We start from the raw sequence: 115,343 nt of genomic DNA, 5'->3' as shown, positions 1-115,343 counted from the left end.
GCCCTTTTAAAATATCTGCCGATTTTTTAAGTTTATCTTTTTCTATATCACTTAAAGGCATTTCTATAACACTTTTTGCTCCATTTCTATCAACTATAGTTGGAACAGCTAAATAAATATCCTCTATTCCATATTGCCCTTCAAAAAGACTAGAAACTGTTAAAATACTATTTTCATCTCTAAATATAGCTTCAACTATTCTATTAACTGCTAGCCCAATTGCAAAATAGGTAGCCTTCTTTCTACTTATTATTTCATATGCAGCATTTTTTACATCATTTTCTATTACCGTCTTTATATCTTCATCCCATTGCAAATTAGTTTGACTCGAATATTTTTCGAAGCTTTCACCTGAAATGCTAGAACTACTCCAAGTTACTACTTCACTATCTCCATGCTCACCCACGACATAACCATGAATGTTATTGTTATTTACTTGAAAGTACTTTCCTAAAACATATTTTAATCTTGATGTGTCTAAGACTGTACCTGAGCCTATTACCCTTTCCTTTGGGAAACCAGATAATTTATAAGTTATATAAGTTAAAACATCAACAGGATTTGATACAACTAATAATATAGATTCCGGGCTATATTTCACTATGTCAGGTATAAAGCCTTGAAATATCTTATGATTCTTTTCTATAAGATCTAATCTAGTTTCACCTTCTTTTTGTCCTGCTCCTGCTGTAATTATAACTATATCCGAATCCTTTGTTTCGCTAAGCCCTCCTGCGTAAATGTTTACTGGCTTAACAAAGGATGTTCCATGAACTAAATCCATTACCTCGCCTAGCGCTTTATCCATATTAATATCATATATACATATCTCAGTAGCTATACCACTATTCATTAAAGCATATGCTGTAGTTGCCCCAACAAATCCTGCACCAATTATTGATATTTTTCTTTTTCCATCTTGAAACATAACTAATCCTCCTTTGTACTTCTTTTCTTATATTTATCATAATACCACATATTTATTAATTTTCCTCCTAATTTTAACATAAACTATATTAGAAAAATAAAATAAAATTTAATATTTACTTTATACCATTATGCTATTAATATAATTAATGGACTATAAACTCTAAAATTGGAGGTGCAATATGAATATAAATATAATTGGTGTCCCTTTATTCTATGGTTGTGATAAACCTGGAGTGGAGCTTGGACCTGACACACTAAGAGAGAATGGACTTGTTAATATTTTTTCTAAGACTCATTCAGTAGATGACTTAGGAAACATTCAAATAAATGATGTGCACTCAAATGATAAATTCATAAAAAGTAAAAAAATGAAGTATCTAAGTGAAATATTAAACAGTAGTGAACTTTTAGCTAATTCTGTATGGAACACTTTAAAGGACAATAAATTTCCATTAGTTATAGGTGGGGATCATGCTTTAGCCCTCGGTAGTGTAGCTGCAGCTGGGGAATTTTACAAGGATGATTTTGCTGTGATATGGATTGACGCTCATGGTGATCTCAATACAGAAATTACATCACCTTCAGGCAACGTTCACGGAATGCCTCTAGCTGCTTCTATGGGAGTTGGATACGACAGCCTTACTTCTATATTTTCTAAAAATGTAAAAGTATCAATGGAAAATGTTTTTATAATAGGTGCTAGAGATTTAGATCAAGGTGAATTAGATTTGATAAAATTAAACAACTTAAACGTATGGACAATGAACAATATTAAAGAAAAAGGGTTGGATAATTGCCTACAAGAAGTTATAGATATTATTAACAAAAAAAATATATCAAATATCCATTTAAGTTTCGATATAGACTCGATTGACCCCTCCTTTGTGCCTGGTACTGGTACTCCTGTAAGTGATGGCTTAACAATAGAAGGCGGAAAAAAAATATTACGTAATATATTACAAACAAAAAAAGTAAAATCTATGGATTTTGTAGAGTTTAATCCTCTACTTGATAGAGATAACATTTGCTTAAATAGTTGCATATCTCTTCTAAATACTATTAGTGATTCACTATAGTTCCTAAATATTAATTTATGATATAATAAAATTATTATTACAATAATCTTTAGGAGGAAGAAAATGAAATTACTAATTTTCGATACAGAAACTACTAGTATAAAACCTGGTCACATATGCCAGTTAAGCTATATTACAATAGATGCTTCAGCTAAACCTCAAAAAACAGAAGGAAAAAACTTTTTTATAACAGTAGATGAAATGGATTCTTCTGCACAAGCGATTCATGGCTTTTCATTAGAAAAATTATACGAGCTTTCTGATGGTAAGTATTTCGAGGATTTACTTGAAGAGTTTGAAGATGATTTTAGCCAAGCTGATTTTGTTATAGGTCATAATGTTAATTTCGATATAAAGTTTTTAAAGCATGAACTTGAAGGTATGGGGATTGACTATATGCCAAAAAACACTTTCTGTACAATGAACTATTATAAAGATATATGCAAAATCTTGCGTCCTAATGGAGACTATAAAAACCCAAAACTTGAAGAAGTTATATCTTTCTTAAATATAAGCAAAGATCAAATTTCAGCTAAAGCTGATCAATTATTTCAAGGTAGTGGTGATTATCATGATGCAAGATTTGATACTGCCGCAACATATTTGCTAATCATTGAAGGTATGAAACAAGGATATATTCCACCAGGATATTTTAGTTCAAGAAAATAGATATAATAAGAGGTTATCTACTACTAGATAACCTCTTATTAATTAATTTTTAAAGTTATTACTATTTTCAATTCTTTCCTTAACCGTTGGATGATCATACGCTAACCATTTGTATAATCCATTAACATCAACAGGTGTTAAATTACTTTCCACAAATCTTAATTCTAATAAACCATTTGTTAAATTATCCCCAGTTATCCTCATTGCAAACTCGTCAGCTTCTACTTCTGCCTTTCTTGAATAGGCACTTTCAATAGGCATAATTAAGATAGATATTATATTTATTATCAAAAGTATTTTAGGGATATTTTCAATTTTCCTATAGTCCTTTCCTTTATTTTTTGTCATTAATATATGAATTGATAGTATTAATAATACTATCCCTATCAATTCAAAAATCATCGACTTTTGAATATGATTAAGCTTGTAATGTCCCATTTCATGTGCTGCTACCGATAATATTTCTTTGTCACTTAACTTATTTAATGTTGTATCCCAAAATACAATTCTTCTACTATTATGTATTCCTGTCATATAGGCATTCATACTTCCAGTTTTATGGCTTTTAGGAATAACTTTAATCTCTAAATTTTCAATTCCTGCATCTTTTGATAGCTCTAAAATTTTATCTTTTAGTCCACCACCTTCCATATCAACAAGATCATTCTCTATTTCATCAATATAAGGATAAACATAATTGCTAACCAAACTAATTGCTACAAGTATAGCTGATACCCATATATACCATCTTTTCTTATTTATAAAAATCAAATATATAATAACGGCTATAGGTAAAGTTAGCAATAAATCTTCTCCTATTCCCTTTGCAAAATCACCCAAAAAATCAAAAAAACTTTGATTGCTTAACCCTACCAACTTCGCTCTATAAAAACTACTAAATAATATTTTAGGAAAAATCAATATTTCAGATAATGCTCCATATAAAATACACAATACTCCTCCTTCTACTATCTTTTTCCTAAAATTTGCTTTCTTAATTACTTCAATTCCTCCAAAGTAATAAAATAATACCGGAATGGATAAGTTAATTAAAATTCCACTATAAAAATAAACCTGTGAAAATTCATAATTAACTTCTACCTTACTAGGTGTAGCAGGCACCTGAATCTTTCCATCCTCAACAATTTGTTCAATTTTAACCTCCTCTAGTAAATTACTTTTGTTCTTATACTCTAAAAACATAGTTATACAAAATAATATAACAAATATTAAAGCAAATCCTACCATCGTTCTTATAAGAAATTTCTTCATCACATCTCCTCCATCCACTTCTATATATATTACTATCTTAAAGAAATAATCCTTAAAAAGCTAATGTAAACATTTAATTTTATTTTTCATATTTATTGTTACTTTTCCAAATATTATGTATAATTAACTTATAACTATTTAGGAGGTCTTATTTATGAATTTCACTACTAGAAACTTTTTCTTATTTCTATTATCCTTTATAGGCTTGTCTGCTTGTTTCACATTTTTGTTTCAACGAATCTATATAAGCATACCAATAGGTCTTTTTTTATCTATATGCATGTTTTATGATCCAAAGAAATATGAAGCCGCTAAAAAAAAATTTGAGAAAAAACAAACTTCTAATGAAAATATTCATAATTAATGTTAATTAAAGCACCAATTACTAAAACTTTATAGTAACTGGTGCTTATTTTATTTAGTTATTATTTTCTTGTAACCTTCACATAGTTCTTTATCCATTGCAGGAACATCTTGTAATGGATATTTCATATTCATTCCCTCATACTTATTTACACCCAAAAGATGATATGGTAATAGTTCTACTTTCTCTACATTTGGAATATCTAATATATACTCATTAAATGCTCTTATATGCTCTTCTCCATCTGTAAATCCTGGCACTACCACATGCCTAATCCACATTTTCGTATTATTCTTCTTCATAGCTTCTAAGAATTTCAATGATTCGTCCATTTCCATTAACGTTATGTTTTTATAACCTTCCCTAGTTATATCTTTTATATCAAAAAGAACTAAGTCAGTATACTTTAAGATTTCATCATAATTTCCAAATCCATATCCGGCTGTATCAATACAAGTGTTTATACCATTTTCCTTACAAAGTTTAAGCACTTCTAAAAGAAAATCTGGCTGTCTTAGAGGATCTCCTCCTGAAAAAGTAACTCCTCCTCCACTTCTTTGAAAATAAGGTTTAAAGCTTTCAATTTTTTTTACCAGCCTTTCAGCTGTATATTCTTCCCCACCATCCATAGCCCATGTATCTGGATTATGGCAGTACTTGCACCTTAACGCACATCCTTGAAAAAACACTACCACTCTAATTCCAGGCCCATCTACAAGACCCATTGATTCTATTGAATGTATTCTTCCTATAGCCATATCTTCCTCCATTAATAACTCTAACTTTTTAATACTCTTTATTATAACATATCATAGTATATGGAAAGGTGAAAGAATAATAAAACAAAATTCTTTCACCTTTCTATAATTTTTATATTTATTTACATACTCTTATGGAATGTTCTACTTATTACTTCTAATTGTTGTTCTTTAGTTAATCTATTGAAGTTAACTGCATATCCAGAAACCCTTATAGTTAAAGTAGGATATTTTTCTGGATTTTCCATTGCATCTATTAGTGTTTCTCTATTTAGTACATTAACATTTAAATGATGTGCACCTTGTACAAAGTATCCATCTAAAATAGATACTAGATTATTAAGTCTTTGCTCATCTTCTTTTCCTAAAGCATCTGGTATTATAGAAAAAGTGTTAGAAACTCCATCTTGACACACCTCATTATACGGAATTTTAGCAACTGAATTTAAAGATGCCAATGCTCCATTTATATCTCTACCATGCATTGGATTAGCCCCTGGTGCTAATGCTTCTCCAGCTTTTCTACCATCTGGAGTTGAACCTGTTTTCTTTCCATACATAACATTTGAAGTTATAGTAAGTGCTGATAATGTATGATGTGCATCTCTATATAAAGGATGCTTTTTAAGTTCTGATGAGAACTTAGTAACTAATTCTACCCCTAAATCATCTGCTCTATCATCATCATTACCGTACTTAGGGAAATCTCCTTCAGTAGTAAAATCTATTGCTATACCTTCTTCATTTCTAATTGGTTTTACCTTAGCATATTTTATAGCTGATAATGAATCTACAGCTACAGATAAACCTGCTATACCAAAAGCCATAAGTCTTTCTACTTGTGTATCATGTAAAGCCATTTGACCTGCTTCATAAGCATATTTATCATGCATGCAGTGTATTATATTCATTGTATCTACATAAAGCTTGGCTACATATTCTAAAACTTTATTGTAATTTTCTCTAACCTTATTAAAGTCTAGAACTTCATCTGTAAGTTTTTCTATTCCTGGAACTACTTGAATACCCTTCTTTTCATCAACACCACCATTTATTGCATATAGAAGTGATTTTGCAACGTTACATCTAGCTCCAAAGAACTGCATTTGCTTACCAACCTTCATAGCAGATACACAACATGCTATAGCATAATCATCACCATATATTGGTCTCATTACATCATCATTCTCATATTGAATAGAATCAGTTTTTATTGAAATTTTAGCACAATACTTCTTAAAGTTTTCTGGTAAGTTTTGAGACCATAAAACTGTAAGATTTGGTTCTGGTGCTGTATCTAAATTTATTAAAGTATGTAAATATCTAAAAGAGTTTTTTGTAACTAATGACTTTCCATTGATGCCTACTCCTCCGATTGATTCTGTTACCCATGTTGGATCTCCTCCAAATAATTCATTATACTCAGGAGTTCTTAAATGTCTAACTAATCTTAACTTGATTATAAATTGATCGATTAATTCTTGAGCTTCTTTTTCTGTAATAATTCCTGCTGCCAAATCTCTTTCAATATAAATATCTAGGAAAGTAGAAGTTCTTCCAAGTGAAGTTGCAGCACCGTTATTTTCTTTTACTCCAGCTAAATATCCAAAATATAAAGCTTGTACAGCTTCTGCTGCTGTAGCTGCTGGCTTAGATATATCTATACCATATTTTAACGCCATAGATTTAATAGCTTTTAAGGCTCTAATTTGTTCTGAAACCTCTTCTCTCTTTCTTACCAATTCATCAAGCATATCTCCATGCATGATATCACTATCTAAATCTTTCATTTTTTCTTCTATTAAGAAATCAATTCCATAAAGAGCTATTCTTCTATAATCTCCTATTATCCTACCTCGTCCGTATGCATCTGGAAGTCCAGTTAAAAGCCCAGCGGATCTTGCTAGTCTTATTTCTTTTGTATATGCATCAAAAACACCTTCATTATGTGTTTTTCTATAATTTGAAAAATGTTTTTTTATGTCTGAATCTAATTCGTAACCATATTCCTTCAAAGAACTTTCTACCATCCTCATCCCACCAAAAGGATTCACAATTCTTTTAAGTGGTGCATCTGTTTGAAGCCCTACAATTACTTCATTTTCTCTATCTATATATCCTGGTTCATAGTTGTCTATCCCAGATACTCTATCTGTTGCTACGTCTATTATTCCTTTTTTTATTTCTTCCACTATTAAAGCATGGGCTTTGCTCCATACTTTATCAGTTTTTTCAGTAGTTCCTTCTAAGAAACTTCCATCACCTTCATATAATTTATAATTCTTCTGTATAAAATTTCTTACGTCAATTCTTTCTTGCCAAGTTCCTTCTTTAAAACCATTCCATTGAATATACATTTTTATTTCCTCCTTTTGTTGATAATTAATATCAATAATAGTATTATATATTATATCTACCATAATTTAAAGTGATTTAAATCACAATTTTTTATTTATATAAATATTATCTCTTTCGTCAAATTAAGCAAAATTTTTGTATACTACTTTTACTAAAAATAGTATAATTATAATAAATATAAATTTGTAATATAACTGGTAGGTGTTTAACGTGAGAAAAATTATAAAATTAATATTTATTCCAGCTATTTTAATCAGTGCTTTTGTAGCATATGAGGTGCTTTCATATTATGATTTCTTTAGCGATGAAGTAACAATAAGAAATAACGTATTGTCATCCTATCTTTTACCAGATGATGACTTTAAGAGCGTATATAAAGCTCAACTGAATTTTGATGATATGCCTGTATCTGAAGTTTCTAATGTTACTTTTAACATTTTAAGCGATCATAATATAAAAAATGTCCCTGTGCTTTTAAAAGCACAAAGGTATTACATTCCAGTATCATACATATCAAAAAAATTAGGTTATACTGATCTTAACACTGATCAATTGTGTTCACTACAAAATAATTCAACTAAAATCTTGATCAGTAGCAACTCATTTACAAAAAATAATATTACTGGTTCGCTCAGAGGAAATTTACTATATAAAGATAACGAACCTTATATCTCTATCTCTGATATAGAAGAAATTTTCAACTTATTTGCTGTTTTTAACTTTCAAACAAATAGCATTAGTTTGTTATCTTCTGATGTGAAAGCCCCTAAAGAAATACCGCTTCAAGACAATCAAGATATTGCATTATTTAGATTCGAAGATTTTGCTTGTGGTGATTCAAATTTGGTCGACAAAAATCAAACAAAAGTCAAAATTATGGCAAGCTATTTATATTCTCAAGGAATTAAATTTCATATAGGTTGGATTCCTAGATTTAAGGCTCCTGTTGATAATATAGATAATGATTTGCTGGAGAATAATAATATTACTAATGTAGGATTTATTAATATCCTTGATTACTTACTTAATAAAGGATGTGAAATAGGATTACACGGATATACTCATCAGCATGGAGATGAAAGAAGTGCTGTTGGTGAAGAAATGTCCAAAACTGTCAATAGTGATGAAAAATCCACTAGACAAGTTATTGAAAAGGGCATTGATACTGCAAGTGCACTAAATATACCAATAAGCTTTTATGAGAGTCCTCATTATAGAGATACTCCATTTCAACAAAAAATAATAGGCGAATATTTTAGGTACGTCTATGAACCTTATGATAATTCAAAGAAAAATATTTACAAAACTAAGAGTGGTAATCTCTTTGTTCCAACCCCTCTAGGTTTTGTAGAAAACGGAAGTTCAGCAAGTATAACTAATGGTCTTGCTTCTAATGACCCTGAAGTGTTAAAAAGTTTCTTTTATCATCCATCTATAGAAGTTGACTACATCGACTTTAATACAAATAATGATAAACTTAACTATACGCTAAAAGATGATTCTCCAATGAAAACTATAGTTAAATCCATAAAAGATAATAACTGTGCCACAATACATGTAGATGAACTAAAAAAATCTAATAAATAATAAAAATAAAAGATTCTCTCTTCTAGTGATTTTTAAATCCTAAAAGATGAGAATCTTTCTACTTAACTATGTATAAAAAAAGTGGACTCAATCGAATCCACTTTTCTTTGTTTTACTCTAAATTTGTATATCCAATTAAACTAAAATCAACTTCTTTTGCAACTTCTCGCCCCTCTCTAATTGCCCAAACAACTAAAGACTGACCCCTATGCATATCACCTGTTACAAAAATCCCCTCAACACTTGTCTTATATTTTCCAGACTCAGTTAGTACATTAGTACGTCCATCCACAGCTACATTAAAAGCTTTTGTAACATAGTTTTCACTTCCTAAAAAACCTGCAGCTATAAGAACCAAATCAACTTCTATCTCATATTCTGATCCTGGTATTTCTACCATCTTTATTCTACCTGTTTCTTTATCTTTCTTACTCTCAAGCTTAACTAACTTTACCTTACAAACTTCACCTGCTTCATTAGCTACAAACTCCTTTACTGTAGTTTGATAAACTCTAGGATCATGTCCAAATACAGCAATATTTTCTTCTTGTCCATAGTCTGTTTTACAAACTCTAGGCCATTCTGGCCAAGGGTTATTTTCCGCTCTCTGATCTGGCAATTTTGGCATCATTTCTAGTTGAGTTACTGATGCTGCTCCATGCCTAATAGATGTTCCAACACAGTCATTTCCAGTATCTCCACCACCAATTACAATAACCTTCTTACCCTTAGCTGATATAAACTTACTATCTTGCAAATTCGAATTTAAAAGACTCTTTGTGGTCGACTTTAGAAAATCCACTGCAAAATATATTCCTTTAGCTTGTCTTCCTGGAACTTTAATATCCCTTGGATTTGATGAACCACAAGCTAGTATAATGCTGTCATATTCCTTCTTTAACTTTGCAACCTTAATGTTTACACCAACATTTGCATTAGTTACAAAATTAACGCCTTCTTCTTTCATTATAGAAACTTTTCTTTCTATAACACTTTTTTCAAGTTTCATATTTGGGATTCCATACATAAGTAATCCACCAATACGATCTTCCCTTTCATATACTGTTACATCATGTCCACGCTTGTTTAACTGATCTGCAGCTGCAAGACCTGATGGTCCAGACCCCACAATTGCAATCTTCTTTCCTGTTCTAACCTTTGATTTTTTAACTTCAACAAAACCATTTTCGTAAGCATTTTCAATAATACTTAACTCATTTTCCTTAATAGAAACCGGAGAAGAGTTAATTCCTGAAGTACAAGCTGCCTCACAAGGAGCTGGACATACTCTTCCTGTAAACTCTGGGAAGTTATTTGTTTTTAATAAACGCTTATATGCTTGATCCCAATTATCACCAAATATTAAATCATTCCATTCTGGAATTAAGTTATGCAAAGGACATCCTGTAGTAGCTCCTTTTATTGTCATTCCTGATTGACAAAATGGCACTCCACAATCCATACAACGAGCTCCTTGCGCTTTTCTTTTGTCTTGTGACAGTGGTGTATGAAATTCATTAAAATTCTTTATTCTTTCCTTTGGATCTATAGCTAAACTATTTTCACGTTCAAATTCTAAAAAGCCTGTTGGTTTTCCCATGTTATTCTCTCCTATCTCTTTGTATTAGCATAAAATGCTTCAATTTGTGCTTGTTCACTGCTAAGTCCCTTTTCTTCCATTTGAACTGTTGTCATAAGCATACGCTTATAATCATATGGGATTACCTTTTTAAACTTTGGTAAGTACTCTCCAAAATTCTCTAGTATCTCTTTACCTTTTTTAGAATTAGTATGTTTTACATGTTCTTCAATAATTTCTTTTAATTCTAAAACGTCATACTTAGAAGTAACTCCTTCAGTTGAAACAAGCTCCTTATTTAGCTTCTTGTATAAATCTCTGTCTTCATCTAATACATAAGCAATTCCACCGCTCATACCAGCAGCAAAGTTTTTACCTGTTCTACCAAGTACAATAACACGTCCACCAGTCATATATTCACAACCGTGTTCCCCAACTCCTTCAACAACTGCCGTTGCTCCTGAGTTACGTACACAGAATCTCTCTCCTGCAACACCATTTATAAATACTTTACCACTAGTAGCACCATATAGTGCAACATTACCTATTATAATATTTTCATCTTCTTTGAATCTAGCTCCCTTTGGCGGATAAACCACTATCTTTCCTCCAGATAGACCTTTTCCTAAATAGTCGTTACTATCTCCAACAAGTTCAAGTGTTAATCCCTTTGGAATAAATGCTCCAAAACTTTGTCCACCACTACCATTACACTTAACTACAAAAGTATCATCTTCTAAAGTATTATGATATTTCTTTGTAATTTCCGAACCAAATATTGTTCCAAGCGTACGATCTATATTGGTCACACCTATTTCAATAATTTTCTTTTCCTTATTATCAAGTGCAGATTTCAACTTCTTAAGCAGAATTTTTTCATCCACAGTTTTCTCAAGTTCGAAATCATATACTTGTTTATTAGCATAACTAATGTTAGCATAATTTTCTCCTATATAAGGGTTATTGATTATTCTAGAAAGATCTACTGCACTAGCAGTGCCTGTCTTAACATTTCCTTTTTGTTTTAACAGATCAGTTCTTCCTATTAACTCGTCAACTTTTCTTATTCCAAGCTTAGCCATATATTCACGTAATTCCTCTGCTACAAATCGCATAAAATTCATTACATATTCTGGCTTACCTTTAAATCTCTTTCTAAGTTCTGGATTTTGGGTTGCAACCCCAACTGGACATGTATCCAAATTACAAACTCTCATCATTACACATCCTAAAGTCACAAGCGGTGCAGTTGCAAAACCAAATTCTTCTGCTCCAAGTAAAGCTGCAACAAGTACATCTCTACCGCTCATAAGTTTACCATCAGTTTCTAGAATAACTTTTGATCTTAAATCATTCATTATTAATGTTTGATGTGTTTCTGCAACTCCAAGTTCCCATGGAAGTCCTGCATTGTATATTGAATTTCTAGGTGCAGCACCTGTACCTCCATCATAACCTGAAACAAGAATAACTTGTGCACCAGCTTTAGCAACACCAGCTGCAACAGTACCTACCCCTGCTTCTGAAACAAGTTTAACTGATATTCTAGCATCCTTATTTGCATTCTTGCAATCATATATTAATTGAGCTAAATCTTCAATTGAATATATATCATGGTGTGGTGGTGGTGATATTAATCCTACTCCAGGAGTTGAATGTCTTGTTTTAGCAACCCATGGATATACTTTACCTGCTGGTAATTGACCACCTTCACCTGGTTTAGCACCTTGTGCCATCTTTATTTGAATTTCTTTAGCACTAACTAAATATCTAGATGTAACCCCAAATCTACCTGATGCAACTTGCTTTATTGCAGAACACTTATTAAGACCATCTTTTCCAACAGTAAGTCTTTCTAAATCCTCTCCTCCTTCACCAGAATTTGATTTTCCTTGAAGTTTATTCATTGCTATTGCAAGAGTTTCATGAGCTTCCTTTGATATAGATCCATAACTCATAGCACCAGTTTTAAATCTCTTAACAATAGACTCAACGCTTTCAACTTCATCAATAGAAATTCCATTCTTAGGATAATTAAATTCTAATAAGCCTCTAAGATTCCCAATATCTGTTTCACTATTAATAAGTGAAGTATATTGTTTAAACGTTTCATAATCTCCATTACGCGTTGCTGATTGTAGAAGATGAATTGTTTGAGGATTATATAAATGCTCCTCTTTTTCACTTCTTAGCTTATGACTACCTACACTGTTTAAAGTTAAATCCACATTAAGTCCAAGTGGGTCAAAAGCTGTTGAATGAAGTTCATCTACCTGTCTCTCAATATCCTTAATAGTAATTCCTTCAATTCTACTTACGGTGTTTGTAAAGTATTTATTTATAACCTCTGAGTTAATTCCTATTGCTTCAAAAATTTGCGATCCTTGATAAGATTGAATTGTAGATATCCCCATTTTAGATGCAATCTTAACTATTCCGTGAAGTATTGCATTATTATAGTCATCTACTGCTGCATAGTAATCTTTATCAAGCATTTTATTATCAATAAGTTCTTTTATACTATCTTGTGCTAAATATGGATTAATCGCACATGCACCATATCCAAGTAAAGTTGCATAATGATGTACTTCTCTTGGCTCGCCACTTTCAAGTATCATAGCTACTGAAGTTCTCTTCTTTGTCTTAACTAAATGTTGTTGAAGCGCTGAAACTGCTAAAAGTGATGGTATTGCTACGTGATTTTCATCTACTCCTCTATCTGAAAGTATTAGAATATTAGCGCCATCTCTATATGCCCTATCAGTTTCAAGGAAAAGATGCTCAATAGCACGTTCTAATGATGTATTCTTATAATAAGTAATTGGAATTACTACTACTTTAAATCCATCTACCTTCATATTTTTTATCTTCAATAAATCAGTACTTGTAAGTATTGGATTATTGACTTTTAAAACTCTACAATTAATCGCTTCTTCTTCTAGAAGATTTCCATCTTCCCCAATATATACAGATGTTGATGTAACTATTTCTTCTCTTATAGCATCTATTGGTGGATTAGTTACTTGTGCAAAAAGCTGTTTAAAGTAATTAAATAATGGTTGTTTCATTCTAGATAAAACTGGCAGCGGACTATCCACTCCCATAGCAGCAGTTGGTTCTGCTCCTGTTTTAGCCATTGGAAGAATTGCTGTTTTTAAATCTTCATATGTATATCCAAAAGCTCTCTGAAGTCTTGCTCTCTCTTCATTCGAATATTCTTCCACTCTCTTATTTGGAATATTAAGATCCTTTAATTTTATTAAATTACTATCAAGCCATTCTCCATATGGTTGTTTATGCGCATAATGTTCTTTTAATACTTCATCGTCAATAAGCTCCCCCTTAACAGTATCAACAAGTAACATTTTACCTGGTCTTAATCTTTCTTTTACAATAATTTTAGAAGAATCAATATCAAGCACTCCTACTTCTGAAGAAAGTATTAAATAATCATCATCAGTTATATAATAACGAGATGGTCTAAGTCCATTACGATCTAATATTGCTCCCATCATATCGCCATCGCTAAAAAGTATAGAAGCTGGGCCATCCCATGGTTCCATCATTGTAGCATAATATTGATAAAAATCTTTTTTAGATTGACTTATACTATTATCTTTACTCCATGGCTCTGGTATTGTAATCATTACTGCAAGTGGTAATGGCATTCCGCTCATTACTAAGAATTCAAGCGTATTATCAAGCATTGCTGAATCTGATCCTTCTTGATTTACAACTGGAATTACTTTATGCATGTCCTTTTCTAAATATCGGGACGACATATTTTCTTCTCTCGCAAGCATTTTATCTACATTACCACGGATTGTATTAATTTCTCCATTATGAACGATAAATCTATTTGGATGAGCTCTATGCCAGCTCGGATTTGTATTTGTACTAAAACGTGAATGTACTAAAGCGATTGCTGATTCATATAATGGATTTTGCAAATCTTTGAAGAACAATCGAAGTTGTCCAACTAAAAACATTCCTTTATATACGATAGTACGACTAGATAATGACACTACATATGTATTATCGTTACTTTGTTCAAATACCCTTCGAACCACATAAAGTTTACGATCAAATTCTAATCCTTGTTCTATATCATTAGGTCTCTTCACAAAACCTTGCATTATACAAGGCATGCAATCAACAGCTTTACTTCCAAGTACTCCAGCGTCTGTTGGCACCTCTCTCCATCCTAAAAATTCTAATCCCTCTTTCTCTACAATTATCTCAAACATCTTTTTTGCTTGATTTTTCTTTAATTCATCTTGTGGAAAAAAGAACATTCCTACTCCATAATCTCTCTCAAAGCCTAAATTTATATCTAAAGACTTTACAGCTTCTAGAAAGAATTCATGTGATATTTGAAGTAATATTCCTACTCCATCACCAGTCTTACCCTCAGCATCTTTACCTGCTCTATGTTCCAAATTCTCAACAATCTTTAGGGCGTTCGCTACGGTTTCATGAGTTTTTATTCCCTTGATATTAACTACAGCCCCAATACCACAATTATCATGTTCAAATCTTGAATCGTATAGCCCACAATTTGAACCTTTTCCTATAATATCATTTTCTCTTCTCATACAACCTATCCTTTCAAGTCTCTTTCATTATAATATATAACTTTTTTTTATTTTTATAAAGATTTTAGCATAATTTCTTTATTATTTTAAGTTTCGACCTATAAATCCTTTTATAAAAATAGCAGATACCATATTAATTAAAGCACGTTTATTAGCATTCACTATATTTTTTTACGAAATTATCTAAATAAACGTATTATTATTAAGTATATTATATTAATTTTCGTCAATTAATACAATATGATTAATTTTACTTTTTTGTATTTTTAATATTCATATTCTTTATACTGACTTTCTCATCTTAATTCTAACTTAATCTTATTATTCTTATTTTAATCACACATTATTTTCATGATAAAAAGCTAACTATATCATTATGCCAATGCTATAGTTAGCTTTTTTTAATTATGCTAGCAAAATTATTTCTCCCTGATTTCTAAAATTATTTACTTTGCTCCGTATATGTCATAGTAAGCATCAATTCTAGCATTTATTTCATCATCAATTATTATATTTCCATTTATCTCTTTGTTGTACAAATATTCTCTCACCTCTGCCATAGTAACAATAGCACAAGTTTTAAATCCAAATTTTTCTCTAATTTCTTCCAACGCTGATTTTTCCCCTTGCCCTCTTTCCATCCTGTCAACCGAAATTATTAACCCAGTCACATCTACATTTCCTTGTTCTTTCAAAATAGGCATTGTTTCATAAATGGAAGTTCCTGCTGTAGTTACATCTTCAACTATAAGTATTTTATCTCCATCACCTATCTTACTTCCTAGTAGTATACCTTTATCTCCATGATCCTTTACTTCTTTCCTATTAGAACAGTAATTAACATCAATACCATACATGTCAGATAATGCTATTGTAGTTGTAACACTTAGGGGAATTCCTTTATATGCAGGACCAAAAACTACATTATAATCATCTTCAAATTTTTCTTTTATTGCCTTAGCATAGAACTCTCCAAGTTTTTTCAACTGACTTCCTGTTTTATAATTTCCTGTATTTACAAAAAACGGTGTTTTTCTCCCACTCTTTGTAACAAAATCTCCAAAAGTTAAAACTCCACATTCTATCATAAATTCTATAAACTCTTCTTTATATGATTTCATTCTAAATTCCTCCTAAACAATTCCTACAATTTCGTTAATATCTTTTATTCCTTGTGACTTACAGAAATTCTCCATCTCTTTTATTATCTCTTTACCTGCTAACGGATTACTAAAGTTGATTGTACCTATTTGAACAGCATTAGCTCCAGCCATCATAAATTCTATTGCATCCAAACCAGTTGAAATCCCTCCAAGTCCTATAACTGGTATCTCAACAGCCTTCGCTACTTCATGAACCATTCTTAATGCTACTGGTTTTACTGCTGGACCAGAAAGACCTGCATATACATTATCAAAAACCGGCTTCCTTTTATATACGTCTATAGCTAATCCCTTTAGTGTATTTATCAAACTCAATGAATCTGCTCCAGCTTCTTCACATTTCAACGCCATATCAACTATATTTTCTGCATTTGGTGATAGTTTAACCATTAATGGCTTTTTGGCTATCTTTTTGATTTCCTTAACGAATTCATAAGCTACTTCTGACTTAATTCCATAGGCCATTCCTCCAGCCTTTACATTAGGGCAAGATATATTAAGTTCAATTATCTGTACATTTGTATTGTTAATCTTTTCCACCGCTTCAGCATAATCATCAAAACATCCACCACCAACATTAGCTAATATATTTGTACCTAACTCCTCCATTTTAGGAAGTTCACTTTTTATAAATCCATCTATTCCAGGATTATTAAGTCCCACTGAATTCATCATCCCTGATGGAGTTTCAAACACTCTTATTCCATCATTTCCTTCTTTTTGTTTTAAAGTTAATCCTTTTGAAGATATCCCTCCAAGTATTCCTACATCATAAAAATCATTGTATTCCGCACCAAAACCAAAGGTTCCTGAAGCTGCAATAACAGGATTCTTGAAATCAATTCCATTTATATTTACTTTTAACATTTCCATACCTCCGTTGGCTTACAATTCTACATAGCTTCCATCAAAAACCGGACCATCTTTACAAGTTCTCTTATTTCCATTTTTAGTCTTACATGTACACACTAGACAAGCACCTACTCCGCAAGCCATATGCTTTTCCATTGAAATGTAAACTTTAACTCCTTTTTCCTTGCACATATCAACAACTGCCTTCATCATTACCTCTGGTCCACAACAAAGAACTGTATCATATTTTTCCGGATTAAATATCTCTGTTACAAACCCCTTATGTCCATGCTTTCCCGTATTAGTTGCTACTTCAACTTTATCAGCGTAATTTGAGAATTCTTCTATTAAATATATGTCATCTCTAAAACCTACATATACATCTATAATTTCATCTTTATGTTTATTCCTAAGTCTTTTTGAAACTTCAACCATAGGAGCTGTTCCTATACCTCCAGCTACTATAGCCACTTTCCCTAGATTTTCATCAATATTAAACCCATTTCCTAAAGGCCCTGTTAAAGCCACTTCATTTCCCTCCACAAGTTTTGAAAATTCTTCAGTCCCTTTTCCCACAACTGCATAAAGAAATGTTATCTTATTTCCTTCCTTTTCACATATACTTATCGGTCTTGGAAGTAAAGTTTGTCCGTTTAGTTTTAACATATAAAATTGCCCAGGCTTTATATCATTTTCATCTTGGCATACCATTTTATATATATTATCAACAACTTTTTCATTTGAGATTATCTTTGATCTTCTATATGTAATACTCATAATTTCCTCCCTAAAGTTTATCTACAGCCATTCTTATTTCGTCTCTCATTCTTATTACTTCTTCTCTTGCACATTTTGCAAATTCAGTTGGTCTATTTTCTTTTTGGTAAGCTAGCAATATTCCTCTTGAAGAATTTACAACTCCACCATTGCCATTATTTAAATACATAGCTACATCTTCTGCCTTACCACCTTGTGCCCCATAACCAGGTATTAAGAAAAACATAGATTTAAACCTTTCCCTTAAAGCTTTTCCTTCTTCTACATGAGTACAGCCTATAACTCCACCTAAAGGGTGATAACCACATTTTGATATAAGTTTTTCGCCTATACTCATGAGCTTATCACCAACAATGTGATAAACTTTATCTCCTGAAGTTGTATCTAAATATTCTATATCTTCAGCTCCCTTATTAGACGTTCTAACTAAACTGAATATACCCTTTTCCCCTCCTTCTAGATAAGGCAAATAAGGTTCTATACTATCCATTCCCATATAAGGACTTAATGTAATAAAATCCGCCTCAAAATCTCCAGTAAAATGAGCTTTTGCATACATCTTTGCTGTTGCAGCTATGTCCCCTCGTTTAATATCAGCAATTATTATTGCATTTTTTTCTCTTAAATATTTTAGAGTTCTTGTATAAGCCATCATTCCTGAAATCCCCATAGCTTCATAATAAGCTATTTGAACCTTAAAGCATGCTGCTACACCTACTGTTTCATCAATTATTTGTTTATTAAACATAAAAATTGCATCTTCTTCTGACCTCTCATTTTTTATATGTTCTGGAACATAATCAATAGATGTATCTAACCCTACACAAACAACTCCTCTTTCTTCAACTCTTTTGTATAGTTTATCCATTATTGTACTCATAAAATTCCTCCTATTTCTTATATAAGACTTTCCCCTTTTTTATTGTCGCTTCAATCTCACCATAAAACTCCATACCTTCAAATGGTGTATTTTTTCCTTTAGAAGCAAATTTACTTGAATCTACCCTATACTTTTCATCTAGATTGACAAGAACTAAATCTCCATCTTTCCCAACACTTATAGTCCCTTTATTCATACCTAAAAGCTTTGCAGGATTCTTACTCATAAGCTCACTTAACTTTTCTAGGGAAATCACATTTCCTTTAACTAGGGTTGTATAAGAAATAGAAAATGCAGTTTCAAGACCTACCATTCCAGGTGAACCTTTAAGTTTTTCATCTGCTGTATGAGGTGCATGATCTGTTCCAATTGTATCTACAAAACCATTCTTTATTGCATAATGTAAGAATTCCACATCTTCCTTTTCTCTTATTGGTGGATTTACTCTATAGTCATTAATATCTCTAGTTAATGATATATGATGAGGTGTTACCTCACAAGTTACGCTAGCTCCCTTAAGTTTTGCATCTATTATATACTCCATTGAAGTTTTAGTTGATACATGTGCCATGTGAAGCCTGCCACCAGTATACTTTGCCAATTCTATATCTCTTAAAGTCATCATATCTTCTGCAAGCCTCATATCTAAATTTGAAAATTCCGGACTTTCAGCATGTGACATCACTATCCAACCATAGCTTTTAGCTTTATTTAAAGCTTCCATCATTATTCTTGAATCCTTAACGCCTTTGCCATCATCTGATATAGCTTTAATTCCTTTATCATCCTTAATTAGTTCTAGATGTTCTAAAGTCTTACCATCAAAATTTTTTGTAATAGAAACACACTGATGTATATCTATAAGACCTAATTCTCTTCCTTTACTCCTTACATATTCTAAAGTTTCTTTACTTGAAACTACGGGATTGGTATTTGCCATTAGGCAAACGCCTGTATATCCACCTCTTAAGGCTGCTTTTGATCCCGTTTCAATATCTTCCTTCCAAGTTAAACCTGGATCTCTAAAGTGAGCATGTGTATCGATAAAAGATGGCATTAATGTTAAGCCTTTAGCATCTATTCTTTCTACATTTTCTTTATTAATTTCAGAAGCTATTTCTTTTATTAATCCATTTTCTATGTATAAATCGCCCAAAAAATCTTGGCTACAATCTAATATTCTTGCATTTTTAATCAATAAATTCATCTAACCACCTCAACTAAACTTCTGATAATTTTGTTATATCATCACAATACTCGCACCTATATGTCCCTTCTTCTTTATTCATTAGAACAAATGAATGGGGAACATATTTTTCAACTCCAGTTATGCATCTTGGATTTTTACATTTTAATATATTTGTGACTTTCTCCGGTAAATTCGGCTTTACCTTGTAAACTTCACAATTTCTAACTTCATCTATAGTTATTGATGGTGACATAAGTCCAAGAACTGTATAATCTATATCATCCCAATTATCTTTTTCAATTTTTATTATGTCTTTTCTTCCTAGCTTTTTACTCTCAGCATTCATTATCAATGCAACTCTATCTTTTGATTTATCCAAGTTTAAATAATTAAATATTTTTATTCCCATACCTGCAATAATATGATCTATTACAAGCCCATTTTTAATACTTGTTATCTCTAACATCTACACCACCCCCAAAAGCTTACACATTAACGCCATTCTTACATACATTGCATATTCTGCTTGTTTAAAATAGGCAGCTCTATTATCATCATCTACTTCAACTGCTATTTCATTCACTCTTGGAAGAGGATGCATTACAATCATATTTTCTCGTGCATATTTCATTTTCTCTGCATCTAATATATAACTATCTTTTAACCTTAAATATTCCTCTTCATTAAAGAATCTTTCTCTTTGAATCCTTGTCATATAAAGAATATCAACTTTCTCCATTACATCCTCAAGTCTCTCTACCTCCATAAACTCTATATGATTCTTTTCAATAAATTCTTGTTTAATATAATTTGGAACCTTCAATTCCTTAGGCGATACTAATACAAACTTAGTTCCTTCATATCTAGACATAGCTTTTATTAGTGAATGAACAGTTCTACCGTATTTTAAATCTCCACAAATTCCTACAGTATGCCCTCTCAAGCCTTTCTTTAAACATTCTATTGTAAGTAAATCTGCTAGTGTCTGAGTTGGATGTTGATGACCTCCGTCACCTGCATTTATTATTGGAACACCGGAATAAAGACTTGCTACCTTCGCTGATCCTTCTTTAGGATGCCTCATTGCAATTATATCTGTATATATAGATACCATTTTTATAGTATCTGCAAGGGTTTCACCTTTTGATGCCGAACTGGAATTTGGTTCCGAAAAACCTAAGATTTTGCCACCTAGTCTCATCATCGCTGCTTCAAAGCTAAATTTTGTTCTTGTACTAGGTTCATAGAAAAGAGTACCTAAAATTTTCCCATCACATATCTTTGAAAACTTTTTAGGATCGTTAATAATTTGATGTGCTAATTCGAAGATTTCATCTAGTTCTTCTACTGAAAAATCCATTGGGTCTATTAAATGTTTATTCATCATTAATGTTCTCACTCCTTCTTAACTTCTCCGAGCTAAAATTAAAGGTTATATATTTGAATATATGTTAATGTTTTTATTACCTTGCATTAACTGTATATTTAAATCAACATATTACATAAAAAAGCCTTCCTTTAATTTAAAGGAAGGCGTAATAATCCTAGTTCATAATGGTTTAAATAACTTTCCTTACTGACCTCTCTGGATCAAATTAAAGGTTTTTCTTTCGTTAAGAATACCACCTAATGAATCTATTGTCAATGTTATCATATAATAAATTTATTTAAAGCAATGAAAAGATAGAGTTAATATTATTACCACTAACTTCAAATAATAAATTTACTTAAACTTTAATTCAAAAATCCTCCAGTGTTACTTCCATGCAACATCGAAATAGTATCATTTATAGATTCAATTACATCCTTATAGCTTAAATATATTCTTGTTTTTATAGAATTATTTTCAAGATTATATTTTTCAATTTTACCATATAAATATTTTTTACCTTTTAACAAATTACTTAAAATATAATTATCGCTTCTTGAAATGTAACCAATAACGAACCCACTTTCTCCTGCGACTTTAATCGCTCTATTATCATAAGAATTATTTTCTTCTATTTGCAAATAAAATATCTTACTATTTTCAAGCTCATCCTCTAATGATCTTCTATATCTATATTGACATCCTACTACATCTGTTGTTAATAAATAAACATCACTAATATGTTCATTTATAGATTTATTGTTTATATCTATATATTCCTTTTTCCCTTCTTCACAACTAAACAACAATGTTTTCATCTTAAACTTTACCTCTTCATTTGGTTCACTATTATAAGCTACTTTTATTTCTTCTAACTGCTGTTCATTAAGTTCATCCTTATACCTAGAAAGATAGTTTATAGCTTCAGCTCTAATCTTGTTAATCTCTCCACTTAAGGCTTTTAATGCAATTTCCTTACCATATGGATAGATATCTTTTAATGATTTAATTAGCAAAGAAAATATAATAGATATTATATTTTCTTTGCTTAGTTCCTTATCATCTATATCTTGTGCCCCTCTACAAATTTTATCTATACAAAAATGATTTGTGAAATAATTTAAAAGTTTTAATTTATCTTCCCTTCTGCCCTCTTCAATTAGATAGCAGTATATATTAAAATCTTTATGATCTCTTTCTAAATATAGAAATAAATCTTTATACTCTAATTGATAATCATAAAAATCTGCCAAAGCAATAACATCTTCACTTAATCCTTCTTTATCTTTAATCCCCTTCTTAAACACATCAATCCATTTCTCATCTTCCAATAAGTTATTTAATTCTTTTTCCAACTCTTCTATATCACACTCTAGAGTTTCATCTTGAGCTATTCCTTCTCTTATTAAGAAAATTGAATTTAGATTTTCAAAATTATCGCCAATACTATTTACTAAGGAAAGATAATTTCCAATTAGATTATATTTAGATTTAATTATAGAAAATTCATTTTTCCTTAAATAGCTGCATATTAAATATGACAAATTATCTAACCTTTTCTTATCAATATTTTCTAAATATCTTTCTAAATTAATAGTAGTAAAAATATAATTAATTAAAAGTTCTTCATATATCTCGTCTTTATATCCTTCTTCAATCATATACGAAACTATTTTAGGACTAAAATATTCTATATTAGTTATAGCAAATACTTTAATAGTTCCTTTAGATTTCTTTGAAAGTTCAACTAAATAATTATTATATCCCTTAAGGTTTCTAATAGTATTCATTAAATAAAAAATATATTCCCCACTTCTAGAAAAAACATCAAAAAGCTCCGGTAATTTTTCTTCCGATAGATATCTACTAGATAAGATTAATCCTAATTTTACATGCCAAGGAGTCTCTGATTTATATATTAAATTTTCTGTAAACTCTCTTACCCATACTTCATTCAATACATTTTCCATAATTAAAATATTGATCTTATTTATAAGTGGATTCATATAATAAATTAATAGAATATCCTCTAAGTGAAACTTAGGGTATAAAATATTTTTATCGTATATATCTTTTATTTCTTCAATGAGATAATCCGCTAGATCTAATTGTTCATTAACTGGCATACTTTCAGAAATGTAAATATACTCTAGCTCTTTTTTACCTAAATCATATTTATATTCCTTTAATGTTCTTAATTCTTCGAAGATACTACCCATATTTTCACCATCCTTTAGCTAAATATTTTACCTTTAACAAATTTAAATCATTATACAAAATTTATATGATTTTGTAAATAAATCCTAACAATCATATACCTCTACAAAAAGAGGAAGAATTGCATCATTCATTGAATTTCTCCCTCTTCTCAAAAATATTATTTTCTCTTTTGCTTTCTCGTTGCATTATTGTCTTCTTTATAAATTTCATCACATTCTTTGTTAATTGTTTCTTCCGCTTTATTCATTTCATTATTTCCAAAATCAATCATCTTAGGTTCTATCCATGAATCCTCCATATATATACCTCCAAATTGATTTGCATAAGCTTTTTTACTAAGTTGATTTTTAGTAAAGCGATTAACTATACAATAACTTATAATATATCTATTCATATTATCCTAAATGTATTCTAAGTTCTTTACAAAAACAAAAGGTTACTTTAAAAATAAATTTTTTAAAGTAACCTTCTAAGCTCTACAGAAGATAAATTATATATCCTACTAAATTTCTGTACATAACTCTTATCTTCTTTTTCTACTAATAATCGTACCTATTAACGAAGCAAATCCTAATCCAAAAACTCCCAACGCCCCTACATCTCCTGTTTTTGCACTACTAACTTTTTCTAAACCATTATTAGTTTCAGTTGATATAACTTCGCCTGCTGTCTTTTGTATTATAGATTTCCTATCCCCTTTAGTATTTTCTTTTTTAGGATCAGTATTATCTCCAAAGATATTATCAACCAAAACCATATAACTACCTAAATCTATATTATTATTACTATCTCTTCCTATAGTTTTAGGCATTTCTGTGCTCTTAAATGCTGATGCTTCAATTCTTTTACCATCTATATTCTCAGTATCTGTGCCATTATAAAAGTAATTATTTTCTCCTCTTACCATATCAGGAACTGAATCTGCTTTACCAGCTATAGTTCTATAAGAAATATTATTTTTCAATTGGTAATTAAGAATAGCTCCTGTATAATAATCCAAGCTATAGTTAACATCATTATCTACCGATATACAATTTTCCACTATAATTGCAGGATTACTATTTCCAGTTATCCCTGCAGCACAGTTTCCGAAGGATATTGAATTTTTAAGAGCATGTTTAACTGGTATACCTTCACCACCAAGCTTAAATCCATTACCATCTCCTTTTGTAAGAGTTCCATCAGTTAGCTTTCCATTTTGATAAGCTACACAATTCTCAATTAAAACAGGATCAATTGATCCAACTTCAAGTTTTGAAAACAAATCCCATCCATCATCACAATTATTATGAGATATACAACCTCGGAATACATTTCCAGATCCGACACTGATTTTTGCTGCAAATCCATCTGCATTATTCATTGCTCCATCCATATTATCATACGATTCGCAATTTAGAATTAGATTATTTTTAGGCCACTTATTTTTTGAATCGTCTAGTGATCCACTAATTTGCAGACCTGTATCTCCATTTTTATAAGTTTTAACATCTTCTACTATGTTATTATTACCTGATACTGTTATTCCATGTTGTTTATCTGCTGTATTACATAAATCAATACCATATACATGCCAGTAACTTCCTCCTATTGTTAATCCATCACATGTTTTGTTAAAATCAAAAGTAGCTCTTTTACCATCATAGGTAGTTAATGTTTTCATTTTTTCTGCAGTACCACTATTATCTTTATTTATTTTCAATGGTGATTTTAAACTATAAGTTCCACCTTTAACTTTGATAGTTTGTCCATCATTTGTATATTTTAATGCCGTGCTAATATCTATTGGGTTATCAATTGAACCACTTCCATTTGCTGTACCTTCTTGAGAAACGTATACATCTCCATTTTCTACTCCATAACTCTTATATAATACATTATGAGTAATTGTTCTAGGAGTTACATCTGCATTGATTGATGTTTTAGCAGGTATATAAGTTATCTCAAATTGATTTGTTCTAAGATTAAGCTTTGTATCTATATTTAATTCTTCATTCTTTTGAACTTTACTATCATAAATTAAGTTACCATCCTGTTTAACACTTATATTTCCTTCTACTGTATTATTTAGAGACAACTTATATTTAGAAGATCCTGTATCCTTTGATGATAATACATTTACAGCAGGAACTACTACTTGTTCAGGTTCTGGCAATCCTTTTGGATCAGTTGCTACATCTGAAGTTGTAAAATTAATGTTGGAGACAGTAATTGATGCTATACGAGCAGTAAAAAACCCAACATATATTTTATTATCTATTACTTCTAATTGTTTTGGTCTATAATATGTTATTTCTTCACCATCATCAATACTTGCAATATATCCAGTATTTGTTTTTTTGAGTTTTAACTTATATGTTGATGTACCATCATTAGCCGGTCTTCCACTGAACACGTGTGGATTTTCCATCGTAATTTTTCCGCTAAGATCTTTTGTTACTCCATTTCTAAATACAGACATCATCTTAGCTTGGTACCCTCCAACAAGTGCCATATTTGATGGGCTAACTGAAGCATCATTTTCCACACCTAATATATCTCTTGCCATAATTCCAAATCCACATTGATTATCTGGCTTTATCTTTTCAAAGAAATTAACCTTTACATCAGCTGATATTTCAAAGTTTTTAGATGCATCTACTTCAGTGTAATAATAGGAAATACCATCATTAGATCCAGCAATCTTTCCTCCAGGATGTGTACCATCTTTTCTACCCGAAGTTAATGTTACAGTCTTATTCTTATCATCAACTTGAACAGTGTTATTTTCTTCAGATGTTGTTGCCCCAAACCTTGTAAAATTCCATTTAACTTGTTCTGATTGATTTGTTGCATTAGTTGAAAAGTTACTGTTAATTGAATTTAATTCATTTACTCTGCTATTCACATCCCAACCAGCAAATACTTTTTCCTTTGTAAACTCACTAGCCTCTACATCTGATAGCACTTTTCTAATTGCATTTGATTTAGCACCTTCACCTGTACTTCCATACTCACACATAAAGTTATCTTTTGGTAACTGTCCGTTCATTTGTGACCAGCCTTCTTCAGATATATGCTTTCCCATTTCGCAATTTTTATATACAACACTTGATTTTACTTGAGTCTTTACACTACTTGGATGCCATGGTCTTCCTAAATATACACTTCCTGCATCATCTATGTTACTTGTTAATTTTGAATTTAAAAACAAGAATCCATACGAAGTATCCACCAAAGTGCTTGGAGCCGCTACATATCCTTTAGGAGTAACACCTTCTCTTTCTACAGAATTTATTTCACAATTCTCAAATACTGCAGTAGCTGCACCAAAGATAAAGTCAACATCTCCTTGAATAAAACAATTATAAAAATATTGTTTATTTTTATTTGCATATAATGTATCTTGATTTCCTATAAGATTACAATTTACAATAACGCTTTGATCAGCTTCATTTTTTAGTGCAACAGCTTGCTTCTTTTCCATGTCTGCATGAGCTATTTCGTCAAAAGAATTTTCTATTGTTAAATTTACAGCTGAAAAACCTGTTGCTAATGGCCCTACTGTAACACTAGCTGAACCTGTTGTTCCATAAGTTGTTATCCCATCTCCCCCATGTTCAGTTAACTTAGTAGTACCAGCTGCTGCATCATAAGTTAAAATTGTCTTATCTTTACTTTCACCTTTTAATATTACATTTGGTTGTGTAACATTAATTTTTTCTTTATATGTACCATTCTTTATATAAATAATAACTTCACTTGTATTATCTTCTGGCACTGAATTTATAGCAGCTTGTACCGTACTAAACATCTTTATTTTATTTACTTCTTGTCCATTAACTCCGGTATATTTTCCATCAACAATCACATTAATTTTTTTACTTTTTATAACGTTTTCAGAAACTGCATTATTTATCACTTCACCCTTTGCTGTAGTTGGACTTACTAATCCTTGGGAAACAATGATGGTTGCACAAATTAAAATTGATAAAAATTTTTTTCTCATCTACATCTTCTCCTTAAAAATAGTTTCATATTTTAGCATATTGTTACATGTTGTATACCAATACGTATTTTCCTCTTTTTTCCATTTTATATTTTTTATATTACTTCCAAATTGGTATATTAAACGATTTTAGCTATATTTTACTATAAATTTTACAGAATATCAAACAAAAAATATATTTTTTGTTTTTTTAGCTAAATCTTTTCTCTTTTTTTCACGGATAAATATTCAATAATATATATCTATCCACATGATGTATACTAGAAATCTCTTTGAAAACATATTATTAATCATGCATATGAAGAACTATCAATAAACATTACATATAAAAAAGGCTTTTAACTTGTATATATTATAAATCACTTAAATATTTTACATATCATTTCAAGCTAAAAAACTATTATTGAAAATAAAAAAATAACCCCTAGATTCCTAGAGGTTATGCCACTTTGAGTCAATGCCAGTTATTCATGATATTATCCCACATCATTTTTCCGCATTTTGCTAAAGTCACTGTTCCATATACACTGTTTGGTATACAACTTGATAAAACTGTAAATACGAATGTGCCTTTCTGCACTTGTATTAATGCTGTATCATTTTCTACACCTTTTTTATCTCCAGTTTTACTTGAAATCTCAAACTTTAAATCGTCTGGAATATAAAGTGCCAACTTGTTCTTTATTTGTTGTCTTCTCAATATATCAACAAGCATTGTACTATTTTCTTTATTTAGGAAGGTACCCTTATATAAGTGTCTCCATACAGTTGAAAGATCATATGCAGTTGTTATATTTTCTATATTATTTTTTCTATTTCTTTCATCATTTGTCTTTCTATTTAGAGATGTATTCCTCAATCCCATTTTATTTATATCTGTATTTATTACATCAATTCCCACTATATCAATTATTTTGTTTGCAGCAGTATTATCGCTTTGTATAAGCATAGCAACTAAAAGTTCAAATACTGTATATTCTCTTTCATCAAATTCATGAATTATTCCTGTCCCAAAAACCTTATCTTCTCTTTTTATTTGAATTCTATCCATAAATCCTACTTTTTTATCTTCTACAGCTTTTATTAACGAAACAGCAATAGGAAGTTTCATACACCCCGCTGCAACCATTTGTACGTTTTCATTATAACCATAAACAAAACCGCCTGATAGATCCTCAAAAAAGAATCCATAACTCCCTATTCTTGACTCTAAATATCTCTTTATCTCTTTCATAATACCCTCCTATGAATCAACCCTCTTTTGAAACTTTAAATAAATTTATATCACCAAAGCACTAACTCAAACGAATTAGTGCCCATTGCTATCTAGTCTCCAAAGGATGTGCCTATCTTTTTGGCTATCATAACTAATTCCCCTTTAGGACTTACTTGTTTAGTTTTTTGACCAATTACATTTTCTAAACTATCTGAAGATATTTTATCACCTTTAAGACAGACCATTTGCCCAAACTTTCCTTCATTAATCAATTCTACCGCTGCCACGCCATATCTAGTAGATAATATTCTATCAAAAGTAGATGTTGTTCCTCCTCTTTGAATATGCCCAAGAACTGTACATCTTACTTCATGATCTTTTATTAACCGCTCTAAATCATCAGCAAGCTTATTTCCTATGCCTCCTAATCTAATTGGGTCTGGACTATCCTTAACTATTTTCGATACTACAACATCTCCATCTTTCGATTTAGCTCCTTCTGCCACAACTATAATTGTAAACAATTTACCTTCACTTTTTCTTTGTTCAATTTTCTCAACAATTTTATTAATATCATAAGGTATTTCAGGAAGTAAAATTACATCCGCAGATCCAGCAATACCTGATTCTAGGGCAATCCATCCCGCATTTCTTCCCATTACTTCGCAAATCATAATTCTATGGTGAGATTCAGCTGTAGTATGAAGTCTATCCAAAGCTTCGGTAGCCACATCAATTGCTGTATTAAATCCAAAAGTTACATCAGTTGATGCTAAATCATTATCTATAGTTTTTGGCACTCCTATAACTTTAACGCCTTTCCTTGAAAAATCTCTAGCAGATGTTAATGTTCCATCTCCACCAATAACAACTAATACATCCACTCCTTCTTTTTTTAAATTTTCAACAGCTACATCAGATACATCTTTCCTAACCATTTTCCCATTTTCAAGTATCTGATAATCAAATAGGTTATCCTTATTTGAGCTATAAAGAATTGTTCCACCCTTGCTAAGTATACCAGATACAGTTTCAAGTGTTAGAGGAATAAAATCATTATTATACAACCCTCTATACCCAAACTTATATCCAATCACTTCATATCCACAATTTAATATTGCAGTTCTTGTAACAGCTCTAATAACCGCATTAAGCCCAGGACAATCTCCGCCCCCTGTTAACAAAGCTATCTTTTTAATTTTCTCAGCCATTTTAAATCCCCCTCTACCCATAAACTAACACTCGTCAATTGTCTTTATTTTCTGACAATTTTCTTAAAAAAAATATAAAGATATCGTCTACATTTAGCATGACAAATATACCTCTTATAAGCATTATGATACCACAATTATTTCCAACTTAAAAGTACTTTGTATATATTTTATCAATATGTACAAATACCTAAGATAAATTTTGTTTATCTTAGGTATTCTAAATTATAATGTAATCACTTTTGTAAACACTAATATTGCTAATAATATCCCTGCAGCTACTCTATATACTGCAAATACTCTCATTGGTCTCTTCTGTAAAAAAGCTACAAATCTATCCATAACCACTAAAGATACTAAAAATGCAACTACAAATCCTACAACCAAAGCTACCCAAGTTGTTGTATTCATAACGGAATAATCAAATTCAAATAGATCTTTTCCTGATGAACCTATCATAGCTGGAATAGCTAAGAAGAATGAAAATTCAGCTGCTATCGGAGTTGATATACCAGCTATCCACCCTCCCATAATAGTAGATGCACTTCTAGACATACCTGGCCACATAGAAAGTACTTGGAACAAACCTACTTTGACAGATTGAATTGGTGTTATATTATCAATATTTTTTGTAGCATGTTTTCTTTTTCTAAACATATTTTCAATTATTATAAGTAATATACCACCAACTATAAAACCAATTATAACTGCTTCTGGTCTAAACAAGCTCTTAATTTTACTATAAAATAGAACGCCTACAATTCCTGCTGGAATAGATCCTATAATTACATTTATCCCAAATCTAAAACCTGTTTTTCCTTCCCTCCCACCAGTAAATATAAATTTAAAAAACTCTATAACACTGTCCTTAATCTTTTTCCAATATAAAACTACTACTGCTAATATTGCTCCTAATTGAATTACTACTTCAAACATTTTTACAAAATCACCAGTAAAATTAATTGCTGCCCCAACTAAAATCATATGACCAGTAGAAGAAACTGGTATAAATTCCGTCAAACCTTCGACTATAGCTATTATTATCGCTTTAAATATAAAAACAAAATCTAATCCCACTCATATCACTCTCTTTCTTAAAATTACCGTTTAATTATACTTACTAAATAGTTTATTGTCTATTTTATTCATTTATTTTTAATATTATCTTGAATAATTATTAAGAAATAAAGAAAAAACAAATTAATTTATAATTAGCTTGTATTAACTAAAGATATCCACTCAGAACATTATTTTTTTACTCCGAGCGGATCTCATTACAACATTTACTTTATTACTCTACCTAAAATTTCTTTTTTCTCTTTATCAAAATCTGGCACATAGCTCTTTAACAAGGTAAATTTTCCTTCAAGTACATACTTCCCCAAATATGCTGGAATTAGTATACTATCCCCAAATTTAATTTCTAATTCATACTCCAACGATTTTATTTTTCCTTCTCCATCAACACAAGTAAACAAATAAAATCTATCTTTATCACTATACTCTACCACTTTTGTTTTCACAACATACTTTTGTATTGTAAAAAACTCACTTAAACACAAAATAATTTTATCATATCCATCTTCATTATATGTTATTCCCTTTACATCTTCTGATTTTAAATTAAAATCAATCACATCAAGAGCCCTATCTATATGAATTTCTCTACCACGATTATAATCATAAACCCTATATGTTGTATCACTACTTTGTTGTATTTCAGCAACAGTTACACCTTCACATATTGCATGCACAAGTCCACTTTTTACATAATAGAACTCACCTTTTTTAACAGGAATCACATTTAAATACTTATCTAACTCACCTTTTTCAAGTGCCTCTCTAAAGTTCTCTTTGTTACACTCCTTTGTTCCCATAACTAAGCTCGCACCTTCTTTTGCATCAATGATATACCAAGCTTCAGTTTTACCTAAATCTTTTTCAACCTTTTCTGCATACTCGTCATCTGGATGAACTTGAACTGATAATTTATCCTTTGCATTGATAATTTTTATTAATAAAGGAAACTTTTCCTTATCAATCTTTCTCCCGATTATTTTTTCCCCATTACTTTCAATAAGTTCTTTAAAACTAGTTCCTTTGAATTCTCCATTTGCAACTATTCCAATACCATTTTTATGACAAGCTATATCCCAGCTTTCACCTATATTGCCATCTGGAACATCAGTTCTAAATTTCTCCAATTCCCTTCCGCCCCATATTCTTTCATAATATAAACTTTCAAATTTTATTGGATACATTCTATTACCTCCTATTACTTAATTTCACAGAACAACAGATATTTAAATAAATTATAAAGCCATCTTTATAATATTTAAATTTATAAAACTCATCTATATTCCTATTTTTTTCTAGTATACTTCACAAAAAAAACTATTTCAATTATCATTTTCCCTTTTAATATACTCTAGCTTCATTAACCTAGATATTAATTTATGAATATTAACTTCTAATTTGAATCATATCTATATAAAAATATTATTTTTTACAATTACTCTTTGTATTATTAATTCTTTTTTGTATATTCTCATAATATCCGGAAGATGTTCTACTTACAACCTAAAGCCCTATACATTGTCATAATTAAAAATCTATCAAAAATACATTGATGACAAAATGTGGTTTGTGCTATACTTAATGTCAAAGTTTAAAATTATGACATAATAATTTATATAGCATTTAAGGTGGTGATTAAGATTAATATAAAATCAATTTTAGGTGTTTTAGCAGGTAAATTGACTATCTTTTTAACAAAGCATTTACTTAAAGGAGGAAGTACTTTTCCTGGTACAGTAGCCTTAAAATTTGACAAACAAATCTTAAATAAAATAGCAAAGGGCTACAAGGTAATTTTAGTTACTGGAACTAATGGTAAAACTACTACTACCAGTATGATATCTAATATTTTTAAAGCAAAAGGGTATAGAGTGATTACAAACAATACTGGTGCAAATCTTTTTAGAGGTGTTGTTTCTTGCTTTATTGATAACTACAGATTTTTTAAAAGTAATGAAGGAAGTTATGCAATTATTGAAGTAGATGAGGCTAATGTAAAATTTGTTACAAAATACATAGAGCCTGAAATTATTACCATAACAAATTTATTTAGAGATCAATTAGATAGATATGGTGAAGTTTACACAACTCTTAATAAGATTTTAGAAGGAATTATAAAAGTACCTAATACCAAGTTAGTATTAAATGGAGATGATTCTCTATTTGGGAAACTTGATGTTCCAAATAAAACTATATATTACGGCTTTAACAAAACTTTGAATGATGAAACTGCAATTGATATAAACGCAGATGCAAAGTTCTGTAAGTTTTGTAAATCTCCTTATCAATATAACTTTATAACATATAATCACTTAGGAGACTTCTATTGTCCAAATTGTCATTATAAGAGAGCCAAGCTCAAGTACGCTATTGAGGATATATTAAATTTGGCTCCTGATCATTCAACTGTAATGATTAATGAAACAAAAGTTACAATAAGCCAGTCAGGCCTATATAATATTTATAATGGCTTATGTGCCTATGCTATTGGAAAAGAAATGAATATAGATAATAATTGCATTGCTAACTCTCTTGGGAAACAAGATTCAAGCTTTGGTAGACAAGAGGAAATTCTTATAGAAGGAAAAAAAGCTAAGATTATCTTAGTTAAAAATCCTGCTGGTTATAATCAAGCTTTAGATACTCTTTGTTTAAATACAGAGAATTTTTCAACACTATTTATGTTGAATGATAATTACGCTGATGGCACTGATGTATCTTGGATCTGGGATGTAGATTTTGAAAAATTATCAAACCTCCCTATTAAAGATATATTCATTTCAGGTACTCGATTATACGATATGGCAGTAAGATTAAAAACTGCCGGCCTAAATTCTGATTCTTTTATAGTAGAATCAGGTTACGAAGAATTAACTGAAAAAGTAAAAAATTCTTCTACAGATAGAATTTACATCCTAGCTACTTATACAGCTATGATTAATTATAGAAAATATCTACACTCAAAAGGCTATATCAAAAAGCTTTGGTAGAGATTAGGAGGTAATTATGGAATTAAATATCTGTCATCTTTACCCAGATTTATTAAATGTTTATGGCGATGTAGGTAATATTTTAATTTTAAAAAATAGAGCTGAAAGCCGTGGAATAAAAGTGAATGTTATTAATATTTCTTTAAAAGATGATTTTAAAAGTGATGAGATGGATATAGTTTTCTTTGGTGGTGGTCAGGACTATGAACAATCAATTGTTTCCGAAGACTTAAAAAACAATAAGCAAGAAGAACTATCTAAATACATTGAATCCGAAAAAGTTTTTCTAGCAATTTGTGGCGGATATCAACTTCTTGGCAAATATTATAGAGCTCCAAACGGAGAAAAACTAAAAGGTCTTGGTATATTGGATATATATACCGAGGGTGGAGACACAAGGTTTATCGGTAATACAGTAATCTATAACGAAGATACAAAGGAAACATATGTTGGTTTCGAAAATCATTCAGGCAGAACATATATTAACAATTTAAAGCCTCTTGGTAAATGTATTTATGGTTATGGAAATAATGGCGAAGATGGCAATGAAGGATGCATATATAAGAATACATTTTGTACATACTTTCACGGATCTCTTTTATCTAAAAATCCTGAACTTGCAGACAGAATGATAAGACTTGCTTTAGAAAAAAAATATGAAAATGTAACCTTAGATCCATTAGATGATACTTTTGCATTAAAAGCAAAAGAAAGTATAATTGACAGCTACAAATCAGAAAATTGGAACAAACAGAATTAATCCATTGTATAAAGTGGCAAGTTTGCTAAAAGTAGCCTATATCTTATTCAAATTAAATTTTTAAGATATAGGCTATTATTTTTATTCCTTTCTTATCACTTTCAAGTACAGATTAGGAGAATTATATAAAAAAATAAGGTAAATCATCTTTAACACGACTTACCTTACTTTCATAACGCTGTAACTAATTAACGTTTTTTATCTACACCTTAACTCCAGCCATCTCATCTGAAATAGGGATTAATTTATCTCTTAAAAAACCTCTTTCTTTTATAGCATAAAAATAAAAATCATCTCCGACTTTGCATCGAATATTTTCATTTTTCACTATGTTATATTTTTTACCGTTATAATCTACACCTACATAATATTTATTAGTTTCATCCTTTATCATACATCTAAATGCATCGCTCACTTTTAATTTCATCCCCCACCACAGTATTACTATATCATTATATCATAAAATAGATTATTTTTTGACTATTTTTTTATTCTTTACTATTTTTATTTTTATATTCTTAAATTATCTTGTATTATTTTTACAAACTTCTTTATCAAAAACAAACTTATATATATAATTTCAATTTTATGGTACTTTTTTCATTGCAATTATTACAAAATTATTATATATACTTCTTTAGCTAATTTATATGCGGTTTTTTATTGTTATTAATTTTCATAAATGCTATACTTATAAATGTTTTTAAGTATATTTTTGGGATGGGGAGATAAATCATGACTAAAAGAAAATTATTCAAAACTATTACATTAGCTCTTTCCATAGCTTTATTAACGCCTTTTGCTAATAAAGTTCAAGCTAAGGAAGATGGAAGTAGCATAAATATTGTATCACAAGCAGCTATAGTTATGGATTATGATACAGGAGAAATAATTTACGAAAAAAATGCAAACGAAAAAAAATTCTTAGCAAGCACGACCAAATTAATGACTTCATTACTTTTTGCTGAGCATAATAAAAAAACAGACACTATTACTTACACTGAATCAGCTAAAATCCAACCGCCATATACCCTTGATTCTGAAAAGATGAAACCTTATGGAAAGTCTTTTAAAGTTGGAGATACACTATCTGCTGACATAGTTATGAAAGGTCTTTTACTATTCTCAGGAAACGATGCCGCTTATATGATTTCTGATGCAGTTGGTGGAAGTAAAGAAGGCTTTGCCAAAATGATGAACGATAGAGCTAAACAATTAGGATTAGATAACACACACTTTGAAAATCCTAATGGACTTCCTGAAAAATCTTCTGATGGAAAAGAACACGATGTTAACTATTCAACTGCATATGAACTAGCTCTATTAACAAAAGCAGCTTATGAAAATGATTGGGTAAAAGAAACAGTTCAGCTTCATAACGCTGATGTTATTCTACCTGGAAATACACGAGTAAAATTAGAAAACAGAAATACAGAATTAGGAAAAAACGGAAACATAGGTGGAAAAACTGGTATAACAGATGAAGCCGGTACATGTTTTTCTGGAGTTTATGAAAGAAATGGCAAGAAATATCTAGCAGCAGTTTTAAAGTCAGATAGAAATAGTGATTCAAAAAGATTTGAAGATATAGATGCCATAATGGATTATAGCGAAAATGCTAATAGAGAAGTTTATAAAAAATCTGGTGAAGAAGTTGGAACTGCTGAACTTCAATATAAAATGTTTAAGTTCTTTGGACCTACAAAAACTATAACTGCACCTATTGTATTAAAAGAAGATGTTATGTTATATAACAATTCAATTAATAATAATGAAGCTGTTATTAACGTAAATTCTGAAGAAAATGATGCTTGGAAAGTTGCATCAGAAGATTCAACAAAGCTTACAGTTTCAGTTAAACAATTTTCTACAGATGTAAAAGGAAAAGTTGATGTAAGTACTGGTAGCCTTATTAAAGCTAATATTATACCATACATTGCTTTACTTGCTGTAGTAATCATTGCAATTGTTTTAGTTTTAGCTATCGTTAAAATGATAAAAAATAGTGGCAAAAAGAAAAGAAAAAGTTATAAGAGAAGAAGATACTAATGCACAAGATAGAAAGAGGTTCTCATGAATAAAGTTAATTTTAAAGGTAGTGTAATGCTAAATCCTACTCCTGTTGTTTTGGTTACAACAAAAAATAGTGATGGTAAAATTAATGTATTCACTATAGGTTGGGTAAGTACTGTTTGTACTAAACCACCAGTAATGGCTGTAGGAATTAGACCTGAAAGATTATCTTATGATTATATAAAAGAAAGTATGGAATGTGTTATTAATCTTACAACTCGGGATATGGTAAAGATTGTTGACTATTGTGGAGTGAAAACAGGTAAAAAGGAAGATAAAATAAAACATTTTGACCTTGAACTTGATTCTGGAGTAAGTATTTCTACTCCTTCCCTAGCAATATCACCAGTTTCCTTAGAATGTAAGGTTAAATCCATAACACCTTTAGGTACTCACCATATGTTCCTACTGGATATAACTAATGTTAAAGTAAACGAAAATCTTATTGATAATAACGGCAAAATATGCTTTGATAAAGCTAATTTAATTTGTTATAGTCATGGAGAATATTTCGGACTTAATCCGAAACCATTAGGATCTTTTGGGTACTCAATTAGGAAGAAAAATAAACCTAACAAAAAAAGTCAGAAAAAATAATTCTGACTTTTTTTATTTTAACTATTTATTTGAAGATGCAATCCATTCATCCCAAACTTCAGGTTTAAATCCTAAAGTTGCCATTCTTCCATTTCTAACTACAGGTGTAGCTATTAAACTTTGATCTTTAAAAAGTATTTCTTCCTTCACATCAGAACTTCTCACATTACTTATATTGGATTTCAGATAATTTTTTGATTTAACATTTATTAGTTCATTAATTCCAACAGCAATTTTTACTGAATTTAACTCTCCTTTACTCATACCTTTTTCTTTCATATCAATTAATTGATATTTTATCCTTCTCTCTTTAAAGAATCTTTCAGCTTTTTTTGTATCAAAGCATTTTTTTGTTCCAAAAATCTGTATATTCATATTTCCTCCTAAATCAATTCTAATAAATCTAATGGTTTCTTAATTAGATAGCTTGGCTTAATTTTTATTAATTCGCTTAATTGTAAAGCTGTATATTCTACACCACATGTAAGACATCCTGCATTCTTACCACACAGAATATCATATGGACTATCACCTACCATTATAGCTTCTTTAGGCAAAACACCTAACATTTCACAAGCTTTTAAAGCAGGATCCCCTTCTGGCTTATGTTTAATAGTATCTTCTGGAGAAATTATCACATCCATATACCCTATCAATTCACCCAACTCTAGTCCTCTTTTTGCTAATTCCTTTCTCTTAGAAGTAACTATACCAATTTTTATCGCTCTCTCTTTTAAAGCAAGTAATAATTCTTTTACCCCCTCAAAAGGCCTACACATATTATCATGGTAAACTTTATTGTAATTTCTATATGAATTTATCAGATTCTCTAATAAATCTTCATTATCTGTATATTTAATAAGACTAGTTTTTAAAGGTTTCCCATAAAGTAATGTAATTTCTTCTTTAGGTAACTCTATATCTAAAACTTCCTTAAATGCTCTACAAAACGAATCATAAATTAAATCATTAGTATCAAGTAATGTTCCATCTAAATCAAATAAAACTGCTTTAATCATTTCTAAAACCTCTTTCTGTCTTCAACATTTGTTGCTACGTTTAATACTTTCACTATAAAATATAGCTTATATTAATTAATAGGTAAAGTTTTTTGCTATTAAAAGATTATAATTTTCAACAATATTATAAATGAATATAAAAATTATAAACTGCCTATACTTATAATGAGGTGGTTTAATGAAGTCCTTTATCACAGGTTTTAATCTGAACAATATAAAAATAAAATTTATTATTCTATATATTTTTAATGTAACAGATATATTTTTCACTTTAATTCTATACAAAACAGGGTATTTCTTAGAAGCTAATCTATTTATGAGACCAATTATAAGTGATGAACTCTTATCTATATTTGTTAAACTAACAATACCTGCTTTTCTCCTAATAATACTTAATTTTAGAATACAAAAAGCCACAAATTCTGAACTTAAAAAATCTAATATTATTATCTTATCTATATTATTAATTTATATATTTATAAACATTTCCCATTTGTTATGGATACTTTATTATATATTTTTAATTTAATTTCTTTATCTCCTAGTTCATTAATCCCTTCGATTTTGTTATATAATTAATTTAGTACTATCTTAGTAGGAGGTTATTACTATGAAAAAATTACTTAACTTAAAAGGAGGAACAAATATGTGGTTTATTTTCGCACTTTTATCTGCATTTTTTGCAGCACTTACTTCTATATTGGCTAAAATAGGAATCGAAAATATAAATTCAAATCTAGCTACTGCTATTCGAACTATTGTTGTACTTGTTATGGCTTGGGGATTAGTCTTTATTACCGGCACACAAAATCAGGTATCAAGCATATCTACAAAAAGTTGGACTTTCTTGATTCTTTCTGGTATAGCTACTGGTCTTTCATGGCTTTTCTATTATAAAGCCCTTCAGCTTGGCAATGCTTCAAAAGTTGTTCCTATAGATAAATTCAGTGTAGTGATAAGCATGATACTAGCATTTATTATTTTAAAGGAAACTATTACACTAAAAACCATAATTGGTGGTATATTAATTACAGCTGGAACTTTTGTTATGATACTATAATTAAAGGCGACTATCCTTTCAGAATATGTCGCCTCTAATTATTTTAATTATCTAAATGCTAAGTTCCTATACTTCTCTATTTCTAGCCATCCACTTAAAAATTTAGACAAATCATCCTTACTATCCATTACTTTGTTATAGCCTTCAACTATTTCCTTAATGTCATTTTTAGATGATATTTTTATTGCAAAGCCTCTTCCATTCACCACCGGATATCCTTCATATTTATAATCCTCAAAATTACCCACTGAATATACTTTACCGGCTCTAACCTTTATTGTTACCTCATCTCTAAACACTAAAATATCCAAATCTGACGGATATTCATAACTATCACCACTTAACGGTAATACATCTCCTATTGTATAGATATTTTTGTTCTTTAATTCCTTCTTTAGAGAGTAATTCTTATCTTCATAATAGTATTCTTCAAAAACATCTCCTCTAGCAGTTATCCCGTTGAACTCAAAACCATTAACTATAACTTCACCTTTAGCTCCTTCATTTTCAGTTATTATACCTCCTCCAGCAACGTCATATCCATCTACTATAACAAATCTACCTGTTGCACTACTATCGCTAAACTTATCAAAAGCTACATTCTCATTAACTTTAACAATTACTTCAGCAACATCATTTAAAACTATTTTGGTATTTCCTTTATTACTATCTAAACTTGATGCATCAATAACTCTAACTATACTTTCTATTTCACCTTCTACTTCTTGAGTAGTTAGCTTGATCTTATATTTTTTACCTGTAACTAAATCCTTTTTCCCCATCCAGAAAATATTAGCTCTAAAACTATTTGAAACCTCTGGTGCTTCTTTTTCAAAAGATATAACCTCTCCTCTTTTATTGAAGAATTCATCAGTTACTGTAATACCAATAGATTCACCAGCATAAGCTGTATCCTTTTTATCCTTTATAGCCCAGTGCTCTATTGTCTTTACTCTAGTCTTCTTACCTTCAGGATAGATAGTTATTTCATCATTAACACTAAGTTTACCACTTTCTATTCTTCCTGCTATAATTCTTCTTTCATCAAATTTATAAACATCTTGAATTGGAAATCTTAAGGTTTTTTCTTCTATTCCTTTTTCCTTTTCTATCAGATCAATTGATTCAATGACCGAGTTTCCTTTATACCAAATCATTTTATCTGAAGATGCTAAAATATTTTCTCCATAGAAAGCTGAAATTGGTATATAGTTTAATGGATAAACATTTAAATCACCTAAAAATACTGACATATCTTTCTTTACATTTTCAAACACTTCTTCAGAATAATCTACCAAATCCATTTTATTTACAATAACATAAACTTTCTTTATTCCAAGTAACGAAAGAATGTATGCATGTCTCTTAGATTGTTCTTGAACACCTTGCTTAGCATCCACTATTAAAAGTGCTGCTTCAGCATCAGCTGCTCCTGATATCATGTTTTTTAAAAATTCCTTATGCCCTGGAGCATCTATAATCACATAATCTCTCTTTTCAGTTGCAAATTGAATTTGAGTTGTATCTATAGTTATACCTTGTTTTTGTTCTTCTTCAAATGCATCTAGAAGATAAGCATATTCAAAAGGTTTTCCCGTTTCTTTTGCTATTCTTTTAACTTTATCTATCGCTCCTTCTGGTAAAGAATGAGTATCATAAAGTAATTTTCCTATTACTGTAGATTTACCATGGTCAACGTGTCCAACTACCACTATATTTAGTGTCTCTCTATTATTTATCATGATTTTGCCCCCTTAATTACATATAGCCATCTTTTCTTAATTTTTGCATCGCATAAGAATCTTCTTGGTCCTGAGCTCTTCCAGCACGTTCTCCAGTTGTAGTTGTTTTTAATTCTTCTATTATTTCATCTAAAGTAGATGCATTAGATTTAATTCTTCCCGTACATGGTGCACACCCCAAACTTCTATAACGTTCGCCATTCTTTGCAAAATATAAATCAATTATTGGAATGTTTTCTCTCTTTATATATTCCCAAATGTCAAGCTCATTCCATTGTAATAAAGGATGTACCCTAATATGATTTCCTTTTGGAAAATCAGTCTTGAATTGATTCCATAGTTCTGGTGGTTGATTTGAATAATCCCACTCATAATCTTTATTTCTTTCACTAAATACCCTTTCCTTAGAACGAGAACCTTCTTCATCACGTCTAACACCAACTATAAGTCCTTCAAATCCATAATCTCTAACCACTTGTTGAAGTCCTTCTGTTTTTAAAGCCTTACAACATTGCAGTCTTCCTTTTTCAGGTCCCATACCTGCTTCGATAGCTTCCTTATTTGTATGAACTATTAAATCTAAGTTTAGCTCTTTCGCAACTCTATCTCTATACTCAATCATTGCTGGAATTTTAAAAGTTGTATCTACATGGATAAAAGGAAATGGACAATGTCCATAAAAAGCCTTTTTAGCAAGCCACAATAATACTGTTGAATCTTTTCCTATCGACCACAACATTCCAAGTTTTCCCAACTTCTTATAAGCCTCTCTTAAAATAAAAATACTTTCTGCCTCAAGTCTGTCTAAATGATCCATTTTATCTCCCCCTTAATATGCATTTGCATTCTTCTTATTAACATCAATTACTATTTCTTCTTTGTCTTTTTTAATAATCCAGTGAGTTATATCTCCTTCTCCCTTAATGGACAACGTACTTCCTAAGCCTCCCATATCTGCACCTAGATAGAATTTTATAGCATCTACTTTGCATTCTTTCACACAAGATGCACATCCCCAACAACTTTTAGGAAATTTAATATAAGCTTTTTTCTTTTCATCACTCTTAATTAAGTTGCCAGGACAAACCTTCTGGCATTTACCACAACCTACACATAAGCCCTTATTAATTGCTATGCTCATAGATTTCACCTCCATCAATTAAATCTCTAAATACTATATTTACTCTCCCATCTTTCATCACAGAGTTAACATATTTTAAATACTTATCATCCTTATTTGGATAATCTAAATTCTCACAAAAACTATGCCATCTAGTTTCCTTTCTAGCTTTTAAATGTTCTATTAGCACTTTGCAAACAACCAATCTTTCCTTCAATTCAAATATATGAAGCAAATCATCCATATCTTTTGCCTTTAGATCTTCTGCAAGTTTTATGATGTTATCTATTTTTATTTTTGCTAATTCCAATTGCTTTTCATTAAATTGATAACTGCTACTTATTCCCCCTGCATATTTGTCCATCACTGTTTGCATACCTTCTTCCAAGTTATCAATTTCATAAAGCCCTTTATCTCCACTTAAATGTTTTTTAACCTTATTAAACACTTCATTTATTTCTTTTTCATCAATAAATGTTAGCTCTACATTATCTATGTAATTTAGTGCAGCTATACCTGCTATCTCCCCTTCAACTAAAGCGCCAGTAACATATTTTTGAGGACATCCTCCAGCAACATCTCCAACAGCATATAATCCTTTAACTGTTGTAGCTCTATTAGTATCTACCCAATATCCACTAGCAGTATGTCCACCTACTACATAAGGCTCTGTACCTTCTATTTCAACATTTGCTATACTTGGACCATTTCCACTTTCAATCCATCCTAAAGTTTGACTTGGAGCCATATTAAGATATGCCTTTAACAAATCTTGTTCCGCTTCTTTACTTATCCCTTCTGTTTTTAAATAACATGGTCCCCTGCCTTCAAGATTTTCCTTTACAGTACCATATACTCTTTCTGATGTAGTATTACCATATACTTTGCCATAATCTTCGCCTTTAGAATTAATCTGAGGGGCCATAACTCCTTGGGCTATAGTTCCAGTTGGTGCAATTGTATCTTTACATCTTAGTGCTATAAATCTCATTTCAAATGTAGTCATTTCTGCACCTGCTCTTATACCCATTGCAAATCCACCACCAGTATTAAATGGACTGTACCACATTTTATGTTGTGAAAAACCTGGATTATTGGGTTTGTATAAACCTGATGCACCACCAGTAGCACATATAACAGATTTAGCCTCAACTACATAAAATACTTCTTCATCAACAGAAATCCCATATACTCCATAAATCTTATTATCTTTTACTAAATAATCTATAACATTTACTTTATTTAATACTTCAACATTTTTAAATTCTGAAACTGCATTTGCAAGTATAGGCTTAATGTTTTCACCATTTATTTTTATATTTCTATTACCCCTTGCCACATATTCACCATTTTCATCCTTTAATATTACTAATCCTAAACCCTCTAATTCCTTAGTAACATAATTAAGTCTTCTTGCCATAGTAATCAATAAATCTTCTCTTACTATGCCTTCTGCATCTCTTTTGGCGTAATTAACATAATCTTCTGGTTTTTGTCCCTTTACAATATATGCATTTAAAGCATTTACACCTGCTGCTAGACATCCACTTCTTTTTATATTTGCTTTTTCTAAAATTAAAACTTTTCTATCTGATTCTTTTGCTATGGTTAGAGCTGCATAGCATCCAGCTGTTCCTCCACCGATAATTAGAATATCAGTTGAAAGCTTTCTAATTTCCATAAAATCACCTATCCTAAAAATTAAATATATATTGGCATTGGATCTACCTTTTTTAAACTATTTTCCGCCATTCTAGACTCTTTATCATTAAATATATAAAGTCTGTGTATTAGAACATATACTTCATCATTAATACTCAAATGTTCTTCTTCTAGCCCTCTATATACAGTAAGCAGTATATCTCCAACTTTCACTTGAACCTTAAGATTATTTCCTCTAAATGAAATTGAATACACTCTCCCTTTCTCAGCTGCTGATGGAACTGGCATCTCTTCCTTACTTATGCCTATTTGTATAAATTCAGGACGTACTATAGCTTTCCCCCCTAAATTATCATCACTAAATCCCTTCAATTTTCTATGCCCTTCTATAACGTTAGATTCTCCAATAAATTGAGTTACAAATGGTGTCTTTGGATTTTTATAAATTTGAATTGGAGTCCCCATTTGTTCAATTACTCCTCTATTAGTTACAATTATTTCATCTGCAACTTCAACAGCCTCATCTTGATCATGAGTAACAAAAATGCTAGTAATTCCAAGCTTGCTTATCATTTCTCTAAGCCATGACCTGAGTTCCTTTCTAACTTTTGCATCTATTGCAGCAAAGGGTTCATCTAATAACAAAAGTTTCGGACTCGGTGCAAGTGCCCTTGCAAATGCTACTCTTTGTCTTTGTCCCCCCGATAATTGATGAGGATAACGCTTTTCCAAACCTTTTAGTCCAATTAAATCTATTAATTCATTTACTCTCTTTTTTATTTCTAATTTACTAGTTTTTTTTACTTCAAGCCCAAAAGCAATATTATCGTAAATAGTCATATGTCTAAATAAAGCGTAATTTTGAAAAACAAAGCCTATTCCTCTTTTTCCTGCTGATATATCATTTACCCTTGTTCCTCCGATTATAATATCTCCTGAATCTGGCGTTTCAAGGCCTGCAATCATTCTTAAAATAGTTGTTTTCCCACTACCACTAGGTCCTAGAAGTCCTATTAATTTCCCCTCTTCTATATTGAAACTAACATTATTTGAGGCTTTAAAATCCCCATAGGTTTTATTAATATTTCTTAATTTAACATACATTTCTATACCTCCCCTTTGCTTTTCCACTCAATAATATTTCTAAAAATTAAAATAATAATTGCCATAATTACTAATATTGAAGCCACTGCAAAGGCCGCAGAAAATTGATATTCGTTATAAAGTATTTCAACATGAAGTGGTAGTGTATCGGTTTTTCCTCTTATATGCCCTGACACAACTGAAACAGCTCCAAATTCACCCATAGCTCTTGCTATACAAAGTACTATTCCATATAAAAGGCCCCATTTTATATTGGGAAGAGTAACTTTTCTAAAAACCGTAAATCCACTTGCTCCCATCATAGCTGCAGCTTCTTCCTCATCCTTTCCTTGAGAGTCCATTAACGGAATGAGCTCACGCGATATTAATGGAAAAGTTACAAAAATAGTAGCTAATACAATGCCTGGAATTGCAAAAATTATTTTTATACCTAAACTTTCAGTTACTCCTGAAAAATATCCCCCTCTTCCGTACGAAAGGGCGAAAACCAACCCTGATATAACTGGAGAAATTGCAAATGGTAAATCTATTAATGTATTTAATAAATTTTTATGTGTAACCTTAAATTTTGTAATAGCCCATGCTGCTGATATTCCAAATATAGTATTTAGCACTGTAGCTATAACTGTTGCAATTAAAGTTAATTTAATTGCTTTTAGAGTATAATCATCCTTTATTGCAGCAACATAAGAATCAAATCCCTTACTTAGTGATTCTGAAATAACTACAATAAGAGGTAACCCAAGCATCAAAGCTAAAAACAATATACTTATTATTATTAGAGTCCATTTTATTAGTTTATTCTCTCTTCCATTCACCCTTAATCACCCCTTTATAAATTTGTTAGTACGAAGTGCTAAAAGATTTATTAAAAAGAGAATTAAAAAAGAAATTATAAGCATCACAAGAGCTATAGAGGTTGCACCTTTATAATCAAATTGCTCAAGTTTACTCATAATGAGAAGTGGTGCTATTTCTGTTCTCATTGGCATATTACCTGAAATAAATACCACACTTCCATACTCACCCATTCCCCTAGCTAAAGCTAATCCAAATCCAGTTAATAATGGAGATAAAATTTCAGGAAATATCACTTTTAAAAATGTTCGTGTTCTTCCAGCCCCTAGCATCATTGCTGCTTCTTCATACTGTACATCAAATTCTTCTAGTACTGGTTGAATAGTTCTTACTACAAATGGGATTCCTATAAATGTAAGTACTACTACAATACCAAAAATCGAAAAAGCAGATTGAATTCCTATAGAATATAACCATTTTCCTATCAACCCATTTTTAGAGTATAAAGTGGTTAGCGCAATCCCCGCAACTGCAGTTGGTAATGCAAATGGTAAATCGATCAATCCATCTAATATTCTCTTAAAAGGAAACTTATATCTAACAAGAACCCAAGCTAGAATTACTCCAAATATACTATTGATTAAGGCTGCTATTAAAGCACAAATTAAACTTACTTTATAACTTGCTACTACTCTTTCATCTGTTACTATCTTAAAAAAATCTCCTATCCCCATCTCAGAACCTTTGAGAATTATCGTACTTAATGGTATTAGCACCATAAGACTTAAATAGGTTAACGTAAATCCCATAGATAACCCAAACCCCGGGATAACTTTTTTTCTTTTTTTCATCATATACCCCCCTTAACTTTTATTACTCCTAGAAACATATATTTCATCGAAAATACCACCATCAGCAAAATGCTTCTTTTGAGCCTCTTGCCATCCCCCAAAAGTATCATCTATGGTTACTAAATTAAGCTCTTTAAACCTATTCTTATATTTATTAGCTATTTTCTTATTACTTGGTCTATAATAATTTTTTGCTGCAATTTCTTGTCCCTCATCACTATAGAGATAATTTATATATGCTTCTGCAACTTCCCTTGTACCTCTTTTATCAACTGTATCATCTACAACTGCTACAGGTGGTTCCGCCAGTATACTTATCGAAGGTACAACTATTTCAAATTCCTCTGGACCAAGTTCATTAATTGCTAAATAAGCTTCATTCTCCCATGCAATTAGTACATCTCCTATTCCATTTTGAACAAAACTTGTTGTAGATTCCCTAGCTCCTGATGCTAAGACCTCAACATTTTTATATAGCTTTGAAACATATTCTTTTGCTGCATCTTCATTTCCGTTACTATTTTTATAAGCATAAGCCCATGCCGCCAAATAGTTCCACCTAGCACCACCTGACGTTTTGGGATTAGGTGTAATTACAGATACACCATCTTTTATTAAGTCATTCCAATCCTTTATTCCTTTTGGATTTCCCTTTCTTACTAAAAAAACAATAGTTGAGGTATATGGCGAACTATTATTTTCATGTTTACTTTGCCAATTCTTATCTATTAAATCTGCTTTACTTATAGCATCAATATCATATGATAAAGCTAAAGTTGCAACATCAGCTTCTAATCCTTGAATCACCGCACGTCCCTGTTTTCCTGACCCTCCATGAGATTGATTTATAGTTACTTCTTGTCCCGTTTTCTCTCCCCAGTAATTTGCAAAACTTTCATTGTAATCTGCATATAATTCTCTAGTTGGGTCATATGATACATTCAATAACTCCACAGAATTCTTATTATTACTTTTATTGGCACACCCTGAAATCACGCCAAATATTACAGCTACCCCTAGAAATATACCTAGTATCCTTCTTTTCATATTTTAGCCCCCGTTTATTCATACTACTCTTATATGTATTATATGTTTATTGTAATTTAGTATATGCTAGTATTTTCAATTTGTCAACACTTTTGATGTTTTCTTTTCAATTTCACAAACATTTCCAAAAATTTTATTGAATTTAATTAAAAACAAAGTTCACATTTAAAACTATTGTGCTTTAAATATGAACCAATTTTTATTAATTAAAGTTTTTAGTTATAGTAATCTAATCTATTCTTCAAATAATCCCTTACTTAAATACCTATCTCCACTATCAGGAAATACTGTAACAATATTCCCTACATCTATTTCTTCAGCTAATTTTACGGCTGCAGCTAAAGCTGCCCCTGAAGATGATCCTACTATTACTCCTTCTTTTCTAGCCAACAATTTAACTTTTTCAAAAGCCTCTTCATCACTTACTTTAATCACCTTATCTACTAAAGATATATCCATAGTTTCTGGTAAAAAATCATTTCCTATTCCTTCTATTTCATAATCTCCATGCACTCCCTCAACCATCGTTGATCCCACTGGGTCAGCTAATACTCCTTTGATATTTGAATCCTTCTCTTTTAAATATCTAACAATTCCAGTGAATGTTCCTCCACTTCCTGCCCCTGCAATAAAATAATTAATTTTCTCACCTAATGAGTCATATATTTCAGCACCTGTTCCTTCGTAATGTGCTAATGGATTATCTTGATTTTCAAATTGTCTTAAACTAATACTATTAGGAATTTCTTTTAATAACCGCTCTGCTTCTTTCACAGCTCCAAGCATTCCCTCTTCTCTAGGAGTATTTATCACTTTTGCTCCTAAAGCTTTAACTATTTTTTGCTTTTCCTCTGAAAACTTTAGTGGTATTACAAAAATTATATTATAGCCTCTATTTATGCCTGCTAAAGCTATCCCTATTCCTGTGTTACCAGCAGTTGCATCAATAATTGTATATCCTTTTTTTAATTCACCTCTCTTTACTGCCCCCTCAATCATGGATATTCCAATTCTATCCTTCACACTTCCTCCAGGATTTAAATATTCTAGTTTAGCAAATAAATTAACACCTTCTTTTACCCCAATATGGTTTAATTTTAATAATGGTGTTTTACCAATAACTTCTTTTATGTCATTTACATAACTCATTTTACCCTACTCTCCTCGAATGCTCTTTTTAAATCATCTAATAAATCTTCGATATTTTCTATTCCTACAGATAGCCTTATTAGCTCGTCTACTATTCCAACTTTTTGTCTAATATCTTTAGGAATTGCACCATGTGTCATAGTGGCTGGATGACATATTAATGATTCAACTCCTCCTAAACTTTCGCCAAAAGAAATAACCTTCAAACTGCTTAAAAATTTCTTATAATCTATATTTTTATTAACGACAAACGAAACTACTCCTCCAAAACCTTTTGCTTGTTTTCTATGAATTTCATATCCCAAATTACCTTTAATTCCTGGATAATACACCTTGGACACATTTTCATTTTCTAATAGAAATTTTGTTATTTTAGCTGCATTTTCATTATGTCTATCCATTCTAACAGCAAGTGTTTTAATTCCTTTACCAAGTAAAAATGAATCAAAAGGCCCAAGTACTCCACCAGTTGAATTTTGAATAAAATGCAACCTTTCTAAAAGCTCTTTATCCTTTACAATAATTAATCCTGCAACCACATCACTATGCCCACCAAGATATTTTGTTGCACTATGAACTACTATATCTGCACCAAATTCAAGTGGTTTTTGCAGATATGGAGTCATAAAGGTATTATCTACAATAGCTAGAGCTCCATATCCCTTAGCAAGTGTACTAATAGCTTTAATATCAGCTATATCCATAAGCGGGTTTGTTGGTGTTTCAATAAATACTCCTTTTATCTTTCCACTTTCCTGTTCTAAAATTTTTTTAACTTCCCTTATATGAGAAACATCAACAATTTCATAATCAATATTAAAATTTTTAAATACTTTATCAATAACCCTAAAAGTTCCACCATAAAGATTGTTAGGTATCAACATCTTATCTCCACTTTTGAAGAGCGATAATACTGCTGTAATTGCTGCCATACCACTTCCAAAGGCAAGTCCTCCAACACCACCCTCCAAATCTCCTACAAGTTTTTCTAAAGCTTCTCTAGTAGGATTACCTGTTCTTGAATATTCATATCCATTATTTTCACCAAATGCACGTTGTTTAAATGTTGACGTTTGATAAATCGGTATATTTACCGCCCCCGTCTTTTCATCTCCATCTATTCCGCCATGAATTAATAATGATTCTATTTTCATAATTTATCTTCTCCTTTTATATTCAATTATCTAACCAAAATATTTTCTAAGAAAAAAGGACATACTTCTCCTTGGAGAAATATGTCCTCTGGTTATCCAGTCAGATATATTATATATTTCATCTTATTCTTATTTTTTCATTTTTATCAATTTGCACTAAAACACCATCTTGTATTATTAATGTTATAGAACCATAATTTATTTCTGAAACTAGCTTTGCTATTTGCTTCATCTTATCATCAGTTAGATTATTTAATTTTTTGTCAACATATTTTATTGATGCCACTTTTCTCCCTCCAGCTTGAAAATTTATTCTATAATAATAAAAAATCTGCCCTGTAACAGTTACAGAGGCAGAAAATAAATCCACGGTTCCACTCTGATTATCATGAAATATAAATTCACGACATCTTTATACGCTATATCAGGCGTACCTGCTTAATCCTACTCAAAATTTCAGTTAAGTGCTCTAGGAGGCATTCTACTAAGTTTCATTTAAAATTTTTCTCAGCTTATTTAAAAATTTCTCTCTGTAAAACTTCACTCAGTGTACTTATTCCTTTCATTGCATTTTATCTAATTTCACTATATTATTTATCTTCAAATAATGCAGTTGATAAATAACGTTCACCTGTATCAGGTAATAGAACAACTACTATCTTTCCTGCATTTTCTGGACGATTTGCAACCTCAGCAGCCGCATATACAGCTGCACCTGAAGAAATACCGACAAGTAACCCTTCTGCCTTAGATAATTCCCTTGAAGCTATAAAAGCATCTTCATTTTGAACTTTAATAATTTCATCATAAATCTTTGTATTTAACGTATCTGGAACAAAGCCTGCACCAATCCCTTGAATTTTATGAGCACCTGCTCTTCCTTCAGATAAAACTGGAGAATCCGCTGGTTCAACTGCTATTATTTTAACATCTGAATTTTGAGATTTTAAATATTCTCCAACTCCTGAAATAGTTCCACCAGTACCAACACCAGCTACAAAAATATCAACCTTACCTTCAGTATCTTCCCAAATTTCTGGACCTGTTGTCTTTCTATGAATTTCTGGATTAGCAGAATTTTTAAATTGTCCCGGTATAAAAGCATTCGGAATTTCACTTGCTAGTTCATCTGCTTTAGCAATAGCACCCTTCATTCCTTTTGCTCCTTCTGTTAAAACTATTTCTGCTCCATATGCTTTTATTAAGCTGCGCCTTTCAACACTCATTGTTTCTGGCATTACTATTATAACTTTATAACCTTTAGCAGACCCTACTGAAGCAATTCCTATTCCAGTATTTCCACTAGTTGGCTCAATAATCACTGATCCTTCTTTTAATAATCCCTTTGCTTCAGCATCCTCAATCATAGCTTTAGCAATTCTATCCTTAACACTACCAGCCGGATTGAAATACTCCAATTTTGCTATCACACTTGATTTTAAATTTTTCTTTTTATTATAATTGCTTAATTCTAATAGTGGTGTTCTACCAATTAATTCTGTTAGACTTTTATAAACTTTCGCCATCTAAATCACTCCTACTTATTTATCTTATTAATCTTATAAGTTTTATACGTTTAATATGTATTTAGTATATTCTAACTCTATTCTATTGTCAACTTTTTTTATCTAAAAATTCATAATATTTTTTTAACAAAAAAAAAACTATCTCAAGAAATATTCTTTCCTATTCTTGAGATAGTTTGTAATTAAAATTATATCTGCAAAGTAAATTTTAATATTTACAGTATGTTTATTTATTTATAAGTATTTTTTTATAGACTGGGTAAACTTTTCCCCTTCCGTTACCCATAAATCATGCCCTGATTTTTCAAACCATATTAGCTCTTTATGAGGAACATTTAATGAATTATAATATTCTTCTACAAATTTTCCTGGAGAATAAACATCATTTTTTCCTTGCAAAAAATAAACTGGAACTTGAAGATTTGTAGAATCACCAAGTAAATCTACATTGTAAATTTTATGATATATATTGCTAGATATATTCTTATTCCCTCTAATGATATTAAATTTATCAATAAGTCCATATTCAGGGCCTGCAATATTAGCAATTAAACTATCTTTATTTGACTCTGGAGCAACATGATAATTTAAATAATCTAAATATATTCCTTCCTTTTCAAAAACATCATCTCCTAAATAAGGAGGAGCTCCTTGTGCTTTTAATTTTCTTAATTCTTTATCATCTGCATTCTTTGCTGCTAATTCTAAAGCTGTATAGTATGAGTAACTATTACTTCTATTAAACGAAACCATTTGTCCAATTCCTACAAAAGCATCGTATAACTCTGGATGTCTCTGAATGAGCTTTATTCCTAAAATTCCGCCCCAAGATTCGCCAACTACATATATTTTATTTTTATTGAATTTTTTGCATAAATATTTAGATATTTCATAGCCATCCGATATATAAGTATCTATTGATATTGAATTCATATCCAAAGCATTATATGATTTTCCTGCCCCAGGCTGTTCCCAATTCACCACTACAAAATCTTCTTCTAATGAAGATAATGTACGTCTTGTGGAAGCTAAACTACTTTCCCCAGGTGTCTCAGATAAAAACAATATAACTGGATTATCCTTATTTTTTCCACGTGCTGTTATCCATTCTACCTTTTCTCCTATATTAACACTTTCTATCGATGAAATGCTTCCTGGAACCTCATCTCCATATTCGTTAAGAACAGGTGGAGTATATGCTTCCTTTTGAGTATATAACACATATCCACTAAATATAGCACCAACACCTACAGTAGCTAGCAACCATTTTGCCAGTCTTCCAAACCATAATTTTTTACCTTGTTTTCTTTTCACTATGTGAAAAATAACCATTACTATTGAACTAATTAAACATACTAACGTTAGCATACTAACTACTAAGATAAGCATAGTAACACTTGTTTCTATAACAACCGTAATCATATTCTTTTCTAGTATAGGCCTTAATAAAATATGATATAACACCGATACTAAAGAAATTAACGCTAGTATTAGCACCACTGCTTTTAAATTCTTCAGCTTGTCTTTTATAATATTTCCATTCTTACTCATAAGTTCCTCTTTCCCACCTAGTTAAACATTATTCTTTTTAATTATACAATATTTTCGTATAAAAGGGTACAAATAATGTTGAAAAAATGTTTTTAATTCCTATTGTCATTTACAACCAAATTAAAAAAGATAGCCTTATCCTAGGACTATCTTTTCTTAGTTACAAATATACACTTTTGTCTATTTACTCTTATAAATTCTTTACTATATCTATAACTTCATTGCAATATTCTTTAACACCTATAGCTCCATTTTTCTTATAAGCTTTATTAAGATCACTACCTATCCCACTGCAATTTGCTCCAAGTCCAATCCATTCACTTATATTATCTTTATTAACACCACCAGTTGGCATTATATCAATATCAGGATATATTGACTTTGCTGCGCCTATAAAACCTTTTCCCACAACATTTCCAGGAAATACTTTTATAAATCTCAATCCCATTTTATAAACCTTATTTAATTCAGAAATTGTCATAACTCCAGGGATTATAAAAGCATTTTTTCTATTTGCATGCTGAATTATTTCTTCATCTGTACAAGGAGAAACAATAAAATCAGCATTATTATCAATACATTCATCTAGTAATTTTTTTGTTAAGACAGTACCTGCTCCAACACATACGTCTTTATAACTTTCCTTTAACTCTTTTATAAGCTTTGGTCCATTTGGAACGCTCATAGTAACTTCTATTATATTAATTCCACCTTCGATTGCTGCTTCACTAATTTCCTTTGCTTCCTCATATGTACTTGTCCTAACTACGGCAACTGCTTTTTTCTCTTTTAAAGTATTACAAATTTTATCAAACATCTTCTACACCTCATCGTTCAATTTTTTTAGCTTGTCCTAAATGCACTAATACATCATCATAGTAAGGTAACCCTTCATTATCACCTTCAACTCCAACTACCAATGATCCTACTGCATTTGCAAATTGCACACATTCATTTAATGGTTTTTTTTCTAACACAGCTGTTAAAAACCCTGCTGCAAATCCATCACCAGCACCAACTGTATCAACTAACGCTCTTGGCTTAATAGCATCTACTTCATATATTCTCTCTCCATCAGAACCTACAGCTCCCTTTGATCCCTTTTTTACTATAACTTTTTCTATTCCATAGTTATGGAAAGTTTTAATTGCGTCATTTATATTTATTCCACCTAATAATAATTCTACCTCTTCATCACCTATCAAAAGAATATCAACATCTGGTAAAAGCTTTTCAATAAAACTTTTCGCTTCTTCTTTTGTCCACATTTTTAACCTTATGTTAGGATCAAATGATACTGTCAAATTATATTTCTTTGCTAGCCTTACTGATTCTAAAATTACATTTTGATTATTCTTATTAATTGAAGGGAAAACCCCTGTAATATGAAGTATTTTTGCATTTTTGAAATATTCTTCATTTAGCTCTTCTGTTTTTAATGTACTAGTTGGTGATTTCTCTCTATAGTAAAATGATCTACTAGATCCATCAGCTAATACTTCCCTAAAATACACTGAAGTTGGATAATCATCAACAAGTTTTACTTCTGACATATCTATACCTTCTGCTCTAACAGCTTTTAATATGTACTTTCCAAAATCATCATTTCCTAGCCTACTAATCCAACCTGATCTTAAGCCCAATCTTGCGCACCCTATTGCTACGTTTAATTCTGCTCCACCTAGCTTTCTTTCAAATGTATTACAAAATATAATTGGTCCTTTTTGTTTTGGACACATGGCAATCATTGCATCTCCTACGGTAATTACATCTAACATTGATATTCCTCCTTAAAAAATATAAATTTCAAATCATCAAGCTTATTATCAAAATCTTAGTATTATTTACATTTTTATAATATAAAAGAATTAGTCTGAACAAAGTCGCTTCTAGTTCTTCTATATTTAAGGTATATTTATTTTAATATTATATTGCTAATTATTATTAATATCTTATTGTGGTTGTTTTCCTATATAAGCTAAAATTCCTCCATCAACATAAAGAATATGTCCATTTACAAAATCTGAAGCATCAGATGCCAAGAAAACAGCAGGACCTGCTAAGTCTTCTGGTGTTCCCCAACGTGCTGCTGGAGTTTTTGCTACTATAAATTGATCAAAAGGATGTTTTGATCCATCTGCTTGTACTTCTCTAAGTGGTGCAGTTTGTGGTGTTGCTATGTATCCAGGTCCGATACCGTTACATTGAATATTATATTCACCATATTCAGATGCTATATTCTTAGTTAACATCTTAAGTCCACCTTTAGCTGCTGCATAAGCTGAAACTGTTTCTCTTCCTAATTCACTCATCATAGAACAAATATTTATTATTTTTCCATGTCCTTTTTTAATCATTCCAGGTATTACTGCTTTAGAAACTATAAATGGAGCATTTAAATCTACATCTATAACCTTTCTAAAATCGTCTGCCTTCATTTCAAGCATTGGAATACGTTTGATTATTCCTGCATTATTTACTAGAATATCGATTATTCCAACTTCCTTTTCTATTTTTGCAACTAATTCAGTTACCTTTTCTTCATCTGTAACATCACAAACATATCCGTGAGCTGTTATTTCTTCTTCTTCATATGCCTTCATACCTTTATCAACTAATTCTTTGTTGATATCATTGAATACAATTGTTGCTCCTGCTTTAGCATAAGACTTTGCAAGTGCAAATCCAATACCATATGATGCACCTGTTACTAGTGCAATTTTACCTTCTAGTGAAAAATTTTTAATTCCATCCATGAAAATTTCCTCCTTAAAAGTGATAATATTTTTTAGTTTAATCTTATCAATCATTATAGAAATAAGTTTTTATTCCTAAGCTTAATAAAATTATAAATACCTTTTTATTAGAATTTGTATATTACTGAAGTCTAGGCAAATTAATCATCATTAACCAAAATGCTTGTCTAGTAATACTTGGATCAATCCGTTCCACTATGTGGAACAGCGTTTCATTTTCTTAATTATATTTTAATATTAACATATATAATTGTCAATGATGCATATTTAAAAAATATTAAATATTTCATTTGTTATAATTTATATTAAATATTACAATATAGTATAAAGATATCGTTTTATAGGAGGATTTTATATGTCTCAAGATTTAAATAATTCTAATTTAGTCCAGTCAGTGGAACGTGCTCTAGATATTCTTGATTGTTTGGCAGAAAACCCTAAAGGCTGTGGAATTGGAGAATTATCTAAGAATTTAGGTTTAAGTAAAAGCACTATACATAGATTATTGACAACTTTAAAATATAAAGAATATGTTTCTCAGAATATATATAATGATAAATATGAACTTGGAATTAAAGTTCTTAATTTATCTTCTTCTTTGATTAATAGCATGGATCTAATAAACATTGCAAGACCTTATATTTTTGAATTTGTAAACAAAGTTGACGAGGTCATACATCTCTGTATTCCAGATGAATCTTATTTAAATATAGTATACGTAGATAAAATTTCACCTGAAAATACTGCAAGAAACATAACTATGTCTTCTAGCATAGGTAAAAAAGCCCCTATTTATTGTACCGCATCAGGTAAGTTACTACTTTCTCAATATTCTGACACCGAAATAAAAGACTTATTAAAAGACGTTGATTTTATAAAATATACTGAGAATACTATAACAGATATAAATGTTTTCTTAGATGAAATTCATCAAATAAGGAAAAACTTATATGCATTTGATAATGTAGAATATGATACTGGTGTCATCTGTATTGCTGTTCCTATTTTTGATAGAACTAACAAAATCATTGCAGCTACTAGTCTTTCATCAGTAACGCTTTTCAATAACATGAATGATTTGTTAAAATATAAGGATGAATTTATGGATATGGCTAAAAAAATTAGTAAGCTAATGGGATATATGATTAACTAATTTTTTGTTCACACTATATACTTAATTAACACATATAAAATAAAAACACCTATTTAATATCCATATAATTTTTGAATATTACACAGGTGTTTTATTTTTTTTCTTATTAAGTGTAATTAAAAACTATAGCATTTAATAAATATACCTAGTACATGTCATCTAATCTAATAAATCTATAGCTATTCATTTTATACCAAAGTATATATTTAAAAACTATAATATTAATAAATTGATCTATATATTTCTAATATTTCTTGAACACTTGTATCTCTTGGATTTCCTGGAGTACAAGCATCAGCAAAAGCTGACCTAGCAAGCGCTTCTAAATCTTCTTCCTTAACACCAACTTCTCTTAATCTCTTTGGAATTCCTACATCTTGTGAAAGTTTCTTTACTTCATCAATTGCAACTTTTCTATATTCCTCCTGTGTCATATTATCAATGCCAGTTACTCCCATAGCTCGTGCTATTTCCCTGTACTTTTCTCCTGTAGCAGATGCATTGTATTCCATAACATATGGTAAAATAACTGCATTTGCAACTCCATGTGGAGTATCATAAAATGCTCCTAAAGGATGAGCCATACCATGCACTATTCCAAGTCCAACATTACTAAATCCCATGCCTGCCACATATTGTCCAAGAGCCATATCTTCTCTTCCTTTTGGATCATTATTTACAGCACTTCTAAGAGAACGTGAAATAATTTCAATAGCCTTTAAATGTAATGTATCTGTTAACTCCCAAGCCCCTTTTGTAATATATCCTTCAATTGCATGAGTTAATGCATCCATTCCTGTAGCTGCTGTTAAACCTTTTGGCATTGATGACATCATCTCTGAGTCTACAACTGCAATAACTGGTATATCATGTGGATCTACACAAACGAACTTTCTTTTTCTTTCTTCATCTGTAATAACATAGTTAATTGTTACTTCTGCTGCTGTTCCTGCTGTTGTTGGCACTGCTATAATGGGTACACATTTATTTTTAGTTACAACAGCCCCTTCAAGACTTCTTACATCTGAAAATTCAGGATTATTTATAATTATTCCAATAGCCTTGGCAGTGTCAATTGATGAGCCTCCACCAATAGCTATTAAATAATCTGCTCCTGACTTTTTAAACTTTTCTATACCACTTTTAACAACATTTATAGTTGGATTTGCTTTTACCTCATCAAAAACTTCAAATTCCAAATTATTTTCCTTCATTAAACCTGTAACTTTAGTAGAAACATTAAACTTTACTAAGTCCTTATCTGTTACAACTAATGCTTTTCTATAACCTCTTATTTTAGCTTCAGTAACAATATTTTCAATTGCTCCTGCTCCTAAATAGCTTGTTTCATTTAAAACCATTCTGTTTGCCATAATCATCATTCTCCTTTTATATTTTTAACCTACTAATTTCAAATTCTTTTATAAACTTTATCGATAATTAAGTTTAAATTCTTTTTGCAAGTTCAGTCTTTTCATATTCCTTTACTTCATTTAGCCATTCTTCTCCTACTGGAACATTATTTTTTTCACAATAATAATTCCAAATATCACCCATTGGATAAGTTTTGAATTCTTCCATAAGTGCTAACCTCTCTGTGAAGTTACCTGAATCTTGTAATTCTCTTAACTTTTCATTTGGTATTAACATTGCATTTAATAATGCTTTAATCATATTTCTTGATCCAATTGTCCAAGCTGCTATTCTGTTTATACTTGCATCAAAGAAATCAAGCCCAATAATTACTCTGTCTAATGCATCATTTCTTACTATTTCTTTAGCTAATTCTTTAAGTTCATCATCTAATACTATTACATGGTCTGAATCCCATCTTACTGGTCTACTTACATGAAGTGCTACCTTTTCATTAAATAGCAGCATAGCTGAAAGCTTATCAGATACAACTTCAGTTGGATGATAGTGTCCTGTATCCATTAGTGACATTATGTTATTTTTAGCTGCATAATTTAAATAAAATTCATTCGAACCTACTGTATAAGCTTCTGCACCTAATCCAAACACCTTAGATTCTACACAATCCAGATTGTATTCCTTATCTATTTCTACTTTTAAAATTTCATCTAATGAATCTTTAAGTCTCTTTCTTGGTCCTAGTCTATCACTTGGAATATCTTTATATCCATCTGGAATCCATATATTAGTTAAGCAAGTTTGACCAAGCTCTTTACCAAAATATTCTCCTATCTTTCTTGATGCAATACAATGCCTTATCCAAAAATCTCTAATTTCCTTATTAGGATGTGACAGAGTTAACCCATCAGCAGTCTTTGGATGTGAAAATATTGTTGGATTAAAATCAAGTCCTAAACCATTTTTCTTTGCCCAGTCCACCCAATTTTTAAAGTGTTCTGGTTTTAATTCATCTCTTTCAACCACTTTCCCATCAGTTTCTGCATATATTGCATGAAGATTTACCTTATGCTTCCCTGGAATTAAACTAAGCGCCTTGTCTAAATCTTTTCTTAATTCTTCAGCATTTCTAGCCTTACCAGGATAATTTCCTGTTGCAGCTATCCCTCCTGATAATTCATTTTGACTTACTTCAAAGCCAGTTACATCATCACCTTGCCAGCAATGAATTGATATTTTAACCTTATTAAGTTCATCAAGAACCTTATCTACATCTATTCCCCATTTCTCATATTCTTTTTTAGCTAATTCATATTTTTCTTTAACGTTCATTTTTATTCCTCCTATATGTTTATTAATTTTATTTAAATATCTTAATATCAAAAGATTTTTTTATTGAATATCTGGCTTCACCTAAATCTTCAAAAGCACCCTGACTTATAAATTGAGCTACTAGATTTCCTATAGCTGTAGCTTCAACAGGACCTGCTAAAACTTCCTTTCCAGTAATTTTTGCCACCAATTCATTTAGCAAATCATTTTGGCATCCTCCACCAAAAATATTTATTCTCTTAAATTTCTTTTCAAATATTTCTTCTAAGTTGAAAACTGCTTTTTTATAACAATGTGCTAAACTATTATACACACATATAGCAACTTCTCCTGCTCCTTCTGGCACCTTTTGATTAGTTTCCCTACAAAATTTCTGTATTTCTTCTATCATATTATCAGGCTTTAAAAATCTATCATCATCTACATCTACTACTGAAGGGAAACCTAAATTTTCTCTAGCTAAATCTACAAGTTCTGCAAAAGAATATTTATTATCAAGGTTTCTTCTAACTTCTTGTATCACCCAAAGTCCCATTATATTTTTTAAAACTCTATATCTATAATCTATACCACCTTCATTTGTGAAATTAAATTCCATAGCTTGTGGCACACAAATTGGAAACTTGTTTTCTATACCTATTAAAGACCATGTTCCCGAACTTAAGTAAATGCTATCACTATCATTACATACTGATGATATAAAAGCTGATCCAGTATCATGAGTTGCTGGAAGGATAACATCCATATTAAACCCAAATTCTTGAACTAACTCTTCTCTCAATCCACCAAGATTTGTTTTAGGCAACTTGATTTTCTGAAAAATATCCTTATTAATTCCTAAATCATCTAATATTTTGGCATCCCATGTTCTATCAAATGAATTTACTAATTGTGTTGACGATGCATTTGTATATTCATTGACTTTCTTTCCTGTTAACAAATAATTTAAATAATCTGGAATCATTAAAAAAGTTTTTGTCTTGTCCAACATTTCTGGTTTATTCTTTTTTATTGATAGTAACTGATATACCGTATTAAATCTTTGAAACTGGATTCCTGTATATAGATACATCATATCCTTTGGAATAACTTTAAAAGCTTCTTCCATAATACCTTCTGTTCTATCATCCCTATAGGATACAGCATTTCCCAGAATATCATCCTTTTCATCTAAAAGCACGAAATCTACTGCCCAAGTATCTATTCCCATGCTCTTTGGAACTTTTCCAATGTCTTTGCATTTTTTAATTCCTGTTTTTATCTCTTTAAATAACTTTTTGATATCCCAACAGTATTCATTTTCTATTTTACTTATTCCATTTTCAAATCTATAAATTTCTTCTAATTTTATCTTTCCATCTTCTACTGACCCTAATATATGTCTTCCACTAGATGCTCCAATATCAATTGCCAAATAGTACTCCATACCTTTCCTCCTGTTATATCTTTAAGCTAATTATACTTCATCAAGAAAACGTTTGTAATATCGAAATTTGTTCAATTTATTATCCTTATTTGCATCGTTCTCTCTTTAAAAAACTTTAATTACTTTTTCAATTCAACTTCTGTTATTTGAAATATTTTCAAATTTAAATTATAATATAACCTATACTGCTTCACGATTTTAGGAGGATGAATTGTTGAGGAAAAAAAATAATATCGAAGAAAACTTAAATGGTAACTATACTGAACCACCTAAAGGGAATATACTAACATTCTTTGGAGGAATAGTAGTTCTTCTAGTTGGTTTATACATAATATTCGAAAATACTACTATTTCTACAGGATTTACACTAGCGAGAGTATTGGGATTCACTCCAAACTTTGGACTAGTTTTATTACCTTTACTAATTGGAATAATAGTACTATTCTTTAATGAACGTTCTATTTTAGGGTGGCTTTTACTTATTATTGGAATACTTATTATTGTAGTTGGTATTTTGATGGGACTTAGAATATACTTTAGACCTGTTAGTTTATTTCAAGGTATATTAATGTTTGGAATGATAGCTGCGGGAATAGGATTAACGCTTAAAGGCTTGTTCGGTAAAAATAATTAGAAATTTTAAAAAAAGTATTAAATAGTTTTAAAATCTATTTGATACTTTTTCAATTAATTCTTCCCTTTACATGGTTTTGCACCTATGGCCAAATCTGAATCTACCATAACTTAAGGTATACCTTCCAAGTGACAAACCGTTCCAACCTTAATATTAAATTCTTTATTTATGGGAATATCCTTCTTTATGATCCCTTACCTGTTCTAAGTAATCTTTTTTATTAACTATATTTTCTTCAAAACTTTCTACTGCATTTCTAGTAAAGTTACCAATCCCTCCTATTGCCGATGAATTTTCTTTTCTTTTACTCATAATAAAATCCTCCTTGTCAAATTAAGCAAATACTAGGTTATGAAAAATTTAAATATATTTACTAATAGTATCTCAAATAAAATTATATTTATTATTAATTTATGTATAATGATACTTAATAACAATTACACCTTTCCCTTTAATAGTTACTATTAACATATAACAATGTTGAATTTTTATCTGAATAGTGTGCTTTTCTTAAATTTTTACTTTGAACATTTTCAATTTAAATGATATAAATATTCTATTTGCTAAAATATTTATAGATAAAAAAACAGCATAGTCTACTATGCTGTCTTTAATACTATATTGTAAATTCTTGAACTAAATCATTTAGTTTTTTTGCAAGCTCAGATTGATCTTTAGCAGATTTAGAAACTTCATTAATTGCATTTGTAACTTCATTTATACTACTTAAAATTTCTTCTGAGCTTGCGGCTGATTCTTCTGCTGTAGCTGACACATTCTGCATAGCAAGATTAACTTGTTCTACTATTTGATTCATCTGATTTGAGGAATATGCAATTTCTTTAGACACGTTATTAACAAACTCTGCATCCTTCTCATATTGAATACCAGTATCCAAAAGTATTGAAAACTTGGATTCAAATTGTTTAATATATAATCTAATATATCTTCTCCTCCTTTTGATAAATTATCAAAAGCTACCTGCACCTGTGTTACCATTGACTGGATATTTACAACAGCTTTAGCTGATTCCTCTGCAAGTTTTCTTACTTCATCAGCAACTACAGCAAATCCTTTGCCTTGTTCTCCTGCTCTTGCTGCTTCAATAGCTGCATTTAATGCAAGTAAATCTGTTTGTGATGCTATTTCTCCTATTGAATCAGCCATAGTTTTGACCTCTTCAACTATTTTCCCCTCTTCAATTGCTTTTATTATATTAACTCGCTTTTCTTCATAAATACGATTTCCAATGTCTATATTTTTTTCTGACTTATGCTTTATATCAATAGCACGACTTCTAATTTCTTTTACAGAAATAGCTACATCATCTGCTTTATTAGCAAGAGCACTTGTATTTGAATCCATTTCTTCCGCTGAAGCACTTACTTCCTCTGTAATACTACTTAATTCTTGTGTACCTTTAGCTATTAGCTCAGTTGATTCATTTGCTATTTTCATCTTCACGAAAACATCATTAGCTGTTATCTTTATTCGTTTAGTAAGATCTCCATTTTGTAAATCATTAGCAAACCCATTTACAACATTTATTCTTCTTGAAAGCCATCTTCCAATTTTTAATTCAATTGCAAAAATACTTATCATTCCAACAATTATAGCAATTATCATTTCGGTCAACCCTTGTTGAAATATAGATTGATTTGAATCTGCAACTTTTTTTGCATCGGTTCCACTATATTGAGTAGCATCATTCATCCCAGATTCCACTTTCTTTCTTATTGTAGTAAAATCACCCTCATATAACTTTGATGCTTCATCGTAATTTCCTGCTTTAACAAAATTTATAATTTTATTTACTGAATCTTTATATTTAGTTAAAGATGCCTTTGCGCTATCATAACTTTCTTTTTGCTCTGAACTTGAAAAAGTCAAGTTATTAACTTCATCATAAAGTTCATCATTTGTATTAATAGATTTAAGTATAGTTTTTCCAATACTATCCGAGTCTTTTTCATACCTAGTATTAATAAGATGTTCTAAATTTGTCCTTGTTCTTAACAAATTTAATTGAATTTGATACAGCTTATCCATGGATACTAAATTTTCTTCATAAATATCGTTTCAATTATCATTTATTATATTCATTCTCGTTACCCCAAAAAAGCCAACCAACCCCAAAAATATTGTGCTTAATATACTTGCTGCAATTAGCTTTTGTGATATTTTCATATTTTTTGTTATCATTTGCGTTTCCCCCTAAAATTCATTTGTACCCTTAATAACTTAAGTTATTTCTTTTATATTGTAATTAATATTAATATCAAAAAAAAACGAATAATACTTTACTAAATATTATCTATTTTCTTATTTTTTATATTTTTCGATAAAAACTAGTTATAAATTTGTTAACTTTAGGCTTAACTAAAATGAATATTTTTTAACCAAGTAAGAGCCATATCAAACCATGACTTCACTTCTAGATTAATTTGACAGTCATATTTTGCAGTGACTTTATCACATAATGCTAGTCCATGATCGCCTTTTTCAAAAATATGAAGTTCATATGGAACCCCCTTTTTAGATAACTCAGCTGCAAAATTCAAAGAATTTCTAGCAGTTACTAAACCATCACTTGCTGTATGCCATAAAAATGTTGGTGGAGTTTTATCTGTTACAAATTTTACTGGACTCAATTCTCCTAAATAATTTACTGAAGGATTTTTTTCTCCGAAAAGAGCATTATTGGATGTTTTCCAAAAATCGATAAGCCACTCATCATCTTTTTCATTTACAACTTCCATCATAGTTAAATAATCTAAAACAGGATATCCCAAAATTAATCCATTTGGCTTAAAAATCTCATTATCAACATTAAATTTTTCTCTCAATAATCGATCTTGCCAATGAACTCCTAAGCTCGCTGCTAAATGCCCACCTGCTGAAAATCCACAAACAAAGATCTTATCTTTATCTACTGACCACTTTTCCGCATTTTTTCGTACTACTAACATAGCTTTTGCCAAATCAAATAAAGGATTTGGATATTTCGTTTCTTTATTTACTTTAGATGTATTATTGGAGTTTTGTCCCTCTTCATTGTATACGTTATACCTAAGAACAAAAGTATTATATCCTTCTCCTGCAAATTTCATTGCTATCGGCTCTGCTTCTCTATCTGAAGCAAATAAATATCCACCTCCTGGGCAAATAATTATTGATGGACGCTTCTGTATACCTATTTCATCTGTATAATCTAACAAATATGAAGTTAAAGTAACCTTGTTATTATTTTCCCACAATTCATTTTTTTCTATTAGCATAATATCACCAACACTTCCATTAATATCTAAGTAAATTATACCAAATATAATCGTTGTTAACATTATTAATCCTAACTTCTACCTTCCTATATTTTTCTCTGTAAATAATACAGGAAAATAACATTTATTTATTATCTTTTTTTCTATATTCCATTGGTGTAACCCCATACTTTTCCTTAAATATCTTATAAAAATAAGTTGGATTTTCATACCCTACTTTTTGCATTATTTCAACAACTGATAAATCTCTAGCTTTAAGAAGTTCAATGGCTCTACTCAATCTCTTTTCTTGAATTAACTCCTTAAATGTCATTTGAGTATGCTTCTTTATTAGCTTACTAAGCTTATAGTCTGGTTGCTTTAATTTTTCTGCTATCTCCAAAAGAGTACCTTCTTTATAAAATTCATGTATATATTTAAAAACTTGAATAATTATCATCTTATCATAGTTATCTACTGAATATATCTCAATACATTCTGGAGTTTTTACTAGTTCAACAAACAAGAGCCCAACTAACAATTTTATAGTAACCCGACTCATCATCCCATCTGTATAGAGTTCTATTATAATCTTCTCTAATATTTCTTGAACTTTTTCATCTTCCGCTACCTTAAAATACAAATATTCTCCTTCTTTATAATCTGTATATAAAGTTGTTATTAAAAATCTACTAATTATATTTTCATTATCTAAAAGACTCAATATATAATCAAAAAATTCTGGCCTAATTATAAAATTAATACTAATATCATTTTCTGAGCATATCTCTAACTCATGATTTATATATTGATTTAAAAATATTAATTCACCTTTTTTTAAATTTATTTCCTTGTTATCTATAATCTCTTTTAATTCTCCTTGATAAACATAATTAAATTCTATGTAGTTATGCTTATGTTCCGGAAACTTAATAAACCTTGTATGCTTTCTAATATCTATAAGTTCCCCTTGAGATAATAGTTTATCGCTATCTATAATGAATTGTCCATTATCGGTGTAAAGACTTCTATCTACTTCTATTTCCCCATTTAAAATTTGTTTTTCTTCATCTGTTAATGCTAATAACTTTTCATGTATATCTCGTATCATATTAAGCCTCTCACTCCTCTTTTTTCTCATTATATCAATAATTATATATCTTCCATAATACATAATAAAAAAAATTTTTTTCCTAGGTTCATCTTAATCTACAAAAGCCCCAAAAGGAATATATCAGATTTGTTTTACAAAGTGTATATATTGTTTAAGAAAGTAAAAAAAGAGTAGACTTTTTTTATTAGTCTACTCTTTAATATAAATTTTATTGCTTAAATATGATTTGCTACTTCATATGCATCCCAAATACCATACATAATATTTGAAACCTTACGAGCATCTCCTAAAAGATAAATTTCTGGAATATCAAATTCTAATTCTTTGTATAAAGAATTTTCCTCTTTATATCCTACAGAAAGTATTACAGAATCGCATTTTATATTCTCAATACCATTTTCTGTTTCTATTTCAAGAATTCCATCTTTATATGTTTTTACTTTTGAGTTTTCCTTAACTTCAATATTGTTAAATGGTATTAACTTTTCAAGCATTTCACTATTTGCAGAACATAAAGGTCCATTTAAAGCAAGTATTTTATGAAGAGCTTCTACTATTGTTACCTTTTTGCCTTTTTGTGCAAGATATAGTGCAGTTTCGCAGCCAACAAGGCCTCCTCCTACAACAACTGTTGTATCTTTTGAATCTTTCTTTCCTGTTAATACATCTGCTGCTGTAAATACATTTTCATCATCTCCAAGTGAGAATACTTTTGGAGTTGAACCTGTTGCAATTATTACACTGTCAGCATTATATTCTAATATTTGTTCTTTAGTCACTTCACTATTTAAATGTACTTCAACTTTTAATTCTTCTAAAGTATGAGCATACCAATCAGCTAAAGCTATATCATCTTCCTTAAAGTCTGGTGCTCCACCTGGAATTAAGTTTCCGCCAAGTCTTGACGATTTTTCAAACAGAACTGGTTCATGACCTCTTAGTGCCAAAACTCTTGCAGCTTCTGACCCAGCTACTCCTCCACCAACTATTAAAACTTTTTTCTTCTTAATTATAGGTGTTAGTGCATTATCTTTTTCTCTACAACTTTGAGGATTTACTGCACAGTTAAGCATTGAATAATGCTGAACACGTCCCATACAACCTTCTTGACATGATATACAAGGTCTAATTGATTTACATCTATTACTTCTTAATTTATTTACATAATCAGGATCTGCAAGTAATGGTCTTCCAAGACTTATCATATCACATGTTCCATTTTCTATAGCTTCTAAGGCCATGTCTGGATCATCCATTCTACCTGCACATATAACAGGAACATCCACTGTTTCCTTCATTAGTTTGGCATAAGGTCTGTATAATCCCTTTTCTTGATACATTGGGGGATGACTCCACCACCATGAATCATATGATCCAACATCAGTGTCTAATGCATCGTACCCATACTTTACAAGTAATTTTGCTGCTTCAATACCTTCTTCAAGATCTCTACCTTTTTCTATAAATTCTTCCCCTGGAAGCGCACCATTTCTAAAATCTTTTATAAAGCTCTTTGGTGAATATCTAAGCGTTACAGGGAAGTCTTGTCCGCATCTTTCTTTAATTTCTTCAACTATTTCACGAGCAAAGCGAAGTCTATTTTCTAAAGATCCGCCATATTCATCAGTTCTTTGATTGAAAAGAGCTATTGCAAATTGATCTATAAGATATCCTTCATGTACAGCATGGATTTGAACACCATCAAAACCTGCTCTTTTAGCATTAAATGCTCCATCTCCAAATTTCTTAACTATTGATTTAATTTCTTCTACAGTAAGTTCTCGACATGTTTTATCAAGCCATCTATGTTGTATTGGTGATGGTGCTACTGGTGGAAATTCTCCTAAATTTGTTGGTATAGTAACCCTTCCAAATCCACCTGACATTTGTAAAAATACTTTTGAATTATATGCATGTATTCTTTCTGTCATTTCTTTACCTGTTCTAACAAATTGAACAGGATTATGTGTTGGACATGGACAATTTGGCATTCCATGTTCTTCAACTTCATTATCAACAAAGGTAACACCTGTAATAATTAAGCCAGTTCCACCCTTTGCTCTTTCAGTATAATAATCAATACCTCTTTGATTAAATCCACCTTCACTATCTGCTAATCCTAATGGTCCCATTGGAGCTAAAGCAAAACGATTTTTAATTTCACAACTTCCAATTTTAACCGATTCAAACAGTTTCTTATACTTGTTCATCTTTCATCCTCCATATCAAAATTCATTAGTAAAAAATTTAGTTAAACTTTTCACATTCATTATATTCCTTTTAAAACAAACATGTCAATAATTACATGTTTGAATTTTATGTTTACATTTTAATTTATAGTGTTAAAATATTAGCAAGAAGGAGTGAAATTCTACATATGAGGACTTTAAAATATGCTATATTAGGTTTAATAAATCGAGAACCTTTAACTGGCTATGATATAACTAAAGAATTTAACGAAGGCCTTGTTAACTTTTGGTATGCTAAACATAGTCAGATTTATCCTGAACTAAAAAAGTTAACCGATGAAGGTCTAATATCATATAAAACAATTATTCAAGGGGAAAAACTAGAAAAAAAATTATATACAATTACCGAAGATGGAAAGAAGGATCTAAAAACATGGCTTGTTAAGGATGAACCTTTAGAACAAACCCCTAAAGACATCTTTAGACTTAAAGCTTATTTCTGTGACGAAATGGATAATGAAACAGTACTAAAACAATTTTTTAGTCAACTGGATAAACGCACAGAAAAGCTTCAAAACTTAGAAGAATATATAAATAAACTTTCCGATATCGATGATATTTCCTCACCTAAATTTGGGGATTATATAGTTTTAAAGGGTGCTATTTTAAGAGAGAAGTCTTATATTGAATGGCTTGAATATTGTATAAATAAGATTGAAAATTCTAAAAAAAATATATAAATTAACGAGCAATATTATGGTAAATACTTATCTAAGTTAATATAGTATTGCTCACTTTATATTGATTTTATCAAAAATTCCTTAATGGTTCTCATTAATTCAGCTAATATTTTTATATTTTGTATTACATCTGACCCTTCTAAGCTATGACCCACTCCATTAATTTTTAATAATTGAACTTCTTCATTTTCTTCTAACTTTTTTATATTTGAACTATTTATCTTTTTATCCTTCGTTCCTGAAATTGCTAAGCATGAATGTTTAATTGAATTTTTTAGAGTTTTATCTACAGGTGTTAAATAGACATGAACTTGTTTATATTCTTTAAATCTTTTAGATAATTTGCTTTGCACAATAGTCCCTAAACTTTTTCCAATAAAAATTAACTCTTTATATTCTTTATTCAAACAGTTTCTAATTATTTTTTCTGATTCCTGAACTAAAATTTCAATTTCTTTATCATTATCTAAATTAAAGTCTTTATTGAAAACCTGAAAACCATAATTTAAACATAGAGTATCAAAGCCAAGTTCCAAAGCTATTTTGTTTGAATAATACAAAAGTGGTTTAACATTTATATATCCACTTCCCGGAAACATAATAACTAAAATATTGCTTTCCTGATCAACAAAAACATTTTGAAAATCACCTCCGTAATATGAACTAACTTTTATAATTTTTTCTTTCATTAGATTCTCCTCTTTTCTTAATTTCTATTAACTCATCATCCTATTATCAAACTTATTTTTTATATAACATTTCTATATGTGGAATTTCCTCTTCTAAATACTCCTCTGTAACTGCTTTAAACCCAAGACTTCCATAAAAGTTTATCAAGTGAATTTGGGCTGATATTTAAATTCTTCATTAGTTCGTATCCATGCTAGACTCACAAAAAGTCCTAACATAGAATTAATTCCATGTTAGGACTAGTAATATCTATCTACAATTGATTAAACTTATCATTTAATCACTATGTAGTATTTGAATAAACGCTACTTAAAAAGAATTATAAATTTATTTATTATACCACATTACATTGTCTTCTTGTCTTTGCCATCCTCTGCAAGCCCAATGATCCCATCCTCTGCGACCATCATTTCTAAAATAAGATCCTCTAGGTTGTTTTCTATCAAATATCCAAACCCCAAATGTAGTTCCATCAAATTGGTAACCAGCATACATTTTAACACCTGAAAGTCTATAATTGTAGTTTTGTGATAAATCAAAAACAACTACATTATATCTACCACCTGCTGCATAAAAAGCCGTTTCCATTAGATTTTTACAAAAAGCAGCTCTTTGCCCATTAAAGTTATTTCTACTTATTTCACTAGCTATTCTATTAGCAATCCCTAACACATCAATGCTTACATTAAAATTAATACCAGGAGCCCACGCTTTACTAGCCCCATAAATAGCATCTACATTTTGATTAAAATTATAATTTTTCGCATCATTATTGTTAGCCACACTAGTTTCAATACCATTTGAAATTGTACACTTTTCACCCTTGCTAGCTGCATAAGCAACAGTTGGTGCTCCCATAGTAGTTGCCACCATTCCTAGTGCTAAGCATACTGTAATAACTTTCATTTTAATTTTCTTCATTTTTACCCTCTCCCTATATTTTATATTTCAACATCATATTTTAAATGCTGATCTAATTAAAATATGATATCAATAGCACAGCATCTTCATATGTTTGTCCACCTCAATTGCTCCATAAAACTTACAATTTTAGAGCCAAACTATCACTTAATATTACTGTTTTACACTTTATTTGATAATTTTCCTTCTATTTCTACATTTACTATAATATAAGATTATTATTGCGTCAATATGACTATAGTACTATTTTTATAACATATCTATTAATATTTGTTATAAAAAGTTAATTACATTAGCATTTTATCCATAATTTCTTCGTGCTTTATTTTTTAAAATTTTTCTACTTTCATTTAGAATAAAAAAATAACCATTGGGTTACATTTAATAACCAATGGCTTTTATTCAAAATATTTAGTTGCTAGCTCAGCTTTATAATATTCTTCTTATACTCATGTAGATTCTCCATTTTTCCTCTTTTCTTAATTTCTGTTAACCCATCCTATCTATTATTGAACTTATTTTTTATATAGCATTTCTATATGCGGGATTCCATCTTCTAAATATTCCTCTGTAACTGCTTTAAAGCCAAAGCTTCCATAAAAGTTTATCAAGTGAGCTTGGGCTGATATTCTAATTTCCATTTGATTTAGTTTTTCTTCAATAAATTCAATAGCTTTCTTAAGCATTTCACTTGCTACAGATTGCCCTCGATAAGATTTTTTTACTACAACTCTACCAATAGACATTTCTTCATATGAAATCTTCCTTGGCAAAATTCTTAAGTATGCTACAATTTCGCCTTTATCCTCTAAATATAAGTGATATGAACTCTCATCTTTTCCATCACAATCTTGATAAACACATTGTTGTTCTACAACAAATACTTCACTTCTTAATTTTAGAATTTTATATAATTCTTCAATAGTCAACTCACTAATTTTTTTTAAGTTCCAGTTCATTATATTTTCCTCCATTTGTAGAATAATTAAAAAACGTATAATACACATTGTATTCCATATAATTACATAAAACAATAAATTATAATAATCTTTTTATATTACCATACTGTCCATCCATATCCAGTTGATTTAACTGCTCCCCCTATGTATAATTTGTTTGTAAACCTTTAATTATAAATCAAAAGTAATAAAGGAGGCATCAAATGTTAACTTGCAATACAAGAACAAAAAAATTATTAATTTTTATATTATCAGTTCTACTTATATTACTTAATATTTTTAATACCTCTCTATCTGTTAAAGCAAGCACTATAAGTGGACAAGCAATTATCAATGAAGCTATGAAACATCTAGGCAAACCATATAACTTTGGCTCTACTGGTCCAAGTTCCTTCGACTGCTCAGGATTTACACAATACGTATATATAAATGTTGTTAACATCCAAATTGGACGAACTACTAGTAATCAGATTAATTCAGGTAAAGAAATATCACAAAGTGACTTAATTCTTGGAGATTTAGTTTTTACAGATCCAGGCCATGTAGGAATATATATTGGTAATGGTCAAATGATACATGCTCCTAGGACAGGTGATGTAGTAAAAATATCTTCCGTATATAAATTTTGGAGAGCAAAAAGAATAATGGAAACTGCTCCAAATATTGAAGATACTATATTTAATGCAAATTTCTATTCTAATAAATACGCAGATTTGAAGAGTGCTTTTGGAAATGATAATATAAAACTTCGTAATCATTTTCATTCTTATGGAATAAAAGAAGGTCGTACTTCATCTATAGTTTTCGATTCTAATTATTACCTAAATCATAATGCTGATCTTATAAATGCATTTGGTGCAAATAACTTCGAAGCTGCTTACAATCACTTTATTAATACAGGTTATAAGGAATCTAGAGATCTTTCCCCAGTATTTAATATGGACTTCTATATTAAGAACAATCCAGATGTAGCAAACTCTTTTGGAAATGATTATCACGGAATTATAATTCACTTTTTAACATATGGTATAAACGAAGGTAGAACTGCTAGCGAAAACTTCAATTTTAAAATTTATAAAAACAATTATAAAGATTTAGAGAGTGCCTTTGGAAACAACAATTTAGCATACTATGAACATTATCTACTATATGGAATTAAAGAAGGTAGAGTTGCTAAATAAAGGCTGAACATTTATACAGCCTTTATTTTTTATCCACTTTTTGTATAAATTCACCATGCGAAAAAGATGAAGCGCAAGCTCTAAAGCATTTTTTTCATCAGATATTTAATAGGTACTTTACCTAAAATAATTACCATTAAGTTAACTACAATTACCATTGTATATACTACTTTTGCACCAACATTATCACTTACAAATATCATACCTAAAACTGCTATTCCTAGCATTCCACAAGCAATACACTGTAAAAACTTCACAAACTTTACTACTGCACTTAGTTCTATCCTATCTTCGCTTCTACTCTTTTTTCTTCTATCTCCTTGACATAGTGACATGCTACATAACCTCCTTTATACTTTATTAACTCTGGTTCTTCATTTTCACATTTTTCAGTATAATAAGGACATCTTGTATGAAACTTACATCCAGAAGGTGGATTTACTATACTTGGCATATCTAAAGTTCTAAGTGGCAATTTCCCTGACACTCTATCTTTTTTGGTTCTTATAATTTCTGGCACTGCTGAGAGTAATGCATGAAAGTATGGATGTTTTGGATTATCTATAGCATCATAAATATTGTTAAGCTCTATAACTTTTCCAAGATACATAACAACAAGCCTTCCATTCTTAGCTATATATCTTGCTGTAGCTAAGTCATGAGTAATATATATAAAAGAAATATTATATTTTTTATTCATCTTAGTCATTAAATCAATAAGTGAAATCCTAAGTGAAACATCAACCATAGAAACTGGTTCATCTGCTACTATTAGCTTTGGCTTTACAGATAAAGCTCTTGCAAGTAATATCCTTTGCCTTTGGCCTCCACTTAGTTGATGTGGATATTTATACAAGAATTGTTCTTGAGGTACTAATCCAACTTCCTCAAAATATTCCTTTAATAACTTTTCTGCCTCTTCTTTATTTTTAACTATTTTATGCTGTAATAGTGGCATTGATAATGATTGAAAAATTGTCCTATTAGGATTTAAGGCCGCAAAAGAATCTTGATGAACCATTTGAACTCCAAGCCTATAATCTTTAAATTCTCCCTTTTTTAACTTCTGAATGTTCTTTCCTTTATAGATTATTTTACCTTTAGTTGGTTTATAAATGCCTACAATTAGTTTGCCTAGTGTAGTTTTCCCACAACCACTCTCCCCTACAACTGCCACTATTTCTCCTTCTTCTATACTAAGATTAATATTAGATAATACACAAACTTTTTGCTTTTTATTAACTCTATTCTCAAACTCAATAGTTGCACTATCCACTTCTAACAAACTCATTTTATGCACCTTCCTTTACTATTTCCTTACTTGTAAGTTCACCATACTTATAACATCTAGTACATTGATTGCCATTAACTTTATATAAGGCTTCTGTCTTTTTCTTATCTCCATCACATTCTTCGTTTAAATACATATAGCAACGTGGAGAAAACTTACATTCTTTGAAATCTTGAATAAGATTTGGTGGTGATCCTGGAATAGCTTTACGTTTAGTTATATCATCATGCAATGTTGGTATTGCATCAAGAAGTCCTTTTGTATATGGATGAGATGTTTCATTAAATACATCCTCAACTTTACCGTATTCCACTATTTCTCCTGCATACATTACTGCTATCCTATCAATTACACCCGAAATTACCGAAATATCATGTGTTAGAAAAATCAATGTTATACCAAGATCATTATGAATTTGTTTTAACAGATCTAATATATACCACTGAGTTATTACATCTAATGCTGTAGTAGGTTCATCTAAAAGAATTACTTTTGGATCTAAAATAAGACTCAATGCAATTAATACCCTTTGCTTCATCCCTCCACTTAACTGATGTGGATAATATTCTAATACACTTTTATCTAATCTTACATATGACAAAACTTTCTCTGCTTTTTTTAATATTTCTTCATTACTCATTTTATCTGTATGAGCATATACTGTCTCTAAAAAGTGTTCTTCAATTCTTAAAACTGGATTTAAAGCGTTCTGAGCAGCTTGAAAAACTGTGGAAATCTCACTCCACCTATAATTATTCAAATCATTTTTATTTAACTTTAATAAATTAACCTTTTCATTATTTTCTGTATAGTAATATACTTCTCCTGAAGAAATCTTACCCGGTGCTTGTACTAGATTCAAAATACCTGAAGCTAAAGTAGATTTACCACTCCCACTTTCTCCAATTACTCCAATTATTTCGCCCTTATTTATAGTAAATGAAACATTATCGCAGGCTCTTAGTATTCCGTTATTAAGTACAAAATCGATAGTTAAGTTCTTTATTTCTATTAATGGATTCATTATTCTACCTCCTTATTTACGCAACCTTGGATTCATAGCTTCATCTAGTCCATTAGCAAATAAATAGCAACCTACTTGAAATAAAACTATTCCAACTATAGGTGTTAAAAAATAGACTATAGGGCCAACTCCACCATAGGCTACTGCTGATTGAGACATTGCCATTTGAATCATCATCCCCCAATGATTTCCTTCAAATGGTACAAGTCCTAATACCATTAACCCTACTGATGTTATAATTGCTCCCTTCATAATAGCTATAAAGTTTATTGCTATAAATGAGGTTATGTTAGGAATAATATCTTTTACTATTATATTAAAATTACTTATACCCATTATTCTGCTTGATTCTATAAAGTCTTTATTTCTTAAAACTAAAACCTGAGATCTAATTGCTTTAGCAAGTCCTGCCCAAGACCATAAACTTAGCACTAATCCAAATAAAATATTATTATTTACATCAATAATCATGGAAAGAACCATAGTTACAGGGAAACTTGGCATGGTTAATACTATATTTGTAATCATCATTAAAATTTCATCAGTTTTTCCCCCTATAAGTCCCGATGTAATTCCCATTCCACATGCAATTATTATTGAAAATAATGCTGCATAGAAGGCAACTAACAAAACTGATCTAGATCCTACAACAAATTGAGATAGTATATCTCTTCCTGCATAATCAGTTCCCAACAAATGTATTGCACATGGTCCTTGTAATCTATCTAAATAGTTAGATGTGGGGTTTTTTACAACCATTGGTCCTATTATTGATAATGCTAAGAAAAAAACTAATATTATAAAACCTACTCTTGACATTTTATTTTTCCATATGACTTGAAAAAATTCCTTAAGCCAATTTAAAAAAGTACCTTCTCTTGCATATGCGCTAAGTTTTGATTTATGATTTGTACCCATAATATTATTCATAATTACTTCTCCCTTAACCTTGGATTTAATCTAGTATAAAGGAATTCTGCTATAAGACCTGACAATAACACCATAACTATTATCATTAAGAACATCCCTTCCATCAAAGTATAATCTCTCCTAGATATAGCTGTTGCTAAATAATATCCAACTCCTGGATACACAAATAAATTTTCTATAAGAGGCGAACCTCCAAACATCATTCCAAATGATATGGCTACACTTGTTACCATTGGCAATATTGCATTTTTCCCCAAATAACTAAAGACAATACGCCTATTTGAAAGACCTCTAGCTTTAGAGTAATTTATATAATCTTCACCAAGTACACTCATACAGCTTGCCTTCATCCCCATTATCCAACCAGCCAAAGTTGTTAAAAAGTATGCAAGTACTGGTAACAATGCATGCTGTAAAACGCTTATTATAAATGCTCCATTAAACCCTGGAGTAATATTTGAATCATAAGCTCCTTTTGATGGCAAAACTCCTAAAAATACTGAGAATAGTAATACTAAAAGATAAGCGACAATATAATCTGGAATTGATCCAAATAATGCTTGATATCCTGTAACTACTCCATCTAAGGCATTACTTCTCTTCCAAGCTACGTATATTCCAATTATCACTCCTACTATAAAAGACAAAAACAGAGATATGGAACATACTAAAAGTGTCCAAGGTAAAGCTCCTAAAACTATTGATATGACAGGTTCTTTATAAGACATAGATTGACCTAAATTTCCTGTTACTATTCCTTTAACATATTGACTAAACCTATCCATTAAAGGAGTATCCGGGTCATAATTTAGAGCTATTTTGGCCTTTGGATATGCTTGATCATATTGCATGCCACTTGTTCTCATATATTCCTGTGTTAATGTTTCTACTGGATTTCCTGGCATAGCTTGTATTACAAAAAACACTAAAAGTAACGAAGTTAACATAGTCAATATACATGTTATTAACTTTTTCATTTTTTCTTCCTCCTTTTTTAATTATTAATATATCTCAAGGAAATTTCTCCTTGAGATATACCAAATTAACTACTTAATGTAATATACTTGATTATCCCTAAGCATCTTTCCAAGTAATGCACTAGTAGTTCCAGACCAGTAGAAATCACTAAGCTGTTCTCCAGTTTTAGCTGGTGACATAGAAAGTTTATTATTATGAATTCTATAGATATAGAATTTTTCCGTTATTGGTATAAAGTACATAGAATCATTAAAGAACTTTGCAAAATCCTTTGCCTTTTCTGTTACTTCGCTATCATTTTTTGTTCTAAATAATTCAAGTAACTTTTCTGTATATTTAAAATCTTCTCCTGTAACAGGATCTTTATATACCTGATCTCCTTTATCAGGATTTTTGATATTCATTCTCTTTCCATACCATGATAAAGAGTCATAAGCTTCAAATGGATGTTGTGTTCCTGTAGTACTTCCAAATCCATCGATTACCATGGCTGCATCACCAGATGTAGCATAATCATTATATGCAGCTGATTCCTTTGGAGTAAATGATGCATTAAGTCCAAAATCTTTTAGCATATTAGTTGCTGCTTCTCCCATAACTACATAAGCTGGGAATTCTCCAACACCTGCTATCTTTATTTCAGGTGATTGTCCGCTTGAATCAACCCATTTTCCTCCACTTTCTTTCCATCCAGCTTCTTTCAATAACTCCTTAGCTTTATCAAGATTTACAGTATAATCATCCAATGTACTTAAGAAATCCTTATCAAAATATTTATCTCTAATTGAAGGTGGTAAGCCAACTGCATATTGGTCTCCAACTCTCATACCTGGTTCTGATACTGGAGCAATTTGTGCTTTATCTATGATATAAGCTATTGCTTTTCTTACCTTTACATCATCTGTAGGGGCTTTATTTACATTAAAACAGAATCCAAGTTCACTATATTCAGGAATTAACATTTGTCTAATGGTCTCTTTATTATTTTCAGCAACCTTCTGTGCCATATCTAGAGACAATCCCATACCTTCTGCATCATATTCTTTATTCATAACAGCAACTGCTGAAGATTCAGTGCTAGTTGGCCTAATACCTTTAATCTTTTCTATCTTCATCTTAGTTCTATAGTTAGGATTTCTTTCAAATATCATTTCTGAAGATGTTACTGTAGTTGGCATATATGGCCCTGAACATAAAGCTTGTTTTATATCAGGTAAGTAGTTATCAAATTCAACTGTAGCTGCAGCTACTTTGTCATCACCTTCCTTTGTGAATTTGTAATTTCCATCTGGTTTAGCTTCTCTATTCTTTGTAAATGCATCTTGAAAAACATCCGACCATTTTCCATATACTTTTTTTGCATATCTAATTGGAGATTTTAACATATAATCTAAAATAAGAGATGCATCAGTATTATATTTAACTTGTACAGTTACATCATTTACCTTTGTCACACTTTCCGCATAGTATGCAATCTTATTCACTGTCATATCCATATATAAATTACATAATAAATCATCTGCATTTAAAGGACTTCCATCACTCCACTTTAATCCTTGTCTTAATTTTAAAGTTAACACCTTATCTTTGAATTCATAACTCTCAAGCAATGAAGGTTTGAAAGTTTTTTCTGGCTTAGAACTATATCCACATAAATAATCATACATAATAGGTTCCATAGACCAATCTGGGCCACCATTTACTGCTGGGTTCCCATGCCCTGCTGGTGCTGGAGTAAAAGTCATCATTGTAGTAAGTGTAGTTCCATCTGATGGAGCTTCTTCTCCATCTAATTTTGCATTTGTCAAAGTAGTTTCAACCTTTGAAACACTATCCTCAACACTTGGTTTATTCTCCTGTGTCTTTTTGCTATTTCCGCAAGCAGTAAAGGATGTTACACTGATTGATGCTATAATAGCTACCGCTATAAGTTTAGTTAATTTTGTCCTTTTCATTTTTTTCCCCCCATAAATATATTTAATTTGTTATTTATTCCCTTGTACACTTAAATTATATTTATGCCAACAATCATTGTAAACGTTAACTAAAATATGCAGTAATTTTAGTTTATATTTATTAAAATATGTTTATTTCTGAAATAAAAATAAAATATACGATTAATTTTAATTCAATGGGTGATTTATCGTAATCATTTTAAATAGTTTTCCATTCATCCTAAATATTCCTACTTGTTTATTTAATGGAAGTCTATTGTTATAATAAATTTGTGCAAGAATAGTTGCGAAGAAGATATTTCTATTTGCTATGATTAATTTATGAAGGGGATGAAATGAATGGAATGGCTTGATAAAATGAATGCTGCACTTGATTATATTGAAGAAAACCTTGATGGCAAAATCGACAATGAAATCATTGCTCAAAAAGCTTGTTGTTCTAATTATAATTTTCAACGAATGTTTTCTTTTATTGCAGATGTAACTCTAGCTGAATACATTAGACGAAGACGATTAACTCAAGCAGCTTTTGATTTACAAAAGACAGATAGTACAATACTTGATATAGCTCTTAAATATGGCTATGATTCTCCAGTTTCTTTTGCAAGAGCATTTCAAAATTTGCATGGATTAAACCCTAGTGAGGCAAAAAAGAAAGGTTCATTATTAAAGACCTTTCCAAAAATCTCTTTCAAATTAACTATTAAAGGAGTAGAAGAAATGAAGTATCGTATTGAACAACTAAAAGGATTTAGACTTGTTGGTGTAAGCAAACCAATAACAACAGTTGATGGAGAAAACTTTAAACTTATCCCTAAAATGTGGGCTGAGATATGTGAAAACAAAACTGATGAAAAAATTATGAAATTAGGTAAACATGAAAATCCAGAATTTTATGGAGTCTGCTACAACTGCAGAAAAGATGACTTTGATTATATGATAGCTGTAGAATCTGATAGCAAATTACCTAAAGGATTAGTTGAATTAGTTATTCCTGAACTTACATGGGTAAAATTTGAATGTCGAGGAAAACTTCCTGAAGCACAACAAAGTATATGGAAGAGAGTTTTCACAGAATGGTTCCCTAGTTCTGGTTATGAACATGCAGATGGTCCTGAATTAGAATGGTATTCTAATGAAGATATGGATAGTGATAATTATCTAAGCGAAGTATGGATTCCTATAAAAAAATCTAACTAATGAAATTTATTTTATATAACTAAAAATACTCATCCCATATCAATAAGACTTCTTTGATATGGGATGATCATTTAAATTACAAATCTTTCTTAGCGTAAATCCCCATAGATATATACATAGAAATCAACCCAATGAATAATGCAATTAAGTAAATTACACTATTTAAAATCATACTCATATTAGAAATGTTAAAATTTATGCTTATATGATTTAAGCTCATCCAACTTAATAATTTAGGCGAGCCAAAAATTGTGGCAAATAGTATTATCATACCTATATATCTTGTCTTTTGAAGTCCATACTTATACAAAATCGGTATATAAATTCCAAATACTATTGCACTAATTAATAATGCTATGCCAACTTCTAATATACTAAGCTTCTTCATGCCTATAGGAATAAATAAAGCAGTAGCAGTATATAGTATAAAATTTAATATAAATACTACTACTAGAAAAAGATACTTTTCTTTTACTAATTCGCTTCTTGTATACGGCGTTGTACACAAAAGAATAGAACCTTTATTCTTCTCTTCATTACTCCAAACTGTACTTAACATCATATATTCAATAATCATAACAATAAAAATAAATGTAGAAGTTCCTCTAAATTGTGTTTCTTCAAGAGTAAATACAATTGGCATTCCAACGGCATAAATAAGTAAAAATATTAAATATTTTTTAGTTAAAATAAAATCTTTTTTTAATAAATTAAATAGCATCTCTATCCCCTCCTATATGAGCAAGCATAACGTCTTCAATGGTTGGTCTTTCAATTATTACCCCATCCATGTGTTTGCGCACATCATTTTTTCTATTTGTAATGGCTTCAAAATTATATCTACTTTCTTTTATGTTTAAAAATAACTTTCTGTTTTCATCATTTAATAAATTACTATCACCTTTCACTACTCCATAAGTATCTAATATTAAATCCTTTTCTTCATTTAACAGTATTTCACCCTTATCTATTAAAATAAGCATATCAGCTATTTTATCTAAATCAGATGTTATATGTGTTGAAAAAAATACACTTTTTCCTTCTTCTCTTATAAATTCTAAAACTATATCAAGAATTTCACTTCTAATTAAAGGATCTAGTCCACTTGTTGGTTCATCCATTATAAGTAAATCTGCATGATGAGATAGAGCTAATGCTATGCTATATTTCATCTTCATTCCTTTTGATAATGTTGAAATTTTTTGTTTAAGGTTCAAATCAAAACGATTTATATAATTTCTAAATATCTTTTCATCCCAATTTGTATAAGCTGGAGCTATAACATTCTTCATTTCTTTTAATGTCATCTCTTCATAAAAACATCCTTCATCCAAAACTACACCTATATAATTCTTCAATTCTTGTTCATTTTTTTCAATTTCTTTTCCGAATAGTTTAACGCTACCAGCATCTTTTAAAACAAGTCCAAGAATTGATTTTATAGTTGTTGTTTTTCCAGCTCCATTTACGCCTATAAAACCAGTTATACAGCCTTCTTGTAATGAAAAACTTACATCATTTAATTTAAATGCTCCATAATCCTTTTTTAATCCATTTACCTCTAAAACATTACTCATCTCTCATCCTCCTCAAAAATAATATCCATCATAGAATATAATTCCTCTCTAGAAATTCCAAGTAAACGCGCTGTTTCCCAAGCTTCTGATAACTTATCTTCTACCATACGTCTTTTTGATTCTCTTAAAAGCTCAAGATTTCCTGGAGCCACAAATGACCCCTTTCCTGCCTTAGTTATAATAAATCCTTCTTCTTCAAGTTCACTATATACTCTTCTCGTGGTAAGAACGCTAACTCGCAAATCATTTGCCAGGGCTCTTATGGAAGGTAGCGCTTCCCCTTCTTTTAACTCCCCAGAAATTATTGCAGACTTTATTTGTTCTTTTATTTGCTGATATAGTGGTTGCTCTGAAACATTAGTTACAATAATCTTCATTTGAATTCCTCTTTCTTAACTGTTTATGTTATTAATACACAGTATATACACAATACATATTGTATTTAATATAATCACTTTTGTCAATATTTTCTTTTAAAGCTTTATTTATTCAATAGCATAATTACAACCTATCATTTTACCAAGATAATCTTCTATTATATAGAATTAGTCCAACAACCTGTGGTACAATATGGTAAATGAGAATTGTTCTTTCTTCTCACAATTTGCTTTTTTATATTGTGATTTACGAATTTTACTATTATAAATGGAGGGATGTAATATATGCTAAATTTTAATTTTAAAGAAACCTTTTGGATTAATAAACCTAGAAAATTCGAAATTAATAAAAATAGAATCACTATCACGACAGAACAAAATACAGACCTTTGGCAAAGAACTTATTATGGATTTAGAAATGATAATGCACCTGCATTACTAATAAAAACAGATGAAAAATATTTTTCATTTACTGTTAAAACTGCCTTCAACAGCAAAAAGCAATTTGATCAATGTGGAGTTGTTATCTATCAAGATAGTGACAACTGGTTTAAATCATCTATTGAATTTGAAAATGAAAAATATCAAAGATTAGGAAGTGTTGTTACTAATAATGGTTTTTCTGATTGGGCTACTACTGATATAGATGGTTGTATTAAATCAATGTATTATAGATTAAGTCGTAGAGATAGTGATTTTTGCATTGAAAACTCTCTAGATGGTAAAACATATATGCAAATGAGAATTTTTCATCTCTTCAAAGTCAATGATGAAATCAATTTTGGCATTTATGCTTGTAGTCCTGCTAACTCTTCATTTGATGCGGTTTTCTCTGAAATAAATGTATCTGAATGTCTGTGGGAATAGACTAAAAGCACAACTTCTGAAGCTGTGCTTTTTTATTTACAATTAACTTTTTAATTAATAAACTTTATGTTAATATTTATATCAAAGATTAACATGCTATCTATTTACATTAGGAGGAATTTTATGATAATAAAACCTAGATTTAAAGACTTTATATGTATAACAGCACATCCAGAAGGATGTAAAAAGAACGTATTAGATCAAGTTGGCTATACCTTGAAGAAAGGTAAAATCAGTGGAGCTAAGAAAGTTCTTGTACTTGGAGCTTCAACTGGATATGGTTTAGCTTCAAGAATAGTATCGACCTTTGGTATGGATGCTGATACTATTGGAGTTGTATTTGAAAAACCAGCTACGAACAACAAGCCTGCTACTGCTGGATGGTATAATACAGCTACCTTTGAAGAAGAAGCAAAAAAATATGGTTTTCAATCTAAAACAATTAATGGAGATGCTTTTTCAAATGAAACAAAAGAAAAAATTATTGAAGTTATCAGAAACACTTTTGGGAAAGTAGACCTTGTTATATATAGTATAGCTTCTCCTAGAAGAAGAGATCCTAATTCAGATAAAGTTTATAACTCAAAGTTAAAACCAATAGGTGATATCTATGAAAATAAAACTGTTGATTTTCATACTAAAGTTATATCTAATACAAAAATCGAACCAGCAACATCTGAAGAAATAGAAGAAACAATCAAGGTTATGGGCGGAGAAGACTGGAAGCTTTGGATAGAAAAGCTTAGTAAAGCAGATGTTCTAGCTGATGGCGCAAAAACAATTGCCTACTCTTACATTGGTCCAGATATAACTCATGCAATATATAGATTTGGTACAATAGGAAAAGCAAAAGAAGATTTGGAAAAAACAGCACATGAATTAAATAAATTTCTTTCAAAATCAAATGGTAGTGCATATGTAGCGGTTAATAAAGCTCTTGTTACTCAATCAAGTTTAGCTATACCTGTACTTCCACTATACATATCAATACTTAATAAAGTTATGAATGCAAAATCTATAAATGAAGGTTGTATAGAACAAATGTATAGACTGTTTTCAGATTTCCTTTATAAAGAAGATATACTATTAGATTCTAAAAGAAGAATACGTCTTGATGATTTAGAAATGAGAGATGACGTTCAAAAAGAAGTCTTAGATATCTGGAACCAAATTAATAGTGATAATATAAATAATTTAACTGATATTGATGCCTTTGAAAATGAATTTTTCAAACTCTTTGGATTTGCTATTTCAGATATTAATTATGATACTGAAGTTGAACAAAAGGTAGAAATAGAAAACTTAATTTAAGAATTATAATAAATTTATAGATGTATCAGACTGCTGATACATCTTTTTTGTGCAGCTTATATTTTTATCTAATAAATTCTATTTTAAATAACTTAAAACCCTGTAACCTCTCATTTTGTCAGCATATTCTTAAGAATATTACCATATATATGGTTACAATTAAAAGAATTTTAAACAATAAATATATTCTTATAACATATAAACTACAATTCCTATCAATTATGACTTTACATATTTCTCGTATTCTAAATTTACTAACTTATGTTTTTGTATTATACTAAAATTATAATTTGAAAACATATGTTTAGGTTTGAAGGTGCATAAATATGAAAAAATTTGTAATGAAAAAAAAACTAGTTTTACCAATTACCGTTTTATTGATTTTATTTTCAAGTATTGGTGCTTGTAAATTGATAAAAAAAAGTATTCCAGTTGCCACAACGAATAACAATATATCTGCTGAAGATGATACGAATAATGTTTCACACCAAAATATACAAGCAATTCTAAATTCATTGAATTCTAATACTAAGAATCCATATTATAATGAAAAAGATTTAAGAAAATTTCCATATCCGTACAGCTCAATGCTAGCTATATGCAGTGATATAGACGATACAACCCTAGAAGAATTTGAAAGATATCATAAATTTTTAAATACTAAAGAACAGACTCCTTATGGTGAAGGTGTAGGTCTTGATGTTGGGGATTCTATGTGGATGTATATGGGCAATGATACAAAAGGGAAAGTGGATGAGCATGGAAATGGCTCTGAAAGTATAATGACTTATTATAAAGGCACAGATAGTTCAACAAAACACAATTCAGATGAGATAATTAATTATACTCATGCCGGTTGGATAGATTCTATTCACACATTTGGAGATTTTTCAACTGATAGCGAAAAGAATACGAACTTCAACAGAAATTTAGCTATTGATGCTTGGAATGAATTAACCTCTATAAATTCTAACTTCAAAGTCTGGATAAATCATGGTAATAGATCTAATACCCAAAACCTTGGAGCACATGGGTCTTCTAAATTTATGAGTTACCAAAAAGGGGACGACCCATCATCACCTTATTACCATGCAGACTTGACTGTAAAAAATGGTATTAAATATATATGGAATTCTACACAAGATAATAATTTTGGACATGACTATCCACTTTATCAAATTACACTAGTTGATAAACAGAAGATATGGGGGTTTCATAGATATAATAGAGGGTTGGTTAATGGCAAAGATGATTGGACATGGAATACCCAAAATTTGCATCTTCAACTAACTCGAAATAATCTAGACTCTATAGTGAAAAAGAAACAGTATTCAATAATAGCACAACATTTTGGCATTAATTCAGAAAATCTATTCTCAGATGAAAATATAAAAGCTCTCAGAATGTTAACTGATTATCAAAGTACTGGAAAAATACTTGTTGCAAAAACCTCTAGACTCTTAGATTATGCTAATGCTCAAAAGCATTTATTATACACTAAGGGCAAGGTTAATGGAAAGGAATATATAAATATAGATTGTATAAACGATCCTATTTTTGGTAAAAGCGTACCTTCTATTGAAAACTTAAAAGGTATTACATTTTATTGTGATAATCCTGATAATACTGTATTACTCATAAATAAAAATGTTGTGGATTCCAATGAAATTCAGATTAATCCTAAAGATGAAACTGGAAAATCAAGTATATCAATTAAGTGGTTTAAATCTGATTACACTGATTATACTAAGTAAACTTGATATTTCTTTAAATCCTTAGAAATTTAAACATGTACTTGTTATTAATATAATTTATATGAATATTATTTTAACAGGCAAAGAAGCTATCTATCAACGAGTTAAACTTCATTATAGATAGCTTTCTTTAACTATTTATATAGTGTTAACATACTTTTCCTGGATTTAAGATATTTTTAGGGTCAAATGCTTGTTTTATATTTTTCATCAGTATAGAAGTAACATCTCCTATCTGATCTTTTAAGTAAACTTTCTTTGCAAAACCTATACCATGTTCTCCTGAAACTTGCCCTCTTAATTCTCTAGCTTTTTCATACATGCAGTTAAACACTTGTGATAATTTTTTATTCCATTCTTCTTCTGTCATTTTATCCTTTAATATATATACATGAAGATTTCCATCTCCAGCATGACCAAAATTCTTTATTCTAACATTGAATTCCTTTTGAAGTTCATATGTGTAATTTATAAAATCAGCTACTCTATTTCTTGGAACACAAACATCGCATTCATCCATTTCGGTTGTAGATGCCTTGATTGCTTCTAAAAATGCTCCTCTAGCAGACCAAATGGCCTCTTTTCTTTCATCTGTATCAGCTATGAATATGTCTAATGCTCCTTCATTTAAAACTATATTTGCTACTCCCTCATAATCTTTTTCTATTTCTTCTGTGCTATTGCCATCAAATGTTAGTAATAGATAGGCATCTGCTGTATTATCTGGAAACTTTCTTCCTAAGAACTCTTCAGCTGCAAGTATTACGTCTCTTTCCATAAATTCTATTGATGTAGGTATTACTTTTGATTTTATTATCTTTGGAACTGTTTCTATTGCTAAAGATAAATTAGGAAATGGAATCAATAGACTTATTGATTTTTTAGGTGCTGGAATTAACTTTAATATAGCTTTTGTCACTATAGCTAAAGTCCCTTCTGAGCCACAAACCATATCTTTAATACTATATCCCGAACTGTTTTTTACAACCTTTCCTCCAACCTTTATGATTTCCCCTGTTGGAAGCACTAGTTCTAATCCTCTTACGTAATCTCTTGTTACCCCATATTTTACAGCTCTCATTCCACCTGCATTTGTGTTTATATTACCTGCTATTGTTGCTGACTTTTCTCCTGGGTCTGGTGGATAAAATAAGTCATATTCTTTAACATAATCTCCTATTTCCATCAAAAGCACTCCTGGTTCTACTGTTAAAGTTAGGTTTTCTTCATCTACCTCTAATATTTTATTCATCTTGCACATATTTATCATAATTCCACCATGTATAGGAACTGAAGCTCCAACAAGGCCTGTTCCAGACCCTCTTGGTATAACTGGAATATTATTTTCATATGCATATTTAACTACTTTTGATACTTCTTCTGTTGTTAATACTTCAACCAAAACTTCAGGCATTTTGCTTATTCCACCTAATTCATCATGGCTAAAATCTTCGCTAATTTCATCTCCTGATAAAACTCTATCTTGTCCTAGTACTGATTTTAAATATTCAATATCTTTTTCATCTATTTTTTTATATCTATCTAAATTCATGGCTATATCCTCCTTATACAATCTTTAAGCTCTTATTTTTTCAACTAGTTTAGGTATTATTTCATATAAATCTCCAACTATACCATAGTGAGCAACATTAAATATTGCAGCATTAGGATCTTTATTAATAGCTATTATACAATCTGAATTGTTCATACCAGCTGTATATTGAACTGCACCTGAAATTCCTATAGCAAAAATCAATTTAGGCTTTACTGTTCTTCCACTTAATCCAATCTGATGTTTTGCATCTATAAGTCCATTTTCAACTAAAGGTCTAGTACCAGCTACTTGTCCTCCTATTGAATTAGCTAATTCTTTAATAAGCTCCATGTCCTTTTCTGATTTTATTCCCCTACCAACAGATACTATTATTTCAGCATCAGCTATGCTTTCTTCCACTTCCTTTTTCACGACCTTCAAAACATTAATATTAGAAGTTATCTGATCTATACTACACAAATTTATTTTCCCGCTTTTTTCTTCATTTCTACTAGGTGAATTCATAACTTTATATCTTACTGTTGCAAGTTGTGGCCTGTTATTAGGGTTAATTATTTGAGCCATTATATTTCCACCAAAAGCTGGTCTTATTTGAACTAAATCTGTATTTTCTTTAATATCAAGAATCGTACAATCTGCTGTTAATCCTGTTCTAAATCTAGCTGCAATTCTAGGAGCTAATGACCTTCCAATTGTAGTTGCACCAACTAATATAGTCGAAGGCTTATTATTAATTATGAAATCTTCAAAAACCTTTGTGTAAGGTTCTATTCTAAAATATTTAAACTCTTTATCATCATACACAAATACTTCATCTACTCCATAATGAAGTAACTCTTCTGCTTTTTCTTTAATATTTTCACCTATAAATACTGCATAAACTGGATGATTTATTTTGCCCCCAAGCTCTTTTGCTTTTCCAATTAACTCATATGTAACTGGATGTATATCTCCATCTACATGGTCTACATATACTGCTATTCCTCTCCAAAGGCTTTTATCTATTAACACTTTCTTATCTTCAACAAATTCAACAACCCCAGCTGGTCCTTTCTTAACGCATAATCTACACATTTTACATCCAGCTGAAATTTCAAGCTTATTTTCTTTTCTTTCCATTGCACCAAATGGACATATTTTAACTAATTCTTCTATAACTTTATCATTCAACTTATTTTCATTAATAACTAACTTTCCCATTGTAGTTCCTCCTAACACTAATTCTTTTTACTCTTAAACAAACTTCATCTCTTTTAGCTTATTAAATAATTTGACTGAAAGCTCATTGCCACTTCCATTCCATATTTCTTTATCCGAATTTATAGATGGCGGAAATATTCTTTCAACTTGAGTTGGTGAACCATTTAATCCATACATATTTTCATTTTTATCTTCAAAATCACTTAACCCATATACTTTTATTTCTCTGTCTTTTGTTTCTATTTTCTTTTTATAAGAAGGAAGTCTAGGTTCAAAAATATCTTTTTCTACTGTTAACAAACAAGGATATTTTACATCTGCAACTTCTAAAGTATTTGGCATATCCATTTCTACAACTAATGATTTTTCTTTCACTTCAACTATTTTTCTAACATTAGCTATATGCGGTATTTTTAAATACTCAGCCATCTCTGGTCCAACTTGTGCTGTATCTCCATCTGTAGTTTGTTTACCACATAAGATTAAATCAAATACCCCAGCCTTTTTAATTCCCTGAGATATAGTATAAGAAGTTGCTAAAACATCAGCACCTGCAAACTTTCTATCTGATAGTAATACTCCTTCATCAGCACCCATCATATAAGCTTCCTTGATAACTGCTTCCGCTTGAGGTGGTCCCATACTAATAACTGTAACCTTTCCCCCTTTTTCTTCTTTTATCCTTAAAGCAGTTTCTAATGCGTATAAATCATAAGGATTCATCTTTGAATCCACACCATCTCTTTTTAGCACTCCTGTTTTTTCATCTACTTCAACTTTGCTTGTTCCTGGAACTTGCTTAATACAAACTAATATTTCCATTTAATAGTACCTCCCATATTTATTTATTGGTCTAGTGGTCAGACCACTATATTTAAAATAGCATACTTTTCTAAATATTTCTACAACTATATTTGATTATACATACTTTTTTGTAAAAAATTAGATTTCTCCTTTCTTTAAATATTAATTTGATAATTTTTCTCCACATTTTTCTAATTATTTAAAATAGCTTTGTCATTTGATACCTATATAAAAAAGAAAGTATGCCAAATTAATTAACATACTTTCTTTAAACTATTTCTTTATATTATATTCATAAATTAAATCTAAATGCTCACTCATTGCCTTTGATGCAACTTCACTATCTTTTTTAACCAGCCCTTCAAGTATCTCCTCATGTTGTCTCATAAGTATACTTCTATTTTCTTCTACCATTAAAATTTTACCTCTAGCTTCACTGATAAAAGAATCCATCAAGGAAGAAACTGCATTTAACATGTTAAGTATTAAAATATTTTTAGAAGCTTTTGCTATGTTATAGTGAAACCTCTTATCATATTTAACCTTTTCCTCTTCATCTTCTACTTCATTTAATTTATTTAAACACTCTTTAAGTTCTTCTATTTCTTTATCTGTTATTTTTTTTGCAGCTAATGCAGCTGTTTCCACTTCTATAACTCTTCTTAATTCAAAGATCTGCTCTTTATCGCTTCCATTTAGCATAAAGATAAGCAAAAATGGATCTATTAAACTCTCCTCAAAATTCTCTTTTATAAAATTACCTTCCCCATGCCTTGATTCAACAAAACCTATCATCTGAAGTGCACTTAAAGCTTCTCTTATGGCTGATCTACTTACTCCAAGTTGACTCACAAGCTCTCTTTCAGAAGGCAATTTATCTCCCTTTTTTAATGTTCCATCTGCAATCATAGCTTTAAATTGATCTATTATCTGCTCATATACCTTTGTACTTTTAACTTGCGTAAACATTAAAACATCTATCTCCTAACTAAACCTTTATAACATAATTCTCAAGTTAATTGTACTCTATGAAATAAATATTAACAATAACTAATTAGGCAAAAATTTCATATGAAAGGTTATCTATATTCTATATCATCTCCATAAACAAGATCTGAATTATCCTTAATATATCTAATTAATTCTTGAACCTTAGCATAAGCCACTGCAACATAAGTATCTGCTGCTCCATAATAAATTGTTATCTTTCCTGTAGCTGAATCTTGAAGCGTTGCACATGGAAATGCTACATTGGGCACAAAGCCTGTAGTTTCATATTCTTTCTCAGGTGTTAATAAATAATCTCTAGTTCTATAAAGTACTTTTGAAGGATTATCTATATCTAAAATAGCAGCTCCTATACTATAAACAAAACCATTACAAGTTCCAGATACACCATGATAAAATAATAGCCATCCTTCTGAAGTTTCTATAGGAATAGCTCCCCCACCTATCTTAGTTCCTTGCCACCAGCCTGAACCACCTCTTGACATAACTCTTCTATGCTTCCCCCAATAGACTAAATCTGGACTTTCACTTATAAATATATCTCCAAAAGGAGTATGTCCACTATCACTAGGCCTGCTTAGAAGTAAATATTTATCATGAACCTTTCTTGGAAATAGTACTCCATTTCTGTTAAATGGGATAAATGGGTTTTCAAGTCTTGTAAATTCTTTAAAGTCTTTTGTCATTCCCATTCCCAAAGCTGCTCCTCCAAAGTCGACACACCATACTATATAAAAGGCATCATCTATCTTCACAAGCCTTGGATCATAGGAATAATTAGGCTGATAGTCTTTTCCCTCCTCATCTTTCCAGTGAATTTCTTCATCTTCAATATCCCAAGAAAGTCCATCTTTACTCTTTCCTACATGTAACTGAGGTTTTCCATGTTTATGATCTGCCCTAAACACTCCAATAAATCCATCTTCATATGGAACTACAGCACTATTAAAAATTCTTGCTGTCTCTTTAGTTGGATTCCAATTTATAATTGGATTTCCATTATGCCTCCAAACCACGCCTTCAAACCCCTCAGGCTTTTCTTGCCATGGTATATTACTTAGCTCTTCACCTAATATTTTTACCTTATCCATCATAATTTCCTCCCATAAATTTAGTTATTCCCAAATTTCTTCTCCAAAGGATTCAATAAATTCTGTAAGTTCACTTGCCATTTCTTCAGCTTCTGGAATCCTTACATGGCCTGGAGTCCCTCTCCCGTTTCTCCTAAACAAGTATCTTACTATCTTTAGATCTTCAAGTTCTTCTACCATTTCATCAAGAGCATCATCCCAACCCTTGTCATGGACTAGGATAGTTGTAATTACAACAAATAATGCCTTTGGATATTTACTTCTTAAATCTCTAATTATCCCTTTATATTTTTCTTTCCATATATGCCTTTTTTCTTTATTTGTATTAATATAATTATCTGGATGAGCATCATTTTGCCCTAGTGCCATAATTACTACATGAGGAGTAAATTTTGAGAAATCCCAACTATTGCAGCTTCCAAGCTGAGGATTGTATCTTAATTTATCATAAGTAAATTCAAGTCCCAAGAATTCTTCACCATTAAAATATCCTGTATCATTTAATACAGCAAGTCCACCTTGTGCATTATTATTAATTTCCGCTTTTAACTTTCTTGAAGTCATCATAGAATATGAATACCATGCATTAGAATATATACCTTCATGATTTTCTGGATCTACCTTTCCTACATAATCCACAGCTTCTGATACTTCTCCTGCTGAAATTGAGTCTCCAAAACATTCAACTCTCCTTTTAGCTCTAGGTCCTGAAGATAATATTGTGCATCCTTTATCTAGAATAACCCCATAAAAATCAAAATAATGGCATGAATCAGATCTTTTATATAAAATTAAATCATGAACTTCATCTTCCAAATCACTAGCTATATTCAGTACTATGTCTTTATAATGCTCTTCAATTATTGCTTTTCCATGAATCTTTCCATCAACTATAAAACCAATAGAATTTTCAAAACAAGCATGTTTATTATTTATTGCTATCTTTAATGAGGTTCCTTGAAACTTAGTCTTTATAAGACTTCCAGCATAAATTATAGTAGGTGATTTTGGATTACTAAAATCTACTCTTCCATTAAATTCATAGTTATTATTATCTGCTTCAATTAGTGTAAACTTGTCCATATCTATATCTTTTAAATACATATCTACATCCTCCTCATTAAGATACTAAAAATCCCATAATAGAAATTTCTCTTAATTTATCATCATCTAACACAGTTATCTCAATTTTATGTTTAGATACTTCATTTTCTTCTACTATAAGATGTGTTTCTGAATAATCACCCCAGCCATCTTCAAAATAAGTATCTAAAATTCCCTTGTCTCTATCATCAACTCTTATTTGAATTCTTCCTGCTGTTTCAAGTACACTTTTCTTATATAAGATGAATATATTTTTCCCTTCTACTTCAAACGTTAACTTTCCTTTATTAAATTTTTCATGACTAAATTTCCATCCATTATTAAAGACCTGAAATCCTTCTTTGTCCTCTACAAAACCTATTTTCTCTTTAACCTCTATATTGTTATTATTAAAAATTACACCATTTATATATTTATCTCCAAAGATAGGTTTATCTAGAGCTATTTCATTATCTTCTTTGTCATCTAAGTTACTATAAATATCTTGTAAAAATTTAATTAAAAGCTCTGAAATTATCTTATGCCCTAAATTATTTGGATGCACCTCATCCGTAGCTACTTCCTTCCATATAGTTTTTCCTTTAATCATTTCACTATAGATAACATTTCTATAACTTATCATTGGTATATTATACTTTTCTCCAATTTTAATCTGCTGATCCTGTACATTGTGTCCATCATCTGTACTCATAAACACTTCCACTATAGCTGGTTTATTTTTCACTTTTAATAGCCTTCTAATTAAGCTTTCATAAGCAATTTTGTTATAGATATTTTCTTTATCATTTACTGCAAAATCTATAAATACTATATCTGGATTTAAATCTAACATTTGTTCTTTGACCCTATGAACACCTATTATAGATCCTGTAGCTCCTACACCAGCGTTAATATACCTTACATTGCTTTCTTTAAACTTTTCCTTAAACCATAAATAAGTTTTATATGCATAAGAATTTTCATGTATATCTGCATGACACCCTTGTGTTATAGATCCACCAAAGAAACCTATATTTATATCTTCCCCTCTTTTTCCTTTATTAAAAAGCTTAAGTATTCTTGAAACATCCCCTTTGTTAACTATTGAATTCTTTATCATTCCGTCAGTTAAATCCATTCCCCTCATCCCTTCTCTTTTTCATTTATAGTTTTATTACTAATTTTATATTTAATTAAAATTCCTAAAGCTGCTATTGTAAGTGTAAGATATGTAAATCCATAACTATGTATTCCAAATATTCCTGCTATATTTCCTGTAATAAGATTTATTATTGATGGGAAAATTGTATAAGAACATAGGTTAGTTACTATAATTGCAGTAGAATGATCTTCTTTAGGAACTACATTCCAAATAACCTTATTAGGCAATGGAATTAAAAATCCATTAATTATTCCATGCATTAAAGTTAACCAAACTATGATAATATAAGATTTTACTGTACCTATTAATATCCATCTAATAATAAGCAATACACCTGCTATTTTTAGTACTAAATTCACATTCTTATAAAATTTTAATTTTTCTACATATGGTAAAAGAACCACTTCAAAACTAATCATAAGTACTGGTAACATTCCTATATAAAAGTTTGGTGCATTTAATTTTATAAGCATCATCTGAATCCCATACCCCATTGCAGAACATATAGCAGCCGTTAATATGCCATAGGTTAAAATAAACACCTTAAAATCTCTATTTTTAAAAAGCTCTATAATCTTAGTCTTTTCACTTTTCTCCTTTTCTTTTTCTGGTTTTGTTATTTCTGGCAAGAAAAATAGTACTATTATATTTAACATAATAAAAATACTTGATAAAATTATGGTTACTTTAGGACTTACAAATCCTAAAGCTAATCCAGATATAACTCCTGCCAGCCCATATCCAATTGTAGAAAACACTCTAATTTTTCCAAATGTAGCTCCATATTTATTAGATAAATTTAAAAGATACTCTTCATTAACTACCCCACCAGGTTGGATTAAAACATTTCTAATTAGATTAAAAACTAAAAATATATAAAAATTACTTATCCATATGAGCCCTGCTAAAGTTGAAATGTTAATTATATTTACAAATTTATTTATAAGTAATAACCTTTTATATTTATCTATTAAAGCTCCCCATATAAAAAAGGTGACTACTGATAATAGTGGTAAAACTCCAACTATTAGACTAATCTGTCTCTCTGAAAAACCTTTAGTAAAAGACAAAAAAAGTACATATGTGTTGCCTATTATAGTATTTCCTATGCTATTTAATAAAGAACTAGCTTTAAAAACATTGATCGCCTTTTTTATATTTTTATCCTTAGTTTTAGACTTCATCTTAAATATCCTTTACCTCGTTTAATACAAATAATTGAGACATGAAATCTTCATGCACTCTTTCATAGTATTCACTAAATTTCCCCGTATAATCCTTAGATAAAACAATTCCTAAATTCATAAGCTCATCTCCACAGCATGTTTCTTCTCTTCCTTCTATGGAATATAATTTATTTGGATCTAATCCTTTTAGTTTTATTCTGTTATACTTTTCATTTGGTTTACTTAAACCTTTATAATATCCTACAATCGCCTTTGACTTATCTTCTGAAACTACCATCCATGAAGTTTCACTTTTTTCAAAAGGACTCATCAATCTATAAAAATCTCCATGGTGTAAAAGCAATTTATTTTCTTTAAAGAACCTAACTTGCTCTTTAATAACTTCTTTTTCTTTATCTGTAATGGTGCTTAAATTAAGCTCATATCCAAATGTTCCAAAGTATGCTACATTTCCTCTAGTATCAAGAGGAATGACCCTTCCAACCTGGTGATTTGGTACTGCTGATACATGGCTTCCTATTGCACTTATTGGATAGATCATTGATGTACCATATTGTATTTTTAACCTTTCAAACCCATCTGTATCGTCACTTGCCCAAGTTTGTGGGGCATAATATAACATTCCTGGATCAAATCTTGCTCCACCTCCTGCACAAGATTCTATTAAGATATTTGGATACTTATCTATTACTTTTTGAAGCAATTTATATACCCCAAGAATATATCTATGAAATAGTTCCCCTTGTCTATCTTCTTCAAGTGCTCGAGAATAAGCTTCAGTAATGTATCTATTCATATCCCATTTAATATAAGAAATTTCTGAAGAACCTATTACTTTATCCATTGAATCAAATACATAATTCACTACTTCTTCTTGTGAAAAATCTAAAACAAATTGATTCCTTCCATGAGACATATTTCTACTAGGGGTATGTATAACCCATTCTGGATGTTCCTTATAAATCTTTGTATCACTACATACCATTTCAGGTTCAAACCATAAGCCAAATTTCAAACCTATATCTTCTACTTTTTTTGAAAGGCCTTTTATTCCTTCAGGTAATTTTACTAAATTAGGAACCCAATCCCCAAGAGAACTTTTATCATCATTTCTTTTTCCAAACCAACCATCATCTAATACAAATAATTCTATTCCTAGCTCTTTTGCACTCCTTGCAATAGATAAAATCTTTTCTTCATTAAAATCAAAATAAGTAGCTTCCCAGTTATTAATTAAAATTGGTCTTTCTTTATCTCTCCACTTTCCTCTAGCTAGTCTTGTCCTATACAGCTTATGGTAAGTCTGACTCATTTTATTTAATCCTTCTGAAGAATAAACCATCACACATTCTGGTGTTTGAAATTTCTCCCCTTTATTTAGCTTCCATCTAAAATTGTAAGGATTTATTCCCATCATAACCCTTGAAATTCCATAAGGATCCACTTCAACTTGACCTAAGAAGTTTCCGCTATATACTAAGCTAAAACCATAAACTTCCCCTGTATGTTCAGTAGCATCAGGTCTTTTTAATATCATAAATGGATTATGCATGTGACTGCTTGCTCCTCTTAAACTATGAATGGACTGAACACCTTCTACTAATTTCCTTTTTCTAAGATGACATTCCCTAGCCCATGCACCTGTCGTATGAATCATTTCAAACTCAGAATCTGGAAGATCTATGCTTAAACTCATTGCTCTATCTACAAATAAAATTTCATCGCCTTCATTAATTATTTTTGCATTTCTACAAATTACATCTAATTCCTTATAGATTGTATAACTAAGTATAAGTTTACTTTCTATTACATCATCAACTAATGTTATCTCAAGGGTCTCTGCTTCCTCATTGTCCTCTACATATGTTGCTGGCAAATCTTTTAATGCCTTTTTTCCTCTAATGATTTCGTAACTTTTATATTGAAAATCCGTAATGCTGCTTCCATTCTTACTTGTGATAGAGCAAGCTGGATATCTATAATCTGTAGTTCCATAGCTAGGATAATCTTGTTTAATATGTTCAAGTGAAGAAGTATAACTTCCTTTAAACATATTGCAAGAAGGTCTAAGTTCTCTTTCTGTTATATGTTTAAAAGAGTTTCTATGCCTTATCTTCTTACCATAATAAACATTTTCAACTTGTTCTATCTCATCTATAATTCTTATAATATAACTTATATGCTTATTATAAAGATGAAATTCTCTTGTATTCTCATTAAATTTTATACCCATTAACACCATCTCCCTCTCCTTTGAAAACGTATACTAACCTGATGTGGAAAACTCTTCTTTCTTCAGTATAAAAACTCCTCCGTATCTTGTCTACATTATCACTTCCAAATCAATATTATTGTTAATAATTCTTACTTTGAGTTTATTTTTACTTGAAACTTTTCCACTCTTTATTTATTTCATTTCTAGTAATATTAGAATCTGAATCTATAACATATTTTTGTACAAACTTTGCATCTAATCCCGTAGTTTTTCTATTATTAAAGTATTTATCATGGATTTCTGCTTCTTCTACTGTCTGCTTTCTAATTACATCTCCTTGTATCTCTATTGGCATATTAAACTTTTCTAAAGATTTAATCATGCTTATAGTTTCCTTGCTTCTTTTTATAGTTGACGTTATGTTCACCGCCTTAGCATACCTATCTTCTTGAAAAATGAATTTTAAAAATTCTTTTGCTACATTTGGGTGTTGAGAATTTCTACTTACTCCAAATCTGTAGTCTCCCACCACCTTAATTACCTTACTTTCTGGTATTGGAAACATGTCTATTATTTTTTTATCCATACCTATATCCTCCAATTGATTTTTGAAATCCGAACTCCAAATAATCATAGCTATTTTTCCATTCTTAATATCCTTTTTACATTGTTCCCAGTCATAATTCAGTAACTCATCTTCACAATAACCATCTTTTACAATACTTCTTATAAACTCTAAAGACTTGTACACTCCGCTGTTATCACCCAATATATCATTTGATTTAGTTATTATATTATTTTCAAGATTTGTATCAAACAAATATGGAATTATATCCATCCATATATTCATTGCCCAAGATTGCTTATAATTAATTGCAATTGGCGTTACTCCTATGGACTTTAGTTTTGTGCAACATTTCAAAAAATCTTCTTTAGTCTTAGGTAACTCACTTATACCGGCATCATTAAAAATAGATTTATTATAAATAACTCCTTGCCAATTTACACAAGTTGTTAAATTATATAAATATCCATCATCCCCCATTCCAACATTATAATCATAAATATCATCTCCTTTAAATCCTAAATCATCTAGTGGTAGAAAATAATCTTTAAACTCCTTTGAACTTATAACAGATGGAACAAGCGTAACATCTGGAAGTTCTGAAACAGAAGCTTTTCTTTGCAGTATTTCTTCTGCATCTCCTTTAAGTTCTAAATTAACCTTTACCTTAGGATATTCTAATTCAAATTCTTCAGTTAAAGCTTTTAGTTCTTCTCTTTTATCAGTTCTATTACTTAAAAATGTAATGCTTCCCTCTAGATAACTTTTAGCTTCACTTGAACTTCTCTTCTTATTTAATGCTATTACCACAGAAATTAATACCGCAATAATTAGTAAAATTAAACATATAAATTTAATGGACTTACTACTTTTCTTCATAAGCATCCCTCTTTCAAATTTATTAATAACTTACTTCTTTATCAGCATAGAATTTCTAAAACAATTTGGAGTAGTTCCTGTAATCTTTTTAAAAGCACGTCCAAAGGTAATAGAATCACTATATCCTACATATTCTGCTATTTCATATACTTTTAAATTTGTTGTCATAAGTATTTCCTTTGCTTTTTTTATTCTATAGTTTGATAAGAAATCATAAAAACCTTCCCCCTCTTCTTTTTTAAACAGCTCTGATAAATAATTGTGACTTAGATAAACTTCCTCAGCTACATCTTTTAAAGTAATGTCCTTATTAAAGTTATTAATTATATACTTTTTAGCTAATTCTATTGCTATAGAATTAGAATTTTTTTTATCTTTATTGCAAAACTCTGAAAGCTTGTCTGCTTGATTTAAAATATACTTCTTAGGTTTGCAATTGCTAGAAACAGTTTCTTTAACCTTTATTACTAATCTAAACTGTTCTCTTAGCTTCCAAACCTTTTCTGTAGATTCTAAAATATATACATTTCTATAATTATCTATAAAAACATCAGCTTCTTTTATTATTTCCCCTCTTAAATACTTTACATTTTCTCCAATATTAATGTTGTAATATAGAATTACATAAATAGTATTTTCATAATAAAAAAATAAATATTCTACATCTCTACACTTTTTTAAAATATTCCTTATAAAACACCTTAAAGGAATATTATCATCTTTCTTTCCCCTTTCAATAACAATCATATTGTATACATAGTCTTCATCTAATTGCATATTCTGCAGTAATGAGCTACTTATGCTGCAATCAGTATCTTTATTTGAAAATAGAATATGCTTAAAAAAATCTTTTCTTAAGACATTAATAGACTTATTAATCATCTCTTTTTCCTTCTTCTTATAATTAATCTTTAACTCTACATCTCTTAATGCTTTTTTTAATTCTTCTTCTCCAATTGGCTTTAATAAATAATTTGTTGCTCCTGCTTTCATACTATCTCTAACATAACTAAAATCGTCATATCCACTTAATACTATAAAAGCTGGAGGTTTATGTAACTCTTCTTCAGATTTTTTAATTAACTCAACACCTGTCATTATAGGCATTTTTATGTCCGTTATAACTAAATCTACATCTTTTTCCTTTTCTCTCAAGTATTCCAGCGCTAATGAACCATTTTGAAAATTACTCATAACCTCATGTTCACTAAATAATCGCTTAATCTTTTTTGTTAACCCCATTCTAATTATCTTGTCATCATCAACAATTAATATTTTCATATTCTCCCCCCACAACACCATAGAATATTTATGTAAATTGGTATATATTAGAATTATACATTAAAACATACTTTTTTAAAATATAGATATGTCTTTTATCGGTATAGTATATTCCTTAATCAACAAAAATATTGCTAAATGGGTGGAGTTCTTATGAAATTCAAAAAAAATTTATCTATCAAAAAATTGACTTTAATAATTTTTAGTATTATGTATTCATTCTTTTTCTTAATTACTACTTTGAATTTATATTCCTATTCAAAGTATGAATTTAACAAAACTGAAAAACTCATTAAAAATTATAATACAAGCTTGAGCCAACAAATTACTGAGAAAATAAATAATATCTCTAATGTTTCAAAATATCCATTACTAGTACCTGAAATAGATAGATTACATTCTATCCTTTCTGCAAATAAACCTTACAACATAGATGAGTATAACTATCTAACATATTTATGCGAAATGATATTGATTCAAAATGATTCAATAAATGGAGCTTATCTCTATGACTTAAAAGGAAGAGGAGTATTTTCTTCAAAGAATAGTTCTAATGATAAACTAAAAAATCCAACTACAGAAAAGTGGTTTCTAGACGCCTTAACTTCCAGTGAAACAACAACTCTAATCTCAAACATAAATACAAATAATCTTTTTCAAATTACTTCTTCAAATGATGAACACTCAATAGCCATAGTAAGAAAAATAATAGATATTAATACAAAAAAGTTTAATGGTTTATTGCTAGTTACCCTTCCCATAGAAGAAATAGAAAACTTACTAAAGAAAGACCTACCATTTAATAATCAAGTGACAACAATTTTCGATTCAACTGGAACCCCAATTTTAAATACAGATAACATTAATAATAATTTACTTAATTCTGAGATTAATTACTCACAAATACCTAAGTTAAAATATATTCATACTGATAAAGACTATATTGTTTCTTATAACATAATTCCTACTACAAATTGGAGTTTAGTTACCTCCATACCAAAATCAGATGCCTTCCATATTGATAATTTATACATTATATCATTTATGATTAATATAATATTTTGCTTGATTCTATTTATTGTATTATTTGTTCTTTTCATAAAAAGAATATTTAATCCAATAAAATCATTAATTGAAAATATGAAGGGCAATGTTGAAAATAACCTTAATTATAAATTTAATTATAAACGAAATGATGAAATTGGAATTCTAGTTAAGTCTTATAACGAAATGAAAAACAGAATAAATAGTTTAATTACTATAAACTATAAAAATAAATTAGAACAAAAAGAACTTGACCTAAGACAATTACAAAATCAAATCAATCCTCATTTTATTTATAATACATTAGAGTCTATCCATATGATGGCAGAAATAAATGATGATCTCGAAACTTCCACCATGGCTGAATATTTTGGCTCTATTATTAGATACAGCATGAATAGAAAAATAAACACAGTTCTTCTAAAAGAAGAAATCTCTATTATAGAAAACTATATTTATCTTCAAAAAATGAGATTTGACCAATTATTTACTATAGAGAACCTAATTGATCCCGAAGTTTTAGACTGTGAAATAATAAAAATGATAATTCAACCACTTATTGAAAACTCTATATATCATGGCTTAAGTGAATGTAATGGAAATGGGAAAATAATAATTCAAGGCCAGCATATTAATAATAATTTATTATTAACCATCTCTGACAATGGTATAGGAATTGAGGATGATACTCTTAAGGATTTAAATGATTATATAAATGATAAAAATAATAAATTTAAAGGAATTGCTCTTAGAAATATAAATAAAAGACTCAAATTAAATTATGGTGAAGAATACGGTCTTGAAATTTTTAGCGTCGTTGGGAAAGGTACTTCTATGACACTAACACTTCCCTTTATATCTTTGACGTAACAAAACTCTTCAGCCCGCATTTTTCCAGCATATTCTTAAGAATATAAGAATACTAGAATATAAGAATATATTCAATAGAATAATATATTTTGAAATTTAATGAATCTGAGTATATGAAGAAGGAGCCCTAAATAGGCTCCTAACTTTTCTTATTAACTTGAATATAATAGATTTCCCATAGACTTTCTGATTTTGAATAGCTCTTTATTATTCTTCTTTCTTATGCTTTTTCTGAGCTATTATTATAAAAATTATTAATAAAATTATAAGTATAATACCTATAATAATATGCAATGTATAAGAATTTAACACTTTAAAAGTCACACTGTTAGATATAACTTCATCTCCCATTTTAACTTTATATTCTGCTACATATTCTCCTACCTTAGCATCATTAGTTGACCATTCACTTACTAAATTCTCCTCATTACCTGGATCTATAGTAACTGATTTTTCATCTTTAAAAACCTCTTCTCCATCAGTATTTTTTATAACCACATTAAAAGTTGTTGGAAGCTTAAGATTACCAACATTACTTACTTTAGCTGATATTTTAAGATTCTCTCCCTTATAAGTATCCTTTATATCTATACTTGTTAAATTACCTTTAAGTTCCCCTACTGAAAAAGGTTTCTCACCTTCTAAAACTGTACCATCAGCTTTTATAGCTTTATATTTTACTATATAATCTCCCATTTCTACCTCTTTAGTCTCCCAATCAAATTTCATAATTCCATAAAAACCATTATCTGGATAAGGTTTCATATTTATATTTTCATTAAAATTAGCCATTTCCTTACCATCTTCTTTTGATACGATAGATACTGTAGAATTTATAGTTTCCTCCGTGCTCTTGAAATTTGCAAAAATTATATAAAAATTAGCTGGTGCAGGTTTATTTACATCTGTAACCCTAATACTTGCTACATCAATTCCTTCCTTAATAAATTTAATTCTCAATGAATTAGATGTAGTAGTAGATAAAAAATTATCGTTGTTACTTTTTTTTAAAAATGTTACTGAGTAATCATAAGGTCCTATAGGTAATTTATCACTATTATTAATATTTACTTTAACTTCTTTAGTTTCACCTTTTTTAAGTTCAAAACTTTGTGGATCAAAACTAACAAACTCTTTTCCATTTCCATCAACATTAGCTGTAAATGTATTTTCATCACCTTCATTAGTAACGCTAGCAGTAACACTTAAGGAATTATTACCTACTCTTCCAAGATCCATAAAAGCAGGTTTTACTAAAATATTGTTAGTTTTATCAATACTTGCTTTAGTAGAAATAACAAAAAAATTAGTTAAAAATAAAGATGATAAAAATATTAAAGTAATACAAAAACTAAGCTTTCTTAATCTAAACATTATTTCACCTTTCAAAATTGTTCCTATATCCTAAACATACTAATAGCTTATGAACTAAAAAAAACTTGTATTCACTAAAAACAATAATGTTTTATTTAAGAATACAAGTCTTTAATTTAATTAAAATTTGAGCTTTATGGATTTGACAAATATTCACCAGTAATATTTAAATCCCAATGCCAATCATGGCCTGTTGCTGCATGTTGAGGCATATCAACAAGGGTATATAATGCCTTATTAGCATTTGATTGGGTTGCATCCCAAGGTATATTATAACCAAAATCCAAATTTACTGCTGCTCCTGCTGCTGGAGTAGTTGTCAAAACCATACTATTTCCATTATTAAAGCTATCGCTCCTTGCTTCACCTTTTGTTGTAAAATACTGAGTATCTGATAAAGTAGCAGAGTTTCCAACATACAATCTATTATTACTTCCTAAAGCAACATAAATGGTTTGACTGTTTCTATTCCAAGTAACACCTGCGTCAGCTGAAGTATAATAATTTTGAGTAACAGCAAAACTTCCGACTTCAGTAATTGTACCACCACCAGGCATAGTTACTCCACCACCACCATTAGTAAGTGTCCCAGTTATTCGCGCTGGTACATAGGCAGTTGCCCCTGTATCACGTAAATAAATCCATTCATTACTGCTAAGTCCACTTCCTGTTGGGTAAGTTTCTCCTGATGAAGCAACAGAGTAATAAGCATTTGAATTAGTAGCACCCTCATTAAAGCCAATATGCTGAGCTGCTCCTAAATCTTTTTCAGACTCAAATATAACATATTTTACTTGAGTGGTCGGATCAATTCTCCCATTTGCTACTGCTTGTGCTGAAATATTTAGAGTTCCATAAGAAATTTGACTTTCAGCTGTGGGAACATTTACTTCAACATAAGCGTCTGGATTACCAGTTTGAGTAGCTGTTCCATTGGCTGTTTTTTGTTCAGCAAATACGCTTTGTGGGAATGCAAGTGTTAAAGTTACTGACAATGTTACTAAACAAACTAGCGAAATAATTTTTCTTACTTTCACCTTTTCCATCCTTTCTAATTCAATAATATTTAACTGAATAAAATTATAATATTTATACATTATATGATTCTAATTTCAAAAAACTACCAACTTATCATTGATATTTTATAATTCCCCAATTGCTAAAAATCTTATCCTAAAAACCTTGCAACCTATTTTTCTAAGTATCACCATATATATTTTAGGCCTTTAAAGTTTAAGATCTATTCCACTTCTTTCCGCTTTCATTAGTATCTCAATTAGCTGTACAATTTGCGCTCCAACTTCAACTGGCGGCATACCATTTCTATGTATATTCGAAATTACAGTTCTTTGAGATTCTGGTTTACTACTATTAGCCTTATAAGCCATATAACAACTCATGCTTTCTCCTGTTGCAAGGCCTGGTCTTTCTCCGATTAAAATAATAGTAACCTTTGCATTTAAAGCTTCACTTATTTTATCCATAGTCGCAACCCTTGCATATTTAACAAAGATTGGAGTGCCTATTTTATATCCTTTAGCTTTAACTCCATCCACTATCATTGGATAGATTTCTTTCAAATTTGAAGTTATTGCTGGTGAACTTAATCCATCTCCTCCAATAATTTGAACATCTATATCCTTTAAACAATTTTCTTTTATATCTTTTAAAACATCTTTTGAAAATTTTCGTCCGAGGTCTGGTCTAGTTATATATTCCTCTTTATCACTTACCTCTGTTTGGACTTTAAAAAATCCTAATTGATCTACTATATTTTCATCTACATAGGACCAAACAGCATCCATAGCTACAGAATGATCTGCTCTAAACTTTAAGTAATCTAAAGTCTTAAGTCTTGTCCCTGCTTTCCCTATGCAAATTCTTGCTGGAGTGGTTTCCTTTAAAATCATGCACCCCTTATAATCTATAGGATTATCTACTGTAACTTTATTATTTAAATGAACTGTAGATATATCCTCTAAAATGTCTATCTTCACGATTTACACTCCTCCTTTTAAGAATGCTGATGGATCCCCTGCTCTATCTGTTAACATACCATTTTTCATTATGCCAAGTTCCTCTAATCTATTCTCGAATTCTTTAATTGGCCTTTTATTAGTTACTTCCCTTAAGGCTGCAATATCATGATAACTTGTAGATTGATACATTAACATTACATCATCACCACCTGGAACTCCCATAAAGTAATTACAGTTACACCCAGCTAGTAATACTGCTAAATTCTCTAAATCATTTTGATCTGCTTTCATATGATTTGTATAACAAACATCAACCCCCATAGATAATCCAGTTAACTTACCCATAAAATGATCTTCAAGACCTGCTCTAATAACCTGGGCTCCATCATAAAGATATTCAGGGCCTATAAATCCTACCACCGTATTTACTAAAAAAGGATTGTATCTTTTTGCTAAGCCGTAGCATCTTGCTTCCATAGTAAGCTGATCTGCACCACTATGCCCTTCAGAGGATAATTCAGATCCTTGTCCTGTTTCAAAATACATAAAGTTATTACCCTTTGAAGATTTTAATTCTTTCATAGTAAAATAAGCTTCATCTAATAATTTTACATTTATTCCAAAGCCTCTATTAGAAATTTCAGAACCTGCAATACTTTGAAACATCAAATCCATAGGCGCTCCCTTTTTAATAGCTTCCATTTGTGTTGTTACATGAGCTAAAACGCAGTTTTGAGTAGGTATTTTGAATTCATTCATAAAATCCTTAAAAGCTTTTAAAATATTCGAAACACTATCCACAGTATCTACAGCTGGATTTAGTCCAATTACTGCATCACCAACCCCATAGCTTATCCCTTCCATAACTGATGCCATTACTCCATGAATACTATCTGTTGGATGGTTAGGTTGAAGCCTCGAAGAAAGAGTTCCAACCTTTCCAATAGTAGTATTACAAGTTGCCATATTAGTTAACTTTTTAGAAGCTATTATAAGATCTAAATTACTCATAAGTTTAGTAACACCAGCTATAACTTCTGAAGTCAAGCCATCTCTTATCTCTGCTATTTCTTCTCCACTAGAAGATAAAATAAACTCCCTTAATTCTCCTATAGTCATAGATTTTATCCTTATATAAACTTCTTCATTTAATCCATCTTGAATTACTCTAGTAACTTCATCTTTATCATAATCTACAACTGGATTATTCCTTAAATCTTCTATAGTAAGTTCTGAAAGTACTATCTTTGCAGCCACTCTTTCCTTAGTTGATGCTGCACCAATACCAGCAAGTCTATCTCCAGACTTTTCTTCATTTGCCTTAGCTAAAACTTCTTTTACACTAGAAAAATTATATACATTACCAAAAAGTGTTGTTCTTAAAATCATTTTTGTCACTCCTTCTAGACAATTTCACTATTTACTTCATTTATTCCTATCTCATTTAATTTTGAATATATAAAATAATAAATCACAGCTACTGCATATGCTCCTATTACCCAAAATATAGTTGAAAGATTTGATATAGCTACTGCTACTAAAAACACTAAAGCTATTAATAATGCTACTAATGGCACTATTGGATATGCTACCTTAAAAGGTCTATTAAGCTTTGGATCCTTACTTCTTAAAATAAATAGCGAAATCATGCTTATTATATAAAGTGCAACAGCTCCAAAGGAAGAAATCACTATAATCACGGCAGTTTGTCCTGTTACAACAAATATCATGCCAATTAAACTCATTAAAATTATTGAATTAACTGGAGCTCCTTTAGAATTAACTTTAGCTAAAAATCTAGGAAAATACCCTGATCTAGCCATGGCAAATCCTTGTCTTGAATATCCAATTATTATTCCATGTAAACTTGCAAATAATCCAAATAACCCAATAAAGCTCATTACCTTAGAAAGCATTCCTACCCCATATATTCCTTCAAGTGCAGTAGGTAAAGGTGAATCTGTGGCACTTAAAATACTTGATTCTGAAGTACTAGCTGCTATAAAAAATGTTCCAAGTGCTAATATAACTAGAGTAACTATTCCTAATATAAAACCTTTGGGTATATCCTTTTTAGGATTTTCACATTCTTCTGCTGACATAGCTCCACCTTCTACAGCTAAATAAAACCAAATAGCAAAAGGTATTGCGCTAAATACCCCACCAAATCCACCTTTAAATGTTTCTCCAGCAAAAATATTACTAAGTTCAATCTTAGGAGCTCCTACTCCAATAAATAAAAATAACCCGCCTATTGCCACAACTGTTACAATTAGTTCAACTTTAGCAGCTGTTTCTATACCTAGACAATTTATAACTACAAATAACATATAAGCAATTAAAGCTGCCGCTACAGCTGGTATTGATGGAAATAGAAAGTTAATATATGCTCCTATTGATAGTGCTATTGCTGGAGTTGCTAATAGGAATTCTACAAGACAAGAAAAACCAGCTATAAAACCTCCAAACTTTCCAAGGGCTTTCGAAGCATATTCTGAAGGTCCTCCTGCATGCGGAATTGCAGTTGCAAGTTCTGCATAACTAAACATAAATGTTGTATAAAATGTTGTAACTATTAAAATTGCTATAATAAAACCCATAGGACTTGTAAATTCTAAAGCATAATTCCATCCACAGTACATTCCTGATATAACCATTCCGACGATAATTGCCCAAAGTTGTATTGGTTTTAATGTCTTTTTCAATTCATTATTCATAAATTCAACTCCTTAATTCAATTCACAATTTTTAGTTATATATTAGTGTTTTTATTACTACTGGTATGGCGTTAGCTAGAGGCAATCCTATATCTAGATAGTCTCCATTTCTTGTAGATATTTTGTCTAAACATATAACTTCTCTTTTTTTATTTAAATTTAAAGAAATTACTTGTCCTAAAGCTTTTGCAAAATCATTTTCTAAAACAACTATTATTGGTCCTTCAACATTTTCAAATAGTTTTATTATTTCATTTCCCATTAATTTTATTTCTTCATAGCTTGGACTCTTAGGTCCAACTAATGAAATTGCAACTAAGGTACTTTCATACATATCTAGCTTTTTCTTGCCAAGCAAATATATATCTTTTAAATTTTCTTTATTATTAAATGGTTTAATTATAGGTATATTTTTAAGAGGTAATATAGATTTATCAAAAACTATGGTACTTCCACTAACTGTCAAGGAATGATTTCCTGCACCAATTACCGTAGCTCTTATTTTTTCCTTTGGAAATATTATTCTATTTCTATATGGTTCAAATTCTTCAAAAATGCATTTTCCTAAAAGCACTCCTATATTATTATGCTTAAATAAATCTACATTTTTTTCTCCCATGTATTCTCCTACTCCCCCTGAAAAGCTTATATAATCAGCCTTAAATGGAGTAAATCCTTCACTTATAAATAGTTTTTCTGTATCTTTAGATAATTCTTTTAATGAACATACTTCTAATAAACTCTCAGACAACCTCTTACATAAAATCTCTAAAACATTTAAATTCACTTTTTTTCTAAAGTCTATACCCAAATCTTTTAAAAGGAATTCAATTCTTTTTGAAAGATAAATTACCCTTCCCTCATAATCAAACTTTATAAGCCTTCCCCCAATATCTAAGGCAAAAGTTTGCTCACATTCACCACAGTTGAAAATCGATATATTTGTTGTACCTCCACCTATGTCTAGATTTACTATTCTTCTATTTAATTTCTTTGACATCTCATAAGCTCCTGAGCCATATCCTGCAAGTAAAGATTCAAGTTTTGGACCAGCTGTTGCAACAACAAAATCACCTAAATACTCTGAAAGATTATCAGTTACCTCTTTGGCATTTTCTTTTCTTGCTGTTTCTCCAGTTATAATCACTGCACCAGTTGAAATATGACTTTTTTCAATCTTACTTTTAAGAAGAGCTTCTATAACAAATTCTTTAACCTTTTGGAAATCTATAGTGAATTCATCTATGAAAGGAGTAAAAACAATGGGACTTTTATAAATTATCTCCTTATCTTCAATTGTTGTTTCCTTTATTAATGAAGAACTTAATGTGTTTTTAACTTTTAGTTTGCTTATTATTATTTCAGTTGTTGATGTACCAATATCAACTCCTATACTATAAATTTCATTTTTTGAAATAGTATTTCACCTCTTTTCTTCTGTAATAAAAAAGACAATGAGCCAAGTAATATCTTGACATCATTGTCTTTAAATTCGAATTTAATTAAAAAAGGCGTTTAAAGAATACATAATTCTTTAAACGCCTTTGTTTCAATCAATATGTTTATTTTAATGGCTTTTACCTATAATAGCAATATATTAAATCCCTCAAATTCCCTTAAAAGCAACTGTAAAACTAATATATTTTCGTTATGCTGCTTTTTTCTTCATTATCCTTAACTTGTTATTTTTAAAATTAAGTTATAACTTAATTATTTTAAAAAATTTTCCACAAGTATTTATATAAAATATAAAAGAACTCTTAGAGTTCCTATAAAAATATCATCATTAATATGTAACTTTGTCTTAAAATAACCCAAATAGGTAATTTAATGACTATAAAATGCATTTTACGAAATATTATTTACCTAAAGTTAATTATTGGTTAAAATTTTTATATATTTATCGAACATAAAATTTCATAAATATATAAAATTTTACTAAATATCTAAAAATATAAGGGGGATAAAACAATGATTAAAAGAAAGAAATTATTAATCTTCGCACTTGCTTTCTCTGCTATAACTTTATCTAAGGGGGGTACTGCATCAGCATCTACAGCTTTCACAGGAATGCGTGATATACCAGCACAAGGTATTGTAGACGATATGAAAATTGGATGGAATTTAGGGAATACACTTGATGCCACTGGTACTCCTACATCTGGTCCACTTTCAACTGAAATGAGTTGGGGAAATCCTAAAACTACTCATGCAATGATCGATAGAATAAAAGCAGCAGGATTTAATACCATAAGAATTCCAACTACTTGGTATAATCATATGGGCTCTGCCCCTAACTATACTATAGATCCAGCATGGTTTGATAGAGTAGAGGAAGTAATGAATTATGCTTTTGACAATGATATGTATGTTATTTTAAATATACATCATGAAGATTCATGGCTAATACCAACTTATTCAAAAGAGAAAGAAGTAAAGGCTCAACTTACCAAAGCATGGACTCAAATTGCAAATAGATTCAATAAATATGGTGATTATTTAATTTTTGAAACAATGAATGAACCAAGACCAGTTGGAGCTGCTAATGAATGGTCAGGAGGTTCCCATGAGAATCGTGATGTAATCAATAATTATAACTTAGCTGCTGTAAATACAATAAGAAGTACTGGTAACAATAACGCATCTAGATGTATTATGGTGCCAACACTTGCTGCATCTTCAATCTCAGCTGCAGTAGATGATTTAGTTATTCCAAATAACGATAAAAAAGTTATAGTATCACTACATACGTATTCACCTTATCTTTTCGCTATGCCACTAGATGGAACCACTAATTGGGGAAGTGATGCTGATAAGAGTGAAATGGATTCGAGTTTTGATGCAATAGCTAATAAATTTGTAAAGAATGGACATCCTGTAGTTATAGGTGAATTCGGTACAATCAATAAAAATAATAAATCATCAAGAACAGCTCATGCAGAGTATTTTGCTAAAGCAGCAAGATCAAGACATATTACACCTGTTTGGTGGGATAATGGAACATCTACTGCTGGAAAAGAAGACACATTTGGTATATTAAATAGAAACACATTAAATTTTGACTGCCCAGAGATAGTTTCTGCACTTATGAGAGGTGCTAATGTAAACGGTAAAAGTAGCTCAGTTCTTTATGATTTTGAAGGAAGCACAGGTGGATGGAATGCAGTTAATACCTTAAATGCTCCAACTGTATCATGGGAATGGAAACATAGTGGTAACAATTCTCTAAGAGCTGATATTAATCTTTCAAGTAGAGCTCAATATTATTTAACTTTATCAGGAAAGCAAGATTTAAGTGGGAAATCAAAATTAAAAGCTATAGTCCGTCACGCAGAATGGGGAAATCAAGGAACTGGTATGGGTGCTAAACTATACGTTAAAACAGGTGATTCTTATAAGTGGTTTGATGGAGAATATACTAAAATAAATTCAAGTTCAAAAGGAACTGAACTTACTTTTGATTTATCTAAGGTTTCAGACCTTAATGATGTTAAAGAAATTGGAGTACAATATATCGCTGGAGATAATGCATCATGGTCTAGTTCAATATATTTAGATTATGTAACAGCTGAATAGCAATTTATAACTTTAATAATATGATAAAAGACAATGATTCAAGTACCTACTTGCTATCATTGTCTTTTTTGATTAAATTAATCATTATTCATTTGGTGCTTTATAAAATTTTATATTAGAATCATCATATAAGAAATATGATTTACCATCCTTAAATCCAAGTACATCATATCTTCCCCAAACATCTTCTCTTAAATAACTTTTATTATGAGCCTCCATAGGATTAGTATAACCGCCATTCTCTCTGTTTAATCCAATCACTTGCCATGGTAACAGGAATGTACCTGACATACTTAAGTAAGGAACTATATCCGCTGTATCTCCAAGTCTTCGTATTGTTCCTTCACGTCCAAAAGGATTTACGAGAGGCGAACCTAGGGTCACTACATTAAGAATATTGTAATTATCTTTTATAGTTGATTTGCCAGATACTTGTTCTGCTATCATTCCCCCAAGACTATGTCCACAAATTATTAAGTTCGAATTTTTAGGAATATCATTCATTATAGCATTCACTACGGCATGTATGTATGGACTATCTAACTCAAACCCTGACCTTAAATCTGCCCAAATATCCGTTGCTTGATTTGGCGCAAATTCTGTTCCTGACAATGTTATAAGATAAGCTGGTATACTGCTTGTCCCATCTTTCATCAGATTTACAGGCACAATTTGAATAGGTCCTAATGTTCCATTATTATGCCCTTTGCCTATAAGCACCTTTAATTCAGGGATATCCTTCATTGTAACTTGTTTTGCATAAGCATTATGAGGAACTAATAATATGATGAAAGATATAAATACAAAACCTATAGTAAGCATTTTCTTTACCTTCATAAATAACCTCCTTTCTCATTGACTATTTTTCAAAAATAATTCCAATGTATTTAAATTTTTGTCGTGCTATTTTCCTAAATATTACACGACTGTAAATTTATTATACATCATTTCCTGATTTTTTACAATATTTCCTATTACGTATAATTTCTTGCATAGTTACAACTTACTAATTAAATAAATTTATTTACAAAAAAAATAATATTGACATTTGTCATTTATGGTATATAATAATACATAAATTATTAAAGCTTTGAAGAGAATTAGTAAAATTAATAGAGTTTTTCAGAGAGGTTCCGGCTGGTGAAAGGAACAAAACAAGTTAATTTGAATACATCCCTGAGCTGCACTCCGAAAGATTACAACCAGTAGGCTGATGCCGGATTTGCATCCGTTATAAATGCATGGGTATAAACAATTTACTTAAATTGTCGTACTTTATGAGGTTGTTATTGTGAAATAACAATGAAATTAGGTGGTAACACGTGAGTTATACTCTCGTCCTTTTATAGGATGAGAGTTTTTTTATTTTGAAAACAAAATGGCGCTATTTTTAATATATTAAATAATTTTAAGGAGGAATCATTAATGAAAGATATAGATGAACAATTAAAAATAATAATGAAGGGTGTAGATGAAATAATAGGATTTGATGACTTAAAGAAAAGACTAGGCAAAAAGAAAGAATTAATTGTAAAGCTTGGTCTTGACCCAAGTGCCCCTGATATTCATTTAGGACACACTGTTGTCCTAAGAAAATTAAAGCAAATTCAAGATTTAGGTCATAAGGTTATCTTAATTATTGGTGATTTTACTGGTAAAATAGGTGATCCAACTGGCAAATCTAAAGCTAGAAAAGCCTTAACCACAGAACAAGTTCTTGAAAATGCTAAAACTTACAAATCTCAAATTTTTAAAATTCTAGATAAAACAAAGACAGAAGTTAGATTCAACAGTGAATGGTTATCTAAAATGAACTTTGAGGATGTAGTTAATTTAGGCTCAAAAATAACTGTAGCAAGGATGCTTGAAAGAGATGACTTTAAAAAGAGATATGAAAATCAAATTCCTATATCAGTCCATGAATTCTTCTACCCGTTAATGCAAGGTTATGACTCTGTTGAAATAAATGCAGATATTGAAATTGGAGGAACTGATCAAAGGTTTAACGTTCTTATGGGAAGAATACTTCAAAAAGAATTTTTTAAAGAACCTCAAGCTACATTATTTATGCCACTACTTGAAGGCCTTGATGGTAAAAATAAAATGAGTAAAAGTTTAGATAATTATATTGGAATTGATGAATCCCCTGCTATCATGTTTCAAAAAGCTATGACGATACCAGATTCACTTATTATAAAATACTTTGAATTAGTAACTGATATTCATCCAGATGAAATAAAAAAAATAAAAATATCCCTTGAAGATAATACAATCAATCCAAGGGATGTAAAAATAAAACTCTCTAAAGAAATAGTAAAACTATACCATGGAAAAGAAGCTTCTGAGATGGCTAAAGAAAGATTTCAAAAAGTTTTTCAAAAAGGGGAAATTCCTAATGATATGGAAGTATTTGAAACTACATTTAAAAACTTTAATTTAGCTGATATAGTTGTACAAAATAATCTTGTTAAGAGTAAAAGTGAATTTAAAAGATTGATATCTCAAGGTGGTGTTAAGATTAATGGCAAAAAGTTAGTAAATATTGAAGAACTAAATTTAACTTCTGAATTAGTCTTACAAATAGGCAAGAAAATATTTTTTAAAATATTGATTAATATGTTATAATTACAAGAATTAACTAATAGGAGGGTAATTATGAAATATCAAGTTATACTATTTGACGCAGATGAAACTTTATTTGATTTTAGAAGATCTGAAAAAGAAGCTTTTAAAAATACTATGCTTGAATTTGGTTTAGAATATAATGAAAGTCACCATTTAAAAATATATCACGAAATAAATACAGCTATATGGAAAGAGTTCGAAGATGGTCGTATTACTCAAGATAAATTGAAAGTTGAAAGATTTAAAAGACTATCTGATAAATTAAATATAAAATTTGATGAAGTAAAGTTTGCAGAAACCTATATGAAACACTTATCAAATGCATCCTTTTTATTCGCTGAAAGTATGAAACTTATTGAAGGTCTCTACAAAAAATATAAACTTGCAATAGTTACAAATGGGCTTAAATCTGTGCAAGATAATAGAATAAAGAAATCTCCTATATCAAAATACTTTCAGTGTATAACAGTCTCTGAAGAAGTTAAGGTATCAAAACCTGATTCTAAAATATTTGAAATTACTCTAGATAATATAAATTATACTGATAAAAACAAAGTTCTAATGGTAGGAGATAGCTTGAATTCTGATATTCAAGGTGGCATAAACTTTAACATAGACACTTGCTGGTATAATCCTAATAAAAATATAAATAGAACAAGGTTTAAACCTACTTATGAAATCTCTAATTTGATGAAACTTAATAATATACTTAAATAAAATTAGGATGTAGTTAGGGAATGTAGATAGATTTGTGTAAAACAAATCTACTACATTCTTTTTTTGTATTGTTTGATGGTAGATTTGGAAT

General features: G+C 30.1%; 99 protein-coding genes, 2 pseudogenes and 1 other annotated feature (1 of these 102 running past the window's edge). Of the genes and pseudogenes, 22 read left to right on the top strand and 79 right to left on the bottom strand.

The window, feature by feature from the left end; genetic code table 11:
* Positions 1 to 928, bottom strand: the 5' portion of a protein-coding gene (locus tag H9661_RS08290) for an L-lactate dehydrogenase (protein ID WP_143316045.1). 23 nt of this gene lie to the left of the window's left edge; 928 of the gene's 951 nt are visible here — the first part of the coding sequence; it begins with the start codon at positions 926 to 928; its stop codon lies beyond the left edge, outside the window.
* A 181-nt stretch (positions 929 to 1,109) separates the two neighbouring features.
* Between H9661_RS08290 and rocF the strand changes: the two genes are divergently transcribed.
* Both rocF and H9661_RS08280 read left to right on the top strand, forming a co-directional pair.
* Entirely contained in the window at positions 1,110 to 2,006 is an 897-nt protein-coding gene (gene rocF, locus H9661_RS08285) for an arginase (RefSeq protein WP_143316046.1), read from the top strand.
* 63 nt (positions 2,007 to 2,069) lie between these two features.
* Complete coding sequence (locus H9661_RS08280; RefSeq protein ID WP_143316047.1) at positions 2,070 to 2,675, top strand: 3'-5' exonuclease; 606 nt, start codon at positions 2,070 to 2,072, stop codon at positions 2,673 to 2,675.
* 42 nt (positions 2,676 to 2,717) lie between these two features.
* Here the strand turns inward: H9661_RS08280 and H9661_RS08275 are convergent, their stop codons facing one another.
* A complete protein-coding gene (locus tag H9661_RS08275; RefSeq protein WP_143316048.1) occupies positions 2,718 to 3,947 on the bottom strand; it encodes a M48 family metalloprotease in 1,230 nt (409 codons plus the stop codon).
* Positions 3,948 to 4,101: 154 nt separating this feature from the next.
* Between H9661_RS08275 and H9661_RS08270 the strand changes: the two genes are divergently transcribed.
* Positions 4,102 to 4,311, top strand: a complete 210-nt coding sequence (locus H9661_RS08270) for a hypothetical protein (protein WP_143316049.1) — start codon at positions 4,102 to 4,104, stop codon at positions 4,309 to 4,311.
* Between the two features lie 50 nt (positions 4,312 to 4,361).
* Here H9661_RS08270 and pflA read toward each other — a convergent pair whose 3' ends face one another.
* Both pflA and pflB read right to left on the bottom strand, forming a co-directional pair.
* Positions 4,362 to 5,069: a pyruvate formate-lyase-activating protein gene (gene pflA / locus H9661_RS08265; RefSeq protein ID WP_143316050.1), complete on the bottom strand. Its 708-nt coding sequence runs from the start codon at positions 5,067 to 5,069 to the stop codon at positions 4,362 to 4,364.
* A gap of 122 nt (positions 5,070 to 5,191) precedes the next feature.
* Positions 5,192 to 7,426, bottom strand: a complete 2,235-nt coding sequence (gene pflB / locus H9661_RS08260) for a formate C-acetyltransferase (RefSeq protein ID WP_191768197.1) — start codon at positions 7,424 to 7,426, stop codon at positions 5,192 to 5,194.
* Positions 7,427 to 7,637: 211 nt separating this feature from the next.
* On the opposite strand from pflB, the gene H9661_RS08255 reads away from it, so the two are divergent.
* Positions 7,638 to 9,014 carry a DUF2334 domain-containing protein gene (locus H9661_RS08255; RefSeq protein ID WP_341480415.1) on the top strand — a complete coding sequence of 459 codons (1,377 nt, stop codon included), beginning with the start codon at positions 7,638 to 7,640 and terminating at the stop codon, positions 9,012 to 9,014.
* A gap of 112 nt (positions 9,015 to 9,126) precedes the next feature.
* Here the strand turns inward: H9661_RS08255 and H9661_RS08250 are convergent, their stop codons facing one another.
* The 16 genes from H9661_RS08250 to H9661_RS08175 all read right to left on the bottom strand — a co-directional run bounded on the left by H9661_RS08250 (position 9,127) and on the right by H9661_RS08175 (position 32,314).
* Positions 9,127 to 10,614, bottom strand: a complete 1,488-nt coding sequence (locus H9661_RS08250; RefSeq protein WP_191768193.1) for a glutamate synthase subunit beta — start codon at positions 10,612 to 10,614, stop codon at positions 9,127 to 9,129.
* A gap of 11 nt (positions 10,615 to 10,625) precedes the next feature.
* Positions 10,626 to 15,188: a glutamate synthase large subunit gene (gltB, locus tag H9661_RS08245; protein WP_191768191.1), complete on the bottom strand. Its 4,563-nt coding sequence runs from the start codon at positions 15,186 to 15,188 to the stop codon at positions 10,626 to 10,628.
* Between the two features lie 446 nt (positions 15,189 to 15,634).
* Entirely contained in the window at positions 15,635 to 16,309 is a 675-nt protein-coding gene (pyrE, locus tag H9661_RS08240; RefSeq protein WP_191768189.1) for an orotate phosphoribosyltransferase, read from the bottom strand.
* Positions 16,310 to 16,321: 12 nt separating this feature from the next.
* The gene (locus tag H9661_RS08235) at positions 16,322 to 17,218 is read right to left on the bottom strand and encodes a dihydroorotate dehydrogenase (protein WP_143316055.1); all 897 of its coding nucleotides are present in this window, start codon (positions 17,216 to 17,218) and stop codon (positions 16,322 to 16,324) included.
* An 18-nt stretch (positions 17,219 to 17,236) separates the two neighbouring features.
* Positions 17,237 to 17,980 (bottom strand): dihydroorotate dehydrogenase electron transfer subunit, encoded by a 744-nt coding sequence (locus H9661_RS08230; RefSeq protein WP_143316056.1) that lies wholly within the window; start codon positions 17,978 to 17,980, stop codon positions 17,237 to 17,239.
* A gap of 10 nt (positions 17,981 to 17,990) precedes the next feature.
* On the bottom strand, positions 17,991 to 18,860 hold the full coding sequence (gene pyrF / locus H9661_RS08225) for an orotidine-5'-phosphate decarboxylase (RefSeq protein ID WP_191768187.1): 870 nt from the start codon (positions 18,858 to 18,860) through the stop codon (positions 17,991 to 17,993).
* A gap of 10 nt (positions 18,861 to 18,870) precedes the next feature.
* A complete protein-coding gene (locus H9661_RS08220; RefSeq protein WP_191768185.1) occupies positions 18,871 to 20,067 on the bottom strand; it encodes a dihydroorotase in 1,197 nt (398 codons plus the stop codon).
* Between the two features lie 13 nt (positions 20,068 to 20,080).
* Positions 20,081 to 20,515, bottom strand: a complete 435-nt coding sequence (locus tag H9661_RS08215; protein WP_143316059.1) for an aspartate carbamoyltransferase regulatory subunit — start codon at positions 20,513 to 20,515, stop codon at positions 20,081 to 20,083.
* Complete coding sequence (gene pyrB / locus H9661_RS08210; protein WP_143316060.1) at positions 20,516 to 21,436, bottom strand: aspartate carbamoyltransferase; 921 nt, start codon at positions 21,434 to 21,436, stop codon at positions 20,516 to 20,518. It lies immediately after the preceding gene.
* A 347-nt stretch (positions 21,437 to 21,783) separates the two neighbouring features.
* Positions 21,784 to 23,637, bottom strand: a complete 1,854-nt coding sequence (locus tag H9661_RS08205; protein WP_191768183.1) for an HIRAN domain-containing protein — start codon at positions 23,635 to 23,637, stop codon at positions 21,784 to 21,786.
* Between the two features lie 158 nt (positions 23,638 to 23,795).
* The gene (locus H9661_RS08200) at positions 23,796 to 23,936 is read right to left on the bottom strand and encodes a hypothetical protein (protein ID WP_185966759.1); all 141 of its coding nucleotides are present in this window, start codon (positions 23,934 to 23,936) and stop codon (positions 23,796 to 23,798) included.
* A gap of 225 nt (positions 23,937 to 24,161) precedes the next feature.
* Positions 24,162 to 27,626, bottom strand: coding sequence for a pectinesterase family protein (locus H9661_RS08195; protein WP_191768181.1), 3,465 nt, complete (start codon positions 27,624 to 27,626; stop codon positions 24,162 to 24,164).
* A gap of 454 nt (positions 27,627 to 28,080) precedes the next feature.
* Positions 28,081 to 28,860, bottom strand: a complete 780-nt coding sequence (locus tag H9661_RS08190; protein WP_191768179.1) for a serine hydrolase — start codon at positions 28,858 to 28,860, stop codon at positions 28,081 to 28,083.
* 92 nt (positions 28,861 to 28,952) lie between these two features.
* Positions 28,953 to 30,053 (bottom strand): 6-phosphofructokinase, encoded by a 1,101-nt coding sequence (locus tag H9661_RS08185; RefSeq protein WP_143316063.1) that lies wholly within the window; start codon positions 30,051 to 30,053, stop codon positions 28,953 to 28,955.
* A gap of 225 nt (positions 30,054 to 30,278) precedes the next feature.
* Positions 30,279 to 31,130 carry an undecaprenyl-diphosphate phosphatase gene (locus tag H9661_RS08180; protein WP_143316064.1) on the bottom strand — a complete coding sequence of 284 codons (852 nt, stop codon included), beginning with the start codon at positions 31,128 to 31,130 and terminating at the stop codon, positions 30,279 to 30,281.
* 206 nt (positions 31,131 to 31,336) lie between these two features.
* Positions 31,337 to 32,314: a type I phosphomannose isomerase catalytic subunit gene (locus tag H9661_RS08175; RefSeq protein ID WP_191768177.1), complete on the bottom strand. Its 978-nt coding sequence runs from the start codon at positions 32,312 to 32,314 to the stop codon at positions 31,337 to 31,339.
* A gap of 447 nt (positions 32,315 to 32,761) precedes the next feature.
* On the opposite strand from H9661_RS08175, the gene H9661_RS08170 reads away from it, so the two are divergent.
* Both H9661_RS08170 and H9661_RS08165 read left to right on the top strand, forming a co-directional pair.
* Complete coding sequence (locus tag H9661_RS08170; RefSeq protein WP_143316066.1) at positions 32,762 to 34,120, top strand: MurT ligase domain-containing protein; 1,359 nt, start codon at positions 32,762 to 32,764, stop codon at positions 34,118 to 34,120.
* A gap of 16 nt (positions 34,121 to 34,136) precedes the next feature.
* Positions 34,137 to 34,880, top strand: coding sequence for a type 1 glutamine amidotransferase (locus H9661_RS08165; RefSeq protein WP_191768175.1), 744 nt, complete (start codon positions 34,137 to 34,139; stop codon positions 34,878 to 34,880).
* Between the two features lie 202 nt (positions 34,881 to 35,082).
* Here the strand turns inward: H9661_RS08165 and H9661_RS08160 are convergent, their stop codons facing one another.
* A complete protein-coding gene (locus tag H9661_RS08160) occupies positions 35,083 to 35,307 on the bottom strand; it encodes a hypothetical protein (RefSeq protein ID WP_191768174.1) in 225 nt (74 codons plus the stop codon).
* Positions 35,308 to 35,615: 308 nt separating this feature from the next.
* On the opposite strand from H9661_RS08160, the gene H9661_RS08155 reads away from it, so the two are divergent.
* Together H9661_RS08155 and H9661_RS08150 are read left to right on the top strand one after the other, a co-directional pair.
* Positions 35,616 to 36,929, top strand: coding sequence for a D-alanyl-D-alanine carboxypeptidase family protein (locus H9661_RS08155; RefSeq protein ID WP_143316069.1), 1,314 nt, complete (start codon positions 35,616 to 35,618; stop codon positions 36,927 to 36,929).
* A gap of 24 nt (positions 36,930 to 36,953) precedes the next feature.
* Entirely contained in the window at positions 36,954 to 37,550 is a 597-nt protein-coding gene (locus tag H9661_RS08150; protein ID WP_143316070.1) for a flavin reductase family protein, read from the top strand.
* Between the two features lie 21 nt (positions 37,551 to 37,571).
* On the opposite strand, the gene H9661_RS08145 is transcribed toward H9661_RS08150, so the two are convergent.
* Both H9661_RS08145 and ppaX read right to left on the bottom strand, forming a co-directional pair.
* Positions 37,572 to 37,925 (bottom strand): arsenate reductase family protein, encoded by a 354-nt coding sequence (locus tag H9661_RS08145; protein ID WP_143316071.1) that lies wholly within the window; start codon positions 37,923 to 37,925, stop codon positions 37,572 to 37,574.
* Between the two features lie 8 nt (positions 37,926 to 37,933).
* Positions 37,934 to 38,569 (bottom strand): pyrophosphatase PpaX, encoded by a 636-nt coding sequence (ppaX, locus tag H9661_RS08140; RefSeq protein WP_191768172.1) that lies wholly within the window; start codon positions 38,567 to 38,569, stop codon positions 37,934 to 37,936.
* Positions 38,570 to 38,747: 178 nt separating this feature from the next.
* On the opposite strand from ppaX, the gene H9661_RS20075 reads away from it, so the two are divergent.
* On the top strand, positions 38,748 to 39,098 hold the full coding sequence (locus H9661_RS20075; RefSeq protein WP_423738980.1) for a DUF5658 family protein: 351 nt from the start codon (positions 38,748 to 38,750) through the stop codon (positions 39,096 to 39,098).
* Positions 39,099 to 39,215: 117 nt separating this feature from the next.
* Complete coding sequence (locus tag H9661_RS08135; RefSeq protein ID WP_143316146.1) at positions 39,216 to 39,629, top strand: EamA family transporter; 414 nt, start codon at positions 39,216 to 39,218, stop codon at positions 39,627 to 39,629.
* Positions 39,630 to 39,676: 47 nt separating this feature from the next.
* On the opposite strand, the gene H9661_RS08130 is transcribed toward H9661_RS08135, so the two are convergent.
* The 16 genes from H9661_RS08130 to H9661_RS08055 form a co-directional block, all read right to left on the bottom strand.
* Complete coding sequence (locus tag H9661_RS08130) at positions 39,677 to 41,371, bottom strand: sulfate adenylyltransferase subunit 1 (RefSeq protein ID WP_143316073.1); 1,695 nt, start codon at positions 41,369 to 41,371, stop codon at positions 39,677 to 39,679.
* Positions 41,372 to 41,387: 16 nt separating this feature from the next.
* The gene (gene cysD / locus H9661_RS08125; protein ID WP_143316074.1) at positions 41,388 to 42,188 is read right to left on the bottom strand and encodes a sulfate adenylyltransferase subunit CysD; all 801 of its coding nucleotides are present in this window, start codon (positions 42,186 to 42,188) and stop codon (positions 41,388 to 41,390) included.
* Positions 42,189 to 42,200: 12 nt separating this feature from the next.
* Positions 42,201 to 42,512: a 4Fe-4S dicluster domain-containing protein gene (locus H9661_RS08120; protein WP_143316075.1), complete on the bottom strand. Its 312-nt coding sequence runs from the start codon at positions 42,510 to 42,512 to the stop codon at positions 42,201 to 42,203.
* Entirely contained in the window at positions 42,496 to 44,172 is a 1,677-nt protein-coding gene (locus H9661_RS08115; RefSeq protein ID WP_191768170.1) for an adenylyl-sulfate reductase subunit alpha, read from the bottom strand. Before H9661_RS08115 ends, H9661_RS08120 begins: the two co-directional genes overlap by 17 nt.
* 20 nt (positions 44,173 to 44,192) lie before the next feature.
* The gene (locus H9661_RS08110) at positions 44,193 to 45,257 is read right to left on the bottom strand and encodes a sulfate/molybdate ABC transporter ATP-binding protein (RefSeq protein WP_143316077.1); all 1,065 of its coding nucleotides are present in this window, start codon (positions 45,255 to 45,257) and stop codon (positions 44,193 to 44,195) included.
* A 2-nt stretch (positions 45,258 to 45,259) separates the two neighbouring features.
* Positions 45,260 to 46,075, bottom strand: coding sequence for a sulfate ABC transporter permease subunit CysW (gene cysW, locus H9661_RS08105; protein ID WP_143316078.1), 816 nt, complete (start codon positions 46,073 to 46,075; stop codon positions 45,260 to 45,262).
* Positions 46,076 to 46,081: 6 nt separating this feature from the next.
* Positions 46,082 to 46,906 carry a sulfate ABC transporter permease subunit CysT gene (gene cysT / locus H9661_RS08100; RefSeq protein ID WP_143316079.1) on the bottom strand — a complete coding sequence of 275 codons (825 nt, stop codon included), beginning with the start codon at positions 46,904 to 46,906 and terminating at the stop codon, positions 46,082 to 46,084.
* A gap of 12 nt (positions 46,907 to 46,918) precedes the next feature.
* Positions 46,919 to 47,953: a sulfate ABC transporter substrate-binding protein gene (locus tag H9661_RS08095; RefSeq protein ID WP_143316080.1), complete on the bottom strand. Its 1,035-nt coding sequence runs from the start codon at positions 47,951 to 47,953 to the stop codon at positions 46,919 to 46,921.
* A gap of 234 nt (positions 47,954 to 48,187) precedes the next feature.
* Complete coding sequence (locus tag H9661_RS08090; RefSeq protein WP_143316081.1) at positions 48,188 to 49,102, bottom strand: PLP-dependent cysteine synthase family protein; 915 nt, start codon at positions 49,100 to 49,102, stop codon at positions 48,188 to 48,190.
* Positions 49,099 to 50,256 carry a trans-sulfuration enzyme family protein gene (locus tag H9661_RS08085; RefSeq protein WP_143316082.1) on the bottom strand — a complete coding sequence of 386 codons (1,158 nt, stop codon included), beginning with the start codon at positions 50,254 to 50,256 and terminating at the stop codon, positions 49,099 to 49,101. Before H9661_RS08085 ends, H9661_RS08090 begins: the two co-directional genes overlap by 4 nt.
* Before the next feature lie 118 nt (positions 50,257 to 50,374).
* On the bottom strand, positions 50,375 to 50,488 hold the full coding sequence (locus H9661_RS08080) for a DUF2292 domain-containing protein (protein WP_185966763.1): 114 nt from the start codon (positions 50,486 to 50,488) through the stop codon (positions 50,375 to 50,377).
* A gap of 358 nt (positions 50,489 to 50,846) precedes the next feature.
* Positions 50,847 to 51,782 (bottom strand): cysteine synthase A, encoded by a 936-nt coding sequence (cysK, locus tag H9661_RS08075; RefSeq protein ID WP_143316083.1) that lies wholly within the window; start codon positions 51,780 to 51,782, stop codon positions 50,847 to 50,849.
* Positions 51,783 to 52,016: 234 nt separating this feature from the next.
* Positions 52,017 to 53,333 (bottom strand): alpha/beta fold hydrolase, encoded by a 1,317-nt coding sequence (locus H9661_RS08070; protein ID WP_143316084.1) that lies wholly within the window; start codon positions 53,331 to 53,333, stop codon positions 52,017 to 52,019.
* 190 nt (positions 53,334 to 53,523) lie between these two features.
* Positions 53,524 to 54,150 carry a bifunctional 4-hydroxy-2-oxoglutarate aldolase/2-dehydro-3-deoxy-phosphogluconate aldolase gene (locus H9661_RS08065; RefSeq protein WP_143316085.1) on the bottom strand — a complete coding sequence of 209 codons (627 nt, stop codon included), beginning with the start codon at positions 54,148 to 54,150 and terminating at the stop codon, positions 53,524 to 53,526.
* A gap of 10 nt (positions 54,151 to 54,160) precedes the next feature.
* Entirely contained in the window at positions 54,161 to 55,111 is a 951-nt protein-coding gene (locus H9661_RS08060; RefSeq protein ID WP_191768168.1) for a sugar kinase, read from the bottom strand.
* Between the two features lie 174 nt (positions 55,112 to 55,285).
* Positions 55,286 to 56,089, bottom strand: coding sequence for a gluconate 5-dehydrogenase (locus H9661_RS08055; RefSeq protein WP_143316087.1), 804 nt, complete (start codon positions 56,087 to 56,089; stop codon positions 55,286 to 55,288).
* Between the two features lie 355 nt (positions 56,090 to 56,444).
* On the opposite strand from H9661_RS08055, the gene H9661_RS08050 reads away from it, so the two are divergent.
* Positions 56,445 to 57,242 carry an IclR family transcriptional regulator gene (locus H9661_RS08050; RefSeq protein ID WP_143316088.1) on the top strand — a complete coding sequence of 266 codons (798 nt, stop codon included), beginning with the start codon at positions 56,445 to 56,447 and terminating at the stop codon, positions 57,240 to 57,242.
* Between the two features lie 221 nt (positions 57,243 to 57,463).
* On the opposite strand, the gene fucO is transcribed toward H9661_RS08050, so the two are convergent.
* The 3 genes from fucO to rhaB form a co-directional block, all read right to left on the bottom strand.
* The gene (gene fucO, locus H9661_RS08045; RefSeq protein ID WP_191768166.1) at positions 57,464 to 58,615 is read right to left on the bottom strand and encodes a lactaldehyde reductase; all 1,152 of its coding nucleotides are present in this window, start codon (positions 58,613 to 58,615) and stop codon (positions 57,464 to 57,466) included.
* Between the two features lie 73 nt (positions 58,616 to 58,688).
* Positions 58,689 to 59,945 carry an L-rhamnose isomerase gene (gene rhaA / locus H9661_RS08040; RefSeq protein WP_191768164.1) on the bottom strand — a complete coding sequence of 419 codons (1,257 nt, stop codon included), beginning with the start codon at positions 59,943 to 59,945 and terminating at the stop codon, positions 58,689 to 58,691.
* A gap of 28 nt (positions 59,946 to 59,973) precedes the next feature.
* Positions 59,974 to 61,371 (bottom strand): rhamnulokinase, encoded by a 1,398-nt coding sequence (rhaB, locus tag H9661_RS08035; protein ID WP_191768162.1) that lies wholly within the window; start codon positions 61,369 to 61,371, stop codon positions 59,974 to 59,976.
* Positions 61,372 to 61,585: 214 nt separating this feature from the next.
* On the opposite strand from rhaB, the gene H9661_RS08030 reads away from it, so the two are divergent.
* Positions 61,586 to 62,005 carry a hypothetical protein gene (locus H9661_RS08030; protein WP_191768160.1) on the top strand — a complete coding sequence of 140 codons (420 nt, stop codon included), beginning with the start codon at positions 61,586 to 61,588 and terminating at the stop codon, positions 62,003 to 62,005.
* 162 nt (positions 62,006 to 62,167) lie between these two features.
* Here H9661_RS08030 and H9661_RS08025 read toward each other — a convergent pair whose 3' ends face one another.
* The 7 genes and pseudogenes from H9661_RS08025 to H9661_RS07995 all read right to left on the bottom strand — a co-directional run bounded on the left by H9661_RS08025 (position 62,168) and on the right by H9661_RS07995 (position 68,586).
* On the bottom strand, positions 62,168 to 62,317 hold the full coding sequence (locus H9661_RS08025) for a hypothetical protein (RefSeq protein WP_185966761.1): 150 nt from the start codon (positions 62,315 to 62,317) through the stop codon (positions 62,168 to 62,170).
* Positions 62,318 to 62,621: 304 nt separating this feature from the next.
* Positions 62,622 to 62,855, bottom strand: coding sequence for a methyl-accepting chemotaxis domain-containing protein (locus H9661_RS20140; protein WP_185966762.1), 234 nt, complete (start codon positions 62,853 to 62,855; stop codon positions 62,622 to 62,624).
* Positions 62,819 to 63,370, bottom strand: coding sequence for a methyl-accepting chemotaxis protein (locus H9661_RS20135; RefSeq protein ID WP_243240365.1), 552 nt, complete (start codon positions 63,368 to 63,370; stop codon positions 62,819 to 62,821). The genes H9661_RS20140 and H9661_RS20135 overlap by 37 nt, the downstream gene beginning before the upstream one ends.
* Before the next feature lie 294 nt (positions 63,371 to 63,664).
* Positions 63,665 to 64,192: pseudogene (locus H9661_RS19590) on the bottom strand (MCP four helix bundle domain-containing protein); the annotation flags it as partial.
* 188 nt (positions 64,193 to 64,380) lie between these two features.
* Positions 64,381 to 65,346: an alpha/beta hydrolase gene (locus tag H9661_RS08005; RefSeq protein WP_243240362.1), complete on the bottom strand. Its 966-nt coding sequence runs from the start codon at positions 65,344 to 65,346 to the stop codon at positions 64,381 to 64,383.
* A 61-nt stretch (positions 65,347 to 65,407) separates the two neighbouring features.
* A complete protein-coding gene (locus tag H9661_RS08000; protein WP_143316095.1) occupies positions 65,408 to 66,373 on the bottom strand; it encodes an AraC family transcriptional regulator in 966 nt (321 codons plus the stop codon).
* Positions 66,374 to 66,591: 218 nt separating this feature from the next.
* Complete coding sequence (locus H9661_RS07995; RefSeq protein WP_191768156.1) at positions 66,592 to 68,586, bottom strand: oxidoreductase; 1,995 nt, start codon at positions 68,584 to 68,586, stop codon at positions 66,592 to 66,594.
* 167 nt (positions 68,587 to 68,753) lie between these two features.
* Here H9661_RS07995 and H9661_RS07990 point away from each other — a divergent pair, with 167 nt between their 5' ends.
* Positions 68,754 to 69,305, top strand: coding sequence for a PadR family transcriptional regulator (locus H9661_RS07990; RefSeq protein ID WP_143316097.1), 552 nt, complete (start codon positions 68,754 to 68,756; stop codon positions 69,303 to 69,305).
* Between the two features lie 56 nt (positions 69,306 to 69,361).
* Here H9661_RS07990 and H9661_RS07985 read toward each other — a convergent pair whose 3' ends face one another.
* The 3 genes from H9661_RS07985 to H9661_RS07970 all read right to left on the bottom strand — a co-directional run bounded on the left by H9661_RS07985 (position 69,362) and on the right by H9661_RS07970 (position 71,875).
* Positions 69,362 to 69,994, bottom strand: a complete 633-nt coding sequence (locus H9661_RS07985; RefSeq protein ID WP_191768154.1) for an alpha/beta hydrolase — start codon at positions 69,992 to 69,994, stop codon at positions 69,362 to 69,364.
* Between the two features lie 328 nt (positions 69,995 to 70,322).
* Positions 70,323 to 70,916 (bottom strand): stress protein, encoded by a 594-nt coding sequence (locus H9661_RS07975; protein WP_191768152.1) that lies wholly within the window; start codon positions 70,914 to 70,916, stop codon positions 70,323 to 70,325.
* Positions 70,917 to 71,431: 515 nt separating this feature from the next.
* On the bottom strand, positions 71,432 to 71,875 hold the full coding sequence (locus tag H9661_RS07970) for a GNAT family N-acetyltransferase (protein ID WP_143316100.1): 444 nt from the start codon (positions 71,873 to 71,875) through the stop codon (positions 71,432 to 71,434).
* Positions 71,876 to 72,189: 314 nt separating this feature from the next.
* Between H9661_RS07970 and H9661_RS19585 the strand changes: the two are divergent.
* Positions 72,190 to 72,522, top strand: a pseudogene (locus H9661_RS19585) (C40 family peptidase); the annotation flags it as partial.
* Between the two features lie 614 nt (positions 72,523 to 73,136).
* On the opposite strand, the gene H9661_RS07960 reads toward H9661_RS19585, so the two are convergent.
* The 6 genes from H9661_RS07960 to H9661_RS07935 form a co-directional block, all read right to left on the bottom strand.
* Positions 73,137 to 73,391, bottom strand: coding sequence for a hypothetical protein (locus H9661_RS07960; protein WP_143316102.1), 255 nt, complete (start codon positions 73,389 to 73,391; stop codon positions 73,137 to 73,139).
* A complete protein-coding gene (locus H9661_RS07955) occupies positions 73,337 to 74,347 on the bottom strand; it encodes an ABC transporter ATP-binding protein (RefSeq protein ID WP_143316103.1) in 1,011 nt (336 codons plus the stop codon). The genes H9661_RS07960 and H9661_RS07955 overlap by 55 nt, the downstream gene beginning before the upstream one ends.
* Position 74,348: 1 nt before the next feature.
* Positions 74,349 to 75,371 (bottom strand): ABC transporter ATP-binding protein, encoded by a 1,023-nt coding sequence (locus H9661_RS07950; protein ID WP_143316104.1) that lies wholly within the window; start codon positions 75,369 to 75,371, stop codon positions 74,349 to 74,351.
* Positions 75,372 to 75,383: 12 nt separating this feature from the next.
* Complete coding sequence (locus tag H9661_RS07945; RefSeq protein ID WP_143316105.1) at positions 75,384 to 76,301, bottom strand: ABC transporter permease; 918 nt, start codon at positions 76,299 to 76,301, stop codon at positions 75,384 to 75,386.
* Between the two features lie 2 nt (positions 76,302 to 76,303).
* Positions 76,304 to 77,278: an ABC transporter permease gene (locus tag H9661_RS07940; protein WP_143316106.1), complete on the bottom strand. Its 975-nt coding sequence runs from the start codon at positions 77,276 to 77,278 to the stop codon at positions 76,304 to 76,306.
* Between the two features lie 69 nt (positions 77,279 to 77,347).
* Positions 77,348 to 79,234 carry an ABC transporter substrate-binding protein gene (locus H9661_RS07935; protein ID WP_191768148.1) on the bottom strand — a complete coding sequence of 629 codons (1,887 nt, stop codon included), beginning with the start codon at positions 79,232 to 79,234 and terminating at the stop codon, positions 77,348 to 77,350.
* 339 nt (positions 79,235 to 79,573) lie between these two features.
* Here H9661_RS07935 and H9661_RS07930 point away from each other — a divergent pair, with 339 nt between their 5' ends.
* Positions 79,574 to 80,434: an AraC family transcriptional regulator gene (locus H9661_RS07930; RefSeq protein ID WP_191768146.1), complete on the top strand. Its 861-nt coding sequence runs from the start codon at positions 79,574 to 79,576 to the stop codon at positions 80,432 to 80,434.
* 76 nt (positions 80,435 to 80,510) lie between these two features.
* On the opposite strand, the gene H9661_RS07925 is transcribed toward H9661_RS07930, so the two are convergent.
* Genes H9661_RS07925 through H9661_RS07915 form a run of 3 tightly spaced genes read right to left on the bottom strand, consistent with a single transcriptional unit; the run spans position 80,511 to position 82,388 of the window.
* The gene (locus H9661_RS07925) at positions 80,511 to 81,155 is read right to left on the bottom strand and encodes an ABC-2 transporter permease (RefSeq protein ID WP_143316109.1); all 645 of its coding nucleotides are present in this window, start codon (positions 81,153 to 81,155) and stop codon (positions 80,511 to 80,513) included.
* The gene (locus H9661_RS07920; RefSeq protein WP_143316110.1) at positions 81,145 to 82,011 is read right to left on the bottom strand and encodes an ABC transporter ATP-binding protein; all 867 of its coding nucleotides are present in this window, start codon (positions 82,009 to 82,011) and stop codon (positions 81,145 to 81,147) included. Before H9661_RS07920 ends, H9661_RS07925 begins: the two co-directional genes overlap by 11 nt.
* Complete coding sequence (locus H9661_RS07915) at positions 82,008 to 82,388, bottom strand: GntR family transcriptional regulator (RefSeq protein WP_191768144.1); 381 nt, start codon at positions 82,386 to 82,388, stop codon at positions 82,008 to 82,010. The genes H9661_RS07920 and H9661_RS07915 overlap by 4 nt, the downstream gene beginning before the upstream one ends.
* Before the next feature lie 285 nt (positions 82,389 to 82,673).
* Here H9661_RS07915 and H9661_RS07910 point away from each other — a divergent pair, with 285 nt between their 5' ends.
* The 3 genes from H9661_RS07910 (at position 82,674) to H9661_RS07900 (ending at position 86,320) form a co-directional block, all read left to right on the top strand.
* Complete coding sequence (locus tag H9661_RS07910; RefSeq protein ID WP_143316112.1) at positions 82,674 to 83,255, top strand: DUF1349 domain-containing protein; 582 nt, start codon at positions 82,674 to 82,676, stop codon at positions 83,253 to 83,255.
* 123 nt (positions 83,256 to 83,378) lie between these two features.
* Positions 83,379 to 84,566 (top strand): enoyl-ACP reductase FabV, encoded by a 1,188-nt coding sequence (fabV, locus tag H9661_RS07905; RefSeq protein ID WP_191768142.1) that lies wholly within the window; start codon positions 83,379 to 83,381, stop codon positions 84,564 to 84,566.
* A gap of 326 nt (positions 84,567 to 84,892) precedes the next feature.
* Positions 84,893 to 86,320 carry a hypothetical protein gene (locus H9661_RS07900; RefSeq protein ID WP_243240361.1) on the top strand — a complete coding sequence of 476 codons (1,428 nt, stop codon included), beginning with the start codon at positions 84,893 to 84,895 and terminating at the stop codon, positions 86,318 to 86,320.
* A 148-nt stretch (positions 86,321 to 86,468) separates the two neighbouring features.
* On the opposite strand, the gene H9661_RS07895 is transcribed toward H9661_RS07900, so the two are convergent.
* The 11 genes from H9661_RS07895 to H9661_RS07845 form a co-directional block, all read right to left on the bottom strand.
* Positions 86,469 to 87,872, bottom strand: a complete 1,404-nt coding sequence (locus H9661_RS07895; RefSeq protein WP_143316114.1) for an FAD-binding oxidoreductase — start codon at positions 87,870 to 87,872, stop codon at positions 86,469 to 86,471.
* A 24-nt stretch (positions 87,873 to 87,896) separates the two neighbouring features.
* Positions 87,897 to 89,075, bottom strand: a complete 1,179-nt coding sequence (locus H9661_RS07890) for an electron transfer flavoprotein subunit alpha/FixB family protein (protein ID WP_143316115.1) — start codon at positions 89,073 to 89,075, stop codon at positions 87,897 to 87,899.
* Positions 89,076 to 89,108: 33 nt separating this feature from the next.
* Positions 89,109 to 89,897 (bottom strand): electron transfer flavoprotein subunit beta/FixA family protein, encoded by a 789-nt coding sequence (locus tag H9661_RS07885; protein ID WP_191768140.1) that lies wholly within the window; start codon positions 89,895 to 89,897, stop codon positions 89,109 to 89,111.
* A gap of 255 nt (positions 89,898 to 90,152) precedes the next feature.
* Positions 90,153 to 90,848: a FadR/GntR family transcriptional regulator gene (locus tag H9661_RS07880; protein WP_143316117.1), complete on the bottom strand. Its 696-nt coding sequence runs from the start codon at positions 90,846 to 90,848 to the stop codon at positions 90,153 to 90,155.
* Positions 90,849 to 90,958: 110 nt separating this feature from the next.
* Positions 90,959 to 91,978: a glycoside hydrolase family 130 protein gene (locus H9661_RS07875; RefSeq protein ID WP_143316118.1), complete on the bottom strand. Its 1,020-nt coding sequence runs from the start codon at positions 91,976 to 91,978 to the stop codon at positions 90,959 to 90,961.
* A gap of 24 nt (positions 91,979 to 92,002) precedes the next feature.
* On the bottom strand, positions 92,003 to 93,082 hold the full coding sequence (locus tag H9661_RS07870) for a GDSL-type esterase/lipase family protein (RefSeq protein WP_191768138.1): 1,080 nt from the start codon (positions 93,080 to 93,082) through the stop codon (positions 92,003 to 92,005).
* A gap of 16 nt (positions 93,083 to 93,098) precedes the next feature.
* Complete coding sequence (locus H9661_RS07865) at positions 93,099 to 94,199, bottom strand: SGNH/GDSL hydrolase family protein (protein WP_191768136.1); 1,101 nt, start codon at positions 94,197 to 94,199, stop codon at positions 93,099 to 93,101.
* A gap of 5 nt (positions 94,200 to 94,204) precedes the next feature.
* Positions 94,205 to 95,407 carry an MFS transporter gene (locus H9661_RS07860; protein WP_143316121.1) on the bottom strand — a complete coding sequence of 401 codons (1,203 nt, stop codon included), beginning with the start codon at positions 95,405 to 95,407 and terminating at the stop codon, positions 94,205 to 94,207.
* A gap of 1 nt (position 95,408) precedes the next feature.
* Positions 95,409 to 97,643 (bottom strand): alpha-galactosidase, encoded by a 2,235-nt coding sequence (locus tag H9661_RS07855; protein ID WP_143316122.1) that lies wholly within the window; start codon positions 97,641 to 97,643, stop codon positions 95,409 to 95,411.
* A gap of 148 nt (positions 97,644 to 97,791) precedes the next feature.
* Positions 97,792 to 99,069 (bottom strand): ABC transporter substrate-binding protein, encoded by a 1,278-nt coding sequence (locus H9661_RS07850; protein ID WP_143316123.1) that lies wholly within the window; start codon positions 99,067 to 99,069, stop codon positions 97,792 to 97,794.
* Between the two features lie 30 nt (positions 99,070 to 99,099).
* The gene (locus tag H9661_RS07845) at positions 99,100 to 100,350 is read right to left on the bottom strand and encodes a response regulator transcription factor (protein ID WP_143316124.1); all 1,251 of its coding nucleotides are present in this window, start codon (positions 100,348 to 100,350) and stop codon (positions 99,100 to 99,102) included.
* 153 nt (positions 100,351 to 100,503) lie between these two features.
* Here H9661_RS07845 and H9661_RS07840 point away from each other — a divergent pair, with 153 nt between their 5' ends.
* On the top strand, positions 100,504 to 102,264 hold the full coding sequence (locus H9661_RS07840) for a sensor histidine kinase (RefSeq protein WP_191768134.1): 1,761 nt from the start codon (positions 100,504 to 100,506) through the stop codon (positions 102,262 to 102,264).
* A 207-nt stretch (positions 102,265 to 102,471) separates the two neighbouring features.
* Here the strand turns inward: H9661_RS07840 and H9661_RS07835 are convergent, their stop codons facing one another.
* From H9661_RS07835 to H9661_RS07810, 6 genes are all read right to left on the bottom strand, one after another.
* Positions 102,472 to 103,638, bottom strand: a complete 1,167-nt coding sequence (locus H9661_RS07835) for a hypothetical protein (protein ID WP_143316126.1) — start codon at positions 103,636 to 103,638, stop codon at positions 102,472 to 102,474.
* A gap of 134 nt (positions 103,639 to 103,772) precedes the next feature.
* Positions 103,773 to 104,675, bottom strand: coding sequence for a hypothetical protein (locus H9661_RS07830; RefSeq protein WP_143316127.1), 903 nt, complete (start codon positions 104,673 to 104,675; stop codon positions 103,773 to 103,775).
* A gap of 189 nt (positions 104,676 to 104,864) precedes the next feature.
* On the bottom strand, positions 104,865 to 105,635 hold the full coding sequence (gene eutC / locus H9661_RS07825) for an ethanolamine ammonia-lyase subunit EutC (protein WP_191768132.1): 771 nt from the start codon (positions 105,633 to 105,635) through the stop codon (positions 104,865 to 104,867).
* A gap of 3 nt (positions 105,636 to 105,638) precedes the next feature.
* Complete coding sequence (locus H9661_RS07820; RefSeq protein WP_143316129.1) at positions 105,639 to 107,006, bottom strand: ethanolamine ammonia-lyase subunit EutB; 1,368 nt, start codon at positions 107,004 to 107,006, stop codon at positions 105,639 to 105,641.
* A 14-nt stretch (positions 107,007 to 107,020) separates the two neighbouring features.
* Complete coding sequence (gene eat / locus H9661_RS07815; protein WP_191768130.1) at positions 107,021 to 108,334, bottom strand: ethanolamine permease; 1,314 nt, start codon at positions 108,332 to 108,334, stop codon at positions 107,021 to 107,023.
* 31 nt (positions 108,335 to 108,365) lie between these two features.
* Entirely contained in the window at positions 108,366 to 109,727 is a 1,362-nt protein-coding gene (locus tag H9661_RS07810) for an ethanolamine ammonia-lyase reactivating factor EutA (protein ID WP_341480416.1), read from the bottom strand.
* Positions 109,728 to 110,305: 578 nt separating this feature from the next.
* On the opposite strand from H9661_RS07810, the gene H9661_RS07805 reads away from it, so the two are divergent.
* Entirely contained in the window at positions 110,306 to 111,910 is a 1,605-nt protein-coding gene (locus H9661_RS07805; RefSeq protein ID WP_243240360.1) for a glycoside hydrolase family 5 protein, read from the top strand.
* Between the two features lie 84 nt (positions 111,911 to 111,994).
* Here H9661_RS07805 and H9661_RS07800 read toward each other — a convergent pair whose 3' ends face one another.
* Positions 111,995 to 112,747 (bottom strand): PGAP1-like alpha/beta domain-containing protein, encoded by a 753-nt coding sequence (locus tag H9661_RS07800; protein ID WP_143316132.1) that lies wholly within the window; start codon positions 112,745 to 112,747, stop codon positions 111,995 to 111,997.
* A gap of 244 nt (positions 112,748 to 112,991) precedes the next feature.
* Positions 112,992 to 113,256 (top strand) — a binding site (T-box leader).
* A 79-nt stretch (positions 113,257 to 113,335) separates the two neighbouring features.
* Here H9661_RS07800 and tyrS point away from each other — a divergent pair.
* Both tyrS and H9661_RS07790 read left to right on the top strand, forming a co-directional pair.
* On the top strand, positions 113,336 to 114,535 hold the full coding sequence (gene tyrS, locus H9661_RS07795; protein WP_191768128.1) for a tyrosine--tRNA ligase: 1,200 nt from the start codon (positions 113,336 to 113,338) through the stop codon (positions 114,533 to 114,535).
* Positions 114,536 to 114,565: 30 nt separating this feature from the next.
* On the top strand, positions 114,566 to 115,252 hold the full coding sequence (locus H9661_RS07790) for a YjjG family noncanonical pyrimidine nucleotidase (RefSeq protein WP_191768125.1): 687 nt from the start codon (positions 114,566 to 114,568) through the stop codon (positions 115,250 to 115,252).
* The last annotated feature ends 91 nt before the right edge of the window (positions 115,253 to 115,343 follow it).

This window comes from Clostridium cibarium (genome assembly GCF_014836335.1).
Lineage (GTDB): Bacteria > Bacillota > Clostridia > Clostridiales > Clostridiaceae > Clostridium > Clostridium cibarium.
The sequence above is the reverse complement of the archived record's forward strand: the minus strand, read 5'-3'. Positions and strand labels throughout refer to the sequence as shown.

What these genes read in the sequence shown, in the direction of transcription:
- cysT (WP_143316079.1), bottom strand. Translation starts at nt 46,906, where the DNA reads ATGAAAAAAAGAAAAAAAGTTATCCCGGGGTTTGGGTTATCTATGGGA.
- H9661_RS08050 (WP_143316088.1), top strand. Translation starts at nt 56,445, where the DNA reads ATGTCTCAAGATTTAAATAATTCTAATTTAGTCCAGTCAGTGGAACGT.
- ppaX (WP_191768172.1), bottom strand. Translation starts at nt 38,569, where the DNA reads ATGATTAAAGCAGTTTTATTTGATTTAGATGGAACATTACTTGATACT.
- H9661_RS07935 (WP_191768148.1), bottom strand. Translation starts at nt 79,234, where the DNA reads ATGAAAAGGACAAAATTAACTAAACTTATAGCGGTAGCTATTATAGCA.
- H9661_RS07885 (WP_191768140.1), bottom strand. Translation starts at nt 89,897, where the DNA reads ATGGAAATATTAGTTTGTATTAAGCAAGTTCCAGGAACAAGCAAAGTT.
- H9661_RS07925 (WP_143316109.1), bottom strand. Translation starts at nt 81,155, where the DNA reads ATGCTATTTAATTTATTAAAAAAAGATTTTATTTTAACTAAAAAATAT.
- H9661_RS08080 (WP_185966763.1), bottom strand. Translation starts at nt 50,488, where the DNA reads ATGAAGCAAATAGCAAAGCTAGTTTCAGAAATAAATTATGGTTCTATA.
- H9661_RS07955 (WP_143316103.1), bottom strand. Translation starts at nt 74,347, where the DNA reads ATGAGTTTGTTAGAAGTGGATAGTGCAACTATTGAGTTTGAGAATAGA.
- H9661_RS08250 (WP_191768193.1), bottom strand. Translation starts at nt 10,614, where the DNA reads ATGGGAAAACCAACAGGCTTTTTAGAATTTGAACGTGAAAATAGTTTA.
- H9661_RS08200 (WP_185966759.1), bottom strand. Translation starts at nt 23,936, where the DNA reads ATGGAGGATTCATGGATAGAACCTAAGATGATTGATTTTGGAAATAAT.
- gltB (WP_191768191.1), bottom strand. Translation starts at nt 15,188, where the DNA reads ATGAGAAGAGAAAATGATATTATAGGAAAAGGTTCAAATTGTGGGCTA.
- H9661_RS08275 (WP_143316048.1), bottom strand. Translation starts at nt 3,947, where the DNA reads ATGAAGAAATTTCTTATAAGAACGATGGTAGGATTTGCTTTAATATTT.
- H9661_RS07960 (WP_143316102.1), bottom strand. Translation starts at nt 73,391, where the DNA reads ATGTCACTATGTCAAGGAGATAGAAGAAAAAAGAGTAGAAGCGAAGAT.
- H9661_RS07945 (WP_143316105.1), bottom strand. Translation starts at nt 76,301, where the DNA reads ATGAATAATATTATGGGTACAAATCATAAATCAAAACTTAGCGCATAT.
- H9661_RS08095 (WP_143316080.1), bottom strand. Translation starts at nt 47,953, where the DNA reads ATGAAAAGAAGGATACTAGGTATATTTCTAGGGGTAGCTGTAATATTT.
- pyrE (WP_191768189.1), bottom strand. Translation starts at nt 16,309, where the DNA reads ATGAAATCATATAAAGAAGAGTTTATAGAATTTATGATAGAATGTGGA.
- H9661_RS08270 (WP_143316049.1), top strand. Translation starts at nt 4,102, where the DNA reads ATGAATTTCACTACTAGAAACTTTTTCTTATTTCTATTATCCTTTATA.
- H9661_RS07920 (WP_143316110.1), bottom strand. Translation starts at nt 82,011, where the DNA reads ATGAGTAATGTTTTAGAGGTAAATGGATTAAAAAAGGATTATGGAGCA.
- H9661_RS07930 (WP_191768146.1), top strand. Translation starts at nt 79,574, where the DNA reads ATGGAATGGCTTGATAAAATGAATGCTGCACTTGATTATATTGAAGAA.
- H9661_RS08115 (WP_191768170.1), bottom strand. Translation starts at nt 44,172, where the DNA reads ATGGAAATTAGAAAGCTTTCAACTGATATTCTAATTATCGGTGGAGGA.
- rhaA (WP_191768164.1), bottom strand. Translation starts at nt 59,945, where the DNA reads ATGAACGTTAAAGAAAAATATGAATTAGCTAAAAAAGAATATGAGAAA.
- H9661_RS07790 (WP_191768125.1), top strand. Translation starts at nt 114,566, where the DNA reads ATGAAATATCAAGTTATACTATTTGACGCAGATGAAACTTTATTTGAT.
- H9661_RS07835 (WP_143316126.1), bottom strand. Translation starts at nt 103,638, where the DNA reads ATGTTTAGATTAAGAAAGCTTAGTTTTTGTATTACTTTAATATTTTTA.
- H9661_RS07820 (WP_143316129.1), bottom strand. Translation starts at nt 107,006, where the DNA reads ATGATTTTAAGAACAACACTTTTTGGTAATGTATATAATTTTTCTAGT.
- H9661_RS08190 (WP_191768179.1), bottom strand. Translation starts at nt 28,860, where the DNA reads ATGAAAGAGATAAAGAGATATTTAGAGTCAAGAATAGGGAGTTATGGA.
- H9661_RS07865 (WP_191768136.1), bottom strand. Translation starts at nt 94,199, where the DNA reads ATGGATTTAACTGACGGAATGATAAAGAATTCAATAGTTAACAAAGGG.
- H9661_RS07915 (WP_191768144.1), bottom strand. Translation starts at nt 82,388, where the DNA reads ATGAAGATTATTGTAACTAATGTTTCAGAGCAACCACTATATCAGCAA.
- H9661_RS07995 (WP_191768156.1), bottom strand. Translation starts at nt 68,586, where the DNA reads ATGAACAAGTATAAGAAACTGTTTGAATCGGTTAAAATTGGAAGTTGT.
- H9661_RS08185 (WP_143316063.1), bottom strand. Translation starts at nt 30,053, where the DNA reads ATGGCTGAGAAAATTAAAAAGATAGCTTTGTTAACAGGGGGCGGAGAT.
- H9661_RS07845 (WP_143316124.1), bottom strand. Translation starts at nt 100,350, where the DNA reads ATGAAAATATTAATTGTTGATGATGACAAGATAATTAGAATGGGGTTA.
- H9661_RS08280 (WP_143316047.1), top strand. Translation starts at nt 2,070, where the DNA reads ATGAAATTACTAATTTTCGATACAGAAACTACTAGTATAAAACCTGGT.
- H9661_RS07975 (WP_191768152.1), bottom strand. Translation starts at nt 70,916, where the DNA reads ATGAAGAAAATTAAAATGAAAGTTATTACAGTATGCTTAGCACTAGGA.
- H9661_RS07855 (WP_143316122.1), bottom strand. Translation starts at nt 97,643, where the DNA reads ATGGGTATAAAATTTAATGAGAATACAAGAGAATTTCATCTTTATAAT.
- H9661_RS20075 (WP_423738980.1), top strand. Translation starts at nt 38,748, where the DNA reads ATGAAGTCCTTTATCACAGGTTTTAATCTGAACAATATAAAAATAAAA.
- H9661_RS07895 (WP_143316114.1), bottom strand. Translation starts at nt 87,872, where the DNA reads ATGAATTTAGATAGATATAAAAAAATAGATGAAAAAGATATTGAATAT.
- H9661_RS08160 (WP_191768174.1), bottom strand. Translation starts at nt 35,307, where the DNA reads ATGAAATTAAAAGTGAGCGATGCATTTAGATGTATGATAAAGGATGAA.
- rocF (WP_143316046.1), top strand. Translation starts at nt 1,110, where the DNA reads ATGAATATAAATATAATTGGTGTCCCTTTATTCTATGGTTGTGATAAA.
- H9661_RS08130 (WP_143316073.1), bottom strand. Translation starts at nt 41,371, where the DNA reads ATGATAAATAATAGAGAGACACTAAATATAGTGGTAGTTGGACACGTT.
- rhaB (WP_191768162.1), bottom strand. Translation starts at nt 61,371, where the DNA reads ATGGAGTACTATTTGGCAATTGATATTGGAGCATCTAGTGGAAGACAT.
- H9661_RS08150 (WP_143316070.1), top strand. Translation starts at nt 36,954, where the DNA reads ATGAATAAAGTTAATTTTAAAGGTAGTGTAATGCTAAATCCTACTCCT.
- H9661_RS08070 (WP_143316084.1), bottom strand. Translation starts at nt 53,333, where the DNA reads ATGAGTAAGAATGGAAATATTATAAAAGACAAGCTGAAGAATTTAAAA.
- tyrS (WP_191768128.1), top strand. Translation starts at nt 113,336, where the DNA reads ATGAAAGATATAGATGAACAATTAAAAATAATAATGAAGGGTGTAGAT.
- H9661_RS08090 (WP_143316081.1), bottom strand. Translation starts at nt 49,102, where the DNA reads ATGAGTTATGTAAATGACATAAAAGAAGTTATTGGTAAAACACCATTA.
- H9661_RS07850 (WP_143316123.1), bottom strand. Translation starts at nt 99,069, where the DNA reads ATGAAGAAAAGTAGTAAGTCCATTAAATTTATATGTTTAATTTTACTA.
- H9661_RS08135 (WP_143316146.1), top strand. Translation starts at nt 39,216, where the DNA reads ATGTGGTTTATTTTCGCACTTTTATCTGCATTTTTTGCAGCACTTACT.
- H9661_RS07900 (WP_243240361.1), top strand. Translation starts at nt 84,893, where the DNA reads ATGAAAAAATTTGTAATGAAAAAAAAACTAGTTTTACCAATTACCGTT.
- H9661_RS07890 (WP_143316115.1), bottom strand. Translation starts at nt 89,075, where the DNA reads ATGGGAAAGTTAGTTATTAATGAAAATAAGTTGAATGATAAAGTTATA.
- H9661_RS08215 (WP_143316059.1), bottom strand. Translation starts at nt 20,515, where the DNA reads ATGTTAGAGATAACAAGTATTAAAAATGGGCTTGTAATAGATCATATT.
- H9661_RS08145 (WP_143316071.1), bottom strand. Translation starts at nt 37,925, where the DNA reads ATGAATATACAGATTTTTGGAACAAAAAAATGCTTTGATACAAAAAAA.
- H9661_RS07875 (WP_143316118.1), bottom strand. Translation starts at nt 91,978, where the DNA reads ATGGATAAGGTAAAAATATTAGGTGAAGAGCTAAGTAATATACCATGG.
- H9661_RS07870 (WP_191768138.1), bottom strand. Translation starts at nt 93,082, where the DNA reads ATGTATTTAAAAGATATAGATATGGACAAGTTTACACTAATTGAAGCA.
- H9661_RS08165 (WP_191768175.1), top strand. Translation starts at nt 34,137, where the DNA reads ATGGAATTAAATATCTGTCATCTTTACCCAGATTTATTAAATGTTTAT.
- pyrB (WP_143316060.1), bottom strand. Translation starts at nt 21,436, where the DNA reads ATGATGAATAAACATTTAATAGACCCAATGGATTTTTCAGTAGAAGAA.
- H9661_RS07985 (WP_191768154.1), bottom strand. Translation starts at nt 69,994, where the DNA reads ATGAAAGAAAAAATTATAAAAGTTAGTTCATATTACGGAGGTGATTTT.
- H9661_RS07840 (WP_191768134.1), top strand. Translation starts at nt 100,504, where the DNA reads ATGAAATTCAAAAAAAATTTATCTATCAAAAAATTGACTTTAATAATT.
- H9661_RS08195 (WP_191768181.1), bottom strand. Translation starts at nt 27,626, where the DNA reads ATGAGAAAAAAATTTTTATCAATTTTAATTTGTGCAACCATCATTGTT.
- H9661_RS07800 (WP_143316132.1), bottom strand. Translation starts at nt 112,747, where the DNA reads ATGAAGGTAAAGAAAATGCTTACTATAGGTTTTGTATTTATATCTTTC.
- H9661_RS07990 (WP_143316097.1), top strand. Translation starts at nt 68,754, where the DNA reads ATGAGGACTTTAAAATATGCTATATTAGGTTTAATAAATCGAGAACCT.
- H9661_RS07910 (WP_143316112.1), top strand. Translation starts at nt 82,674, where the DNA reads ATGCTAAATTTTAATTTTAAAGAAACCTTTTGGATTAATAAACCTAGA.
- H9661_RS07880 (WP_143316117.1), bottom strand. Translation starts at nt 90,848, where the DNA reads ATGTTTACGCAAGTTAAAAGTACAAAGGTATATGAGCAGATAATAGAT.
- H9661_RS20135 (WP_243240365.1), bottom strand. Translation starts at nt 63,370, where the DNA reads ATGGATTCAAATACAAGTGCTCTTGCTAATAAAGCAGATGATGTAGCT.
- H9661_RS07940 (WP_143316106.1), bottom strand. Translation starts at nt 77,278, where the DNA reads ATGAAAAAGTTAATAACATGTATATTGACTATGTTAACTTCGTTACTT.
- fucO (WP_191768166.1), bottom strand. Translation starts at nt 58,615, where the DNA reads ATGGCAAACAGAATGGTTTTAAATGAAACAAGCTATTTAGGAGCAGGA.
- H9661_RS07860 (WP_143316121.1), bottom strand. Translation starts at nt 95,407, where the DNA reads ATGAAGTCTAAAACTAAGGATAAAAATATAAAAAAGGCGATCAATGTT.
- pyrF (WP_191768187.1), bottom strand. Translation starts at nt 18,860, where the DNA reads ATGAGTACAATAATGGATAAACTATACAAAAGAGTTGAAGAAAGAGGA.
- H9661_RS08060 (WP_191768168.1), bottom strand. Translation starts at nt 55,111, where the DNA reads ATGTTAGATGTAATTACCGTAGGAGATGCAATGATTGCCATGTGTCCA.
- H9661_RS07805 (WP_243240360.1), top strand. Translation starts at nt 110,306, where the DNA reads ATGATTAAAAGAAAGAAATTATTAATCTTCGCACTTGCTTTCTCTGCT.
- H9661_RS08055 (WP_143316087.1), bottom strand. Translation starts at nt 56,089, where the DNA reads ATGGATGGAATTAAAAATTTTTCACTAGAAGGTAAAATTGCACTAGTA.
- cysD (WP_143316074.1), bottom strand. Translation starts at nt 42,188, where the DNA reads ATGGATCATTTAGACAGACTTGAGGCAGAAAGTATTTTTATTTTAAGA.
- H9661_RS08155 (WP_143316069.1), top strand. Translation starts at nt 35,616, where the DNA reads ATGACTAAAAGAAAATTATTCAAAACTATTACATTAGCTCTTTCCATA.
- fabV (WP_191768142.1), top strand. Translation starts at nt 83,379, where the DNA reads ATGATAATAAAACCTAGATTTAAAGACTTTATATGTATAACAGCACAT.
- H9661_RS08230 (WP_143316056.1), bottom strand. Translation starts at nt 17,980, where the DNA reads ATGAGTATTACATATAGAAGATCAAAGATAATCTCAAATGAAAAAGTT.
- H9661_RS08205 (WP_191768183.1), bottom strand. Translation starts at nt 23,637, where the DNA reads ATGGGTAGTATCTTCGAAGAATTAAGAACATTAAAGGAATATAAATAT.
- H9661_RS08085 (WP_143316082.1), bottom strand. Translation starts at nt 50,256, where the DNA reads ATGAAAATAGAATCATTATTAATTCATGGCGGAATAGATGGAGATGAA.
- H9661_RS08000 (WP_143316095.1), bottom strand. Translation starts at nt 66,373, where the DNA reads ATGATACGAGATATACATGAAAAGTTATTAGCATTAACAGATGAAGAA.
- pflA (WP_143316050.1), bottom strand. Translation starts at nt 5,069, where the DNA reads ATGGCTATAGGAAGAATACATTCAATAGAATCAATGGGTCTTGTAGAT.
- H9661_RS08005 (WP_243240362.1), bottom strand. Translation starts at nt 65,346, where the DNA reads ATGTTAACAACGATTATATTTGGTATAATTTACTTAGATATTAATGGA.
- H9661_RS07950 (WP_143316104.1), bottom strand. Translation starts at nt 75,371, where the DNA reads ATGAATCCATTAATAGAAATAAAGAACTTAACTATCGATTTTGTACTT.
- eat (WP_191768130.1), bottom strand. Translation starts at nt 108,334, where the DNA reads ATGAATAATGAATTGAAAAAGACATTAAAACCAATACAACTTTGGGCA.
- H9661_RS08120 (WP_143316075.1), bottom strand. Translation starts at nt 42,512, where the DNA reads ATGAGCATAGCAATTAATAAGGGCTTATGTGTAGGTTGTGGTAAATGC.
- H9661_RS07970 (WP_143316100.1), bottom strand. Translation starts at nt 71,875, where the DNA reads ATGAACTGGAACTTAAAAAAAATTAGTGAGTTGACTATTGAAGAATTA.
- H9661_RS08235 (WP_143316055.1), bottom strand. Translation starts at nt 17,218, where the DNA reads ATGTTAAAAGTAAATATAAATGGAATTGATTTCAAGAATCCTGTTATT.
- cysK (WP_143316083.1), bottom strand. Translation starts at nt 51,782, where the DNA reads ATGGCGAAAGTTTATAAAAGTCTAACAGAATTAATTGGTAGAACACCA.
- pflB (WP_191768197.1), bottom strand. Translation starts at nt 7,426, where the DNA reads ATGTATATTCAATGGAATGGTTTTAAAGAAGGAACTTGGCAAGAAAGA.
- H9661_RS08110 (WP_143316077.1), bottom strand. Translation starts at nt 45,257, where the DNA reads ATGTATGTTAAATTAAGAAATATTAATAAAACCTATGGGGATTTTAAA.
- H9661_RS08175 (WP_191768177.1), bottom strand. Translation starts at nt 32,314, where the DNA reads ATGTATCCAATAAAATTTGAAAGTTTATATTATGAAAGAATATGGGGC.
- H9661_RS08025 (WP_185966761.1), bottom strand. Translation starts at nt 62,317, where the DNA reads ATGAGTAAAAGAAAAGAAAATTCATCGGCAATAGGAGGGATTGGTAAC.
- H9661_RS08220 (WP_191768185.1), bottom strand. Translation starts at nt 20,067, where the DNA reads ATGAATTTATTGATTAAAAATGCAAGAATATTAGATTGTAGCCAAGAT.
- H9661_RS08065 (WP_143316085.1), bottom strand. Translation starts at nt 54,150, where the DNA reads ATGTTTGATAAAATTTGTAATACTTTAAAAGAGAAAAAAGCAGTTGCC.